The 114372-nt window shown below is 68.2% G+C and carries 103 protein-coding genes, 1 tRNA gene and 1 pseudogene (2 of these 105 only partly in view); 62 read left to right on the plus strand and 43 right to left on the minus strand.

Features of this window, described 5'->3' with window-relative positions; all coding sequences use genetic code 11:
• Window positions 1-344: the beginning of a hypothetical protein gene (locus ACZ6YV_RS04175; RefSeq protein WP_465508225.1), read on the minus strand. Its footprint begins 373 nt before the window's first position; the window shows 344 of its 717 coding nt (coding positions 1-344); its start codon is at window positions 342-344; its stop codon lies off the left edge, out of view.
• A gap of 89 nt (window positions 345-433) precedes the next feature.
• Here ACZ6YV_RS04175 and ACZ6YV_RS04180 point away from each other — a divergent pair, with 89 nt between their 5' ends.
• From ACZ6YV_RS04180 to ACZ6YV_RS04190, 3 genes are all read left to right on the plus strand, one after another.
• Entirely contained in the window at window positions 434-988 is a 555-nt protein-coding gene (locus ACZ6YV_RS04180) for a peptidylprolyl isomerase (protein ID WP_465508226.1), read from the plus strand.
• A gap of 43 nt (window positions 989-1031) precedes the next feature.
• Entirely contained in the window at window positions 1032-1994 is a 963-nt protein-coding gene (locus tag ACZ6YV_RS04185) for a rhomboid family intramembrane serine protease (RefSeq protein WP_465508227.1), read from the plus strand.
• Window positions 1995-2095: 101 nt separating this feature from the next.
• Window positions 2096-2584, plus strand: coding sequence for a hypothetical protein (locus ACZ6YV_RS04190; RefSeq protein ID WP_465508228.1), 489 nt, complete (start codon window positions 2096-2098; stop codon window positions 2582-2584).
• On the opposite strand, the gene ACZ6YV_RS04195 is transcribed toward ACZ6YV_RS04190, so the two are convergent.
• Together ACZ6YV_RS04195 and crgA are read right to left on the minus strand one after the other, a co-directional pair.
• Window positions 2569-2946: a PH domain-containing protein gene (locus ACZ6YV_RS04195; protein WP_465508534.1), complete on the minus strand. Its 378-nt coding sequence runs from the start codon at window positions 2944-2946 to the stop codon at window positions 2569-2571. The two genes, ACZ6YV_RS04190 and ACZ6YV_RS04195, sit on opposite strands and share 16 nt — an antisense overlap.
• A 118-nt stretch (window positions 2947-3064) precedes the next feature.
• A complete protein-coding gene (gene crgA, locus ACZ6YV_RS04200; RefSeq protein WP_005161856.1) occupies window positions 3065-3331 on the minus strand; it encodes a cell division protein CrgA in 267 nt (88 codons plus the stop codon).
• 213 nt (window positions 3332-3544) lie between these two features.
• Between crgA and ACZ6YV_RS04205 the strand changes: the two genes are divergently transcribed.
• From ACZ6YV_RS04205 to ACZ6YV_RS04215, 3 genes are read left to right on the plus strand one after another with little or no spacing between them, the layout of a single operon-like run.
• Window positions 3545-4663 carry a class E sortase gene (locus ACZ6YV_RS04205; RefSeq protein ID WP_465508229.1) on the plus strand — a complete coding sequence of 373 codons (1119 nt, stop codon included), beginning with the start codon at window positions 3545-3547 and terminating at the stop codon, window positions 4661-4663.
• Window positions 4663-4818 carry a hypothetical protein gene (locus tag ACZ6YV_RS04210; protein WP_465508230.1) on the plus strand — a complete coding sequence of 52 codons (156 nt, stop codon included), beginning with the start codon at window positions 4663-4665 and terminating at the stop codon, window positions 4816-4818. Before ACZ6YV_RS04205 ends, ACZ6YV_RS04210 begins: the two co-directional genes overlap by 1 nt.
• A gap of 2 nt (window positions 4819-4820) precedes the next feature.
• Window positions 4821-5792 (plus strand): LLM class flavin-dependent oxidoreductase, encoded by a 972-nt coding sequence (locus ACZ6YV_RS04215; protein WP_465508231.1) that lies wholly within the window; start codon window positions 4821-4823, stop codon window positions 5790-5792.
• Window positions 5793-5833: 41 nt separating this feature from the next.
• Here the strand turns inward: ACZ6YV_RS04215 and ACZ6YV_RS04220 are convergent, their stop codons facing one another.
• From ACZ6YV_RS04220 to ACZ6YV_RS04230, 3 genes are all read right to left on the minus strand, one after another.
• The gene (locus tag ACZ6YV_RS04220; protein WP_020632687.1) at window positions 5834-6226 is read right to left on the minus strand and encodes an SCO5389 family protein; all 393 of its coding nucleotides are present in this window, start codon (window positions 6224-6226) and stop codon (window positions 5834-5836) included.
• Window positions 6227-6336: 110 nt separating this feature from the next.
• Entirely contained in the window at window positions 6337-7071 is a 735-nt protein-coding gene (locus ACZ6YV_RS04225) for an ABC transporter permease (RefSeq protein WP_465508232.1), read from the minus strand.
• A gap of 14 nt (window positions 7072-7085) precedes the next feature.
• A complete protein-coding gene (locus ACZ6YV_RS04230; protein ID WP_465508233.1) occupies window positions 7086-7796 on the minus strand; it encodes an ABC transporter ATP-binding protein in 711 nt (236 codons plus the stop codon).
• A 131-nt stretch (window positions 7797-7927) separates the two neighbouring features.
• On the opposite strand from ACZ6YV_RS04230, the gene ACZ6YV_RS04235 reads away from it, so the two are divergent.
• Both ACZ6YV_RS04235 and ACZ6YV_RS04240 read left to right on the plus strand, forming a co-directional pair.
• On the plus strand, window positions 7928-9781 hold the full coding sequence (locus ACZ6YV_RS04235; RefSeq protein WP_465508234.1) for a sensor histidine kinase: 1854 nt from the start codon (window positions 7928-7930) through the stop codon (window positions 9779-9781).
• Window positions 9721-10383, plus strand: coding sequence for a response regulator (locus ACZ6YV_RS04240; RefSeq protein ID WP_465508235.1), 663 nt, complete (start codon window positions 9721-9723; stop codon window positions 10381-10383). The genes ACZ6YV_RS04235 and ACZ6YV_RS04240 overlap by 61 nt, the downstream gene beginning before the upstream one ends.
• 417 nt (window positions 10384-10800) lie before the next feature.
• Here the strand turns inward: ACZ6YV_RS04240 and ACZ6YV_RS04245 are convergent, their stop codons facing one another.
• Window positions 10801-12120, minus strand: coding sequence for an FAD-dependent oxidoreductase (locus ACZ6YV_RS04245; protein WP_465508535.1), 1320 nt, complete (start codon window positions 12118-12120; stop codon window positions 10801-10803).
• A 111-nt stretch (window positions 12121-12231) separates the two neighbouring features.
• Between ACZ6YV_RS04245 and ACZ6YV_RS04250 the strand changes: the two genes are divergently transcribed.
• Genes ACZ6YV_RS04250 through ACZ6YV_RS04265 form a run of 4 tightly spaced genes read left to right on the plus strand, consistent with a single transcriptional unit; the run spans window position 12232 to window position 14748 of the window.
• The gene (locus tag ACZ6YV_RS04250) at window positions 12232-12876 is read left to right on the plus strand and encodes an aminodeoxychorismate/anthranilate synthase component II (protein WP_465508236.1); all 645 of its coding nucleotides are present in this window, start codon (window positions 12232-12234) and stop codon (window positions 12874-12876) included.
• Entirely contained in the window at window positions 12873-13685 is an 813-nt protein-coding gene (locus ACZ6YV_RS04255) for an ATP-binding cassette domain-containing protein (RefSeq protein ID WP_465508237.1), read from the plus strand. The genes ACZ6YV_RS04250 and ACZ6YV_RS04255 overlap by 4 nt, the downstream gene beginning before the upstream one ends.
• On the plus strand, window positions 13673-14317 hold the full coding sequence (locus tag ACZ6YV_RS04260) for a hypothetical protein (protein WP_465508238.1): 645 nt from the start codon (window positions 13673-13675) through the stop codon (window positions 14315-14317). Before ACZ6YV_RS04255 ends, ACZ6YV_RS04260 begins: the two co-directional genes overlap by 13 nt.
• Window positions 14317-14748 (plus strand): hypothetical protein, encoded by a 432-nt coding sequence (locus ACZ6YV_RS04265; RefSeq protein WP_465508239.1) that lies wholly within the window; start codon window positions 14317-14319, stop codon window positions 14746-14748. Before ACZ6YV_RS04260 ends, ACZ6YV_RS04265 begins: the two co-directional genes overlap by 1 nt.
• 45 nt (window positions 14749-14793) lie before the next feature.
• On the opposite strand, the gene pknB is transcribed toward ACZ6YV_RS04265, so the two are convergent.
• From pknB to ACZ6YV_RS04300, 7 genes are all read right to left on the minus strand, one after another.
• Entirely contained in the window at window positions 14794-16767 is a 1974-nt protein-coding gene (gene pknB / locus ACZ6YV_RS04270; protein ID WP_465508536.1) for a Stk1 family PASTA domain-containing Ser/Thr kinase, read from the minus strand.
• The gene (locus tag ACZ6YV_RS04275) at window positions 16764-18071 is read right to left on the minus strand and encodes a protein kinase domain-containing protein (RefSeq protein ID WP_465508240.1); all 1308 of its coding nucleotides are present in this window, start codon (window positions 18069-18071) and stop codon (window positions 16764-16766) included. The genes pknB and ACZ6YV_RS04275 overlap by 4 nt, the downstream gene beginning before the upstream one ends.
• Before the next feature lie 3 nt (window positions 18072-18074).
• Window positions 18075-19538: a peptidoglycan D,D-transpeptidase FtsI family protein gene (locus ACZ6YV_RS04280; RefSeq protein ID WP_465508241.1), complete on the minus strand. Its 1464-nt coding sequence runs from the start codon at window positions 19536-19538 to the stop codon at window positions 18075-18077.
• A complete protein-coding gene (locus tag ACZ6YV_RS04285) occupies window positions 19535-21013 on the minus strand; it encodes an FtsW/RodA/SpoVE family cell cycle protein (RefSeq protein WP_465508242.1) in 1479 nt (492 codons plus the stop codon). Before ACZ6YV_RS04285 ends, ACZ6YV_RS04280 begins: the two co-directional genes overlap by 4 nt.
• Window positions 21013-22407: a PP2C family protein-serine/threonine phosphatase gene (locus ACZ6YV_RS04290; protein WP_465508243.1), complete on the minus strand. Its 1395-nt coding sequence runs from the start codon at window positions 22405-22407 to the stop codon at window positions 21013-21015. The genes ACZ6YV_RS04285 and ACZ6YV_RS04290 overlap by 1 nt, the downstream gene beginning before the upstream one ends.
• Window positions 22404-22874 carry an FHA domain-containing protein FhaB/FipA gene (locus ACZ6YV_RS04295; protein ID WP_378239112.1) on the minus strand — a complete coding sequence of 157 codons (471 nt, stop codon included), beginning with the start codon at window positions 22872-22874 and terminating at the stop codon, window positions 22404-22406. Before ACZ6YV_RS04295 ends, ACZ6YV_RS04290 begins: the two co-directional genes overlap by 4 nt.
• Before the next feature lie 160 nt (window positions 22875-23034).
• On the minus strand, window positions 23035-24306 hold the full coding sequence (locus ACZ6YV_RS04300) for a DUF3662 and FHA domain-containing protein (protein ID WP_465508244.1): 1272 nt from the start codon (window positions 24304-24306) through the stop codon (window positions 23035-23037).
• A gap of 129 nt (window positions 24307-24435) precedes the next feature.
• Here ACZ6YV_RS04300 and ACZ6YV_RS04305 point away from each other — a divergent pair.
• Window positions 24436-24518: transfer RNA gene (locus ACZ6YV_RS04305), tRNA-Leu, on the plus strand.
• A gap of 631 nt (window positions 24519-25149) precedes the next feature.
• Window positions 25150-25266, plus strand: a pseudogene (locus ACZ6YV_RS04310) (hypothetical protein); the annotation flags it as partial.
• A gap of 655 nt (window positions 25267-25921) precedes the next feature.
• Here ACZ6YV_RS04310 and ACZ6YV_RS04315 read toward each other — a convergent pair.
• Window positions 25922-26296, minus strand: a complete 375-nt coding sequence (locus tag ACZ6YV_RS04315) for an FKBP-type peptidyl-prolyl cis-trans isomerase (protein ID WP_378377118.1) — start codon at window positions 26294-26296, stop codon at window positions 25922-25924.
• 141 nt (window positions 26297-26437) lie between these two features.
• Between ACZ6YV_RS04315 and ACZ6YV_RS04320 the strand changes: the two genes are divergently transcribed.
• A complete protein-coding gene (locus ACZ6YV_RS04320) occupies window positions 26438-29674 on the plus strand; it encodes a penicillin acylase family protein (RefSeq protein ID WP_465508245.1) in 3237 nt (1078 codons plus the stop codon).
• A 12-nt stretch (window positions 29675-29686) separates the two neighbouring features.
• Here ACZ6YV_RS04320 and ACZ6YV_RS04325 read toward each other — a convergent pair whose 3' ends face one another.
• Complete coding sequence (locus ACZ6YV_RS04325) at window positions 29687-30598, minus strand: oxidoreductase (protein ID WP_465508246.1); 912 nt, start codon at window positions 30596-30598, stop codon at window positions 29687-29689.
• A gap of 74 nt (window positions 30599-30672) precedes the next feature.
• Between ACZ6YV_RS04325 and ACZ6YV_RS04330 the strand changes: the two genes are divergently transcribed.
• The 3 genes from ACZ6YV_RS04330 (at window position 30673) to ACZ6YV_RS04340 (ending at window position 33462) form a co-directional block, all read left to right on the plus strand.
• Window positions 30673-31713 (plus strand): trans-sulfuration enzyme family protein, encoded by a 1041-nt coding sequence (locus ACZ6YV_RS04330; RefSeq protein WP_465508537.1) that lies wholly within the window; start codon window positions 30673-30675, stop codon window positions 31711-31713.
• A gap of 480 nt (window positions 31714-32193) precedes the next feature.
• Window positions 32194-32856 (plus strand): hypothetical protein, encoded by a 663-nt coding sequence (locus ACZ6YV_RS04335; RefSeq protein ID WP_465508247.1) that lies wholly within the window; start codon window positions 32194-32196, stop codon window positions 32854-32856.
• A 6-nt stretch (window positions 32857-32862) separates the two neighbouring features.
• Window positions 32863-33462, plus strand: coding sequence for a class F sortase (locus ACZ6YV_RS04340; RefSeq protein ID WP_465508248.1), 600 nt, complete (start codon window positions 32863-32865; stop codon window positions 33460-33462).
• Window positions 33463-33545: 83 nt separating this feature from the next.
• Here the strand turns inward: ACZ6YV_RS04340 and ACZ6YV_RS04345 are convergent, their stop codons facing one another.
• Together ACZ6YV_RS04345 and ACZ6YV_RS04350 are read right to left on the minus strand one after the other, a co-directional pair.
• The gene (locus ACZ6YV_RS04345) at window positions 33546-34589 is read right to left on the minus strand and encodes a patatin-like phospholipase family protein (protein WP_465508538.1); all 1044 of its coding nucleotides are present in this window, start codon (window positions 34587-34589) and stop codon (window positions 33546-33548) included.
• 54 nt (window positions 34590-34643) lie between these two features.
• Complete coding sequence (locus ACZ6YV_RS04350; protein WP_465508249.1) at window positions 34644-35387, minus strand: FadR/GntR family transcriptional regulator; 744 nt, start codon at window positions 35385-35387, stop codon at window positions 34644-34646.
• A gap of 60 nt (window positions 35388-35447) precedes the next feature.
• On the opposite strand from ACZ6YV_RS04350, the gene ACZ6YV_RS04355 reads away from it, so the two are divergent.
• Genes ACZ6YV_RS04355 through ACZ6YV_RS04390 form a run of 8 tightly spaced genes read left to right on the plus strand, consistent with a single transcriptional unit; the run spans window position 35448 to window position 43764 of the window.
• Entirely contained in the window at window positions 35448-36938 is a 1491-nt protein-coding gene (locus ACZ6YV_RS04355) for an ABC transporter substrate-binding protein (RefSeq protein ID WP_465508250.1), read from the plus strand.
• On the plus strand, window positions 36935-37879 hold the full coding sequence (locus ACZ6YV_RS04360; RefSeq protein ID WP_465508251.1) for an ABC transporter permease: 945 nt from the start codon (window positions 36935-36937) through the stop codon (window positions 37877-37879). Before ACZ6YV_RS04355 ends, ACZ6YV_RS04360 begins: the two co-directional genes overlap by 4 nt.
• Entirely contained in the window at window positions 37879-38691 is an 813-nt protein-coding gene (locus ACZ6YV_RS04365) for an ABC transporter permease (RefSeq protein WP_465508252.1), read from the plus strand. Before ACZ6YV_RS04360 ends, ACZ6YV_RS04365 begins: the two co-directional genes overlap by 1 nt.
• Window positions 38688-39434, plus strand: a complete 747-nt coding sequence (locus tag ACZ6YV_RS04370; protein WP_465508253.1) for an ABC transporter ATP-binding protein — start codon at window positions 38688-38690, stop codon at window positions 39432-39434. The genes ACZ6YV_RS04365 and ACZ6YV_RS04370 overlap by 4 nt, the downstream gene beginning before the upstream one ends.
• Window positions 39431-40201, plus strand: a complete 771-nt coding sequence (locus ACZ6YV_RS04375; RefSeq protein WP_465508254.1) for an ABC transporter ATP-binding protein — start codon at window positions 39431-39433, stop codon at window positions 40199-40201. Before ACZ6YV_RS04370 ends, ACZ6YV_RS04375 begins: the two co-directional genes overlap by 4 nt.
• Window positions 40194-41615: an aldehyde dehydrogenase family protein gene (locus ACZ6YV_RS04380; protein WP_465508255.1), complete on the plus strand. Its 1422-nt coding sequence runs from the start codon at window positions 40194-40196 to the stop codon at window positions 41613-41615. The genes ACZ6YV_RS04375 and ACZ6YV_RS04380 overlap by 8 nt, the downstream gene beginning before the upstream one ends.
• A complete protein-coding gene (locus ACZ6YV_RS04385) occupies window positions 41612-42370 on the plus strand; it encodes an SDR family NAD(P)-dependent oxidoreductase (RefSeq protein ID WP_465508256.1) in 759 nt (252 codons plus the stop codon). The genes ACZ6YV_RS04380 and ACZ6YV_RS04385 overlap by 4 nt, the downstream gene beginning before the upstream one ends.
• An 11-nt stretch (window positions 42371-42381) precedes the next feature.
• Complete coding sequence (locus ACZ6YV_RS04390) at window positions 42382-43764, plus strand: amidase (RefSeq protein WP_465508257.1); 1383 nt, start codon at window positions 42382-42384, stop codon at window positions 43762-43764.
• A gap of 204 nt (window positions 43765-43968) precedes the next feature.
• Here the strand turns inward: ACZ6YV_RS04390 and ACZ6YV_RS04395 are convergent, their stop codons facing one another.
• The 4 genes from ACZ6YV_RS04395 to ACZ6YV_RS04410 form a co-directional block, all read right to left on the minus strand.
• Window positions 43969-44700, minus strand: coding sequence for a DUF4276 family protein (locus ACZ6YV_RS04395; protein ID WP_465508258.1), 732 nt, complete (start codon window positions 44698-44700; stop codon window positions 43969-43971).
• On the minus strand, window positions 44697-45818 hold the full coding sequence (locus ACZ6YV_RS04400) for an AAA family ATPase (protein ID WP_465508259.1): 1122 nt from the start codon (window positions 45816-45818) through the stop codon (window positions 44697-44699). The genes ACZ6YV_RS04395 and ACZ6YV_RS04400 overlap by 4 nt, the downstream gene beginning before the upstream one ends.
• A gap of 86 nt (window positions 45819-45904) precedes the next feature.
• Window positions 45905-46759 (minus strand): HpcH/HpaI aldolase/citrate lyase family protein, encoded by an 855-nt coding sequence (locus ACZ6YV_RS04405; RefSeq protein WP_465508260.1) that lies wholly within the window; start codon window positions 46757-46759, stop codon window positions 45905-45907.
• Window positions 46756-47826 (minus strand): HpcH/HpaI aldolase/citrate lyase family protein, encoded by a 1071-nt coding sequence (locus tag ACZ6YV_RS04410; RefSeq protein ID WP_465508261.1) that lies wholly within the window; start codon window positions 47824-47826, stop codon window positions 46756-46758. The genes ACZ6YV_RS04405 and ACZ6YV_RS04410 overlap by 4 nt, the downstream gene beginning before the upstream one ends.
• Before the next feature lie 119 nt (window positions 47827-47945).
• Between ACZ6YV_RS04410 and ACZ6YV_RS04415 the strand changes: the two genes are divergently transcribed.
• From ACZ6YV_RS04415 to ACZ6YV_RS04435, 5 genes are all read left to right on the plus strand, one after another.
• Window positions 47946-50174, plus strand: coding sequence for a protein kinase domain-containing protein (locus ACZ6YV_RS04415; RefSeq protein WP_465508262.1), 2229 nt, complete (start codon window positions 47946-47948; stop codon window positions 50172-50174).
• Window positions 50165-52435, plus strand: coding sequence for a serine/threonine-protein kinase (locus tag ACZ6YV_RS04420; protein WP_465508263.1), 2271 nt, complete (start codon window positions 50165-50167; stop codon window positions 52433-52435). The genes ACZ6YV_RS04415 and ACZ6YV_RS04420 overlap by 10 nt, the downstream gene beginning before the upstream one ends.
• 351 nt (window positions 52436-52786) lie before the next feature.
• Window positions 52787-53437: a hypothetical protein gene (locus ACZ6YV_RS04425; RefSeq protein ID WP_378239138.1), complete on the plus strand. Its 651-nt coding sequence runs from the start codon at window positions 52787-52789 to the stop codon at window positions 53435-53437.
• A gap of 19 nt (window positions 53438-53456) precedes the next feature.
• Complete coding sequence (locus tag ACZ6YV_RS04430; protein ID WP_465508264.1) at window positions 53457-54107, plus strand: NAD(P)H-binding protein; 651 nt, start codon at window positions 53457-53459, stop codon at window positions 54105-54107.
• A 61-nt stretch (window positions 54108-54168) separates the two neighbouring features.
• On the plus strand, window positions 54169-55116 hold the full coding sequence (locus tag ACZ6YV_RS04435) for a ribose-phosphate diphosphokinase (protein WP_465508265.1): 948 nt from the start codon (window positions 54169-54171) through the stop codon (window positions 55114-55116).
• A gap of 12 nt (window positions 55117-55128) precedes the next feature.
• On the opposite strand, the gene ACZ6YV_RS04440 is transcribed toward ACZ6YV_RS04435, so the two are convergent.
• On the minus strand, window positions 55129-56433 hold the full coding sequence (locus ACZ6YV_RS04440) for a D-arabinono-1,4-lactone oxidase (protein WP_465508266.1): 1305 nt from the start codon (window positions 56431-56433) through the stop codon (window positions 55129-55131).
• Window positions 56434-56536: 103 nt separating this feature from the next.
• Here ACZ6YV_RS04440 and ACZ6YV_RS04445 point away from each other — a divergent pair, with 103 nt between their 5' ends.
• A complete protein-coding gene (locus ACZ6YV_RS04445; RefSeq protein ID WP_465508267.1) occupies window positions 56537-57721 on the plus strand; it encodes an amino acid deaminase/aldolase in 1185 nt (394 codons plus the stop codon).
• A 534-nt stretch (window positions 57722-58255) separates the two neighbouring features.
• Here the strand turns inward: ACZ6YV_RS04445 and ACZ6YV_RS04450 are convergent.
• Window positions 58256-58900, minus strand: a complete 645-nt coding sequence (locus ACZ6YV_RS04450; protein ID WP_378239143.1) for a TetR/AcrR family transcriptional regulator — start codon at window positions 58898-58900, stop codon at window positions 58256-58258.
• Window positions 58901-59026: 126 nt separating this feature from the next.
• Here ACZ6YV_RS04450 and ACZ6YV_RS04455 point away from each other — a divergent pair, with 126 nt between their 5' ends.
• Window positions 59027-60349 carry a GH1 family beta-glucosidase gene (locus ACZ6YV_RS04455; protein ID WP_465508268.1) on the plus strand — a complete coding sequence of 441 codons (1323 nt, stop codon included), beginning with the start codon at window positions 59027-59029 and terminating at the stop codon, window positions 60347-60349.
• Window positions 60342-61598: an MFS transporter gene (locus ACZ6YV_RS04460; RefSeq protein WP_465508269.1), complete on the plus strand. Its 1257-nt coding sequence runs from the start codon at window positions 60342-60344 to the stop codon at window positions 61596-61598. The genes ACZ6YV_RS04455 and ACZ6YV_RS04460 overlap by 8 nt, the downstream gene beginning before the upstream one ends.
• Before the next feature lie 317 nt (window positions 61599-61915).
• Here ACZ6YV_RS04460 and ACZ6YV_RS04465 read toward each other — a convergent pair whose 3' ends face one another.
• Complete coding sequence (locus ACZ6YV_RS04465) at window positions 61916-62326, minus strand: hypothetical protein (RefSeq protein WP_465508270.1); 411 nt, start codon at window positions 62324-62326, stop codon at window positions 61916-61918.
• Window positions 62327-62339: 13 nt separating this feature from the next.
• The gene (locus ACZ6YV_RS04470; protein ID WP_465508271.1) at window positions 62340-62714 is read right to left on the minus strand and encodes a hypothetical protein; all 375 of its coding nucleotides are present in this window, start codon (window positions 62712-62714) and stop codon (window positions 62340-62342) included.
• A gap of 316 nt (window positions 62715-63030) precedes the next feature.
• Here ACZ6YV_RS04470 and ACZ6YV_RS04475 point away from each other — a divergent pair, with 316 nt between their 5' ends.
• Window positions 63031-64449, plus strand: a complete 1419-nt coding sequence (locus tag ACZ6YV_RS04475; RefSeq protein ID WP_378239149.1) for a tetratricopeptide repeat protein — start codon at window positions 63031-63033, stop codon at window positions 64447-64449.
• A 67-nt stretch (window positions 64450-64516) separates the two neighbouring features.
• Window positions 64517-65347 carry a phosphotransferase gene (locus ACZ6YV_RS04480; protein ID WP_465508272.1) on the plus strand — a complete coding sequence of 277 codons (831 nt, stop codon included), beginning with the start codon at window positions 64517-64519 and terminating at the stop codon, window positions 65345-65347.
• 214 nt (window positions 65348-65561) lie between these two features.
• Here the strand turns inward: ACZ6YV_RS04480 and ACZ6YV_RS04485 are convergent, their stop codons facing one another.
• Window positions 65562-67637, minus strand: coding sequence for an ATP-binding protein (locus tag ACZ6YV_RS04485; RefSeq protein WP_465508273.1), 2076 nt, complete (start codon window positions 67635-67637; stop codon window positions 65562-65564).
• Between the two features lie 210 nt (window positions 67638-67847).
• Between ACZ6YV_RS04485 and ACZ6YV_RS04490 the strand changes: the two genes are divergently transcribed.
• Complete coding sequence (locus ACZ6YV_RS04490; RefSeq protein WP_465508274.1) at window positions 67848-68414, plus strand: dihydrofolate reductase family protein; 567 nt, start codon at window positions 67848-67850, stop codon at window positions 68412-68414.
• An 11-nt stretch (window positions 68415-68425) separates the two neighbouring features.
• On the opposite strand, the gene ACZ6YV_RS04495 is transcribed toward ACZ6YV_RS04490, so the two are convergent.
• From ACZ6YV_RS04495 to ACZ6YV_RS04510, 4 genes are all read right to left on the minus strand, one after another.
• Window positions 68426-69457, minus strand: a complete 1032-nt coding sequence (locus ACZ6YV_RS04495; RefSeq protein ID WP_465508275.1) for a copper resistance D family protein — start codon at window positions 69455-69457, stop codon at window positions 68426-68428.
• Window positions 69454-70017 carry a copper resistance CopC family protein gene (locus ACZ6YV_RS04500; RefSeq protein ID WP_378239154.1) on the minus strand — a complete coding sequence of 188 codons (564 nt, stop codon included), beginning with the start codon at window positions 70015-70017 and terminating at the stop codon, window positions 69454-69456. Before ACZ6YV_RS04500 ends, ACZ6YV_RS04495 begins: the two co-directional genes overlap by 4 nt.
• Complete coding sequence (locus tag ACZ6YV_RS04505; RefSeq protein ID WP_465508276.1) at window positions 70018-70791, minus strand: YcnI family copper-binding membrane protein; 774 nt, start codon at window positions 70789-70791, stop codon at window positions 70018-70020.
• Window positions 70792-70863: 72 nt separating this feature from the next.
• On the minus strand, window positions 70864-71355 hold the full coding sequence (locus tag ACZ6YV_RS04510) for a hypothetical protein (protein ID WP_465508277.1): 492 nt from the start codon (window positions 71353-71355) through the stop codon (window positions 70864-70866).
• Window positions 71356-71657: 302 nt separating this feature from the next.
• On the opposite strand from ACZ6YV_RS04510, the gene ACZ6YV_RS04515 reads away from it, so the two are divergent.
• Genes ACZ6YV_RS04515 through ACZ6YV_RS04530 form a run of 4 tightly spaced genes read left to right on the plus strand, consistent with a single transcriptional unit; the run spans window position 71658 to window position 75210 of the window.
• Window positions 71658-72305, plus strand: coding sequence for an ABC transporter permease (locus tag ACZ6YV_RS04515; protein WP_378239186.1), 648 nt, complete (start codon window positions 71658-71660; stop codon window positions 72303-72305).
• Window positions 72292-73476, plus strand: a complete 1185-nt coding sequence (locus ACZ6YV_RS04520; protein ID WP_465508278.1) for an ABC transporter ATP-binding protein — start codon at window positions 72292-72294, stop codon at window positions 73474-73476. The genes ACZ6YV_RS04515 and ACZ6YV_RS04520 overlap by 14 nt, the downstream gene beginning before the upstream one ends.
• Window positions 73473-74249, plus strand: coding sequence for an ABC transporter permease (locus tag ACZ6YV_RS04525; RefSeq protein WP_465508279.1), 777 nt, complete (start codon window positions 73473-73475; stop codon window positions 74247-74249). Before ACZ6YV_RS04520 ends, ACZ6YV_RS04525 begins: the two co-directional genes overlap by 4 nt.
• A gap of 1 nt (window position 74250) precedes the next feature.
• Window positions 74251-75210, plus strand: a complete 960-nt coding sequence (locus ACZ6YV_RS04530) for a glycine betaine ABC transporter substrate-binding protein (RefSeq protein WP_378239158.1) — start codon at window positions 74251-74253, stop codon at window positions 75208-75210.
• 284 nt (window positions 75211-75494) lie between these two features.
• On the opposite strand, the gene ACZ6YV_RS04535 is transcribed toward ACZ6YV_RS04530, so the two are convergent.
• Window positions 75495-75959, minus strand: a complete 465-nt coding sequence (locus ACZ6YV_RS04535; RefSeq protein ID WP_465508280.1) for a DUF6474 family protein — start codon at window positions 75957-75959, stop codon at window positions 75495-75497.
• A 90-nt stretch (window positions 75960-76049) separates the two neighbouring features.
• On the opposite strand from ACZ6YV_RS04535, the gene ACZ6YV_RS04540 reads away from it, so the two are divergent.
• From ACZ6YV_RS04540 to ACZ6YV_RS04550, 3 genes are all read left to right on the plus strand, one after another.
• A complete protein-coding gene (locus tag ACZ6YV_RS04540) occupies window positions 76050-77693 on the plus strand; it encodes a TM0106 family RecB-like putative nuclease (protein ID WP_465508281.1) in 1644 nt (547 codons plus the stop codon).
• A gap of 81 nt (window positions 77694-77774) precedes the next feature.
• Window positions 77775-78419 (plus strand): PadR family transcriptional regulator, encoded by a 645-nt coding sequence (locus ACZ6YV_RS04545; RefSeq protein WP_465508282.1) that lies wholly within the window; start codon window positions 77775-77777, stop codon window positions 78417-78419.
• Window positions 78420-78538: 119 nt separating this feature from the next.
• Entirely contained in the window at window positions 78539-79213 is a 675-nt protein-coding gene (locus tag ACZ6YV_RS04550) for a class I SAM-dependent methyltransferase (protein ID WP_465508283.1), read from the plus strand.
• Between the two features lie 69 nt (window positions 79214-79282).
• On the opposite strand, the gene ACZ6YV_RS04555 is transcribed toward ACZ6YV_RS04550, so the two are convergent.
• Window positions 79283-80041 carry an SDR family NAD(P)-dependent oxidoreductase gene (locus tag ACZ6YV_RS04555; RefSeq protein WP_378239162.1) on the minus strand — a complete coding sequence of 253 codons (759 nt, stop codon included), beginning with the start codon at window positions 80039-80041 and terminating at the stop codon, window positions 79283-79285.
• A gap of 160 nt (window positions 80042-80201) precedes the next feature.
• Here ACZ6YV_RS04555 and ACZ6YV_RS04560 point away from each other — a divergent pair, with 160 nt between their 5' ends.
• Window positions 80202-81512: a UDP-glucose dehydrogenase family protein gene (locus tag ACZ6YV_RS04560; RefSeq protein ID WP_465508284.1), complete on the plus strand. Its 1311-nt coding sequence runs from the start codon at window positions 80202-80204 to the stop codon at window positions 81510-81512.
• 66 nt (window positions 81513-81578) lie between these two features.
• On the opposite strand, the gene ACZ6YV_RS04565 is transcribed toward ACZ6YV_RS04560, so the two are convergent.
• Window positions 81579-82157, minus strand: coding sequence for a TetR/AcrR family transcriptional regulator (locus tag ACZ6YV_RS04565; protein WP_465508285.1), 579 nt, complete (start codon window positions 82155-82157; stop codon window positions 81579-81581).
• Window positions 82158-82271: 114 nt separating this feature from the next.
• Between ACZ6YV_RS04565 and ACZ6YV_RS04570 the strand changes: the two genes are divergently transcribed.
• The 3 genes from ACZ6YV_RS04570 to ACZ6YV_RS04580 are packed head-to-tail and all read left to right on the plus strand — an operon-like array spanning window position 82272 to window position 85576.
• Complete coding sequence (locus tag ACZ6YV_RS04570; protein ID WP_465508286.1) at window positions 82272-83465, plus strand: FAD-dependent monooxygenase; 1194 nt, start codon at window positions 82272-82274, stop codon at window positions 83463-83465.
• A gap of 9 nt (window positions 83466-83474) precedes the next feature.
• Complete coding sequence (locus tag ACZ6YV_RS04575) at window positions 83475-83780, plus strand: hypothetical protein (RefSeq protein ID WP_465508287.1); 306 nt, start codon at window positions 83475-83477, stop codon at window positions 83778-83780.
• 32 nt (window positions 83781-83812) lie between these two features.
• On the plus strand, window positions 83813-85576 hold the full coding sequence (locus ACZ6YV_RS04580) for a gamma-glutamyltransferase family protein (protein ID WP_465508288.1): 1764 nt from the start codon (window positions 83813-83815) through the stop codon (window positions 85574-85576).
• Between the two features lie 205 nt (window positions 85577-85781).
• On the opposite strand, the gene ACZ6YV_RS04585 is transcribed toward ACZ6YV_RS04580, so the two are convergent.
• From ACZ6YV_RS04585 to ACZ6YV_RS04595, 3 genes are read right to left on the minus strand one after another with little or no spacing between them, the layout of a single operon-like run.
• Window positions 85782-86657: a VOC family protein gene (locus tag ACZ6YV_RS04585; RefSeq protein WP_465508289.1), complete on the minus strand. Its 876-nt coding sequence runs from the start codon at window positions 86655-86657 to the stop codon at window positions 85782-85784.
• Window positions 86650-87168: an RNA polymerase sigma factor gene (locus ACZ6YV_RS04590; RefSeq protein WP_465508290.1), complete on the minus strand. Its 519-nt coding sequence runs from the start codon at window positions 87166-87168 to the stop codon at window positions 86650-86652. The genes ACZ6YV_RS04585 and ACZ6YV_RS04590 overlap by 8 nt, the downstream gene beginning before the upstream one ends.
• Window positions 87169-87222: 54 nt before the next feature.
• The gene (locus ACZ6YV_RS04595) at window positions 87223-88653 is read right to left on the minus strand and encodes an MFS transporter (RefSeq protein ID WP_465508291.1); all 1431 of its coding nucleotides are present in this window, start codon (window positions 88651-88653) and stop codon (window positions 87223-87225) included.
• 108 nt (window positions 88654-88761) lie between these two features.
• On the opposite strand from ACZ6YV_RS04595, the gene ACZ6YV_RS04600 reads away from it, so the two are divergent.
• The 6 genes from ACZ6YV_RS04600 (at window position 88762) to ACZ6YV_RS04625 (ending at window position 93840) form a co-directional block, all read left to right on the plus strand.
• Entirely contained in the window at window positions 88762-89595 is an 834-nt protein-coding gene (locus ACZ6YV_RS04600) for a helix-turn-helix transcriptional regulator (RefSeq protein WP_465508292.1), read from the plus strand.
• 63 nt (window positions 89596-89658) lie between these two features.
• On the plus strand, window positions 89659-90507 hold the full coding sequence (locus ACZ6YV_RS04605) for a hypothetical protein (protein ID WP_465508293.1): 849 nt from the start codon (window positions 89659-89661) through the stop codon (window positions 90505-90507).
• 58 nt (window positions 90508-90565) lie between these two features.
• Window positions 90566-91690 carry a sensor histidine kinase gene (locus ACZ6YV_RS04610; protein ID WP_465508294.1) on the plus strand — a complete coding sequence of 375 codons (1125 nt, stop codon included), beginning with the start codon at window positions 90566-90568 and terminating at the stop codon, window positions 91688-91690.
• Window positions 91687-92355, plus strand: a complete 669-nt coding sequence (locus tag ACZ6YV_RS04615) for a response regulator (protein WP_378241971.1) — start codon at window positions 91687-91689, stop codon at window positions 92353-92355. The genes ACZ6YV_RS04610 and ACZ6YV_RS04615 overlap by 4 nt, the downstream gene beginning before the upstream one ends.
• Before the next feature lie 586 nt (window positions 92356-92941).
• The gene (locus ACZ6YV_RS04620; RefSeq protein WP_465508295.1) at window positions 92942-93112 is read left to right on the plus strand and encodes a hypothetical protein; all 171 of its coding nucleotides are present in this window, start codon (window positions 92942-92944) and stop codon (window positions 93110-93112) included.
• Window positions 93112-93840, plus strand: coding sequence for a Crp/Fnr family transcriptional regulator (locus ACZ6YV_RS04625; protein WP_465508296.1), 729 nt, complete (start codon window positions 93112-93114; stop codon window positions 93838-93840). The genes ACZ6YV_RS04620 and ACZ6YV_RS04625 overlap by 1 nt, the downstream gene beginning before the upstream one ends.
• Before the next feature lie 350 nt (window positions 93841-94190).
• Here ACZ6YV_RS04625 and ACZ6YV_RS04630 read toward each other — a convergent pair whose 3' ends face one another.
• From ACZ6YV_RS04630 to ACZ6YV_RS04655, 6 genes are all read right to left on the minus strand, one after another.
• Window positions 94191-95960: a glycosyltransferase family protein gene (locus tag ACZ6YV_RS04630; RefSeq protein ID WP_465508297.1), complete on the minus strand. Its 1770-nt coding sequence runs from the start codon at window positions 95958-95960 to the stop codon at window positions 94191-94193.
• Window positions 95957-96496, minus strand: coding sequence for a hypothetical protein (locus ACZ6YV_RS04635; RefSeq protein WP_465508298.1), 540 nt, complete (start codon window positions 96494-96496; stop codon window positions 95957-95959). The genes ACZ6YV_RS04630 and ACZ6YV_RS04635 overlap by 4 nt, the downstream gene beginning before the upstream one ends.
• A complete protein-coding gene (locus ACZ6YV_RS04640; protein WP_465508299.1) occupies window positions 96489-98390 on the minus strand; it encodes a glycosyltransferase family 4 protein in 1902 nt (633 codons plus the stop codon). The genes ACZ6YV_RS04635 and ACZ6YV_RS04640 overlap by 8 nt, the downstream gene beginning before the upstream one ends.
• Window positions 98387-99730: a class I SAM-dependent methyltransferase gene (locus ACZ6YV_RS04645; protein WP_465508300.1), complete on the minus strand. Its 1344-nt coding sequence runs from the start codon at window positions 99728-99730 to the stop codon at window positions 98387-98389. Before ACZ6YV_RS04645 ends, ACZ6YV_RS04640 begins: the two co-directional genes overlap by 4 nt.
• Before the next feature lie 3 nt (window positions 99731-99733).
• Window positions 99734-101074: a flagellar basal body-associated FliL family protein gene (locus ACZ6YV_RS04650; protein ID WP_465508301.1), complete on the minus strand. Its 1341-nt coding sequence runs from the start codon at window positions 101072-101074 to the stop codon at window positions 99734-99736.
• A gap of 142 nt (window positions 101075-101216) precedes the next feature.
• Window positions 101217-102410 carry a hypothetical protein gene (locus ACZ6YV_RS04655; protein WP_465508302.1) on the minus strand — a complete coding sequence of 398 codons (1194 nt, stop codon included), beginning with the start codon at window positions 102408-102410 and terminating at the stop codon, window positions 101217-101219.
• 238 nt (window positions 102411-102648) lie between these two features.
• Here ACZ6YV_RS04655 and ACZ6YV_RS04660 point away from each other — a divergent pair, with 238 nt between their 5' ends.
• The 8 genes from ACZ6YV_RS04660 to ACZ6YV_RS04695 all read left to right on the plus strand — a co-directional run.
• Window positions 102649-102876: a type II toxin-antitoxin system RelE/ParE family toxin gene (locus ACZ6YV_RS04660; RefSeq protein ID WP_465508539.1), complete on the plus strand. Its 228-nt coding sequence runs from the start codon at window positions 102649-102651 to the stop codon at window positions 102874-102876.
• Window positions 102854-103111: a helix-turn-helix domain-containing protein gene (locus tag ACZ6YV_RS04665; protein ID WP_465508303.1), complete on the plus strand. Its 258-nt coding sequence runs from the start codon at window positions 102854-102856 to the stop codon at window positions 103109-103111. Before ACZ6YV_RS04660 ends, ACZ6YV_RS04665 begins: the two co-directional genes overlap by 23 nt.
• Window positions 103112-103180: 69 nt before the next feature.
• Window positions 103181-103687 carry a hypothetical protein gene (locus tag ACZ6YV_RS04670; protein ID WP_465508304.1) on the plus strand — a complete coding sequence of 169 codons (507 nt, stop codon included), beginning with the start codon at window positions 103181-103183 and terminating at the stop codon, window positions 103685-103687.
• A 75-nt stretch (window positions 103688-103762) separates the two neighbouring features.
• Window positions 103763-104371, plus strand: coding sequence for a hypothetical protein (locus ACZ6YV_RS04675; RefSeq protein WP_465508305.1), 609 nt, complete (start codon window positions 103763-103765; stop codon window positions 104369-104371).
• 188 nt (window positions 104372-104559) lie between these two features.
• On the plus strand, window positions 104560-105099 hold the full coding sequence (locus ACZ6YV_RS04680; RefSeq protein WP_378241983.1) for a DUF2716 domain-containing protein: 540 nt from the start codon (window positions 104560-104562) through the stop codon (window positions 105097-105099).
• A gap of 75 nt (window positions 105100-105174) precedes the next feature.
• Window positions 105175-105576, plus strand: coding sequence for an immunity 7 family protein (locus ACZ6YV_RS04685; RefSeq protein WP_465508306.1), 402 nt, complete (start codon window positions 105175-105177; stop codon window positions 105574-105576).
• A gap of 251 nt (window positions 105577-105827) precedes the next feature.
• On the plus strand, window positions 105828-109904 hold the full coding sequence (locus tag ACZ6YV_RS04690) for a LamG domain-containing protein (RefSeq protein WP_465508307.1): 4077 nt from the start codon (window positions 105828-105830) through the stop codon (window positions 109902-109904).
• Window positions 109905-109958: 54 nt separating this feature from the next.
• On the plus strand, window positions 109959-114372 hold the 5' portion of the coding sequence (locus tag ACZ6YV_RS04695) for an RHS repeat-associated core domain-containing protein (protein WP_465508308.1). 2486 nt of this gene lie beyond the right edge of the window; the window shows 4414 of its 6900 coding nt (coding positions 1-4414); the start codon lies at window positions 109959-109961; its stop codon lies off the right edge, out of view.

Consider the following 114372-nt stretch of genomic DNA (forward strand, 5'->3'; position numbering starts at 1 on the left):
TTGCCCCGGCGCTTGGACTCGCCGGCCGACTTCGCGGCCAGGATGGCGGCCTTGCGTGCCTTCCTGCCCGGCTTCCGCATCTCGGAAAGCCTGGCCAGCGCCTCCTTGCGAGCCGCCTTCGAGCTGCGCTTGAGCTCCTTGCGGGTCAGTTCGGTCTTCTTCGCGAGCTTCTTGCGCGCGCGACGGCTGGTCTTGACGATCTCACCGGCGCTCTCGGAGAGCTTCTGCTCGGCTACCTCGACGGCGTGGGCGGTGGCTTCCTTACCCGCCTCAACAGCGCGTTTGCGCAGGCCGAGCGCGCCGGCCTTCGCCGACTCGCTCACCGAATCTGCGGCCCGGGTCATGGCCTTCACCTCATCAATCGTTTTGATTCTGCTTCGTTGCTTGTAACCTATCGTGCCCCTTTTCCCCAGATCTTGCCGCAGATGGCACGATGAAGCTCGTGACTGAAAGCAAGGGATCCCTCATTGGTGGCGCGCTGAAGGCCACTCTGCACACCAACCAGGGTGACATCAACCTGAACCTGTTCCCCGACCACGCGCCGAAGACGGTCGCGAACTTCGTCGGGCTCGCCGAGGGCAGCAAGGAGTACACCCAGCCCAACGCGCAGGGTGAGAACTCCGGTCCGTTCTACGACGGGTCGGTCTTCCACCGCGTCATCGACGGGTTCATGCTCCAGGGCGGCGACCCGACCGGCACCGGCCGCGGTGGCCCCGGCTACAAGTTCGGCGACGAGTTCCACCCGGAACTCCAGTTCTCCAAGCCGTACCTGCTGGCCATGGCCAACGCCGGACCCGGCACCAACGGCTCGCAGTTCTTCATCACCGTCGCGCCGACGACGCACCTGAACTTCAAGCACACGATCTTCGGAGAGGTCGCGGACCAGACTTCCCGCGACGTCGTCGACGCGATCGGCCGCACGGCGACCGGTCCGGCCGACCGTCCGCTGCAGGACGTCGTCATCGAGAAGGTCAGCATCACCCGCTGATCACGAAGCCGGTTACGGGGGATTTCGGTAGGTTGGTGGCATCGTGAGCCAACCACCGAATCCCCAGTACCAGCAGGCCGCCATGCCCGGCTGCTGGTGGCACCCGACCCGGCCGACCGGGCTGAGCTGTTCACGCTGCGAGCGTCCGGCCTGCCCCGATTGCCTGCGTGAAGCCTCCGTGGGCTTCCAGTGCACCGACTGCGTCCAGACGGGCCGCCAGCAGGACCGCGCCCAGCAGAAGCAGTACCGCGACGCCGGCTACGGCGCGCGCACCCTCGCCGGCGCCCAGCCGTCCCAGACGGCTGTCGTGACGCCGGTCCTCCTGGCGCTCAACGTCGTCATCTTCTTCGTCACGGTCGCCCAGTCCGGCAGCATCTCGAGCAACAACTTCTCGGAGCTCTTCCAGCTCGGCGAACTGTGGAACCCGGCGACGCTGGCCGGCAACGAGTGGTGGCGGATCTTCACGTCGGGCTTCCTGCAGTTCGGCCTGCTGCACATCGCGAGCAACGCCTTCTCGCTGTGGTTCGTCGGCCGCCCGCTGGAGACCGCGCTCGGCCGCGTCCCGTTCACGGTGCTCTACTTCGTTTCGATGATCGGCGGCTCGGCCGCGAACCTGGTGTTCAGCGGCCTCGACGCCGTGCCGGTGGTCGGCGCGTCCGGCGCCATCTTCGGGCTCATCGGCGCGTACACGGTCATCGTCATCAAGCTGAGGCTCAATCCGACCTGGCTGCTGGTGATCCTGGGCCTGAACGTCTTCATCACGTTCCAGGTGCCCGGCATCTCCATCCTCGGGCACGCGGGCGGTTTCGTCGCCGGGCTCCTGGCGACCTTCGCGCTGCTGTACGCGCCGGAGAAGAACAGGCTCAAATGGCAGCTCGGCGGGATCGCGATCGTCGTCGTGGCGATGATCGGACTCATCGTCTGGAAGGACTCACAGACGATTTCCGCGTCCTGTGAGCTCACCACCAGCCGAGGCGCGCCCAGCTACGTCTGCTACCCGGAGTAGTCCCGCTTCCCCCAAGTGGGTTACATGAAGACCCGGTGGAGAAGCAACGGGGCTGGGTACTTTCACGTTGATCGTCAACATCGACAACGTGGGGGTTCGAGATGAAGATTCGCAAGGCAGTCCTGCTCACGGCCGTCGCCGCGATGGCCGCGGCGCTGGCACCGTCTGTCGCGCAGGCCGGTGAAGCCGCGGAAACCTGCCAGACCTACACCAAACGCTACTTCCTCGGCTCGGGCAGCGCGATCACGCTGCGTGTCGCCTACGTCGATGCGGCGTTGAAAATCTGCTTCGGGGATCCCGGCGTCACTTCCTCGGTGGCGACGCAGACCGTCGGCACGACCGGGCCGGGCGCGGCCACCGGCTGGGAGGTCACCGCCGGCCAGGCGGTGGTCCAGGACCAGCGGCCCCGGCACGTCAAGGCGAAGTTCAGCGGATCGCTGCGGACCTGCGTCGTCAAGATCAACCCGATCTGCTCGCCGGCCTCGCCGTACGAGATCTTCGGGGAGTACGCGCCGCCCGCGGTCGGCCCGGCCGTTCCGGGCTGGTCACACGGCCCGGACGGCGACGTCCACTACTACGACAACGCCTGACCCTTGAGGGCCGTGAGGACGTCCAGGACGTCCCTGGGGTCCTCGCCGAGGTCGATCCGGCCGAACACCAGCAGGAGTTCGCCGGAATCGACCTCGAGGGTCATGCTGTCCCGGCCGAGCCGGCGCGTCGTGCGCAGCCGGAGCCGGGTTTCGTTCCAGGAGCAGCGGTGCGCGCCACCGACGGTCCTGGCCAGGATTCCGTCGGGACCGGCGGCCAGCCGGGGACGGAGCAGGGTTCCGTGCAGCGCGAGCGCGCCGACGGACAGCATCGCGACCCCGGTCAGAACGGTGCCGCCGACATCACCGCCGATGGCCAGCCACGTCACGCCTGCCAGCAACAACAGGGTCAGCGCCCAGGCCACTACCACAACGTTCTGCTGCGGAGCCCACGAGGTGGGGTAGTTATCCACAGGGGTTATCCACACTGGGGATGAGTCACACCGGTGTAATTAGGCGTCAAGCCGCCATCCGGGGTAATGGTCACCGCCACCGCATGGTCATGAGCAACCCGGCGATCATCAGCACGAAGCCGATCGCGAAGTTCGTGTTGCCCAGATCCGCCATGAAGGGGATCTTGTCGCCCGCGATGTAGTTGACGACCAGCCACAACAGGCCGATCAGCATGAGACCGAACATCACGATCTTGTAGAACAGGTTCGACGGGCCCGCGGCCTTGACCTTCACCGGCGTGCGGCGGTCGGTCGGCGGGGTGTACGCCGTCTTCTTACGGACCTTGGACTTCGGCATCGTGTTCCTCGCGTACTGTTCGGCATCCCTGGTGGCGATGACCCGCTTTCGGGTGCGCAACCAGCGCCACGTGCACACGTTAACGTAAACGAGCGCCGCTGGGCACCGTCCGGGACCGGTCGATTTCCCGCACTGTGACAATGGTGTCACACACGGTTCGACACTGTGCTGGTTCGACACTGCGGCTTGGTTCGAGAATGAGGAGCTTGCGTAGTGGCTGAGCGGGAAGAGCCGGGTGGGGACCGACGGCGGTACTCCGGACGCCCACCCGGCGAGGGCCGTCCGGCCCCCCGGCGTAGGCCGGAGGAGGGAACTTCGCCGCGTTGCGCCCCGGGAGAGTCGCCGACGCCTCGGCGGAGGCCGCCGGAGGGCAGGTCGTACGACGGTCCGCCGCCTCGCCGACGATCCGACGCGCCCCCGCCTCGCCGTCGTCCCGCGCCACCGGCCGGGTCGACCGAGGAGACCGTCATCTTCGAACCGGTCGGCGGTGACGTCGCGACCGAGGAACGCCCGCCGCCGCGGGAACTGGGCAAGGGCGGCGCCGCCATCCGGACCGTGGGCGAACTCCTCATCACCGCCGGTCTGGTGGTGCTGCTGTTCATGGTCTACGAGGTCTACGTGACCGACCTCTTCTCTGCGGGCAAGCAGTCCGAGGCCAGTTCGGAGCTGGACGGCGACTGGTCGAAGGACCGGCAGCTGCATCCGGAACTCGTCGACGGGAGGGCGTTCGCCAGGATCCACATCCCGGTGTTCGGCGCCGACTTCAACTTCACCATCCAGGAAGGCACGACCGAGGCCGCGCTCGAAGTCGGACCGGGCCACTACAAGGGCACCGCGCTGCCGGGCGAGCCGGGCAACTTCGCCGTCGCCGGGCACCGCGTCGGCAAGGGCGCGCCGTTCAACGACCTGGACAACCTCGGCTCCTGCGACCAGATCGTCATCGAGACGCAGACCGACTTCTACATCTACAAGGTCCTGCCGTACAAGGACGAGGTCGAGGGCTGGGCCGCCGGCAAGGGCGCCCAGCCGAAGTGCAAGAACGTCGGGACACTGCGCGACCCGAACGCCGTCGACGGCGGCGCCTACGGCGAGACCAACGGCCGCCGCATCGTGTTCCCGACCAAGGGCGACACGGTGAACCCGGTGCCGTACAAGGACCCGGAGATCCTGCCGAAGGCCGAGCAGGTCTCGCTGCTCACGCTGACCACCTGCCACCCGCAGTTCTCGGCGAAGGAACGGCTCATCATCCACTCGGTGCTGACCCAGCAGGTGCCGAAGACCCAGGTCGGCTCCTACGCCGAACTGCTGCCCAAGATCTCGGAGGCGCGCTGATGTACGGCTGGATCTGGCGCAAGCTGCCGGGCCCCTTCGCGGTGAAGCTGGCGACAGCGGTCGTGCTGGCGCTCGGGGTCGTGGCGCTGCTGATGTTCGTCGTCTTCCCCTGGCTGGAGCCGCGCTTGTGGTTCAACGAGGTCGCGGTCCAGTAACCGTGCGATTCGGAGTTTTTCTCGTCTCCGGACGGTTTCCCGGGCAGGAGGACGCCGACGTCCTGCGCCGTTCGGTCGACGCCGCGATCGCCGCCGAGAGGGCCGGCTTCGACGACGTCTGGTTCGCCGAGCACCACTTCATGCCCTATGGTGTCTGCCCGTCCGCGATCACCCTCGCCGCGCACGTGCTCGGCCGCACCGAGCGGATCACGGTCGGCACCGCGGTGAGCGTGCTGTCGATCGCGCATCCGGTGGCGCTCGCCGAACAGTGGTCGCTGCTCGACGCGGTTTCCGGCGGACGGCTGCGGATCGGCGTCGGCCGCGGCGGACCGTGGCAGGACCTCGAGGTGTTCGGCACCGGGGAGTCCCGCTACGAAACAGGGTTCGAGGAGAGCCTCGATCTGCTGCTCGCGGCGATGACGTCGAAGACCGTTTCGGCCGCCGGTGACCACTTCGAGTTCCGGGAGGTGCCGATGGTGCCGCGGCCGGAGCGGGCCCCGCGCCTGGTCGTGGCCTGCGGCGACGCCCGTTCGAACGCGGTCCGGCTCGCCGCCGATCGGGGCCTGCCGATGCTGCTGGGCCTGCACACCGACGACGACGCCAAAATCGAAACCCTCGCCGCGTACGGTGATCCCGCCGCCGGGCACGTTTCGACGGTCATGTGCCAGGTCGGGGACGACGCGCCGGCCGTCGTGCGGTCCGCGTTGCCGGGCTCCCTCAAGGAGGGCTTCGCCGGTCACGTGTACCTCGACGGCAGGCGGGGGCTGGACAAGGATCCCGTGTCCTACACCGACAGGCTGTGCGAGATGCACCCGATCGGCGGCGTCGAACACTGCGTCGACAGGCTGGGCACGAGCATCCGGCGTACCGGGGTCTCCCACGTGATCATGATGGTGGAAGCGTCCGGTACGCCGGAGGGAACGCTCGAGAACATCGCGCGGATCGGGGAAGAGGTGCTACCCGCGCTGCGCTGATGAGCCCTCGGCGGGAAAGCGTGCTTCGGGCTGAAAAACGACTAGCAGTCGCGGAGTTCCGGGCTCTGGTTCAGCAGCTGCCCGCGTACCGAAACGAACGCGCGGTAGCGGTCACTGTCCACTTGGGACCGTTTGAACACGGCGACGCGATGGCAGTTCTGGAAAGCCAGCTTCACGCCGAAGTGCCGTTCCAATCCGCCGCGGATGGCGTCCGAGGCCAGCGCCCGCAGCAGCTGGCCGCGTTCGGCTTCGCTCGGCGGCGGCGTCTCGTTGTCGGCGAATCCGTCAGACGCGCCTTCGGCCTCGGCGATGACACCGGTGATCACGGTCCAGGCGTAGGGCAGGGATTCCCGGACACAGGCGACGAATTCGGCGTCGGAGACCTCTCCGCGCTCGGCCTTCTCCAGCAGCGCGGGCGATACATCCAGTGACATCGGACCTCCGAGAGAGACACAGTGAACGTGGGCCGTCTTCCTGACTACCCACCCGAGGCCCGGGCCACAAGAGAAAACGATCATCATCACCACTTTGGCGGAAGCCGTCGTCACTCCCAGCGAAAGAGCTTCGCCGCCACGACACAACTGCCCACCGCGAAAGCCGCCAACACGGCGAGTTGCGGCGGCTGGGCGCCGGCGCCGGTCCAGGCGTCCTCCATGGCCTTGACGCCCGGCGGGACGTACGCGCCGATGGTCTGGATGACATCCGGCAGCAACGGGCGCGGTAGGTAGACGCCACCGAGGAACATGATCGGGATATAGGCGACCATCGCGATCCCGCCCGCCGCCCGGCCGGTCTTGGCGATCGACGCGGCGATCAGCCCGAAACCGAAGATCGCCGTCGTGCCGAGCACGAACGCGAGCAGGAAGCCGAGCGGGTGCCGCGGCCCGGGGACGTCGAAGACGGCGGAGCCGAACGCGATCAGCAGGCCGACACCGGCGATCGTGACGGTGACGTTGATGATCAGCTGCGCCACCAGCAGCTTCGCCGGATGCACCGGCGTGGTGGCGAAGCGGCGGAGGATGCCTTGTTCGCGGTAGGCCGCGATCACGGCGGGAATCGCCTGGAGGCCCATCAGGGCGATGGTGAGCACCACCAGCGACGGCACCCAGACATCGATGAACCGCATGCCCGGGGTCTTCTCGCTCTCCGTCCGGAGGGCAGGGATGGCGCCGATGCCGAGCAGCAACACTGTCGGCGACAGCAGTCCCCCGAGGACCCAGGCCGGCGACCGCAGCGCGAGTTTCGTTTCGGTGAAAGTGATCTTGGCGAGCGTGTGCACTGTCTTCTCCCGTTTCAGTCGCGGCCGGTCAGGGTCACGAAGGCGTCGTCCAAAGAGGTCTTCCCGGTGCGGTCGCGAAGTTCGAGCGGGCTGCCGGTGGCGACCACGCGCCCGGCGTCGAAGACCGCGAGGCGGTCGCAAAGGCGCTCGGCCTCGTCCATGAAGTGCGTGACGAGCAGGACGGTGACGCCGGTGTCGCGCACGCCCTCGACGAGCTTCCAGGTGTCGCGGCGGGCGTGCGGGTCCAGTCCGGTGGTCAGCTCGTCGAGGACGGCGACCTCCGGGCGGCCGATCAGGGCGAGCGCGATCGAGACGCGCTGCTTCTGGCCGCCGGAAAGCTTGCCGAAGTACTTGTTCCGCTGACCGGTGAGACCCAGCTTTGCGAGCAGGTCACCGGGGTCGGCGGGGTTGGCGTAGAAGGAGGCGTAGAGCTCGAGTGCCTCCTGGACCTTGAGCTTTTCCGGCAGGCGGCTCTCCTGGAGCTGGGAGCCGAGACGCTGCTTGAGTGCCGCGTGGTCCGTTTTCGGGTCGAGGCCGAGGACCGAGACGCTGCCGGAGTCCGGCGTGCGCAGCCCCTGGAGGCATTCGACGGTGGTGGTCTTGCCCGCGCCGTTGGTCCCGAGGATCCCGAAGATCTCGCCTTGTTCCACGTGGAACGAAACGTCGTCGACCGCGACGTGCTCCCCGTACGTCTTGCGGAGGTTGGTGACTTCGATGAGTGGCATGCGAAAACGTTATGGCGCAAGGTTTTGCTTTTGGATGGGTCTAGAAGCCCAACCGGGGTGGGGCTGGACCCACCCCGCTCGTGGGGCTGCGGCCACTGCGTTCCGGCCGGTCGGTGCGCGAGACTTCTCGCATGATTCGGAAGTACCTCACCTCGGTGCGCCGCGGCCTCGTGCTCGCGGCCCTCGCCCTGGTGAGCTGGCTGGACCTGCTGCTCGAACTGGTGGGTTTCTGCATCCTGTGCGTCGGCCTGGTCTTCGCGTACACGCTGGCCCTGGAGGGGACGCGTCCACGTGCCGCGCTGACCCGGCGGCTGGCCGGACGCTGGTGCGGCATCGAGGTCGAGTCGCCGTACCGCCCCGCCCCGCCCGAGCCGGAACGCGAGCGCGACGGCTGGTACCGCGACGGGAACAGCCTGTTCAAGCGGTCGTGGTTCCTGCGGTGGACCAAACGGTTCGAATGGATCTCCGACGACCCGGCGACCGGCCGTGACCTCGGCTGGCAGCTGTGGAACCCCTTCGCCGGTTTGGTGCTCGTGCCCGCCGTGCTGCTGACCGGACCCGTCGCGCTGCGCGTGTACGGGCGCTGGACGCGCTGGTGGCTCGGCCCGCGTGAAGGGTCCTCTCGTGACGAGGGCTGGTTCAAACGCCGTCTCAAGGCGCTGGGGTTCCAGCTGGGCCTGGTCGGACTGTCGGTCGCGCAGCTCGCGATGGCGGTCCCGACACTGCTCATGCTGGTCGGACTGGTGCCGCTGTTCCCGACGCTGGTCATCGCCGGCCGGTCGGTCACCGACACCTTGCGCCGCGAGGCCAAGAACTGGACCGGCGTCCGGATCGACCGGCCGTACCTGCCGGAGCCGTCGTTCCCCGTGCCGCGGGCGGACGGGCTCTACCAGCGCGGACGTCAGCTGTACGACACGCCGTGGTGGCCGGCGCGGCTCGACCGCTACCGCTGGGTGATGCGTGACCGCGCGACCTGGCGCGACATGGCGGCCGCGGTGGTCAACTCGGTGGTGCTGGCTGTGATGGCGGTGCCGACGGCGGCGCTGGTGCTCTTCGGCTTCCACGGGCTCCTTGCGCTGTGGGTCTGGCGGCCGATCGCGCAGTGGACGGACACGGCCTGGTCGACCACGCACTGGTTCTCGATGATCGGCCTGCCCGAAGCGACCACCCACTGGCAGGCTCTCGCGCTGACTCCGGTGGCCGTGGCGGCCTTCGTCGTCGGGCTGGTCGCGACGCCGCAGCTTGCCCGCCTGGGAGCTCAGTTCGCGAAGCTGCTTCTAGGGCCGACGGAGGCTTCGCGCCTGGAACAGCGCGTCGCACGGATCAAGCAGACGCGGACGGACGCCTCGGTCGCGCAAGCCGCCGAGATGCGGCGCATCGAACGGGATCTGCACGACGGCGTCCAGTCGCGGCTGGTCGCGATGGGGATGAAGCTGGGTGCCGTCGAAGCGTTGATCGACAGCGATCCGGCCGAGGCGAAACGGCTGGCCGCCGAGCTCCGGCAGACGTCGTCCGAGACGCTGACCGAGTTGCGGCTGCTGGTGCGCGGGATTCACCCGCCGGTGTTGTCCGAGCGCGGTCTCAGTGACGCGGTGCGGGCGATGGCGCTGGACAGTCCGCTGCGGGCCTCGGTGAACGGTGTGGTGCCCCGGCTCGAACAGCCCGCGGAAGCGTGCGCGTACTTCGCGGTCAGCGAGCTGCTGGGCAACGCGGCGAAGCACGGCGAGGCGCGGCGAGTGTCGATCGAGTTGGGTTACGACGACGGTCTGCTGCGGATCGAGGTGACCGACGACGGGAAAGGCGGCGCGAACGCGGCCCGGGGGAGCGGGATTCGCGGGATCGAAAGCAGGCTGGGTGTCTTCGACGGTACTTTTGCTCTGACCAGCCCGCTCGGCGGGCCGACGAAGGCGATCATGGAGATCCCGTGCCAGCTCGACCCCGATGCGTCGTCGCCGAGGACCAGTACCTCCTCCGGGACGGCCTGACGCATTTGCTGACCGCGCACGGTTTCGACGTCGTCGAGGCGGTCGGGACCGGGCCGGAACTGGAACGGGCGCTGCGTTCGCACCGGCCGGACGTGTCGGTCGTCGACGTCCGGATGCCGCCGACGCTCACCGACGAAGGCCTGCAGGTCTCGCTGGCGGTGCGGCGCGACATCCCCGGATTGCCGATTTTGGTTCTCTCACAACATGTCGAGCAGCTCTACGCGCGCGAGCTGCTGGCCGACGGCGCCGGCGCGATCGGATATCTGTTGAAGGACCGCGTCTTCAACGCGGACCAGTTCATCGACGCGGTACGGCGCGTGGCGGGTGGCGGGACCGCGATGGATCCCGAGGTGATCGCGAAACTGGTGGCGGGCAACGCTTCCGACCCGCTCGCCGCGCTGACCCCGCGGGAACGCGAGGTGCTCGAACTGATGGCCGAGGGCTGTTCCAACGCCGCCATCGCCGGGCGGCTGCACTTCAGCGAGGGGGCGGTGGGGAAGCACACCGCGAACATCTTCGCGAAACTCGGCATCGTCGCTTCGGACGACACGAACCGCCGCGTCCTCGCTGTCTTGGCGTACTTGGGGTCGGGTGGGTCGTGAGCGGCGGTGACGCGTCGGTCCGGGCACCGTGTCATGTCGCTGGGGCTTTCCGGGGTCGGGAACTCGGTGTCGTGAAGGCCCCCTTGAAGACGTTCAACGTCCTGAAGGCCCCCTTCGGGACAGTGGCGTAGCGCGGCCTGGGCACCGGAAACCAGCTAGAGGTGACGCGAAGGGAACCTTCCCCGCGTGCGATGCGGCGAAAGCCCCCTTCGCCAACCCGAATCGCCACTCACGACCACCCTCCCTGAACGCCAAGAAGGACCCCACACCGGTGGGGCCCTCCGTGACATTCCCGAGGTTGTCCACAACCCTTCCCGGCTGTGGACAACCCGCGCTGACCAGCCCTTTTCCCGGCCCCAGCCGGTAGACTGGGTTCGGGGCCGCCCCCTGGGACGGGTGGGGGGCTGGGTAGGTGAGTTAAGAGCGGGAAATGCGGGTCATTTCGTCGCGTTCCACGACCTTGACGCGTTCCCGGCCGTGCGGGACGCCGAGGGACTTTTCGTGGGCGTCGAGTTTGCCCCAGCCGTCCCAGGTGGTGAAGGGGACGCCGCGTTCGGCGAGGAAGTCGAGGATCGCGTCGGGGTCGTCCACCGCGGGGGTCGCCAGGTTGTCGGCGTCGGCGAGCAGGCTCGCGATCGTTTCGGCCGCGTCGCCCTTGGTGTGGCCGATGAGGCCGACGGGGCCGCGTTTGATCCAGCCGGTCACGTAGACGCCCGGCACCTGGTCCTCGTCGATGTCCAGCACCCGGCCCGCCTGGTTCGGCACGGTCCCGGTGGTGTGGTCGAACGGGATTTCCGGCAGGTGCGAAGACAGGTAACCGACAGCGCGGTAGACGGCCTGGACGTCCCAGTCGTGGAACTCGCCGGTGCCGCGCACGTTGCCGTCACCGGTCAGTTCGGTGCGTTCGGTCCGCAGACCGGTCACCTTGCCGTCCTCGCCGACGATCTCGCACGGCGAGTGCAGGAAGTGCAGGTGCAGCCGCTTCGGCCGGTCGCCCTGGTCGCGGATCGCCCATTCCTGCAGCGTCTTCACGACCATGTCGATCTGCTTCGACGCCCGCAGCGCGGCGATGCTGCCCTCGTCGAACTCGATGTCCTCCGGATTGACGATGACCTCGACGTTCGGCGAGTGGTCCAGCTCCCGCAGTTCCAGCGGCGTGAACTTCGCCTGAGCCGGGCCGCGGCGCCCGAACACGTGCACATCGGTGACCGGGCTGGCCTTCAAGCCCTGGTAGACGTTCTCCGGGATGTCGGTGCTGAGCAGCTCGTCCGCGGTCTTCGCGAGGACACGGGCCACGTCGAGCGCCACGTTCCCGACCCCGAGGACCGCGACCGACGTCGCGTTCAGCGGCCAGGTGCGCGGCACGTCCGGGTGCCCGTCGTACCAGGAGACGAAGTCCGCGGCGCCGTAGCTGCCGTCGAGGTCGACCCCGGGGATGTCGAGCGCGCGGTCGGCCATGGCGCCGGTCGAGAAGATCACCGCGTCGTAGAACTGGCGCAGGTCGTCGAGCTTCAGGTCGGTCCCGTAGTCGACGTTGCCCAGCAGCCGGATGTTCGGCTTGTCGAGGACCTTGTGCAGGGCCGTGACGATGCCCTTGATCCGGGGGTGGTCGGGCGCGACGCCGTACCGGATCAGCCCGAACGGCGCCGGCATGCGCTCGAACAGGTCGATCGTCACGTCGGCGTCGGACTTGTCGAGGATGTCGGCGGCGTAGATGCCGGCCGGACCGGCACCCACGATGGCTACACGAAGAGAACGGCTCACCCCTACCACGGTAAGTTAGGTTGCCCTAACAATCATTGTGATCTGGCGTACGGTCCACCTGGTGGGAGCCGCTAAGCTGAGTTCATGCGCGTGCTCGTCGTCGACAACTACGACAGTTTTGTCTACAACCTGGTCCAGTACCTGGCCCAGCTCGGCGCCGAGTGCACCGTCTGGCGCAACGACGTGGTGGAGATCGACAAGCTCGGCGAGTTCGACGCGGTCCTCGTCTCTCCCGGCCCCGGAACCCCGGAACGCGCTGGTCAGAGCATGGACGTCGTCCGGGTCTGCGCCGAGAAACGCATCCCGATGCTCGGCGTCTGCCTCGGCCACCAGGCCCTCGGTGTCGTCTTCGGCGCCACCGTCGACCGCGCCCCGGAACTGCTGCACGGCAAGACCAGTCAAGTCCACCATTCGGGCGAAGGAGTCCTGGCCGGACTTCCCGCCGAATTCACCGCCACGCGGTACCACTCGCTGACCGTTTTGCCGGAAACCATCGACGACGCCGTGTTCGAGATCACAGGCCGCACCGAGTCCGGTGTCGTGATGGGCATGCGTCACCGCGAACTGCCTCTCGAAGGCGTCCAGTTCCACCCCGAGTCCGTGCTCACCCAGGGCGGGCACCGGATGCTGGCGAACTGGATGGCCGCGGCCGGGCACCCGGTCCCCGACGCCACGGTCAACGAACTCGAACAGGCGACCCGCGCGCTGCAGAAGGCCGCTGCTGCGTGACCTCGCTGATCCGGCTCGAAGGAGTCGGTAAGCGCTACGGCCGCGGCGAGCCCGTGCTCGTCGACGTCGACCTCGACGTCCCGGCGGGCCGCGTGATCGGCGTCCTCGGCTCGAACGGCTCCGGAAAGTCGACGCTGCTGAGGATCCTCGCGGCGCTTTCCCGCGAGACCTCGGGAACCGTCGTGGGCAGCCCGCGCGTCGGCTACCTGCCGGACCGCTTCCCCGCGGGGCAGCGGATGAGCGCCAGGGCGTACCTGCGGCACATGGCCCGCATCGACGGACTCGCCGACCTGTCGGCCATCGACCCCTTGCTGGACAGGCTGGCGCTGGTCGGCGGCCCGGACGCACCCCTGCGGACCCTGTCGAAGGGCAACGCCCAGAAGGTCGGCCTCGCCCAGGCCGTCCTGGCCGGGCCGGAACTGCTGATCCTCGACGAACCCTGGTCCGGCCTCGACGTCGAAGCCCACACGGTGCTCGGCGAACTCGTCGCCGAGACCAAGGAACGCGGTGCGAGCGTCGTCTTCACCGACCATCGCGCGGCCGCCGTGCACGCCCACGCCGACGACGTCTACCGGATGGACGCCGGTCTCCTGACCCGCGTCGAAACGAGTGCCGAAACCGAAAGCGCGACAAGGATCGTCCTTCACGGACCTGGCGGCGACTGGTCGTCGGAACCCGGCGTCAGCCAGGCCGTGGCCGACGGCGAAAAGGTCGTCTTGACGGTCGAAGCCGGTCACGCCGATGCAGTCCTGCTGCGCGCCCTCAACCGCGGCTTCTCGGTCCGGGAGGTGGCGCCGTGCTCGCCATGACCCGCTACTACCTCGCGCTGCTCGGTCATTCCCAGCGCTACCTCCCCGCGATCCTCGCCTACATCGCGGTCAACACCGTGCTCTACACGGATCCGAAGTCGCCGCTGCTGCCGCAATACGGGATCAGCGCGGGTTCGCTCCTGGTGGTCTCGTGTTGGCTGACGATCGCGATGCTCGACGTCGAGGATCCGGTCCAGCGGCTGGTGACTTTCAGCCACGCCCGGCGCTGGCGATCGGTCCTCGGCGGCGCCACCCTGGCCGTCTTCGCCTGCGCTATCGCGCTGATCCTCGTGACGGTGCTGTGGTCCGGCCTCCGGACCGGCGGCTTCACGATCGGCACCTTCGCCCTCGGTGCCGCGGCGCACGCGTTGTGCGCGCTGTTCGGGATCGCGATCGGACTGCCCTGCTCGCGGCTGCTGGTCCCGCGCGTCGGCTGGTCCGTCCTGGCCGCGATCTTCGCCCTCGCGGCCGTGCTCCTGGTGAAAGGACTGCCGCTGGCCAACCCGCTGCTGCGGGCCCTGACCTCGCAACAACCCCTGACCGGCCCGTTCACGGTGGCCGTGGTGGCGGCGGTCGCCGCCTTGCTCGTGAGCGCGACGGCCGTCGGATCCCTGCTCCGCCGCAACGCCTGATGCCACGGCTCATCGCGCTCAACGGACCGCCCGCCTGCGGGAAGTCGACGCTCGCCCGGGAACTCGCGATCGGCGCGGCGCGGACGCATCTGCTCGCGGGTCACGACGTGATCGTCCCCCAATTCCTCGGCCGCGCCGCCTTCCTCGAACGGCTCGAAGCGCTCGCCGGGGAGACGGCCGCGGAGTTCCACGAGATCGTCCTCCTCGACACCAAGGAAAACGCGCTCCGGCGGTTCGCCGAACGCACCCGAGCCGCGGCCGAGCCCGAGCACGTCGAGGCCCACGAGATGCTGGGCGGCGCCGGACAGCCGGGGCAGATGTACGACCTGCTCCTCGCGCTCGTCGCCACCCGACCGAAGGCGGCCGTGGTGCGCACGCGCGACGGGCAGATCCGGCAAGCCTACGAAGGAATTCTCGAACGGCTGACATGAAAAGAGCCCCGCACGAAACCGTGCGGGGCCCTTCTTCGAGCTGACTTACTGTCCGCCACCCGGGAGACCCGGGATCCCGGTCCGCGAACTCGACGTCGGCGTTTCATCGCCTTCGACGATGAACAGCGTGATCGCCGCGTTCTTCGCGATCTTCGCACCGGCCTGCGGGTTGGTCTTGCTGACCTTGCCCGCCAGATCCCGGTCACCGTTCTTGTCGGCCTGCGTGTTCAGCTGACCGACCCAGCCCAGCTGCTGCAACTGCCGCGTCGCCTGGTCCTCGGTCATGCCCTTCAGGTTCGGCATGTCGACGGTCTCCTGGCTGCCGTCCGAAACCGTCACGGTGACCACACTGCCGACAGCGAGCTTGCCGCCGTTCGGGGTCTGATCGATGACGGTGTCCTTGGGCTCGCTGGAGCTTGCGGTCTTGAAGGACGGGGTGAATCCGGCCGCCCGCAGCCCGGCGTCGGCCTCGGACTTCGTCTTGCCCTTGTAATTCGTGACCGTCTTCAGTTCCTTGGACTTGCCGACCGTGATGTCGATCTTCGAACCTTGGTCGACTTCGGCCTGCGAGCCGGGGTTCTGCGACAAGATCTTGCCCGCGTTGTTCGGGTCTTCGGTCTCGTCCTCGGTGATCGCGCCGAGCTTCAGACCGGCTTCGGTCAGCGCCGCCAGGGCTTCGGCCTGGGTCTTGCCCTTGAGGTCCGGAGCCTTGACCTTGCCCGGCTTGGAGCCGACGGTCAGCGTGACCTTGTTCGTGGTCAGCGTGACCTGTCCCGCGTTCGGGTTGATCGCGATGACCTTGTCGATGTCGTTCTCGTCGCAGGCGGGCAGGCCGTTGACGGCCTCCCCGGTGCAGGGGATCTTCTTGGTCTCCAACGAGTTGAAGCCGGCGCCGCGCAGGGTGTCCGTGGCCGAGGCCTCGTTCTGGTTGAGGACGTTCGGGATCGGCTTGCTCTCCGCGCTGGTGTCCTGGAACGCGCCCAGCAGCCACATGATCAGGAGCACGATGGCGGCCAGCGAAACCACGAGACCGGCGATCAGCCAGGCCCGGCGCTTCTTCTTCGCGGCCGGGTCTTCCTCGTCTTCTTCGTACTGGTCGTAGCGCTGCGGCACCCGGCGGTCGGAGTCCATGACCTGGGTGCGCTCGTCCTCCGACATCACCATCGGCGCGGACGGCCGCTGGCCGGACAGCGTGCGGACCAGGTCCGAACGCATCTCCGCCGACGACTGGTACCGGTTCGCCGGGCCCTTCGCGAGCGCCTTGAGCACGACGGCGTCGAGCTCCGGCGCCACGGCCGGGTTCACCGACGACGGCGGGTTCGGGTCTTCCCGAACGTGCTGGTACGCCACCGCCACCGGGGAATCGCCGGTGAAAGGCGGCTCTCCGGTGATGAGTTCGTACAGCACACAGCCGGCCGCGTAGACGTCCGAACGCGCGTCGACGGACTCACCGCGGGCCTGCTCCGGCGAGAGGTACTGCGCCGTGCCGATCACCGCGGCGGTCTGCGTCATCGCGGACTGCCCGTCGTGCATGGCGCGCGCGATGCCGAAGTCCATCACCTTGACGGCGCCGTTCTTCGTGATCATCACGTTCGCCGGCTTGACGTCGCGGTGCACGATGCCGTGCCGGTGCGAGAAGTCCAGCGCCGCGCAGACGTCGGCCATGACCTCCATCGCCCGCTTCTGCGACATCGGGCCTTCGGTCTTCACGATGTCCCGCAGAGTCCGTCCTTCGACGTACTCCATGACGATGTACGGCAGCGTGCCGAACTCGGTGTTCGTCTCACCGGTGTCGTAGACGGCGACGATCGCCGGGTGGTTCAGTGCCGCCGCGTTCTGTGCCTCGCGACGGAAACGTTCTTGGAACTGGGGATCCCGCGCCAGGTCGGCGCGCAGGATCTTGATCGCCACCTCCCGGCCCAGGCGCACGTCGTGGCCGTGGTGGACCTCGGACATGCCTCCGTAGCCGAGCGTCTCGCCCAGCTCGTAGCGGTTGCTGAGCAGTCTTGGTGTGCTCATCTCTGCGTGCCGTTCCATTCCGTCCAAGGTTTGCTGCTCATCATTCCTGGATTCGCCTGTCCGGCCGACTCCTCGGTACTGCCCTCCGTCGGCGCCGCGGGGTACGCGGATGTCGGCGAAGGACCCACAGGCTTCTTACCCGGAGCCGGTGCCTCTTCACTCGTTCCCACGCCACCTGACTGCTGTCCGTTGCCCGAACCCACCAGTCTCACGACGAGGAAGGCTCCTGCCACCAGTACTGCGACCAGGATCACCGCGAGCAGCACCCACCAGCCCCATTGTGGCCGCTTGCCGGGCAGGCGGCGGACCGCCATCGGAGGTGGTCCGGTGACCGGGTGCATGGCCGGATGCGACGCCGGTCCGACCGCCGCCATCGGGTTCGGCGGCGAGTGCGGGCCCGGCGGCACCTGCTGCGGCATCACCGGCTGGCCCGCCGAGTACGCCACGTTGACCAGTCCCGACGGCGTCGGCAGTGGCAGCCCGGCGCGCACGGCGGCCACCGCGGCCGCGAACTCGCCTCCACTGTTGTACCGCTGTCTCGGATCCTTGATCAAGGTCGCTTCGATGACCGCGCGGGCGCCCGGCGGGACGTCCGGCGGCAGCGGCGGCGGGAGGTCGCGGATGTGCATCATCGCGACGGTCACCGCGTTCTCCGAAAGGAACGGCCGGTGCCCGGTGAGGCATTCGTAACCGCACACGGCCAGCGAATAGACGTCGCTCGCCGGTTCGGCGTTGTGCCCGAGCGCCTGCTCGGGGGCGATGTAATGGGCGGTGCCCATGACCATGCCGGACCTGGTCACCGGGGCGGCGTCGGCGGCCTTCGCGACCCCGAAGTCGGTGATCTTCACCTGACCGGCCGGGGTCACCATGATGTTGCCGGGTTTGACGTCGCGGTGCACGAGACCGGATTCGTGCGCGGCCTGCAGCGCGTTACCGGCCTGCTCGAGGATGTCCAGGGTGCGGTCGGCGTTCAGCCGTCCTTCGCGGGTGATGATCGCGGCCAGCGGATCGCCCTCGACCAGCTCCATCACCAGATACGCGATCGACAGCTCGTCCGCGACCGTCTCACCGTAGTCGTGCACGGCGGCGATGCCGGGATGGTTCAGCGACGCCGTCATCCGCGCCTCTGTCCGGAACCGGTGCAGGAACTCCGCGTCGCCGGACAGCTCCGCCTTGAGGATCTTGACCGCGACCGTCCGGTCCAGCCGCGTGTCACTTGCCTGCCAGACCTCGCCCATCCCGCCGACGGCGATCCGGTTCGTCAGCTTGTACCGGTCGGCCAGCAGCTGACCCGAGGACAGCATCCGCTATCCACCCCCGAGCATCGCGTTGACGGCGGCGCGGCCGATCTCCGCGGCCACGGTGCCACCGGTCGCTTCGAGCCCGCGGTTGCCACCGGACTCGACGACCACCGCGACGGCGATCTTCGGGTCCATCGCCGGCGCGAACCCGGTGTACCAGGCGTGCGGCGGGGTGTTCTTCGGGTCGTTGCCGTGCTCGGCGGTGCCGGTCTTGGAGGCGATCTGGATGTCGCCGCGCTTGCCGGCGCCCTTCGTGTTCTCCTCCGACGCGAGCATCATGTCGCGCAGGATCGCGGCGTTCGCACTGGACAGCGCGGCGTCGCCGGTCAGCTCGGTCGGGGTGTAGTCCTCGATCGTCGACAGGTTCGGCGCCAGCAGCGACTGCACGAGCTGCGGTTTCATCGCCATCCCGTTGTTCGCGATGGTCGCCGAAAGCAGGGCGTCCTGGATCGGGGTCAGGCGCACGTCGCGCTGCCCGATGGCGCTCTGGAACAGGGCCGGCTTCGAGTCGAGCGGGCCGAGGGTCGACGCGGCGACCCGCATCGGCACGGCCAGGTCCTCGCCGACACCGAAGTTCTTCGCCGTCGCGTTCAGCTTGTCCTTGCCGAGCTCACCCGCGAGTTCGGCGAACGGCACGTTGCAGGAGTACCGCAGCGCTTCCTTCAGCGTGCTGCCCTTGCAGGCCGCGCCGCCGTAGTTCTCCAGCGTCGTCTGGGTGCCGGGCAGTTTGACGTTGGGCGCGGTGTTGACCGGCATGTCCGCTGTCTTGCCGTTCTCGAGCGCGGACGCGGTCACCAGCAGCTTGGCCGTCGAACCCGGCGGGTAGCTCTCCGAGATCGCGCGGTTCAGCATCGGCTTCTTCGGATCGTCGCGCCACTGGCCCCACGCCGCGACCTGCTCCTTGGTGCTGTGCGCGGCGAGCTTGTTCGGGTCGTATGACGGCGTCGACACCATGGCGAGGATGCGCCCGGTCTTCGGCTCGATCGCGACCACCGAACCGGTGTAGCCCTTCTGCGTCATCAGGTCGTACGCGGCCTTCTGGACGGCGGGGTTGATCGTCAGCCGCACGTTCCCGCCCCGCGGGTCACGGCCGGTGACCATGTCCGAAAGGCGCCGCACGAACAGCCGCGGGTCGGACCCGTTGAGGACGTCGTCCTCGGACCGCTCCAGGCCACCCGAGCCGTAGTTGATCGAGTAGTAGCCGGTGACCGGCGCGTACATCGGCCCGTCGGCGTAGGTCCGGATGAACTTGTACTTGTCGTTCGACGGCTCGACCTTCGCGAGCGCGGCGCCGTCGGGCGTCACGATCAGACCTCGCTGGCGGGAGTACTCGTCGTACAGCACGCGCACGTTGCGCGAGTCCGTGCGGTAGTCGTCGGCCTTGACCACCTGGATGTAGGTGGCGTTGGCCATCAGGAGCACCACCATGACGAGCATGGCGACGCCGACCTTGCGGAGCGGGGTGTTCACGACGCGCTCACCTCACCGTTCGCGGACGGCCGCTGGACCATCACCGTGTGCGCTTCGGCGAGCGGTGCCTGGGGCTGCTGCGGCTTCGGCCGCACCGCGGGTTTGCGGGCGGCGTCGGAGATTCGGAGCAGAAGGGCCACCAGGATGTAGTTCGCGAGCAGTGAAGAACCGCCGCGGGAGAGGAACGGGGCGGTGATCCCGGTGTTCGGGATCAGGTTCGTGACGCCGCCGACGACGACGAAGATCTGCATGACCAGGGCGAACGACAGGCCGCCACCCAGGAGTTTGCCGAAGGTGTCGCGGACCGCGAGGGCGCTGCGCATCCCGCGCATCGCCAGGATCAGGTACAGCATCAGCATCGCGGTGAGGCCGATCAGGCCGAGTTCCTCGCCGATCGCGGTGGTGATGAAGTCCGTCTTGGCCTCGGGGACCATGTCCGGCCGTCCGGCGCCGAGGCCGGTGCCGCCGACCCCGCCGGTGCCGAGCCCGAACAGGCCCTGCGCGACCTGGTAGCCGCCGCCCGCGTCGTCGTAGGTGGCGAGCGGGTCGATCCAGTTCCGGACACGCTGCTGGACGTGCGTGAACAGGTTGTAGGCGATGACGGCGCCCGCGGCGAAGAAGCCGATGCCCAGCACCACCCAGATGACCCGTTCGGTGGCGACGTACAACATCACCAGCGTGACGCCGAAGAACAGCAGCGACGTCCCCAGGTCCTTCTCGAACACCAGCACGCCGAGGCAGGCGGCCGCCGCGATCAGGATCGGGCCGAGGTCACGGCCACGCGGCAGCTCGACGCCGGCGATCTTCTTGCCCGCGACCATGAACAGGTCCCGTTTCGTCACCAGGAACGAGGCGAAGAAGATCATCAGCAGGATCTTCGCGAACTCACCCGGCTGGATCGAGAAGAACGGCAGCTTGATCCAGACCTTCGCGCCGTTGACCTCGGAAAGGCTCGACGGCAGCACCGCGGGCAGCGCGAGCGCCACGATGCCGACAAGGCCACAGATGTAGCCGTAGCGGGTCAGCGTGCGGTGGTCGCTGATCACGACCAGCACCACCACGAACAGCACGAGCGAGATCGCCGTGAACAGCACCTGCTTGGTGACGTCCGGCGTGTACTCCTTGCCCTGCTGGACCGCCCTTTCGGCGAGCGCCAGGTCGATCCGGTGGATCATCACCAGGCCGAGCCCGTTCAGCAGCGCGACACACGGCAGGATCACCGGGTCCGCGTACGGCGCCCAGCGGCGGACCGCCAGATGCGCCGCCGTCAGCACCCCGAGGTAGGACAAGCCAAGCCAGATGATCGAGCTGGTGAGTTCCTGCTCCTGGTTCGCCTCCACCAGCACGAGCGCGATGGTGACGATGAACGTCGCGAACGCCAGGAGGACGAGTTCGGTCCCGCGCCGCTTGGGCAGCTCGCGCGGAGGGTTCGTGGCGAACTGGGCCGAGGCCGGATCGGCGGGCGGCGTGCTCATCAGTTACCGCCTCCCGGTGCTGCCGGTTCCGGCGTCGAGCAGTCCCTCCCCGCTGGCTGGTTCGCCGAACTCGGCGAGGCGGGGGTCGAAGGGGGAGCCGCCGAAGACGACGCCGGGGGCGCCGGCGAGGAAGGCGGAATGGAAGTCGAGCCGGTGGCGGGCTTGCAGTCGGCCAGCTGCTTGTGCGGCCGCAGGAAATCGTCGATGTACTTGCGGGCGTCGTCGAGGTTGTCCTTCTTGACGCCGTTCTTCACCGCGATACGCGCGTCCTCCTGCAGGGCGGGCACCAGCAGCTTGTCGGTGCACAGCCCGCCCGGCGGGCACGAGCCCTGCTCGTAGGCGTGCAGGTCGATGCCGAGGATGCTGCCCGGGACGCCGCGGAAGACCACGACCTCCTCGCCGGGCCCCTCGCCGACGTAGTACTGGCTCAGCACGAAGTACCGCGTGGCGATCGCCGCCGCGGCCAGCACGATCAGGACGACCACCGCTCCCGCCAGCCAGCGAAATCGCCTCCGGCGCTTGACCTTGGGGTCCTCCTGTTGGGGCTGGACCTCGGGCCGCGGCTGCGGCGCGGGCTGGGTCAGCGCGCGGGCACGGGCGGCGGGGGAGTCGCCCTGATGGAATTCGTCACTGCCGTCACCGGCGGCGCCGCCCACGATGGGCGCGTCCTCACCGAAGTCGACGTCGACGACGTCGGCGATGATCACCGTGACGTTGTCCGTGCCGCCGCCCTTGAGCGCCAGCTCGATCATGCGGTCCGCGCAGGCCTGCGGATCCGGGATCTGGATCGCCTCGGCGAGCGTCTCGTCGCTGACCATGCCGGACAGGCCGTCCGAGCAGATCAGGTAGCGGTCGTGGGCGCGGGCCTCGCGCACGGTCAGGCTCGGCTCGACCTCGTGCCCGGTGAGGGCCTTCAGCAGCAGCGACCGCTGCGGGTGCACCGCGGCCTCTTCCGGCGTGATCCGGCCCTGTTCGAGAAGTTCGTTGACGAAGCTGTCGTCCCGCGTGATCTGCGAGAACTGCCCGCCGCGCATCAAGTACGCGCGCGAGTCGCCGACGTGCACGACACCCATCCGCGAACCGGCGAACAGCACGGCGGTCAGGGTCGTGCCCATCCCGTCGAGGTCCGGGTCCTGCTGGACGAGCTCGGCGATGGCCGCGTTGCCGTTCTGCACGGCCTCACGCAGCTGAGCGAGGAGATCGTCGCTGGGGTCGTCGTCGTCGAGCGGGGCGAGAGAGGCGATGACGACCTTGCTGGCCACCTCACCTGCGGCGTGACCGCCCATGCCGTCGGCGAGGGCGAGCAGGCGGGGACCGGCGTACACGGAGTCCTGGTTGCTGGAACGCACCAGGCCCCGGTCGCTGCGAGCCGCGTAGCGGAGGACGAGAGTCATGGGCGAAGCTCGATCACCGTTTTGCCGATCCGGATGGGGACTCCGAGCGGGACCCGGAGGGGTGCCGTGACCTTAGCCCGGTCGAGGTACGTCCCGTTCGTCGAGCCCAGATCTTCCACGTACCAATCCTCCCCGCGCAGGGCGATCCGGGCGTGCCGGGTCGACGCGTAGTCGTCGTCCAGCACCAGAGTCGAGTCGTCGGCACGGCCGATCAGGATCGGCCTGCCGTCCAAGGCGATCCTGGTGCCTGCCAGCGCACCATGGGTCACGAGCAGCTGCTGAGGCGACTTCCCGCCACGCGGCTTTTTGGTGCTTTCCTTCTTCTTGCGGCCGAACGTCGGGACGGCGACGCGCAGCCCGGAGGCCGCGTACAGATCCGAACGGACGACACGCAACGCGGCGAACACGAAGAGCCAGAGCAGCACGAGAAAGCCCACCCTGGTGAGTTGAACGACCAGCTCTGGCACTTGTTGTGTCCGCTCCCGTATCTCCTGTGCGCCGCGGAGAGCCCGTGCCGTCCGGGATGGTCGGCTCCGAACAGCCTTGCTCTCCGCATGCGACCTGAAGTGCCGATCCACCACAGGTCCCGCACCGCAATTCTGCGGTACCCCCTCCGGACGCCGCCCGTCAGCCCTGTGTACGGAACACGAGAGACGAGTGGCCCACGCGGATCACGTCGCCGTCGGCCAGCTGCCAGGTCTGCACCGGGGTGCCGTTCACGGTGGTGCCGTTCGTCGAACCGATGTCCGCGAGCGTCGCGCTCTGGCCGTCCCAGGTGATCTCCAGATGACGACGCGAGACGCCGGTGTCCGGGAGCCGGAAGTCGGCGTCCTGGCCGCGGCCCACGACGTTCCCGCCCTGCTTCAGCGAGTACGAGCGGTTCGAACCGTCGTCCAGCTGGAGGCTCGCGGCGAGCTGACGGCCGGCCGCGGGCTGGCCGCCGTAGCCGCCACCCTGCGCGTACGGGTCCGCGGCGGGCTGGCCGTACTGCTGCTGCTGTGCCGCGCCGCCGTACTGGTCGTAGCCGGGCTGCTGCTGCTGGCCGTACTGGTCGTAACCGGGCTGCTGTGCGGCTCCGCCGTAACCCTGGTCGTAGCCGCCTTGCTGCTGCTGGCCGCCGTACTGGTCGTAGCCGGGCTGCTGTGCGGCTCCGCCGCCATAGCCCTGGTCGTAGCCGGGCTGTTGCTGCTGGCCGCCGTACTGGTCGTAGCCGGGCTGCTGTGCGGCTCCGCCGTAACCCTGGTCGTAGCCGCCTTGTTGCTGCTGCTGGCCGTACTGGTCGTAACCGGGCTGCTGAGCGCCGCCGTAGCCCTGGTCGTAGCCGCCCTGCTGCTGACCGCCGTAACCCTGGTCGTACCCGGGCTGCTGCTGGCCAGCCTGCTGTCCGTAGCCGTACTGGCCCTGCTGCTGGCCGTACGGGTCACCCTGGTCGTATTGGCCGTAGCCGGGGGGCTGGCTCATTGCTGGGTCTCCTGCGTTGCTGGGTCGTGCCGACCGTGACGAACCTTCGACGCCGTGGGGCTTGACGTCGGGATCGACGGACGAACGGGTCTTGAACTGTCCAGTATGCAGCGCCTCGTTGCGCTCGAGCGAAACTACGACGTCACCATAGGTGTCCCAACCGTGCTCGGCGAGGTGTTCCTTGACCGCCTCCGCCAACACCGACGTGACCCGACGCTCGTCTCCGGCCATGCGCTCGTGATCAGCCTGCCCCAACGACACGATGTAGTGATTGGGGGCGAGCTGTCGACCACCGGCCAGCTCACGAACGTTCTCCTCGCTCTCGCGCTCAAGCGCCACCGCCACTTCCTGCGTGACGACGTTGCCACCGAACATGCGCGCGAAGGTATTGCCCACGAGGTTCTCGAGCCGTCTGTCAAACCGTTCGACGCGGCCCACCGGGCAACCTCCTCACACGTGTGCTTCCCCGTCGATCCTATCCGGGTACGGCCAGTCGGACACGGCCCCCGGTGAAACCCGTCAAAACCGCCTGCTACGCTTTGCGAGCTGTCAGAGAATGAAGCACTCGGGCGAGTGGCGGAATGGCAGACGCGCACGGTTCAGGTCCGTGTGTCCGAAAGGACGTGAGGGTTCAACTCCCTCCTCGCCCACTCTTGTTCGAGGCCCCCTTTGCTCCGCGACGGGGGCCTCTTTCGTGTGGGTCGTCGCTCGTCAGCTCCCGGGGGGCCGAGCCCCCCGGACCCCCACGGTGCGTGAGGGCGGCGGTTGGTCTTTGGTGCCTCCAGAGCAGCTCCAGTACACGTTTGTGCTGGTAGTTGCGGGTGCGCAGCCGGTATATTTTCATGCCCCATGGCCGAGGACGTGCTGCACGACCTCGGAGACAAGGTCGTCAACGCTCTCGTCGACGCCACAAGCGCGGCCAGGGCGGACCTGGCCGAATATCGCGACTTCTTTCCCGGCTGGGTCGCGGACAGCAGTGACCGTGGGCTTTCGAACTGGATCCACGACCGTCTTTGGGCGCACTTGCGTCGCGGACTCACCGACATCGACTCCGTCGAGCTGGTGGACCAGGGCGTTACTCGCGAAGTCACCGTGGGTATCCGGTACCGCGCTCGTGTGAAGAGGCACACGGTCCGAGATCGCATCGGTTCGCCTGGGCTTCGGTTACCGCTGGGACCCCGAAGAGCGAGTGATCGGCAGCACCATCGTCTCCCTGCGCGACGGTTTGGACAAAGATGCGCGATCTGGGCTGTGGAGGTAGATGCTGAGGCGCCCGGTGGCATGGGTACGGGAATCACCTGGACTCCTGTCGATCCGTCGCTGCCCCAGATCGACCTGTGCGCCAAGGCTGAGATCACTCAGGCCGCGTTGTCCCGCTACGAGAACGATCAACGCATGCCTGACGGCGACGTGGTGAACCGGCTCGCGGAGTCATTGGGTGTATCGACGCGCTTTCTGACTCGGGATCACGCTGTTCGGGGCGCGCTCGCGGTGGACGCGCACATGAGGCGTCAGCGAACGACGAAGGCGTCCGCTTGGCGAAAGCTCGAAGCCCGGCTGAACGCCCACCGGTTGCATGTCTCCGTGTTGTTCGAGGACGTATCGATGCGGGCGGAGCAGGCGGTCCCCACTTTCGATCCCATCGACACGACTCCGGCGCAGGCGGCTCTGATGGTGCGCGCCCAATGGAGGCTGCCGGTCGGGCAGGTACGGAATCTGACCAGGTGGCTGGAGGCTGCCGGCTGCGTGATCCTGGAAGAAGACTTCGGCACCTCACGTATCGACGGACTTTCCCAGTGGATCGGCGATCACCCCGTTCTCCTGATCAACGCGGGTGCCCCCGATCGATCGCAAACGGTTGACCTTGGCTCACGAACTCGGTCACCTCGTGCTCCACAACGGGATCGCGACCGAGGATCCGGAACGGGAAGCCAACGAGTTCGCGGCTGAGTTCTTGATGCCGGAGCATGTGATCAAGCCGGGCTGCAAGCCGTGTGGATTCCCTCGCGTGACATGGGCCCCGGGGACCGGGGCCCATGCCGGACGAAGTGGGTCAGTTCACGCCGATCAGGTCGACCACGAAGATCAGGGTCTCGTTCGGCTTGATGACGCCGCCGGCGCCGCGTTCGCCGTAAGCGAGGTGCGGCGGGATGACCAGCTGACGGCGGCCGCCGACCTTCATCCCGGCGACGCCCTGGTCCCAGCCGGGGATGACCTGGCCGGCGCCGAGGCCGAAGCGAAGCGGCTCGCCGCGGTCCCATGACGCGTCGAACTGGTCGCCGGTCGAGTGCGAGACACCGACGTAGTGCACCGAGACGGTGTCGCCGGCCTTCGCTTCCTGGCCGTCGCCGACGGAGATGTCGGTCTTCACCAGGTCGGCGGGCGCTGCGCCCTCCGGGCGGTCGATCTGGGGCTTCTCCAAAGACATGGTCACAAGCTACATCCGCTGGTCCCGGGTTCGCAGGACGAGTGTTCGGCCGAACGGTGGCAAGAACGCGAATAGTCTTCACAAATTTGGATACCCGTGGGTAGTGTGCGCCTCGTCACTCTCCGACGACGGAGGTCTTTCATGCGACGAGGCATACGGGTCTTGACGACGCTGGCGGGGTTGACGCTGGTGGCGGGGACCGTTCCGGCACTTCAGGCGAACGCGGCGGAAGCCCCACAGAACTCCGTGGTGGCGTCCGCGCTCGACGACTACTGCGGCGGCCAGTGCGGCGACATCCTGCCGCCCGGGACCAAGGGGAACGCCACCCTCGCCGAGATCCTGGCGCACAAGGCGCTCGGCACCCGGCCCGCGCATTCCGCCGACCAGCTCGGCAAGTACGCCTCGCTCGCCGACGGCTACAAGACGCTGACCACGGACAAGATCAACCAGTTCTTCAACGACGCCTCGTTCGGGGTCGCGTCCGGGCAGGTCGAGAGCACGATCAAACCGCGCTCGGACGTGACGATCACCCGTGACAAGGCGACCGGCGTGCCCCGGATCGTCGGTACGACGCGGCCGGGCACGATGTACGGCGCCGGATACGCAGCCGGGCAGGACCGCCTGTGGCTGATGGACATCATGCGCCGCGTCGGCCGCGGCCAGCTCACCTCGTACGCCGGGGGCGCGCAGGGCAACCGCGAACTCGAGCAGAGCTTCTTCGCCTCGGCGCCCTACACCGAGCAGGAACTGCAGAAGCAGATCGACAACGCCGCGGCCAGCGGCCCGCGCGGCGCCCAGGGCAAGGCCGACGCCGAGGCCTACGTCCAGGGTGTCAACAAGTACATCTCCGACTCGCACAGCGGCCGCTACTTCCCCGGCGAGTACGTCCTCACCGGGCACGTCGACGCGATCACGAACGCCGGGACCATCGAGCCGTTCAAGCTGACCGACCTCGTCGTCCTCGCGGCCGTCGTCGGAGCCCAGTTCGGCGCCGGTGGCGGCGGTGAGGTGCAGAACGCCATCGCGAAGATGGCGATGCAGGAGAAGTACGGACTCGAACAGGGCGACAAGGTCTGGAAGAGCCTCCGGTCCGAGGACGACCCCGAGACCGTCAAGACCCTCCACAATGGACAGAACTTCGACTACGGCAAGGCACCCGCGAATCCGCAGGGCGCCGCGATCCCGGACAAGGGTTCGGTCTCCGGGCAGCAGCTGGTCTTCGACCCGACAGGGTCCGCCGGCACGGCGACGCCCGCCAAGGTGGACGTTCCCGCGCCCGACGATCAGAAGGCCGCCCGCGGCATCTTCGACAACGGTGTCCTGCCCGGAAACCTGCTGTCGGAGAAACACGGCATGTCCAACGCGCTGGTCGTCTCCGGCGCCAAGACCGCGAGCGGTCACCCCGTCGCCGTCTTCGGCCCGCAGGCCGGCTACTTCGCGCCGCAACTGCTGATGCTGCAGGAACTCCAGGGCCCGGGCATCAGCGCCCGCGGCGCCTCGTTCGCGGGGATCAGCATGTACGTGCTGCTCGGCCGCGGCAAGGACTACTCGTGGAGCGCGACTTCGGCGTCGCAGGACATCACCGACACCTACGCCGTCGAACTGTGCGAACAGAACGGTTCCGCGCCGACGAAGAACTCCGACTTCTACCGCTTCCGCGGCCAGTGCCTGCCGTTCGAGATCGTCGAGCGCAAGAACGCCTGGAAGCCGACCATCGCCGACGGGACGGCCGAAGGTTCGTACACGCTGCGAAGCTTCCGCACCAAGTACGGGCCGGTGACGAGCCGGGCGCTGGTCGGTGGCAAGCCGGTCGCGTACGCGTCGCTGCGGTCGACCTTCCAGCACGAGATCGACACGATCATCGGCTTCCAGAAGTTCAACGACCCGGACGCGATCAAGTCCGCGCAGGACTTCCAGATCGCGGCGGCCGACGTCAACCAGACCTACAACTGGTTCTACGCCGACTCCCGTGACATCGCGTACTTCAACTCCGGCTCGAACCCGGTCCGCAATCCGAACGTCGACCCGGCGATGCCGGTGAAGGCCGACGCCGGCTTCGACTGGCAGGGCTGGAACCCCGACGGCAACCTCGCGAACTACACGCCGTCGTCGCAGCATCCGCAGTCGATCAACCAGGACTACTACATCAGCTGGAACAACGCGCAGACCAACGGTTACGCGGCCGGCGGCGCGGACAAGAGTTCCGTGCACCGCGCCGATCTGATCGACGCGCGGGTCAAGAAGATGGTCTCCAGCGGCACCAGGGTGACTCGGGTGAACCTCACCCAGGCCATGGAGGAAGCGGCGCTGGCCGACCTCCGCGCGGAGAAGGTGCTGCCGGAACTGCTCAAGGTGCTCGACAAGGCACCGCTGACCGGCCCGGCCGCCGACGCGGTGGCGAAGCTGAAGACCTGGCTCGCCGCGGGCGCCCTGCGCTCGGAGACCTCACCGGGCAGCAAGGCCTACACCAACGCCGACGCGATCCGGATCATGGACGCCTGGTGGCCGCTGCTGGTCAACGCCCAGTTCAAACCCGGCATGGGTGACGCCGCCTACGCCGCCATGGTGGGTGTGCTGAAGATCAACGAGTCGCCTTCCGGCTGGCAGAACGAGGTTCCCGGCAAGCACGTCGGCCAGTCGCACGCGGGTTCGTCGTACCAGGCGGGCTGGTGGGGCTACGTGCACAAGGACATTCGCTCGGTCCTCGGGCAGAACGTCGCGGGTCCGCTGCCCGTGAAGTACTGCGGTGGCGGCGACGTCAACGCCTGCCGTCAGGTGCTGCTCGACTCGCTGACGCAGGCGGCCGCGCAGCCCGCCAACACCGTGTACCCCGGTGACGGCGACTGCGGCGCGGGCGACCAGTGGTGCGCCGACACGATCATCCACCGCGCGCTCGGCGGCATCACGCAGGACAAGATGAGCACCCAGAACCGGCCGACCTTCCAGCAGGTCGTGGAGTTCCCGGCGAAGCGCGGCGACAACATCGCCAACCTCGCCACCGGCCGGTCGGTGAGCGCGAGCAGCCACGAGACCGGCTGGTACGACTCGCCGCCGTCCAACGCGATCGACGTCAACCTGTCGACGCGCTGGGCGAGCGACTGGAGCGACAACCAGTCGATCACCGTCGACCTCGGTTCGGTGCAGTCCGTCTCGCGGGTCGTCCTGCACTGGGAATCCGCGTACGGCAAGGCCTACAAGGTGCAGGTCTCGTCCGACGAGACGAACTGGCGTGACGTGGCGTCCATAGCGGACGGAGACGGCGGGCAGGACAACGTCGCCTTCGACGCGACCGACGGCCGCTATGTCCGGATGGCCGGTGTCCAGCGCGGGACGAAGTACGGCTACTCCCTCTACGAGTTCGAGGTGTACGCCCACTAGCCCGCTTGACGACTAGGCCTTGGCCGACGGCCCGTCTTGATGCAGTGCGTCGAGGCGGGCCAGGTCTTCGGACGTGAGCCGCAGCGTTCCGGCGGCGACGTTGTCGGCGAGGTGGCCGAGGTCGCCGGTACCCGGGATGACCAGCACGTGCGGCCCGCGCGCCAGAGTCCATGCCAGGCGGATCTGCGTGGGCGTGGCCTGGTGCGCGCGGGCGATCTCGAGCACCTCTTCCTGCTCGGCGCCGCTGGCACCTGCCTCGCGTCCGGCTCCGGCGATGGCGAAGAACGGCACGAACGCCACTCCCTGCTCGCCACACGAGCGCAGCAGTTCGTCCTGCTCGGGCCGGTGGCCGAGGCCGTAGGCGTTCTGCACACACACGACCGGCGCGATCGCCTTGGCCTGGGCCAGCTGCTCCGGGCGGACGTTGGACACGCCGAGGTGCCGGATCAGACCGGCTTCGCGCAGCTCGGCCAGCGCGCCGAAGTGGTCGGCGATCGAGCTGTCTCCTGGCAGACGCAGGTTCACCAGGTCGAGGTGATCGCGGCCGAGTTGCCGCAGGTTCTCCTCCACCTCGCCGCGCAGCTGCTCGGGAGTGGCATCGGGCAGCCACCCGCCGGACGGATCCCGGCGCGGCCCGACCTTGGTCGCGATCACCAGATCGTCCGCGTACGGCGACAACGCGGAGTTGATCAGCTCGTTGGCCGACCGCAGCGACGAGAAGTAGAACGCGGCGGTGTCGACGTGGTTGACGCCCAGCTCGACAGCGCGGCGCAGCACCTTGATCGCCTGATCGCGGTCGCCCGGGGTGGCGTCGGGTGCGAACGCCTGGCCGCGCTGGGGCAGCCGCATGGCGCCGAAGCCGACCCGGTTCACCTTCAAATCGCCGAGTGTCCAGGTCCCCGCGTCGATCGTTCCGGAAGTCATGGTCGAAAGCCTGCCACGTCATGATCGCGAAGATGCCGGTTTCCGTGATCATCCGCGACCTTTACGGTGGCGGGGTGGACACGAACGACTGGTCGCCCCGCACCCTCGCCGTCGCCGCCGGACGCCCGGAGGGCCCCGGCGAACCGCTGAACGTGCCGATCGTCGCGGCGAGCACGTTCGACGCCGGCGCCGACCGCGCGTATTCGCGGGAGAACGGCACCCCGACCTGGGAGGCCCTCGAAACCGCGATCGGTGCGCTCGAAGGCGGGCACGCCACCGCGTTCGCCTCGGGGATCGCGACGCTCAGCGCCGTCGTCGACACGCTGCCGGTCGGCGCGAAGGTCTGCGTCCCGACGTTCTCCTACGCCGGGTCCCGCGGCCTGCTCGCGCACGCGCAGCGCACCGGCCGCCTGGTGGTGACCGAGATCGCGCCGGACGACACGGCCGCCTGGGTCGCCGCCGCGGACGCCGACCTGCTCTGGCTCGAATCGCCGACCAACCCGACGCTCGACGTCATCGACATCGAGACGATCGCCGCCGCCGCGAACGGCCTGGTCGCCGTCGACAACACGTTCGCCACCCCGCTCGGGCAGCGGCCGCTGGAGCTCGGCGCGGACATCGTCGTGCACAGCGCGACGAAACTCATCGGCGGCCACAGCGATCTGCTGCTCGGCCTGACGATCGCGGCCGACGAAGCCGTCGCGAAGGATCTGCGCGACGCGCGCACCAGGATGGGGGCGACGCCGGGAGCGCTCGAAGCGTGGCTGGCCCTGCGCGGGCTGCGGACGCTGCCTGTCCGCCTGGCCGAGCAGACCCGCACGGCCGCGCTGCTGGCGGCGCGGCTGGTCGACCACCCCGCGATCACCCGGGTGCGGTATCCCGGCTCCGGCACGATGATCGCGTTCGAACTCCCGGACGCCCAGACCGCGGACAAGGTCATCGGGTCGCTGCGGCTGATCCGTGCCGCCACCAGTCTCGGCGGGGTGGAGAGCCTGGTAGAGCGGCGGGCCTGGCTGGCGGGCGACGCCCACGTGCCCGCCGGGCTCGTCCGGTTCAGCGTCGGGCTCGAAGACCCGGAAGATCTCTGGACGGACCTGGCTTCCGCGCTCGGCTAGCGCCGTAGCTCTGCTCCCGGTGCTCTGATCGTGACCTTCAGGTTGCCGGGCACCGGCTTCCGGGCTCGAATGGTCAGTATTTCACCGATGGGTACTCCGAACGTGTGAACCAGTCGGTAACAAAGGTCTGAGTAACTGCGGAAAGTCGCAGCTTCGGGCCGGAAAAGCGACGTTTTCGCGGTGTTCGGAGGCCGTCGGAAAAAGGCTTTCGCAGCACGACCGTTCCGGCCGTTCGGGTGCTAACATTGCGTTGTCGTCCGGAGATTTTCCCTCTGTTGAGCGACTTTCAGGCCCTTGTATCGGGTCGGATCACTCCGGTGTTACCGGTTTTCCCAGTGGTTTTTGTCACCGTCTGCTCGCTACTGAAGACCGGTGCTTTTCGGGCAAGATCGCGCTGTCACCCGAACGTGGGATTTTCCCCCGGGTGGTCGCATGGTGGGGGTCACCGTGTGTTGCGATGCTTTTCACTGGGAGATCATTTTGAAGAAGACGTTGGGTCGCCTCGCGGGCGCGGTGCTGACCGGCGCCGTCATCTCGCTGGCCGTGACGCCTGCCGCGATGGCACAGGACGATGTGACAACGTCGACGCCCCCCGCGGCGCCGACCGAGTCCTCGCCTTCCGCTCCGCCGGGGCCGTCCTACTCGGGTGGTCCCGTGACCACGGCCCCGACCACCGATTCGAGCGCTCCGGCGTCGTCGTCGCAGCCGACGTCGACCAGCGGCAAGCCGACTTCCGGCAAGCCGTCGCCGACCTCCACCTCGGAGAAGCCGACCACCACCACCCCGCCGAAGCCGGTGCTGAACGTCGGCGCCGGTTACGTCGAGGGCAACGAGGGTGCGCTGGCGATCCTCTGCGGTTCGGAGCCCACCGGCGTCACCGCGCCGGACTTCACCGTCGTCGACTCGTTCCAGGACGGTGGCGACGCCTACCTGTGGATCTACATCATCGAGGCGAAGCCCGGCTTCAAGGGCACCTCGAGCACCTTCACCTGGACCTGCGACGGCAAGCCGGGCAAGGGTGACATCGAGATCGAGGGCACTGTCGGCGGCGGCGCGACCGCGCCGGGCACCAAGCCGGCGAAGCAGGTCAAGCTGAAGCCCAAGGGCGGCATCGAGACCGGTTTCGGCGCCACCGCGGCCTGATATCCGATGAAACTCCTGACGCAGGGCGGCCGCCTGGTCGCGGCCGCCCTTGTCCTTTCCCTCGCGCTGACGGGATGCGGCACCGACGAACCCGCCCCGCCCGCCGCGCAGGCGGCTCCGTCGGAATCGGCTCCGCCGGTCGTCAAGCCGTTCAACGGGGTTCGCCCGACGAACGTGAAGATCCCCAAGATCGGCGCGGAATCGAATCTGGTGACGGTCGCGGTCGGCAAGGACGGCAAGATGTCCGTCCCGTCGGCGAAGAACCCGATGCAGGCCGCCTGGTACCGGCTTTCGCCGGTGCCCGGCGACGTCGGCCCGTCGATCCTGCTCGGCCACGTCGACGGCAACAAGCAGCCGGGCGTCTTCTACAAGCTCAAGGACGTCAACCCGGGCGACGAGGTGCTCGTCGAACGCAGCGACGGCAAGAGCCTGAAGTTCGTGGTCGAGAAGAAGGACCAGGTTCCCAAGGACCAGTTCCCCGAGGAAGCGGTCTACGGCAACACGGACAAGCCGCAGCTGCGGCTGATCACCTGTGGCGGTGTCTTCGACAAGGAAGAGCACAGCTACAAGGACAACATCATCGTGTACGCGAACCTGGTCGCCTGACGACCAGAGCGCGCTATGAAAGGTCCTTTCCTTGCCAAATTTGGCAAGGAAAGGACCTTTCATGGCGTTTGGGGACCGGCGGCTCAGCCCACGCCGGCGGCAGGGAACGGGAACCCGTCCGGAGCCGCGGCTTCGGGATCGACCCACTTCCGCATCCCCGCGTCGCAGGCCGCGTAACCCCAGTTGATCAACCGCTCCTGCAGCACTTCCGGCACCTTCGTCAGCCGAGTCGGGGTTTCCGCCAGCCCGTGCGTGAGCTCGACAGGCGCCTTCAGCGAGTTGTCCAGCTCGAAGTTGTCCAGATCGACGTAGGACCCCCAGTAGGCGCCCGCGAAATCCTTCTCCACGTACGACTTCAGCAGCGCGCCCCGCCGCAGCTCGCGGACCTGGTTGTCGATCACGTCGAGGACGCGCAGCAGCTGCCGTCCCCAGTCGCGTTTGACCTTCGGCGTGACCTTCATCCGCTTGCCCGCGTCGCTGACCAGCACCGTCGCGTGCCCTTCGACCGGATCCAGGCCGAGGTTGTCGTAGACGCCGGCGTCGCTCAGCACGATCTTGCGGCCCACCTCGTCGGACAGCGGATCGCGGAGCACCACCGGCGACAGCATCGGCGGGAACGCCGAAGACGCGGCCACCGCGGTGGCGAGGGGGATGGTCCCGTGCGGCCCGTTCTGCCGGAAGAACCACCACAGGGCGCCGTCCTGGAGGTTCGTCGCGGTGAAGACGAACTGCGGGCCCTCGGGGTCCAGATCCTTGAGGCAGCAGTCGCCGAACAGGTGTTTCGCGTACACCCGCGCGAGTTCCTCACCGGCGCTCCGCCACGGAATCGCCATGGCGCGCAAGGTGACCGGGATGTCGAGCCGCGTGCGCGCCAGGTTCCGGACCGGCGCGACGACCTCGTCGTGGAAGTTGTTCGCGATACCGTTTTCGAACTTCAGATCCGACCAAGCGTGCGCCAGCGCGCCCGCGGCGATCGAGCCGCCCGAGACGCTGGAAAACGTCGAGATCTTCGACAGCCAGCCGATTTCGTTGAGCCGCCACAGGGCCCCGGTGTGGAACAGCATCGCGCGATAACCACCGCCGGACAGCGCCAGCCCGACGCCTTGGCGGGCGTTCGAAGGCTCCATCTCATCCCCCATCTGAGCGAGTGTAGGGGTGAGTCGGCCGAACGCCGCGAACCGTTACGACAAGAGAGGGACCAAGAGGCGGCGTTGTTCTTCCGGCACGTATTCGGCGTAGTTGTCGTAAAGCGCCCGTTTCGCCAGCCGTGACGCGCGTTCGCCGTCGGAATCCCGGATCGCTCCCAGCACTTCTTCATGATGCGTGAGCCAGTTGCGCATCAAGGCCGTCCGGTCGTCGGCGTGCTCCAGTTTGTCCTCGATGAGCTCCAGCACGACACCGCGCACGACCTCGCCGCTGATCACCAGCAGCGGATTCCCCGTCGCGCGGGCGATGGCCTCGTGGAACGCGACGTCCGCGTGGGAGAACTCCGCGAATCCCTTCGCGACGCCCGCGCGCATCGCGGCAAGCGCCTTGTCCAGTTCGGCGAGATGGTCTTCGGTCCTGAGCCGCGCGGCGAGCAGATGTGCGGAACCGTCGAGGACCATGCGGAACTGCAAGAGTTCGGGCAGGCCGAGGTTCTCGGCCCGCGCCAGCCTGTGCATGGACCGGTGCAGCGCGGCGGGCGAGGCGGCCAGGACCTCCGGGCCGCGCGGATCGCCGGGGCGCGAGCGGATCATTTCCGCTGCCTGCAGCACCCGCAGCGCCTCCCGCACCGTCGAGCGGCCGACGTCGAACTGGACCATCAGCTCACGTTCGCTCGGCAGCCGGTCGCCGGGTTTGATCCGGCCGCTGAACACGGCTTCCTCGATCTGTTCGACGACGCGCTGGTACGCGCGGACAGGGGCGACCGGCTCGAATTCCATCTTGACCCTGCCGTCTCGTCTGGTTTACTGGTCAGACCAGTCTACCGGTCAGGGGGCAGGATGAAAGCCCGGATCCACGCGGCGGCGTTGGCGTTGCTGCTGGTGACGTCCGGCTGCTCGGCCGGATCGAGCGCCACGGTCGCCAAGGATCCCGGCACGCTCGCCATCGGCTACACCGCCGAACCCGCGAACTTCGACTTCACCCGCACAGACGGCGCCGCCATCCCGCAGGCCTTGCTCTACAACGTCTACGAGGGCCTGGTGAAGCTCGACGCGGACGCGAAGATCGTGCCGCTGCTGGCCGAATCGTGGACGGTTTCCCCGGACGGCAAGACCTACGACTTCAAGCTCCGGAAGGACGCGAGGTTCAGCAACGGCGCGCCGTTCACCGCCGAAGACGTCAAGTTCTCGCTGATGCGAGTCAAAACCGACTGGACGGTGTCGATCAAGTCCACAATGGACGTTGTCGACCGGGTCGACGTCGTCGCGCCGGACCACGCGCGGGTCGTGCTCACGAAACCCAGCAACGGCTGGCTGTTCAGCCTCACCAGCAGGCTCGGCGCGATGTTCAGTCCCACCGGCGTCGCGGATCTGGCGAACAAACCGGTCGGCACCGGGCCGTACACGGTGGCCTCGCGCAGGCGCGGCGATTCCATCGTGCTCAAGCGGAATCCCGCGTACTGGGGCAGGAAACCGGCGTACTCGACGGTGGTCCTCAAGTACGTCAAGGATCCGACGGCGCTCAACAACGCCTTGCTCAGCAACGGGATCGACGTCATCTCCGCGATCACCGTGCCGGATTCGATCCCGCAGTTCCAGAGCGACGACCGGTTCACCGTCGTCGAAGGCACGACGAACAGCGAGGTCACGCTCGCGTTCAACAACGCGCGCCCACCGCTGAACGACGTCCGCGTCCGGCGCGCGTTGTCGTACGCCATCGACAGGAAGGCCCTGCTGGACACGGCTTGGGCGGGGCGCGGAACGCTCATCGGCAGCATGGTCCCGCCGACGGATCCCTGGTACGAAGACCTCTCGAACGCGTATCCGTTCGACCCCGCGAAGGCGAAAACGCTGCTCGCCGAGGCCGGGCAGCCGAATCCCTCGTTGCGGCTGCGGATCCCGAACCTGCCGTACGCCGTCTCGGCCGCGCAGGTGGTGGCGTCGCAGCTGGCCGATGTCGGAGTGACCGTGACGATCGAGCCGCTGGACTTCCCGGCGGTGTGGCTCAAGCAGGTTTTCACCGACCACGACTACGACCTCTCGATCATCCAGCACGTCGAGGCACGCGACATCGTCACCTTCGGCAAGCCGAAGTACTACTGGGGTTACGACGGCAAGGACGTCCAGCAGCAGCTGGCGAAGGCCGACGCCGGAACTCCCCAGGAGCAGCTCGACGCGATGCGTCAGGTCGCGCGGCGGCTGTCCGAAGACGCGGCCGCGGACTGGCTCTTCCTGTTCCCCAACGTGATCGTGGCGAAGAACAAGGTGACCGGGTTCGTCCGCAACCAGGTCAGCGAGTCCTTCGATCTCACGGGATTGGCGCCGCGATGACGGTCAAGATCGCGCGCCGCGCGGGGATCCTGGTGGCCAGTGTGCTGGCCGCGTCGATCGTGGTGTTCCTGTTCATGGCGGTGCTGCCGGGCGATCCGGCGCAGGTCGCGCTCGGCGTCAACGCGACACCGGAGCTGGTCGCGAAGACCCGCGCCGAATTCGGCATCGACAGGCCGCTGGTCACGCAGTACTTCGACTGGGTCGGCGGTGTCCTGCAAGGCGACTTCGGCCGCTCGTACGTCACCCGCGAGGAGATCGGCCCGGCGCTGACCGACCGGCTCGGCGTGACGTTGTGGCTGGTCGGGGCCGGGATGCTGGTGGCGCTGCTGATCGCCGTCCCGGCGGGGACGTTCGCCGCGGTGCGGCGCCGGAAGGCCGACGGCACCGCGGTTTCCGGTCTCTCGCAGATCGGCGTCGCGATCCCCGCGTTCCTCGCCGGCATCATTCTCGTGCAGATCTTCGCGGTGCAGCTGCGCTGGCTGCCTTCCGGTGGCTGGACGCCACCGGCGCAGGACCCCGGCGAATTCCTCCGCGGTCTCGTGCTGCCCGCCTTGTCGCTGGGGCTCGTGCAGGGCGCTGTGCTCACCCGTTATGTGCGGTCCGCGGTGCTCGACACGCTCGGGCAGGACTACCTGCGCACCGCGCGTTCCAAGGGACTTCGGCCGTTCCCGGCGTTGTTCCGGCACGGTCTGCGCAACGCCGCCGTGCCGGTGGTGACTGTGCTCGGCCTGCAGTTGGCGACGTTGCTGATCGGCGCGGTCGTCGTCGAGCGCGTGTTCGTGCTGCCGGGGCTGGGCAGCATGCTGCTCGACTCGGTGGCGTCGCGGGATCTGTTGTCCGTGCAGGGGATCGTGCTGGTCTTGGTGGTCGGCGTGCTGCTGGTGAACTTCGTGGTCGACCTCTTGTACACGGTGCTCGACCCGAGATTGCGGGGTTCCTGATGCGCAATCGAAGCCTGGTGATCGGCGGCGTCCTGGTCGCGCTGATAGTGCTCGCCGCGCTGCTTTCGTTCGTGTGGACGCCGTTCGATCCGGTGAAGGTCGACGCGCCGAATCGGCTGCGCGAGTTCAGCGGCTCGAACCTGCTCGGCACCGACAGCTTCGGCCGTGACGTGCTCAGTCAGCTCATGGTCGGCGCGCGGACGACGCTGTACGTCGGCGTGGTCGCGGTCGGGATCGCGGCGCTGATCGGGACGCCGCTGGGGATCCTCGCCGGGATGTCGTCGCGGTGGCTCGGCGAGTTCGTCATGCGGGTCAACGATCTCGTGCTCGCGTTCCCCGCACTGCTGCTGGCGATCATGTTCGGCGCGGTGTTCGGGGCCGACACGCTGACCGCGATGGTGGCGATCGGTATCGCGACCATCCCTTCGTTCGCGCGGATCGCGCGTTCGGGGACACTGCAGGTGATGAGCAGCGAGTTCGTGCTGGCCGCGCGGTCGGCAGGCCGCTCGCGGCCGAACATCGCGGCGCGGCATGTGCTGCCGAACATCTCCGGGCTGCTGATCGTCCAGGCGTCCGTTTCGTTCGCGATCGCCGTGCTCGCGGAGGCGGCCTTGTCGTTCCTCGGGTTCGGCACGCGGCCGCCGACGCCGTCGTGGGGCCGGATGCTGCAGGAATCCCAGGTCTTCCTGACCCTGCACCCGCGGCTCGCGCTCGTGCCCGGTGTCGCGATCGCCATCGCGGTCCTCGGGTTCAACCTGCTCGGTGACGGCCTTCGCGATCGTCTCGACCCGCGATTGGCGGCGCGGCTATGACCCTCGAAGTCCAGGATCTCGGGATCGGCGGCCTGGTCCGCGGCGTCTCGTTCGAGGTCGTCCGGGGCGAGCGCGTCGGCCTGATCGGCGAGTCCGGCTCCGGGAAGTCGCTGACGGCGTTGTCGATCATGGGGCTGCTGCCCGAAGAACTCGCCGCGTCCGGCTCGGTGAAACTCGACGGCCGCGAACTGCTCGGCGCGCCGGAACGGGAACTGTCGCGGCTGCGTGGCAACGACCTTTCGATGGTGTTCCAGGAACCGATGACCGCGCTGAACCCGGCGATGCGGGTCGGCGCGCAGGTGGCCGAGCCGATGCGGATCCACCGCGATGGCGGGAAGCATCGTGCGGCGGCCGAGGCGTTGCTGGATTCCGTCGGCCTGCCAGGGACTTTCCGCGCGTATCCGCATCAGCTGTCCGGCGGGCAGCGGCAGCGCGTCGTCCTCGCGATCGCGCTCGCCAACGATCCGAAGCTGCTGATCTGCGACGAACCCACGACGGCACTGGACGTCACCGTGCAGGCGCAGATCCTGGAGCTGATCCTCGACGGCGTCCGCGAGCGAGAGAGCGCGCTGCTGTTCATCACGCACGACCTCGCCGTCGTGGCGTCGGTGTGCGAGCGGGTGCTGGTGATGCTGGGCGGCGAGATCGTCGAATCCGGCACCACACGGGATGTTCTCACCGCTCCACAACACGAATACACCAAGAAGCTTTTGGCCGCTTCGGATCTGGAGGCGAGCCGATGATGATCTCGGTACGGGACCTCGAACGCCGCTACACCCGTCGTGACGTTCATGCTTTGCGCGGCGTCTCGTTCGACGTCGAGGCCGGTCAGCGCTTCGGGATCGTCGGCGAGTCAGGCTCGGGAAAGTCCACTTTGGTCAGGTTGCTGGCCGCGCTGGACAAGCCGACGGCGGGCAGCGTCTCGTTCCAGGGCAAGCGCGTCGACACGCTGCCGGAGCGGAAACTCGGTTTCCTGCGGTCGGAACTCCAGATCGTCTTCCAGGATCCGATGGGCTCGCTCGATCCGCGGATGCGGGTGCGCGACATCATCTCCGAACCTTTGGGACGTCGGGATCCCGCACGGGTCGCGGAGCTGCTGGAGGCGGTCGGCCTGCCCGCCGACGCCGCCGGCCGCTACCCGCACCAGTTCTCCGGCGGGCAGCGGCAACGGATTTCGATCGCGCGGGCGCTCGCGCCGAATCCGAGCGTCCTCATCGCGGACGAGCCGGTGAGCGCGCTCGACGTCTCGGTGCGGAAGCAGATCCTCGATCTGCTCACGTCGCTGGTCGAGCTGTACTCGCTGACGCTGATCTTCGTCTCGCACGACCTCGGCGTGGTGCGGCACGTGTGCGACAGGGTCGCGGTGATGCGGCGCGGCGAGATCGTCGAGCTGGGCGACGTCGACCAGGTCTACGACGCGCCGGAGCACGAGTACACCAGGGAACTGCTGGCGGCCGCGCCGAATCTGCGGGCCGAGCTGGCGCGGTTGAGGGGAGGCGACGATGCTTGAGTACCCGGAAGGGTTGCCGATCGGCGAAGGCTGGATGTCCACTGTGGACATCGAACCGGTGACGTTCCCGTACGACGGGAGCGAGATCGGCCGGGCGCCGGTCGGGACACCGGAGCTGGCCACGCGCGCGATCGACGAGGCCGTCGCGGTGTTCAAGCAGGTCGCGGCCCTGCCGTCGCGTACGCGGCGCTCGCTTTTGAACGACGTCGCCGCGGCTCTGGAAGCCCGCCGCGAGGACTTCGAGCGGCTGCTGGTCCTGGAGACGGGCAAGCCGCTGGTCGACTGCCGGGTCGAGGTCGCGCGCACGATCGTCACCTGGCAGGCCGCCGCCGAGGAGGTCTCGCGGCTGCACGGCGAGACCGTGCCGCTCGACCTGCTGCCGTCCGGCGACGGGCTGGTCGGGTTCTGGAAACGCAAGCCGATCGGCGTCGTCGTCGGCGTGGCCGGGTTCAACTATCCGCTGCTGCTGGCGTCGCACAAGATCGCGCCCGCCATCGCGGCCGGCTGTCCGGTGGTGGTGAAACCCGCGCCTCAAACTCCTTTGGCGACGTTGTGGCTGGTGCACTTGATTCGAGAGCTGACCGACGTGCCCGCGATGGTCCAGCTGGTCACCGGGGACGCGGCCGTCGGCTCCGCGCTGGTCACCGACCGGCGGGTCGGCGCGGTGTCGTTCACCGGATCCGCGCTGGTCGGGCACCGGATCGCCCGCGACGCCGCGCCCACGAAGACGTTGCTGGAGCTGGGTTCCAACGCCGCTTTGGTGGTCGCCGAAGACGCGGATCTCGACGCGGCCGCGGACGCCGTGCTGCGCGGCGGGTTCTACGCGTCCGGGCAGGCCTGCATCTCGGTGCAGCGCGTCCTGGTCGTCGACGCCGTCGCCGAAGAGTTCACCGAACGGGTCCTGGCGCGGCTCGGGGAGGTCGTCACCGGTGATCCTCGAGACGAGAAGACGCGGGTCTCGGCGCTGATCGACCCGGGATCGACCGAGCGCGTTCAGGAGTGGGTCGACAAAGCGACTTCGGCCGGTGCGCGGCTGGTCGGCGGCGGTGTGGACGGCAGCGTGATCCGGCCTGCTGTGCTGCTCGACGTGCCTGACGGCCTCGAATGCTGGGACGAAGAGATCTTCGGCCCTGTCGTCTGCATCCGCCGTGTGTCCTCTGTGGACGAAGCGTTCGACGCGGTCAACGCGTCGCGCTACGGACTGCACGCTTCGGTGTTCAGCACTTCCTTGAAGACTGCGTTCCGCGCGCTCGACGAGCTCGACGTGGGCGGCGTGGTGGTCAACGAGGTGCCCGGTTTCCGGTCCGACACCATGCCGTACGGCGGTGTGAAGGACTCCGGGATCGGGCGGGAAGGGCCGCGGTTCGCGGTCGAAGAACTGACCGTGACGAGGATGGCGGTGCTGCGACCGTGAGTTACGAGAACCTGTTCCGGCTGGATGGCAGGCGGGCCGTCGTCCTCGGCGGCGGCAGTGGAATCGGCCGCGAATCGGCGAAAGCCCTGGCCGCGCACGGTGCCGAAGTGATCATCGCGGACCGCGACATCGCCGCGGCCGAGGAAACCGGCGCGGGGGAGGCGTACGAGATCGATCTGCTGGCGTCCGGTGCCGCCGCGAAGGCCGCCGCCGACCTCGGCGAGATCGACATCGTCGTGCTGACCGCCGCGACCAACGTGCGCAAACGGCTGCTGGAGTACACGCGCGAGGAATTCGACCGGGTGATCGCGCTGAACCTCGGTGCGACGTTCGAGGTCGTCCGCGCGTTCGGCGCCGGGATGGTCGAGCGCGGGCGGGGGAGCATCATCGGGTTCTCGTCGATCCGCGGCACCACCGTCGAGCCGGGGCAGGGGCCGTACGCGGCGACGAAAGCCGGGCTGGTGCAGCTGTTCCGCACGGCCGCGGCGGAGTTCGGCCCGGCCGGGGTGCGGGTCAACGCGATCGCGCCCGGCGTCGTCGAAACCCCGCTGACGGCACAGATCAAAGCGAATCCGGACTGGTACGACGCCTACGCGACCAAGGGCGCGCTCGGCCGCTGGGCGCGTCCGGAGGAACTCGCCGGCGCCGTCGTCTACCTGGCCTCGGACGCGTCGTCGTTCGTGACCGGCTCCGTCATGGCGGTGGACGGCGGCTGGACCGCCGTCGACGGCCGCTTCGAACCACCCGCGACGTAAGGAGTCCCGCCGTGCCGGAGTTGCCCGATCTGACCGCCGTCGAACTGGCCGCGCGGTACCGCGCAGGGACGCTGTCGCCGGTCGAGGTCACCGAAGCGGTCCTCGCCCGTATCGAGGCGCGCGAACCCGAACTGCACGCCCTCTACGCGTACGACCCGAGCGGCGCGCGCGAAGACGCGAAGGCGTCCGAAAGCCGTTGGCACGCCGGGGAACCGCTCGGCCCGATCGACGGCGTTCCCTTGACGCTCAAGGAGAACATCGCGACCCGCGGCACGCCGGTCCCGCTCGGCACGGCCGCTTCTTCGCTGGAACCCGCTTTGGCCGACGCGCCTGCCGCTGCTCGCGTGCGTGAGTCCGGCGGGGTCCTGCTGGGCAAGACGACCATGCCGGACTACGGGATGCTGACGTCCGGGCTGTCGAGTTTCCACACCGCGGCACGGAATCCGTGGGACACCGCGCGCACGCCCGGCGGCTCCAGCGCGGGTGCCGGTTCGGCGGCCGCCGCCGGCTATGGCCCGCTGCACGTCGGCACCGACATCGGCGGCTCGATCCGGCTGCCCGCCGGCTGGTGCGGCCTCGTCGGGCTGAAACCGAGTTTCGGCCGGGTGCCGGTGGATCCGCCGTTCCTCGGCCGTGTCGCCGGTCCGATGACGCGGACCGTCGCCGACACCGCGCTGCTGATGAGCGTTCTGTCCGGTGTGGACGGTCGCGATCACCTTTCGCTGCCGCCGTCGGCGCTCGACTGGACTTCGTTGTCCGGCGAGGTCAAGGGACTGCGGATCGGGCTGCACCTCGACCCGGGCGTCGGGCTGCCGGTCTCGCCCGAGACGATCGGCGCTGTCACCGAAGCCGCGCGGCTGTTCGAGGCCGCAGGTGCGGTGGTGGAGCCGGTTTCGCCTTTCCTGTGCCGCGAGATGCTCGACGGCCTCGACACCTTCTGGCGCGTCCGGGCCTGGTCGGACATGTCGGCACTGCCCGAGGACCGCCGCGCGAAAGTGCTGCCGTACATCGCCGACTGGGCCGCCGGCGGCGCCGACGTCACCGGTGTCGACGCCTACCGCGGCTTCGCGCAGATCGACGCCATCGCCGTCGCGACCCTCCGCGAGACCGAACGCTTCGACGTCGTCCTTTCGCCGACCTGCCCTGTCCCGGCCCCACCCGCCGACTGGCCCTCGCCGACCAACGACCCTCGCCGCCCGTTCGAGCACATCGCGTTCACCGTGCCGTACAACATGTCCGGCCAGCCCGCGGTCTCGATCAACTGCGGCTACACGAGCGACGACCAGCCCATCGGCCTCCAGATCAGCGGCCGCCGCTTCGCAGACCTCGACGTCCTTCGCGCCACTGCCGCCTACGAAACCCTTCGCCCCGCTCCACGCTCCTGGCCCTGCTAGCTCAGGCGAGCATCTATTGAGGGGTAAGGCAAACCTGGCGTGTTTGTGGACGGTGTCGGTGACTCTGCGCGACACCGGGTCGTTGGCGTCGACTGTGTGGATTTTGGTGCGTTGGATGACCAGAAATCCACACAGTCCTGTCGTGACCGGACCGGTCACGACAGTCGGACAGGGGGTGTGTGGAAATAGGGACGTTGAGCGTCCCTATTTCCACACACTCCTCACCCTGAGTGACAACTCGCGCCCTCGTCGACCCGACACCTTTGCCTTACCCCTCAATAGATGCGTGAGCCAGGAGTCCAGGTGGGGGAAACGCGCGCGGAGTGCGTCGATGCCCAGATCAGCTATGACCAAGGGGCCGTCACTCGTTTTCGAGTAGCTGGCGCAGTAACGAGCGAGACGTTTTGAAGGTGCTGTATCCAGGCCATCGTTCACCAGCTCGGGGCCGCCCGCGTCTTCCACGTCCTTCAGAACTCGTCGCGTGAGGTCGTTGCCGGAAAACAGCCAGCCAAGCTGCTCCGCTGCCGCGAAGACCCAAGTCTCCAGTTCGTGCAGGATCAGATTCGGAACGAACCGCTTATCGGAGATCGCCGAGGCCAGAGACTTCTCCACATGTTCGACTCGCTCGTATGCGGAGACTGCGGGTCGATCCCTCATACCGGGGCTGTCGGTGGGGAACCCGTAGTAGTCGAACAAGGTGGTGAGGGTGTGGATATCGGTGTTCCGCAGCAATAACCTGATTTCGCGGTCAAGCTTGGCCCAGCTGCTCACACCGCCGTGACTGGCAGGTCCAGAGGTGGACCTCTTGGTGGTCACGATCGACTTCGTGATCGTCCAGCCCCGGTCCTGCAGATACGGTTCCAGGACATTGTTGACCACTGTTTCTTCGGTCTGCCCTTCGAGCAGCAGGTGCAGATGTCGATATTCGGTCGTCATCCGCGATTGCTTTCCTCCCGGACAGGGCGTCCGCCGAGCAGGTTCTTCTCCCAAAGCTCGCCGAGTGAATATTCGGCAAGCCAGCCTTCCAACGTGGAGAGATCGGGCCGAGTGAATTCGGAGGCGCCTGCCTTGCGCTCGACCACTATCAGGTCGCCGACCTCGAACTGGTTCATGAGGGTCACGGACTGGGTGGCAATGAGTACTTGGCTGCGCCGCGACGCTTGACTCAGTAGGTCGGCGAGCTGAACGATCGCGAAGGGATGGAGTCCGAGTTCGGGTTCATCCAGTACGACAAGGCCCGGTAGTTCTGGTTGCAGCAGCAGTGTCGCCAGGCAAACGAACCGAAGCGTTCCGTCCGACATTTGATTGGCCGAAAAGACCGCGTCCGATTCTTGCTGTTGCCAGCGCAAGATGATTCGGTCGTTTTGATCGGGTTTGAGGATGAAATCCCGAAAAAACGGTGCCACAAGTCGGATTGAGCCAGTTATCCGTCGGTATGCGGAGCGATCGGCCGAATCATCACTTCTCTGTAAGCGGTAGAGGTAAGCGGCGAGGTTTCCGGCGTCGTTCCGCAAACTCAAGTCGTCTACCGTCGGGACCATGCGCTTGACCGGTGCATCGGCACTGGTGTCGTGAAAGTGGTAGACCTTGCAGCCTCGAAGGAGGTCGGTGAAACGCGACGCGCTCCGGACCGACTTCCTGTCGGTCGCATCCGGTAGCCGCGTTTCCCGATGCCCGCGCCCGAGCGACTGGCCGTAGGGCTGGTGGTCGTCCCCTGAACGGGAGTACATGGTCTCTGATTCGAAGACCAGTTCGTCGCGGGTTGCCGGGACCAGGCTGGCTTCGTAGGAGTGGGCCTCCGCCTCCAGTTCAAGGTGTATCCGGGGCGGTGATTCGCCTACGGTGCGAAGTGCTGACGCACCGCCGTTGAGGCCGACGAACAACCCAAGTTCGCCTTCGACGATTCGCCCCAGCAACTCGAGCGCATGGACGAAGTTGCTCTTGCCCGCGCCGTTCGCGCCGATCAGCACGTTCATCGCGCCCAGTTCGACGCGCGCCGAACGGATCGAGGTGAAACCCTCGATCTCGATCGACGTCAGCCGTTGTTGGGTCATGGGTACAGCTTAGGCAAGTGTCCATATGAGTTGACACCTTGCGGTCGTTCGTGTCGCCAACTACCACATCCAGAGGACGAAACGCGTCAGCCGGCGATCGCTTCGGCCAGCGCCAGGATCCGCTGCGCGTTCTCCACGTGCAGGTTCTCGATCATCCGCCCGTCCACGGTCACGACGCCCTGCCCGGCCGCCTGCGCCTCCTCGAACGCCGAGATGATCTTGCGTGACCGCGCGATCTCCTCCTCCGACGGCGCGAAGATCCGGTTGCACGGCTCCAGCTGCGCCGGGTGGATCAGGGTCTTGCCGTCGAACCCGAACTGGCGTCCCTGCAGGCATTCCGCCTCGAAGCCTTCGAGGTCCTTCACGTCGTTGTAGACGCCGTCGAGGATCGCCTTGCCGGTCGCCCGAGCGGCCAGCAGCGCCAGTGAAAGCCCGCCCAGCAGCGGCGCGCGGCCGGGGACGAACTCGGCGTGCAGTTCCTTCGCCAGGTCGTTCGTACCCATGACCAGCACGGTCAGCCGCTCGGACGCCGCGGCGATCTCCTCGGCGTGCAGCATCGCGACCGGGGTTTCGACCATCGCCCAGATCTTCGTGTGGTCGGGCGCGCCGCCGAGTTCCAGCGCGCGTTCGATGTTGTGCACCTCGGCGGCGGAGTTCACCTTCGGGACCACGATCGCGGCCGGACCCGCCTGCGCGGCGGCCCGGAGATCCGCGTCGTGCCATTCGGTGTCGAGGCCGTTGACGCGGATGGTCACCTCGCGCGAGCCGTACTCCTTCGACGAAGCGGCGGCGCAAACGCGTTCACGTGCGGCTTCCTTCGCGTCGGGCGCGACGGCGTCTTCGAGGTCGAGGATGAGCGCGTCCGCGTCGAGCGTCTTCGCCTTTTCCAGTGCTCTTTCGTTCGCGCCGGGCATGTAGAGGACGGAACGTCGGGGGTTCATGCGGAAGCCTCCTTGGTGGCCGCGTCGTACGCGGCGGCGAGTTCGGGGTCGTCGGCGGCCAGGGCGTCGGCGAGTTCGGCGACCACCCGGCACTGCTTCACCGAAGCGTCGTCCTGCATTTTGCCGTCGATCATCACGGCGCCGGTGCCGTCGCCCATCGCGGCGATCACGCGCCGTGCCCAGGCGACGTCCTCGGGAGCGGGCGAGAACACCTTCTTGGCGATGTCGATCTGCACGGGGTGCAGGCTCCAGGCACCCACGCAGCCGAGCAGGAACGCGTTGCGGAACTGGTCTTCGCAGGCCACGACGTCGCGGATGTCGCCGAACGGCCCGTAGAACGGCAGGATCCCGTTCGCCGCGCAGGCGTCGACCATCCGCGCGACGGTGTAGTGCCAGAGATCCTGCTGATACGTCGTGCGTCCCTCGGTCAGGTCTTCACCGGTCGGGTCCGTGCGCACCAGGTAACCGGGGTGCCCGCCACCCACCCGGGTGGTCTTCATCCGGCGGCTGGCGGCGAGGTCGGCCGGACCGAGCGAGATGCCCTGCATCCGGGGGCTCGCGCCGGCGATCTCCTCGACGTTCGCGACGCCGCTGGCGGTTTCCAGGATCGCGTGCACCAGCAGCGGTTTCGTCAGCCCGGCCCGCGCTTCGAGCTGCGCGAGCAGCCTGTCGACGTAGTGGATGTCCTGCGCGCCTTCGACCTTCGGCACCATGATCACGTCGAGCTTGTCGCCGATCTCGGTGACCAGCGTGATCAGGTCGTCGAGCACCCACGGCGAGTCGAGGCTGTTGACGCGGGTCCACAGCTGCGTCTTGCCGAAGTCGGTCGCCTTCGCGATGGAGACGAGCCCGTTCCGCGCGGCCTCCTTGCGGTCGGCGCGCACGGCGTCCTCGAGGTTGCCGAGCAGGACGTCGACCTTCTTGGCGAGATCCGGGACCTTGGCGGCCATCTTCTCGTTGCTGGGGTCGAAAAAGTGGATCATCCGCGAAGGAGGCACGGGGATCTGGCGGAGCGGTTCCGGCGCTCCCACCGCGAGCGGGGCGAAGAAATCCTTCGGCGAACGCATCGTTCCTCCATCGCAAACGGGCTAAGTGACCGACGAGTAACCCTAAACCCGGAAGGTGGGGAACCGCTGCGGCGCAGCTCACCTCCAAGGGGACACGATCGGGAATCGCGGAGGAATCTGTGGACGACTGGGCCTTGCCGGGTTTCACCGAGATGGGATCGCTGGGCGAAGGCGGATTCGGGCGGGTCGTACTGGCCCGGCACGACGAATCCGCGCAGGTCGTGGCCATAAAATACCTGTACACGAGGTTCGCCGCCGACCCGCAACGGCTGGCCGAGTTCCGCCATGAGGCGCAGGTCCTGAGCCGCGTTTCGGGGCCTCACATCGCCCGTCTGCACCAGTTCGTGGAGACCTCACAAGGTGCCGCCATCATCATGGAAGCGGTTCACGGAATCTCGCTGAAGGAGATTCTCGACCGCCAGGACAAGCTCGAACCCGAAGCCGCGCTGGCCATCCTCAAGGGCTCGCTGCTCGGCCTCGCCGGCGCGCACGCCGCGGGCACCGTCCATCGCGACTACAAACCGGCCAACGTCCTGGTCACCCGGGACGGTCAAAGCAAGCTCGTCGACTTCGGCATCGCCGTACTCGCCGGGCAGACCGGCGTCGCGGCAGGCACACCCGCGTACATGGCGCCCGAGCAGTGGTCCGGCGGGATCGCCACCCCCGCGACCGACGTCTACGCCGCGACCTGCGTGTTCTTCCAGTGCGTCGCCGGGCACAAGCCGTACGAGGCCGAACAGACCGAAGTGCTGCGCACGCTGCACGAATACGCCCCGATCCCGTTCGGCGAGGTCCCCGAACCGGTCCGCGACCTCATCGCGCGCGGCATGGCGAAGGACGTCGCCCAGCGGCCGTCGGGAGCGGCCGAGTTCGTCGCCGAACTGGAGTCGTCCGCCAGGAAGGCCTACGGCGAAGACTGGGAGCGCAACGGCTGGCACTGGCTCGCCAAGGGCGCCGGAGTCCTGGTCGCCCTGTCCCCGTTGGCCCTGCTCGGCGCCGGGACCGCCGCCGCGCCGGTCATCGCGGGCGGCGCGGCGGGCGGGGTCGCGGCGACCACCGGCGGCGGGATCGCTGTCGGGCTCAAGGTGACCGCCGCGATCGCCGCCGTCACCGCGGCGGCCGTCGGGACTGTCGTGGTGGTCAACGCCGACAGCGACGACCAGCCGCCACCCCAGACCACGACACTCGCCGCGATGAAGGTCGACCTCCTCACCCGCTCCGAGAAACTCGACGGCTTCGACTTCAACGGCAAGTACGTCCGGATCAGCGGGTTGAAGGACAAGGCTGCCGAGGAGCGGGTCAACAAGGCGCTGATGGAGCCCATCGATGGCTGGCTCACGAGCGTCTGGTCGCCGGGCAACCCGCCGGAGAAGGAACCCGACGGCGACATCCCGCACATGTCCACCACGGCCGAGGTCCTGCGCCAGGACGACAAGCTGCTTTCGGTCGTCTACGAACGCTCGGTCGAGACGGTGCAGCTGGGGAACCACGGTTCCTACGACGTCCGCACCCTCGTGATCGACCTGACCGGCGGCGACGTGATCTCGACCGCGCAGCTGTTCGCCGACGTCGAGGGCAACGCCGAGCGGATGCTGAAACTGGAAGAGCGGTTTTACGCCTCGGCCAAACCGGGTGAGTGCCTCTCCGAGCGGCCGTCACGGCCGGAGCATCTGCCCGCCCGGTCGATGTCGGGTCCGAACGCCGAGGACAGGTCCATCGTGCAGGCGGCGCCCGCGACGAGCGGGATGGTCTTCCACATCAGCGCCTACGTGCTCGGGTACGCGATGGCCTGCAGCCCGACGACGGTCACCGTGCCCTACGACCGGCTGCTCGATCTGCTGAGTCCCGAGGTCGTGAAACTGCTCGGCCTCTCGTCCGCCGGCACGCAGGCGCCACGGACCAAAGAGGCCGACATCGGCGCCTTCGTCATCACCACGTCGGAAAAGTGGTCACTGGTGGCAGGTACGACGCCCGAGCGTCGGCTGGTGACCGCCGAGCAGTGCGTGGGGGAGCAGTGCGCGAACGTCCTTTTCAGTGACAACTCGCGCGTCGACGCGGCCACCCCGGCGTACGAACCGGGCAAGCCGTACAACCGGTCCAACGGCCCGCGTCCGTGTCATTCCCTCGGGGCACCGAGCGAAACGCAGGGTTCACCTGTCTTGCAGAAGAAGGAGCTTCGACCGATCGGCACGAAGAAGGCCGCTTACGAAGAGTGGCGGCTGACGTGTTCCGGAGGCGGCACGGTTACCCAGCGAGTGTGGTTCCTGCCGAAAACACAGCTCGTGATCGTGGACGAATGGAACACTCCAGGCCTCGACGGAATCCTGGAAGAGGCGCGGTGGAACTAACTGACGAGTGGAGACTGCCCGGCTTCACCGAGCTGGAGCAGCTCGGCACGGGCACCTTCGGCCGCGTGGTGCTCGCGCGCCAGGACAACACCGGCCACGTCGTCGCGATCAAGTACCTCTTCTCCCGCTTCGCCGCCGAGCCCGCCTATCTCGACGCGTTCCGCCAGGAAGCGCTGGCGCTGCACCGCGTCGTTAGCCCGCACGTCGTGAAGCTGCACGAATTCTTCGAGACGCCGCAGGGCGCGGCGATCGTGATGGAGGCGATCAACGGCGTCTCACTGCGCTCGGTGCTCCAGGCCGAAGGCGCTCTCGAACCCGAAGCCGCTCTCGCGGTGCTGAAAGGCTCGCTGCTCGGGTTGGCCGCGGCGCACTCCGCCAACGTCGTCCACCGGGACTACAAACCGGCCAACGTCCTTGTCGCCGACACCGGCGAGAGCAAGCTGGTCGACTTCGGCACGGCTGTCCTGGCAGGTGAGCGGGGCCCGGCCGTCGGCACGCCCGCGTACATGGCGCCCGAGCAGTGGTCCGGCGGGCAAGCCACTCCGGCGACCGACGTCTATGCCGCGACCTGTGTGTTCTTCCAGTGCGTCGCCGGGCACAAGCCGTACGAAGCCGAACAGACCGAGGTGCTGCGCACGCTGCACGAACACGCGCCCATCCCGTTCGGTGAAGTCCCGCAGCCGGTGCACGAGATCGTCGCGGCGGGAATGGCGAAGGACCCGTCGAAACGGCCTGTCGACGCGCTCACGTTCGTCGGCGAACTGGAACGCGTCGCCCGCGCGGGGTACGGCGAGGACTGGGAGCGCAAGGGCTGGTCACGGCTGGCGAAGGCGACGGGTGTGCTCGCCGCGGCGACGCCGTTGGTCCTGCTCGGCGCCGGGACGGCGGCCGCTCCAGGGGTCGCCGCCGCCGGAACGGGCGCGGTGGCCGCGTCGACAGGCGGGATCGCGGCCGGACTGAAGATCGCCATCGGCGTCGTCGCGGCGACGGCCGCCGTGGTCGGCTCAGTAGTCGTCTTCTCCGACGCGAGCACTCCGCCGCCGCCGTCGCCGCCGACCACTCAACAGGCCGTCGCGCTCAAGGTCGCCATGAAGACCCGGACCGGGACGGTGCCCGGCACGAACCTCTCCTACAGCGGGGACTACCCCGAGGTGACCGGTTCGCCGGACCAAGCCTGGCTGAAGCGGGTCAACGACGCCTTGACGGCGCCGATCGACGACTGGAACCGCAAAACCGGCCCCGGCGCCGCCAAGCTGGAGCCGGAACGCGGCCCGTACAAGCTCCTCACGAAGGCCGACGTGCGCTCGCAGAACGACCGGTACCTCTCGGTGCGGTACACGCACGATCTCGAGAACAAACCGCATCCGACCTGGAGCTACGGCCGAGCCTCGGTGACCATCGACCTGAAGGAAGGCCGGGCGCTCACGCCCGCCGAACTGTTCGCCCCCGGCGTCCTGTCGGACGACGGAATGGGGAAACTCACCGAGCGGATCTGGCCCGGGAAGGAGCAGTGCGGCGCCCCGACCAGCACTTTCCCGTATCGGCCCCTCAAGTCGGTGGACCTCACCGACGAGCCGAAGGCGTGGCTCGCCTTCGCGCCGACAGCCGTCGAGATCACCGTCAACCTGACCGACCTGGGCTTCACCACCGCCTGCGGTGTCCAGGACTACACGCTGCCTTACGACAAGGTCGCCGATCTCCTGAATCCTGCCCTCGTCGAGGGTGTGACCAGCGGAAAGGCCGTCAAAGGAACGTCGTCCGCCCCGCCGGCGCAAGACCTCACCGACGTCTCGGCCGGCGCGCTGACCCTCCATCTGCCGCCGGGCTGGACCGTCGTCTCGCAGGGGCTGGAGAAGGTGCTCGTCGCTTCGGGCTGTCCGGACCCCAAGAAGTACTTCAACTGCAAGTACGTCCTCCTCACCGACAACACCCGGCAGTCCGCCGAGCAGCCGCCGTATCAGCCAGGCGGCTTCTACCGGCGCAGCGCGGGCGGCCGGGCCTGCAACGCCGCCGGCCGCAAGGACCTCCGCCAGGAGGGTGACGCCGTGCGGACGGTTTCCACCACCGCACCGGTGGGCGGGGCGACGGCGACCTACGAGGAGTGGACGATCCAGTGTGTTCCTCGTGGACAGACGGGCGGAAGCGGCGAGACTCAAGTGACCCAGCGGATCTGGTTCGTCGCGGACAGGCAAGTCGTGGTGATGGACGAATGGCGGACTCCGGGCGTCGAAGATCTCCTCCGCGCCGCGACGATCTCCTGACCTGACCTGCGATGGTCCACAGTGGAATGAGTATTCACTGGGCTGAATGGCCTAACGATTTGCTTCCCTTGCCGCGCCTGTGTTCGGTGGCGGCCAGTCCGTACCCGTGACCGTTCGGAGCCAACCGGTAACACCACTTACCTCGCTCTCACTCGGTTGGCGGCACGGTCGGACTGAAGTCCGACGACCGCCTACCGACCGGTCACCGATGACAAGGCGCCGCCGATCGCAGCCACTCCCGTTGTCCGGCGCCGCCGCCACCATGCCCTGTTAGACAGGTCAAGTGCCGCTTCCACCGAGGTGGCACGGGATGAAGAGCCTTAGGGAAACCAGGTTCGAAGGAGGCGGAACGTGGCGGCTACACCGAATATGGAGAGTTCGACGGTCGCCGGTGGCGCGAAGCGCAGCCGGTCACTGCCGAGCCGGGTGGTGCCGCCGATCGAACTGCCCGCGAGCGTCGAGGAGCTTTCGCGCAAGGCGGCGGCCCTGCTCGGCTGGAACGGCATCGTCTTGCCGGAGACCACCGTGCTCGGCCGCAAGATCTGCGTGGTCGCCCGGCTCCGTACCGACGTGCACGCGGAGCGCATCGCGATGGGCATGGGTCCCGTCGTCGATCGCGCCACCGTCGACACCTGGACATGGCCAGAGCTGGCCGCGACCGCACCCGCGCCGGCCGCCGAGATCATCGGTGTCCTCGCGGTCGCCCGGCACTGGCGCACCGCGATGGCCTCAGCGGTCCCGTTCGCGCGTTACGGCGAGGCCGCGATGGTGCTCCCATCGCCAGCCGTACTGACGGAAGACTATGTCGGCAACTGCCTGCCGCGTGCCCGCGCCTACGGGCTCGGCATCGTCACCGCCGACCCCAACGCGGTGACCGACCTCGACCTCGAGGGCCACAACGAGCGCATGATCCTGGACGAGGACCCGGTTTCGCGCCTGGTCAACGAGATCGTCTACGACCAGCTGCTGCGCGGCACCGAGCTCGCTGCCGAAGTGGACTGAACGCACTACCCTCGGCTTCATGCGAGTCGTCATTGCGGGTGGACACGGACAGATCGCGCTGAAGCTGGAGAAACTCCTCTCTTCGCGCGGTGATCAGGCGGTGGGGATCGTGCGTAATCCCGACCACGTCGCCGATCTCGAGGCCGCCGGTGCCGAAGCCGTCGTCCTCGACCTGGAAAAGTCCGATGTGGACGCCGTCGCCAAGGTGCTCGACGGCGCCGACGCCGCGATCTTCGCGGCGGGCGCCGGGCCCGGCAGCGGCACGGACCGCAAGGACACTGTGGACAGAGCTGCCGCGGAACTCTTCGCGGCGGCGTCGGTGCAGGCGGGCGTGCGGCGGCACATCCAGGTCGGGTCCATGGGAGCCGACAAAGGGGAGACAGCGGACGTTCCGGACGATTTCCGGATTTACCTCAAAGCCAAGAAAGCGGCCGAGGACGCTCTGCGCGCCCATGATCTCGAGTGGACGATCCTGCGGCCGGGACAACTCACGAACGACGAAGGCACCGGCGAGATCCGGATCGCCGAAGCGACGGGGCGTGGGCCGATCCCGCGCCAGGACGTCGCCGCGATCCTCGTCGCGCTGCTCGACAATCCGGCGACGGCGGGCCGCGTCCTCGAAGCGATCTCGGGTGATACTGCTATCTCTCAGGCCGTTTCCGCTCTGTGAAATCCCCGGTCCTGGCTAGTGTGTGGACGTAATCCGTCAGTTAAGTGAACGGAGTAGGTCCTTGCGCGAGGACATCGCGGTTTTCAGCGGTAGCGCACATCCCGAGCTCGCCGAAGAGATCTGTGCCCATCTCGGTGTTCCGCTGCATCCCGTGCGGGTGCAGCGGTTCGCCAACGACTGCCTCGAAGTCCAGCTCGGGGCGAACTGCCGCGAGCGCGACGTCTTCCTGATCCAGCCACTGGTGCGGCCGGTGCAGGAGAATCTCGTCGAACTGCTGTTGATGCTGGACGCCGCACGGGGCGCGTCGGCGAAGCGGATCACCGTCGTCATGCCGCACTACTCGTACGCGCGGTCGGACAAGAAGGACGCGCCGCGGATCTCGATCGGCGGCCGTCTCGTCGCCGACCTCATGGCGACCGCCGGCGCCGATCGCGTCCTCGCGATGACCCTGCACTCGCCGCAGGTGCACGGCTTCTTCAGCGTCCCTGTCGATCACCTGCACGCGTTGCAGGAACTGGCGAAGCACTTCCGCCAGTACGACCTCTCCGCGACCACCGTTGTCTCGCCGGATCTCGGCAACGCCAAGGAAGCCGCGCATTTCGCGCGGCTGCTCGGGGTTCAGGTCGCCGCTGGTGCGAAGCAGCGCTTCGCCGACGACAGGGTCGAGATCAGCTCGGTGATCGGTGAGATCACCGGCCGCGACGTGATCGTCCTCGACGACGAGATCGCCAAGGGCAGCACGGTGCTCGAACTGCTCTCGAAGTTGCGGGAGCTGAAGCCGCGCTCGATCCGCGTCGCCTGCACGCACGGGCTGTTCTCCAGCGGCGCGCTGAAGCGGATCGGCGAGCAGGACGACGTGCTGGAGATCGTCTGCACCAACACGGTGCCGATCCCGCCGGAGGAGCAGAGCCCGAAGCTGCGGGTCCTGTCCATCGCGCCCGCGCTGGCGGAGGCGATGCGGCGGATCCACAACGGAGAGTCCGTCAGCGCACTCTTTGAAACAGCTTAGGTCTGCGACGGCTTAAACGGTTCCCAGGACCCGGTCGAGGTAGGTGTTCGTGAAGACCCCGGCCGGGTCCACCTCCTTGCGGACCCGCAGGAAGTCGTCGAACCGCGGGTACCGCGAGCGCAGCGTCGCGGCGTCGAGGTCGTGCATCTTGCCCCAGTGCGGGCGGCCGCCGACCTCGCCGACGATCGACGCGAATCCGGCGAAGTACTCGCGGTAGGGCATGCCGAGGAACTGGTGGATCGCGATGTAGGCCGAGTCGCGGCCGTTCGCGGTCGAAAGCCAGATGTCGTCCGCGGCCGCGACGCGCACCTCGACCGGGAACATCACCGGGTTCTCCAGCTTCGGCACCAGCGCGCGGAGTTCGGCGAAGACGTCGAGCAGCGATTCGCGGGGGACCGCGAACTCCGACTCGACGAACCGGACACCGCGATGGGTCACGAAGACGCGATGCGAGGTGTCGCTGTAGTCGCGGGCGGAGAGGACGTTCGAGGCGAACTTGCCGAGCGGCCGCACGAGTTTCGGCACCGCGCGGCCGAGACGGCACAGACCGCCGAACGCGAGGTTCTCCGTGACCTCGTAGTCGACGAATTCCTTCACCTTGCTCAGCGGGCGGCGTTCACTGCCCGCCGGCAGCCGGTTGTTGCGCTTGACCAGGGCGTTCTTGCCGTAGGGGAACCAGTAGAACTCGAAGTGGTCGTTCTCGTCGGCGAACTGCTCGAAGCCTTCGAGGACCTGTTCCAGGGGTTCCGGCCGCTCCTGGGCGGAGAGCAGGAACGACGGTTCGACCTGCAGGGTGACCGTGCTGATGACGCCGAGCGCGCCGAGGCCGACCCTCGCGGCGGAGAAGAGATCGGGACGTTCGTCGGCCGAGCAGGTGACCACGGTGCCGTCGGCGAGAACGAGTTCGAGCGCGGCGATCTGGGTGGCGATCCCGCCGAGGCGGGCGCCGGTGCCGTGGGTGCCGGTCGAGATCGCGCCCGAGACGGTCTGCGCGTCGATGTCACCGAGGTTGGTCATCGCCAGCCCGAGCGCGTCGAGTTCGGCGTTGAGCTGCTTGAGCGTGGTGCCCGAGCAGACCGTGACCAGGCCTTTCTCGACGTCGGCCGACGCGATACCGGTCCAGCCGGTCAGCTCCATGGCGTCCGAATCCGCCGCGGCGATGGCCGTGAACGAGTGGCCGCTGCCCAGCGGGCGCAGGTGTCGTCCGTCCGCGGCGGACCGGCCGATCGCCTCGGCGATCTCCTCCGTGCCGCGCGGCCGGTGCACGCGCAGGGGTGCGGCCGCCGCGGTTCCGGCCCAGTTGGTCCACCGAGTCATGCGCCACCCGTTCCGTGAGCTTCTGCCCTTGAGATGTTCGAGTGCCGAAACAGTAAGTGAATAGTATTCGCGTTTCAAGCCCTTCTGTCGTACCTTAGTTCGGGTGACCAGTGCGACGGTGTACGACTTGGCGACGAAGGACCTGGATCCTCCGTTCGCGGTAGTCGACTTGGATGCGTTCGACGCGAACGGCGCCGACCTGCTGCGGCGGGCGAACGGCAAACCGATCCGCGTGGTCAGCAAGTCCGTCCGCTGCCGATACCTGCTCGAACGGGCGCTCGCGCGGCCCGGCTTCGAAGGCCTCATGTGCTACTCGCTCGCCGAAGCCGTCTGGCATGTCGAGCAGGGGACGTCCGAGGACATCGTGGTGGCGTACCCGACCGCCGACCACGGCGCGCTGCGGCGGCTGGCGGCGAACGACCGTGCGCGGGCGGCGATTTCGATCATGGTCGATTCGCCCGAACACCTGGATCTGGTCGATGCCGCGCTCGGGCAAGGGCATCCCGAAATCCGTGTTTGTCTCGAACTCGACGCCTCGTGGCGGCCGCTGCCCGGAGTGCACATCGGTACCCGGCGCTCGCCGGTGTTCAGCCCGCGGCAGGCCGCGGATCTGGCGCGGACCATCTTGTCCCGCAAGGGTTTCCGGCTCGTCGGGATGATGGCCTACGAAGGCCAGATCGCCGGGCTCGGCGACTCGGCGGGCAGCGGCGTCAAGAACTCGGTCATCGGCTGGATGCAGCGGAAGTCCATTGTGGAAATCGCGAAGCGCCGAGCGGCCGCGGTGAAAGCGGTGCGGGCGCTGGCGGACCTGGAGTTCGTCAACGGCGGCGGCAGCGGCAGCGTGGAGTCGACCGGCGCCGAAGCGGCCGTCACCGAAATCGCGGCGGGCTCGGGCCTGATCGGGCCGACGCTTTTCGACGGCTACGCGCACTTCTCGCCGCGCCCGGCCGCGATGTTCGCGCTCCCCGTGGTCCGACGTCCGGCGCCGAAGGTCGCGACGCTCTTCTCCGGCGGCTACATCGCTTCTGGCCCAACGGAGTCTTCGCGACAGCCGACGCCCTACCTGCCCGAAGGTCTCTCGCTGCTCGGCTTCGAAGGAGCCGGCGAAGTCCAGACCCCCGTCTCCGGCGAAGCCGCCCGCCACCTGCGGCTCGGCGACCGAGTCTGGCTGCGCCACGCCAAAGCCGGCGAACTCGCCGAACGCTTCACGCACTACCACGTCGTCATCGGCGACCGGGTCGACCGGACCGTCCCCACCTACCGAGGCGAGTCCCAAAACTTCGGCTGACCCGCGAACCCCACCCCCCACCCATCCCTGGGGGGCGCGCCCTGCACCAGCGTAGCGGGAGGGGGTGTCGGCGAGTGGGGTTCCGAGGGCTGAGGGGCGAGGTTGTCCACAACTGTGGGTGGGTGTGGACAGCTTATGTGGACAACTGGATAAGGCCAGGTCAGCGTAGGCGGAGGCGTGGCTGGTGGGAGTTGTGTGACTGGTGAGACTGAGGAACCGGGCATCGGCGGACACGAATGGAGCAAGGGGGATCCGCCGGTGACGGCAAGGCCACCTTCAGGACGTCGAGCGTCCTGAAGGTGGCCTTCGCGACGTCCGGGCAGCGGGCATCGAGTCCATAGTGGACGGACGTGGGCCGAAGGGGACTTTCGCCGCATCGGACGTAGCGAAAGCGTCCTTCGGACACCAGTGCGCGTAGGTGGCTGATCGCATGGGCCGCGGAGGTCGCGAAAGCCACTTTGGGGACATCCGACGTCGCGAAAGTGGCTTTCGCGACACCCGGACGCCCCGGAGCCCGACCAACCCGACCAGCCTTCAGGCCTCGCCGAACTTGCTCGCCAGGTATCCCTTCACCACCGACTTCGCCTCCGCCACGATCCGCTCGTCCCCTCGCGGGTCACGACGGAAAGCCAGCTTCAGCAGCGCGTCCGCCGTCTCGTTCGCGATCGTCAGCGCGAACCGGATGTCGTCCAGCGGCGACGGGATCCGTGCCGAAAGGATGTCGGTGAGCGCGTCGACGATGACGGCGTTGTTGTCCCGGGTCTCGTCCAGGAGCTGCCTGTCCACGACGTCACCGAAGTGGACCTTCGAGAATCCCGGGACCTCGCGGTGCATCGCGAGATAGATGTCGAGGATCGAATCCACGACATCCCACCAGTGCTCGGGTGCGAGCTCGTTCAAGGTTTCGGACACCGAGGCGACGAACCGTTCGAGATTGCGCTGCGTCAGTGCCTGCACCACGGCCCGTTTGTCGGGAAAGAACTGGTACAGCGAACCGACGGCCACCCCGGCGCGCTTCGCGATCAGTGTGGTCGTCAGTGCGTCGTAACCGAGCTCGTCGATCAGCTGCGCGCTGGCGTCGAGCATCTGCTCCACCCGCTTGGCACTGCGCTGCTGAACGGGCTGCCGCCGGAGCGGAGTCGTCTCCGCTTGCGGTTTCGCGGCCTGGATGTCGGACACTCGGGCTCCTCCTTCGCTGATCTGCGACTTTATCGTGCCGACGGGGTTCCCCACGGTCGAGTGAAGGCATAGTATCTGAGAACTTTTCATGTTCGGCCGAGTCTGAAGAGGAAAGGTGTGCCGCCGGTGGAGAATCCGACCTTCCCGTCCGAATTCCTGTGGGGTGTTTCGACCTCCGCCTTCCAGATCGAGGGGGCGACGAAGGAGGGTGGCCGAGGACAGTCCATTTGGGACACCTTCACCGAAACGGAGGGAAAGATCGCGCGGGCCGAGCACGCCGAGGTGGCCGCCGACCACTTCCACCGCTACCGCGAGGACATCGCGCTGATGGCCGAACTCGGTGTCGGCGCGTACCGCATGTCCTTCGCCTGGCCCAGGATCCAGCCCGACGGCGAAGGCAAGCCGAACGCCGAAGGCCTTGCCTTCTATGACGAAGTGATCGACGAGGTCTGCGCAGCCGGTCTCGCGCCGACGGGAACGCTCTTCCACTGGGACCTCCCGCAGGCACTCGAAGACAACGGCGGCTGGCTCTCCCGTGATACCGCCGAACGGTTCGCGGAGTACGCCGCCATCCTGGGCGAGCGCTTCTCCGATCGGGTGAAAATGTGGATCCCGCTCAACGAGCCCATGGTCATGTCGATCTTCGGGTACGCGATCGGCGAGTACGCCCCCGGCAAGACACTTCTGCTCGACGCCCTGCCCACCGCGCACTACCAGAATCTCGCGCACGGTCTCGCCGTCCAAGCTCTCCGCGCGAACGGCGCCCGCGGTGTCGGCACGGCCAACAACCATTCGCCGATCTGGCCCGCCTCCGATTCTCCGGAAGACAAGGCCGCGGGCGAATGGATCGACGCCCTCATCAATCGCACTTACGCGGATCCGGTGCTGCTCGGCAGTTATCCCGAACAAGTCGTCGAACATCTCCCGGCGGGCTTCGCCGACGATCTGCCCACCATCGCGCAGCCGCTCGACTTCTATGGGGTGAATTACTACGAGCCGCAGGGCGTCGCCGCCCCCGGCGAAGGTAATCCGCTTCCCTTCGAGCTTCGCGCGATCGAGGGCTATCCCATGACCACCAACGATTCGCCGATCGTCCCGCACGGGCTGCGTGAGCTGCTCGTCGGCTTCCACGAGCGCTACCGCGAGCACCTCCCGCCCGTCTACATCACCGAGAACGGCTGCAGTTTCGACGACGTCGTCGCCGAGGACGGGCAAGTCCACGATCCGGAGCGCATCGACTTCCTCGACAGCCACCTGGTCGCGATACGCGAAGCGATGGACGCCGGCGTCGACATCCGCGGGTACTTCGTCTGGTCGCTGATGGACAACTTCGAATGGTCGAAGGGCTACCAGCCGCGCTTCGGCCTGGTGCACATCGACTACGAGACGCAGAAGCGGACCCCGAAGGATTCCTTCGGCTGGTACCGGGAACTGATCCGCCATGAGTGAGGTCAGGGAGCTGCCCGAGGCGCTCGCCGAGCCGGTCGCCAGAGTTCGCGCGGGTTGGATGAGCCTGCTCTTCTTCGCGAACATCGCGCTCTGGCTCGGCGTCTACGCGCCCATCCAGGTCCTGCTGCCGAAGCAGGCCGAAATTCTGGACGCGGCCAACAAGGAAGCCGTCTTCAGTCTCGTCACCGGGGTCGGCGCGGTCGTCGCGCTGATCGCCAACCCGGCCGTCGGCCTGCTCTCGGACCGCACCTGTTCCGCCCGCGGCCGCCGCCATCCGTGGACGGCCGCCGGTGCGGCGGTCGCCGCGGCCGGGCTGCTCGTCCTCGGGTTCGCGCCGAACGTCGCGGTCATGGTGCTCGGCTGGTGCCTGGTCCAGGCGGGGTTGAACGGAATGCTCGCGATGCTGGTCTCCGCGATCGCGGACCGGGTGCCCGTGGCCCAGCGCGCGCAGGTCGGCGGGCTGGTCGGCATCGCCCAGATGCTCGGGACCGTGCTCGGCGCGGTGGTGGTCGTGGTGATGCTCGACCTCGCCGGTCTCCCGTTGGGCTACGCGGTGTGCGCGGCCATCGTGCTGGCCGGCGCGGCGGCGTTCGTCCTGCGCACGCCGGACGCGCGGCTGCCGGTCGCGTTCCGGCCGTCCGCGCGGACCCGGGACGTGCTGACGAACCTGTGGATCTCCCCGCGCAAGCACCCGGACTTCGCCTGGGCGTGGGGCTGTCACTTCATGATCGGGCTCGGCAACGCCTTCGGAACGCTGTACCTGCTGTTCTTCCTCAAGGACGCGGTGCACTACGAAGACCCGGACACCGGACTGCTGATCATGATGGGCCTCTACGGCGCCGCCCTCGTCGTCGGCGCGCTCCTCGCCGGGCACTTCTCCGACAAGTCCGGACGCCGCAAGCCCTACGTCCTCGCCGCGTCAGCGGTGATGGCCGTCGCCGCGCTGCTGCTCGTCGTGTGGCAGAACTGGACGGCCGCGCTCGTGGCGTCGCCGTTGCTGGGAGTCGGTTTCGGCGCGTACATGGCTGTCGCGCTGGCGATGCTCACGCAGGTTTTGCCCGCCGCGCAGGACCGGGCGAAGGACCTCGGGGTCATCAACATCGCGAATTCGCTGCCGCAGGTGGTGGCGCCGATGCTGACCGCGCCGATTTTGGCCTACCTGGGCGGGTATCCGAGCCTCTTCGCGGCTTCGGCACTGTCCACCGTCATCGCCGCGGTGCTGGTCACGCGGGTGAAAACGGTCAATTGACAGAAATTTTGGAGACCGCGGACCGGTGCCGGTCGGGGGAGGGGAGTGCAACGGCACCGGCCCGCGGGGTTCGGGGGATGACAACGCGGACCTCGGGGCAGGTATCGCGCTGCGTTCGTGATCATCAACTTAGCGACCGATTACTGCGTTCGCTAGGTGTTCTGCCGATAATTTTCGATTAATCGCGGTGGGGACCGGAGTGATTACCGAGAGCGTCTCGTCGCGTTCGGGGGTACGCGCGAACCGCTGCCGGCGAAGGCGAGTTCATGGCGTGGTTGCCGAGGGGGCGCTCGGACCGCCGTTCACTCGCCGGCTTATCAGGCGTGCACGCTGCCGATGGCCGCACGACGCGGGTTGACCAGCGCGTGCCTGCCGGTGGTTTCGGCCGGGCTCACGCGGCTCTGCCCGGGAACGCGGCGCCGGTGGTCCTGGGTGGCGGCGGTCTGCTGGGGGGCGAGGCCACCGGCGACCAGGTGCTCGTGCGCGACCTGCCATACCGAGCAGGGGGCTTTGCACTTGTGCCAACGGGTCGAGCAGGTGGGGCAGTCCCCGCGCTCGTCGGGCTCGTGCGCCTGGAGCATCGCGCGCCAGCCTTCGGTCAGCCGGGGGAGCTCCGAGCGGGCGACCGACACGAGCGACTGCGCGTCGGCCCGGGTCGCGAGATCGGAGAGCATGTCGAGGCGTTCCCAAACCGCGTTGCGGAGGACTTGCCCTAGGACCTGATCCACGGAGAACTCACCGTTACCTTTCCGCCATCTTGGCGGCTTCGTTGAGCGCTGCCCTGAGCTGTCCGAGCTGGCCGGACGTCAGGCGCGCGGTCTCTCCTGGCGGCGAGACGAGAACCACCTGGTTGTCTTCGACGAACACGGTGACGGCGCGTTCGCGGCTGATGAGATCGCCGCACTGCACCCGCCAGATCAGCTGTCCGCCTTCGTAACGGCGCACGCTCGCGGTACGGGGGTCGACCGTGGCCGAAGGAGAGACCGGACGGGTGACGCCGGGGGTGACGCCGACCGCCTGCTGACCGGCGGGGCCGGCCGCACGCAGGTGACGCGTGGCCATACCGGGCCGTCCCGCGGTGATGGAGCCTGTTGCGATCGAGTCCACGAACTCCACTGGCTCTTCTCCGCTCTCTCGTTCACGTCGTCTTCGTAACCGCGTTTCCGCACCTGTAGGGGTTCGGAGACTTGGTAGCTCTCTGTGATCGCTGCCGGTGGCTGGTCGGTCACGGAGATCTGACAACTACAGTGATGTGAAACCGAGTGCGATAGAAGGTCGAACCGCCGTCATAGCGGTGACCGGACGAGGTTTCACGGTAAGCGGTCAAACGACTTCTGCCGGGCCGATCACAACGGGCATTCCGGTGTTTCGCACGGTTGAATAGGTGTGCCTACGCTGTTTCTAGACCCCAACGGAACTGTGAGGGGGCGCAATGGACGCCAGTATCGGTGGCGGCGCTGTCGCCGGCTCGAACGCGAAGACCACGAACGCGTCGGGCCGCCAGAGTCACCCCGTACCGCCGGATGCCTGGGAACAGGCGGAGATGCGAGCGGCACTGGCGACACGGGAGATCTCCTCCGTGTACCGGCTGTTGCGCAAGCACGGTGTTTCGCAGCGTCAGATCGCCGCGATGACCGGCCAGTCGCAGTCCGAGGTGTCCGAGATCCTCAAAGGTCGCCAGGTGATGGCGTACGACGTGCTCACCCGCATCGCTGACGGCCTTGGTGTCCCACGGGGATACATGGGTCTCGCCTATGACGAGGCGACAGCGATAAAGGTCGTCGGCGCTGCCGACGGCCAGCAGGCGGAGGAGGACGAGTCCGTGAAGCGACGGAGGTTCCTCGCACACGCCGCCCAGGTCACGATGGGTGCGGCGGTGTTCGGTCCGGAATCGGGGACGTGGTCGGCCGGGCCGGCGAAGACGCCCGCCCCCGGGCGGATCGGCATGACCGACGTCCGCCAGGTGGAAGCCGCGACCAGAGCGCTCCGGTCCCTCGACTACCAGTACGGCGGCGGTTTCTGCCGCGACGCCGTGGTCGCGCAGCTGTCCTGGGGACAGCAGATGCTCGAGTCCAACGGCACCGAAATGGTCAAGAACCGGCTGTACGTGGCGCTGGCCGACCTGCACAGCCTGGCGGGCTGGACGTCCTTCGACACCGGCCTCATGGACTCCGCGCGCGGCCATTTCGCGAACGCGCTGGACCTGGCCAAACAGGGCGACAACCACCCGCTGGTGGCCAACGTCCTCTACCGCATGGGGCGCGTCTACCTGCACCAGGACGCTCCGAACGACGCGCTGAAGCTGTTCCAGCTCGGCCAGATCGCCGCCCAGGAATCGGGCTCCGAGCTGGCGGTCGCCGTGCTCTGCGCCAACGAGGCGTGGGCCTACGCGATGATGGGCAACGAGGAACAGGCCGTGAAGCTGCTCGGCCGGAGCAAGGACGAATTCGCCCGTGCCAACCTGGCCGAGGCCGAATCCTGGGTCAAGTTCTTCACCGAGACAGACGTCTACGCCATGATCGGCACCGTGCACACCGTGCTCGCCGCGAAGAACGCCGAGCACACCAAGTACGCGATCCCGGCGCTGACCAAGGCCGTCGAGTCCTACGACGACGACATGGCCCGCAGCAAGACGTTCATGCTCAGCGCGCTGGCCACGAACCACCTGCTCGAAGGCGATCTCGATCATGGCGCCAAGGTGGGCTCGAAGGCCGTCGACTGTGCCGAGGGCATCAAGTCGGAGCGGGTGAAGGACCGGATGCGGCCGCTGCAGGTCGAGGCGGAACGCCGCCGGAACAACGCCGACGCCCGTGACCTCGCCGACCGCCTCAACTCCTTCTACGCCGCCTGAGCCGACCGGATCGGTCGGCCGGTTCACGCCCGGCAAACTACGCGACGCCCTGGGGCGGACGTGCGAGATGCTGGGCGTGGACCCCGAAGGCGCCCGGCTGCTGAGGTTCACCAACAACGCCGTCTACGAGCTGGCGAGCGCGCCGTTCGTCGTGCGGATCGTCGGCTCCACCCTGCTGCGGCACCGCGTCGGCACGGTCGTGCGGGTCGCGCGCCACTTCGAACGGCACGACGTGCCCGCAATCCGCTTGATTCCCGGCATCGACCAGCCGCTGCCGGTCGGCGAGCATCTCGTGACGGTCTGGTGGAAGGTGCCGGAGACCGGCCGGAAGGCGAGGTCTGCGGACCTCGCCGCGCTGCTGCGCCGGGTCCACGCGCTCGAACCGCCCGAGGGCCTCGCCCAGTGGGCGCCGTTCGCCGCGGTCCGGGCCCGGGTGTCGGACGCGGAGGAGCTGGCCGAGGGCGACAGGCGCTTCCTCCTGGAGCGCTGTGCCGAGGTCGAAGCCGCCCTCGCGACACTCGACTTCCCCCTGCCCAGGGGCCTCGTCCACGGGGACGCGCACACCGGGAACGTGATCGGCGGACCGGACGGGCCGGTGCTGTGCGATTTCGATTCGTCCTGTGTCGGACCGCCGGAATGGGATCTGACGCCGCTCGCCGTCGGCCATGAACGGTTCGGTGATCCACCCGCTCGCTATCGCGTGTTCGCCGAGCGGTACGGATTCGACGTGACCACCTGGTCCGGGTTCCCGGTTTTGCGCGCGATCCGTGAACTGAAGCTCACCACGAGTGTTCTCCCGATTCTCCGGAGTCATCCCGGCGTACGCGATGAGCTGCGGAAACGGTTGGACGATCTTCGGAACGGGCGCACCGGCGCGCGGTGGAACCGGTATCGGTGACTCACCCGGGAACGGCAATCTGCACGTGCATTCGCCGACACCGAATGACCGCTCGTCGCTTGTCCGAATTCGCCGATCAATCAGTGACGAATTCGGCCGGGCCGATCACTTCTATTGGATCAATACTCCCCCAAATGTGCAACTTGCAGCTACGCTGAGTCATTCCGGGGGCGTGGTTCACCTTGTCGTTGGCACACCGATCGGTACCGCCGGGTCAGAGCTGTTCCAAACGCGTACGCAGAGCGTTCGCCTCCGGACGGCCGAGGCCGACGAAAATCGGCAAGGCCCGGTCGTAGAAGCTCCGGGCTTCGTCCTGTGCGCCGTCCGCCTCGGCGATCTCGCCGAACGCGGCCAGCGCCCTGGCCACCTCGAACCTCGACCCGCTCGCCTCCATCGTGGCGCGGGCGGGTTCGAGTTCGGCCCGTGCGGCCGTGAGGTCCCCGGTGGCCGTGAGGGCGCGGCCGAGTTCGATCCGGGCGCGGGCCACGTTGTAGTCGTCGCCTTCGAGGACATCGCGAGCGCGGGTGAGGTCGGCGATCGCGGCTTCGGGCCGCCCGGCGCGGACACGGGTCGCGCCGAGGTTGATCAGCGCCAGCCCGACGTCGTGCCGTCGGTCCTGCCGCTCGCTGAGCAGATGGTCTTCGGTGAACCATTCGATCGCGTCTTCGAGCCTGCCCTGCTGCAGGGCGACCAGGCCGAGCCCTTCCACCGACCGGATCTCGACGACACCGTTCCCCGCCGTCCGCGCGGCTTCGCGGCCTGCCGTGTAGTGCCCGACGGCGTCGTCGTAGCGGCCGGTGCCGCGGCAGGCGGCGCCGCTGCGGTTGTGCATCAGCGCCTCCGCGCCGGAGTCACCCCAAGCCTGTGCGCAGCGCACGCCGGCCTGGCTCACCCGCAGGAAGTCCGGATAGTGCTTGCGCAGCAGGAAAAGCGGCCACATCGCGGCGGCGAGCTGCCAGCCGAGCTCGGGCAGCTGCCACGTCTCGGCGGCCTCGATGGCTGCGATGAGGTTCTCGCGTTCCAGTTCGAGCCAGGCGAGTTCCTCGTCGGACGAGTCGAACGAAAGCGGTGCCGCCGGCCGGTACTCGTAGCGGTACGGGATCGGATCCTGGTCGGGGACGATCAGGCCCGTGGTCGCCGACGCGGTGAAGAGGTACCACTCGAGCATGCGGCGCAGGGCGATGTCGCGGTCGTACTCGTTGCCCGCCGTCTTCTCCTTGGCGTGCAGCCGCGCGAGATCGTGGAAGGTGTACCGGTCGTCGCCGCGGTCGATCAGCAGCCCGACGTCGACGAGCTGGTCCAGCAGGTCGTCGGCGACCTCGGGGCGGACGGCGATCGACGCGGCCGCCACGCCGACGCCGAAGTCGGGTCCGGGGTGGAGCCCGAGCGCCGCGTACAGCGCGGCCGCGTCCGGGGGGAGTTCGTCGTAGGACAGGTTGAAGCTGGCTTCCACCGATTGCGCCTCTTTCGTCGAGAGCGTGGCCAGTCGACGATATTCCTTCCCCAGCTCGGTGGCGATCTTCTCCAGCGACATTTTCGGGCGCCCCGCCAGCTTGGCGCTGACCGTGGTGAGGGCGATCGGCAGGCCGCCGCACAGTTCGGCGATGGCGCGCGCCTGGTCGGCTTCGGCGCCGACCCGCTCGGCGCCGACGGCGCGGCCCAGCAGCTCGGCGCTGTGTGCCGAGCCGAAGGGGGACAGCTCGATCAGCTTCGCGCGATGTTCGGTCTGGAGCCTGCCGAGACGGCGCCTCGAAGTCACGATCACCAGGCTGCCCGGGCCGGCGGGCAGCAGCGGCAGTACCTGATCGGTCGACGCCGCGTTGTCGAGCAGCACGAGCAGGGGCCGCTCGGCGGTCGTCGTCCGGTACAGGGCGGTGAGTTCTTCGACGCCCGCGGGCAGCCCCTCCGGCGGGACGCCGAGCGCCCGGAGGAACCGGCCGAGCGCTTCGGCCGCGGACAGCGGGCCGTTGGTGCTGAACCCGCCGAGATCCGTCCAGAGGTGCCCGTCGGGGAACCGGTCGGCGAGGTGACGGCCCCACGCGGTGGCCAGCGCCGTCTTCCCGATCCCGCCCTGGCCGCTGATCAGGTGCACCGACGGCCCGTCGGCGTCTCCCCGGGTCAGCAGGTCCTCTAGCAAGGTGAGTTCGGCCGTGCGGTTGGTGAAGTGCGCGGGCACGGGCGGAAGCTGACGGGGCCCCGAACTCACCTGCCTGGTGAGCCGGACCGCCGATCGCTGGCGCGGTACCTGCGGCGTGCTCACTTCACTGTCACCCGGCAACGGGCTGCCCATCCACTGTCCCCTCTTCGGGTTAACCCCAGCGACCGCGTAGAGCATCCCGGTGAAGGTCCGGACAGGACAGGGAAACCGGCCAAATGCGGCCGTTTGGAGCAAGCTCGGTAACAGCTGAAAAAAGTGTCGCCGGGATGTCGAGACCGGCGTGACGGCTTCGTCCCTGGGTCAGTCGCGGCCGGAGTGGCCGCGAAACAGGGAGGACAAGCCATGCGCAAGCTCATCGTCCAGCAGTGGGTCACCGCCGACAACATCGTCGCGGAGGAAGACGGCGGACTCAGCTTCGTGCCGGGGGAGCCGTTCTCCGAGAAGACCGAGCCCGCGTTCAAGGAAAGCGTGATGGGGTTCATCGACTCGGTCGACACGATGATCCTCGGCGCGAACACCTACGCCATGTCCAAGGACTACTGGCCCCACGCCGAAGAGCAGGGCGAGTACGGCGAGAAGGTCAACAACCTCACCAAGTTCGTCGCCTCGTCGAAGCTGGACGACGCCCCCTGGGGCGACTTTTCCGCCGCGACCGTGACAAGCGACCCGGCCGCCACCATCCGGGAGCTCAAGGAGCAGGGCGGCAAGGACCTCTGGCTGTGGGGGAGCCTGACGCTCATGCGGTCGATGCTGGACGCCGGCGTCGTCGACGAGGTCCGGATGATGGTCTGCCCGGTGTCGCGCGGCAAGGGAACACGTCTTTTCCAGGAGCGGCTGGACCTCAAGCCGGTCGAGGCGACCGCGTTCCAGAACGGCGTGGTGCTGCTGCGCTACGCGGTCGAGAGCTAGGTCGTCGAGAGCTAGGTCGTCGGGACGACCGGGGCTCGCGTGAGGACGACGGCGAAACCGAACGCCAGCCCCATCACGGTCAGCTCCAGTGTCGCCCACGCGGCCAGCGCCGTGCGGTTGTGCCGGATGATCTGCGGCATCAGCTTCCAGCGCGTGTACGCGCCGAGGCTCGCGATCACTCCGGTGCACAGCAGCTTGAGCAGCACCAGTTGCCCGTACGGCGTGGTGAAGACGCCTTCCCAGAACCCGAGCGACGGGTTGAGCGAGATCTCGATCAGCCCGTTGAACAGGCCGGTCGCCGCGCCGAGGATCAGGCACAGCGTCGCCAGTTTGGAGAACCGCGGCAGCGCGTGTGCCAGCAGTGTCCGGTTCCCGACGAGCAGCACCGCCATCGCGCCGAGCCCGCCGGTCCAGGCGACGGCGCTCATCACGTGCAGTTCCATCGAGATCATCGTGTAGTCGTGGTAGTTCCAGTTCGACGCGTGCCCGGTGACCGGCAGCGGCAGCAGCGCGAACAGCCCCAGCCCGACGCGGACCTCGGCGGGCACCTTCTCGCCGTGCTTCAGCGAGAGGATGCCGAGTCCCGCGTGGAGCAGGGCCAGCACCGCGACGATCAGCAGCGCCTTCCCCGCGCCGACGTCGGCGATGTAGCTCCCGACGTCCGACATCGACAGCGTGCTGGAACCCGGCCGGTATTCGGCGGTCTGCAGGATCAGCGCGACGAGCGCGGTGGTAGCCCAGACCAGCGCGGCCGCGACGCTCGCGGGCCGCGCGAGCCGCATGATCGGCTCGGAAAGCTTCGGCCGGTCGTAGCCGACCAGTACCGAAAGGAGCGCCAGCCCGATCGTGGCGACCGCCGAGATGTCCAGCAGCACCCGCACGATCGGGATGGAGACCGAGACCACCTCGCTGACCTGCGCGACCCCGGGCACCGGGGCGGTGGCCGTCAGCGCGACGCCGATCAAAGCGCCGACGAGGCCCGCGGTCACCACACAGAACAGGACGGCGACGCGGGCGCGTGAGGTGGTCTCGGCCTGGGTCATGAGCCGCTCTTCTCCTTGTCACCGGCGCCGGTGCGCAGTGCGACGGTCAGTCCGACGGCGAGCAGCACGACGGCGCCCGCGATCCACACCCAGATCGGCACCCCGGACGAGCCTTCGCCGCCGGTCGCCGGTGTCGTCTCGGCCTGGCCACCGCTGCCACGCGCGGCGTCGGCGCTCGCCGGTGTCCCGGTGCCCGCGGCGGTGAGGGTGAACGGCACCTCGCCGGTCACGGCGTGCCCGTCCGCGGACAGGATCCGGTAGCCGATCTTGTATTCGCCCGCCGGGCCGAGCGGCCGCAGCGGCACGCTCACGGCGCTGTCGCGGACCTCGACCTGGCCCTCGGCCCACTGGCCGCCGCCCGGTCCGGTGACCGCGATCTGGTTGACGTTCGCGTTCTGGACGTACTGGTCGAACGTGAGCGTGATCTTCGCGGGCCCGGCGGCGACGGAAGCGCCCTTCGCCGGGTCCGAGGAGATCAGGACGTTGTGCGCCAGCGCCGGGGTGGCGGTGGCGAGCCACGCCACCCCGGTGATCGCCAGCGCGACGATCGCTTTACGCATTTACTCGGTTCCCTCGGTGTTGCCGGTCTTGGCGGAAGCGGTGGCGCGGCGGGCGCGCAGGGTGGCACCGGCGCCGACGCCGAGGCCGAGCGCGCCGACGACCAGGCCGGCGCCGCCGAGCCAGCGGGCGGTGTTGTCGGACGACGAGGACGAAGCGTGGGATTCCTCGGTGGCCTTCGCGTCGGTGCCGTGACCGCCGCCGTGCCCGTCACCGCTCTTCTCGGCGAGCTTCACGCTCGGCGCGGGGTGCTCGGGCTCTTCACCGGAGGCCGGGGTCGGCTGGTTCCACTCGACGACCTTGCCGTTCTCGTAGGTCTGCGTGGCAGGGAACTCGATCGCGTCGACGTTGGTCGGGAGCTTGCCCGCGCTGATCTGGAACTCCTGGAACTCGGTCGACCCGGCGGCGATCTTGGTGCCGGGCTCCGCGGTCCAGGAGACCTTGGTGACGGCCTCGGTGATCTGCGTGCCGGAGTCGGTGGTCACCGGTGCCGGCAGCTTGGACTTGACGACCTCGGCCTTCCAGCCGGGAAGCGGCTTGGCACGCACGGAACTGAGCGCGTACTCGGGCTTGACGGTGATCTCGACCTTGATGGTGCCGGCGTCCTTCTCCTCGTTGGGGACGCGGAAGAAGATCGACCCGTAGCCGCCCTTCGCGGGCTGGGGGCCGTAGACGTTGGCGGTGACGTGGGCCGAGGCGACCCCGGCCGAGAGCAGACCGGCGGCGCCGATGGCGGCGGCGAGGAAACCGGCGCGCTTGAAGACGTGCTTGGACACAGGAACTCCTGAACGTGGTTAAGACGGCGGGTTCGGGGACCTCGCCGGGTTACTGGGGGGATGAGCTGGGGTTCAGGAGAACAGCGGCGGGCCGCGCCTGCCGTGGACCCGGCGCAGGTCCACGCGGACGAGGTGGCCGGGGCCCGCCGGACGGGCGAGCACCGGGGACGCCACTGCGGCGGGTACCGGGAGCGCGTTGAGGATGAACGGGACCAGCGCGCGCAGGCAGGCCAGGACGCCGAGCAGCAGTCCGTCGGCCTTGGCCAGCAGCAACGCGGTGACCAGCGTCGCGACGACGTGCGCGACGGTCATCGCGAGTCCGCCCGAGGCGGGCGCTGGTTCGTCATGCATGAGCTCGTGGCTGCTCAGCGAGCTGAGCACGAGGTGCATCACGACCTGACCGGCGCCGAGGTCGACGATCGTGGCCAGCGGCCCGCGGGCCTTCGAGGCGAGCGCGGCGGCATTCCAGCCGATCAACACGGTGAGCAACAACGTCATCGCCGTATCGGGTACTTCGCCGTCCCCGATCACGTGAGCGGTCACAGCCAGCGCTGCAGAGCTCACGCCGAGCAAGCCACCACGTACGGCGCGTAGCGCGCTTCGGTGATGGCTGTCCTTACTCACGGGTGAAGAGTATTCGACGTACCGCCGAGCGGTCGACGTCCTCCCGGCTGTTGAGCAGTGAAAAAGACACCACCGGGGCGGCGCGTGCGTTTGCCTGATTGGGCCGAATGGGGAAGGTTAACGGGATAAAAGGCGGTAAACAGGGGTTTGACCGCGAGCGTTCTGGGTAGTCAGGCTCCCGATACAGCTACTCCGAATGGGTGAGGAGTCTCACCCAGAGGCGGCGGGAGAACCAGCACGCGATGAACCTCTTCGAGTACATCTCGGATCGGTGGGACAGACTCGCCCTCCAAGGGCTCCTCCATGTCAGCGCGGTCGTGCAGTGCACGATCATCGCCGCCGTGCTCGGCGTGGTGATCGGCGTCGCCGTCTACCGCAGCCCGGTCGGGTCGGCCGTGGCCACGGCGCTGGCGAGCACGATCCTCACCGTCCCCTCCTTCGCCCTCCTGGGCCTCCTCATCCCGGTGTTCGGCCTGGGGGCGAACACCACAGTCATCGCCCTCGTGCTCTACGCGCTGCTGCCGATCGTGCGGAACACGATCGTCGGGCTGGGCGGCGTCGATCCCTCGGTCAGTGACGCGGCACGCGGTATCGGCATGAGCCGGTTCGGCGTGCTGACCAGGGTGGAGCTGCGCCTCGCCTGGCCCGCGATCCTCGCCGGCATGCGGGTCGCGACGCAGATGCTCATGGGCATCGCGGTCATCGCGGCCTACGCGAAAGGCCCGGGTCTCGGCTCGGAGGTCTTCTCCGGCCTCACCAACGCGGGGAGCACGAACTCCCTGAACCAGGCACTGACCGGGACGCTCGGCGTGGTCGTCCTCGCGCTGGTCCTCGACGCCGTTTACGTCCTGATCAACCGTTTGACCGTCTCTAGGGGTGTCCGTGGCTGAGTCTCCTGAAACCGTATCCGGCGTCGAAATCGAGCTGGAGAACGTCACGAAGCGCTACCCCGGCACCCGCGAGCCCGCGGTCGACGACTTCTCGATGGTGGTGCCCGCGGGCAAGATCGTGGTCTTCGTCGGCCCGTCCGGCTGCGGCAAGACCACGACCATGCGGATGATCAACCGGCTGATCGAGCCGACGTCGGGCCGCATCACCATCGGCGGCGACGACGCGCTGAAGCTCGACGTCGACACCCTTCGCCGCCGCATCGGCTACGCGATCCAGCAGGCCGGGCTCTTCCCGCACTTCACCGTCTCGCAGAACATCGCGGTGGTGCCCGGGCTGCTCGGCTGGGACAAGAAGAAGGTCAACGACCGGGTCGAGGAGATGATGGACCTGGTCGGGCTGGACCCGGCCGACTTCCGCGACCGCTTCCCGCGTCAGCTGTCCGGTGGACAGCAGCAGCGCGTCGGCGTCGCGCGGGCGCTCGCGGCTGACCCGCCGGTGCTGCTGATGGACGAGCCGTTCGGCGCGGTCGACCCGATCACCCGGGGCAACCTGCAGGACGAACTGCTGCGGCTGCAGACCGAGCTGAAGAAGACGATCGTCTTCGTCACCCACGACTTCGACGAGGCCGTGAAGCTCGGCGACAAGATCGCGGTGCTCGGGAACCAGTCGAGGATCCTCCAGTACGACACCCCGGACGCGATCCTCGCGAACCCGGCCGACGACACGGTCGCCGGTTTCGTCGGCGCCGGTGCCTCGCTGAAGCAGCTGACGCTGCTGCGGGTCCGCGACGTCGAGCTGAAGCAGGACGCCTTGACGGCGACGGTCAGCGAATCGCCCTCGGACGTCCGCGAAAAGCTGACCCAGCAGCGCAAGCACTTCGTGCTGGTGCTCGACCAGCGCCGCCGTCCGATGCGGTGGGTGCACGTCCGCGAGCTGACGACGGCGACGTCGCTGGCCACCGCGGGCAAGCCGCTGCGTGACTCGGTCAGTCTCCAGTCGACCCTGCAGGACGCGCTCGAAGCCATGCTCGCCGAGGGCGGCAGCGTCCCGGTGACCGGCGCCCGCGGCGAGTACGCCGGGACGATCGAGCTCGACACCGTCATCTCGACGATCCAGCAGCTGCGCGAGGAGCACTCGGACGACAACCCTGCGGAAGGTGTGACCGCATGACGGCCGTCGATACCGGGTTCTCCACCGAATCCTCGTCGAGAAGTGCCGAGCGGGTCCGGCTGTTCGCCCAGCCCGCGGTGGTACTGCTGATCGTCGCCGGGGTGCTGATCTGGGTTTTCACCAGTGACCTGACCACGACGGAGAAAGCGACTCTCAACGCCTCCGGCCTGTTCACCGCGCTGCGCGACCACCTGGCGATGACCATCGTGGTCACCGCGATCGTGGTGGTCGTGGCGGTTCCGCTCGGCGTGCTCGTCACCCGGCCCTGGGCGAAATGGGCGGCGCCGGTCTTCCTGGCTGTCGCGAACATCGGCCAGGCCGCGCCCGCGCTCGGTGTGCTGGTGCTGTGGTTCATCGTCACCGGCGCGACCGGCGGACTGTGGGTCGCGGCGCTGCCGCTGGCGTTCTACTCGCTGCTTCCGGTGCTGCGGAACACGATGGTCGGCCTGCAGCAGGTCGACCCCTCGCTGATCGACGCGGGCCGCGGCATCGGCATGTCGGCCTCCGGCGTGCTGTGGCGGGTCGAGCTCCCACTGGCCGTCCCGCTGATCCTGGCCGGCCTGCGGACCTCGCTGGTACTGGCCGTCGGCACGGCGACGTTCGGCATGTTCGTCAACGCCGGTGGTTTCGGCCTGCTCATCGACACCGGCTACAAGCTCAACCTGACGAAGGTGCTGATCACCGGCTCGGTGCTCGCCGTCGCACTGGCGCTGCTGGTGGACTGGCTGGGCGCGGTGGCGGAACAGTTCTTCGGACCGAAGGGACTGCGCTGACATGCGATTGAAAGCGATCCTGGGCGCGGTCCTGTTGTGCGGCACGCTTTCCGCTTGCGGGCTCGAGGTCAACACCGCGCTGCCGTACAAGATCGAACCCGGTTCGATCAAGCCCATCGAATCCCTCAAGGGCCTCAAGGTGACGGTGGGATCGAAGGACTTCACCGAGAACATCATCCTGGGCTACATGGCCGAAATGGCGCTTTCCGCGGCGGGCGCGGACGTCGTCGACCTGACCGACATCAAGGGCTCCAACTCGTCGCGGCAGGCACTGCTCGCCGGCCAGACCGACGTCACCTGGGAATACACCGGCACCGGCTGGATCAACTACCAGGGCAACGAACTCCCCGTCCCCGGCGGGGAACAGGCCCAGTACGAAGCCACGAAGACGGCCGACGAGGCGAAATTCGGCGTCACCTGGCTGAACTACTCGCCGCTCAACGACCAGTACGCCTTCGCGGTCACCGAGGCCTACGGCGCGGCGAACAACCTGAAGACGACGTCCGACCTGGCGGCGTTCCTCAAGCAGAAGCAAGACCAGAACGTGTTCTGCCTGGAGACCGAATTCACCAGCCGCCAGGACGGATTCCCCGCCGCCGTGCGGGCGTACGGGTTCCAGAACCCGGTGATCAAGAACTTCGGCATCGGCACGATCTACTCGGCCGTGGCGAGCGGAACCTGCCCGATCGGCGAGATCTTCACCACCGACGGCCGGATCGCCGGACTCAACCTGCGCGTCCTCGAAGACGACAAGAAGGCGTTCCCGCAGTACAACGCCGTGCCCACCCTGCGGACCGAATTCCTGAACCAGCACCCGGAACTCCGCGGACCGCTGGAAGCCGTCGGCGCGGCCCTGGACAACCAGCAGATGATCGAACTGTGCAAACAGGTCGACGTCGACGGCCGTGACCAGGGCGAAGTCGCCTACGAATGGATGAAGAAGAAGGGCTTCATTTCTTGATCGAGCGCTGACGAAAACGTGCCGAAGGGGCGCCGTTCCGTATCCACCTCGCGGTGGGTGCGGAGGGCGCCCCTTCATCACGTTTCCGTGGGCCTTCGGCCCGAAAGAGGGCGCTCGACGGGTGAAGTCTCCGTCGGGCGCGGGGCGCCCTTGGGGAGACCGTTCTCGGCCGAGTTCGCCACCCTTACGTTCCGGCTGGAGGCTCAGGCCGTGAGATGAGTGCGGCTTTCATCTCAAAATTTGCGATGAAAGCCGCACTCATCTCATCCGTTCACCCTGCGCGCTCAGATGCCCAGGCGGTGCAGCAGTTTGCCCTCCAGCTGGTCCAGCTCCCCGGCCACGGCCCGGTGCGCCGCCTTCCTCCGCGCGGCCGGCATCCGCTCCGAAGCGCGGACGGTCGCCGAAAGCTGCTCCAGCGTCCCCTGAGTGTCCTTCGCGAAGGCCGCGTCGGCGTCTGTCGCCTTCGCGGACCTCTTCAGCTCCGAGAGCCCCTGCGTCAGCCCGGCGATCCGCGCGTGCAACGCCGCACCGCGTCCGCTGAACTCGCCGAGCTGGTCGACGGCGACGCTGAGCTTCTTCGCCTGATAACGGTCGTATAGCTCTCGCGCGGCGCCCGCCGCTCGAACGGCGTACGGCGCGATCACCGGCAGTACGGCCGGACCGAGCACTTTGGCCACCGCGACGGCGTTTTTCGCCTTCTTCGGGGTGATCCTGCCTTCGCCCTCGATGGCTTTGGCCTTGCGCGCCATGGCACCTCCCACGCTGTGTCACAGTCGAACTTACTGGTCCCCGAAGTGGCGGGCATGTCGGCTTGCCGGTCGCCTTCTAGAGTGTTGTCTGTGAGTAACGAGGTGCTACTGGACGCGGGAGCGGTGAGCCGCTGCCGGCGTCGCGTGCACCTCGAACACGATCCGGCGATGCGCGAGGTCCCGCTCGCCCCGCCCGACCCCGCCGCGCAGCAGCGGATCGCCGACGCTTCAACGCATCGCGACGCGATCGTGCAGCGGCTCATGGACGCGACAGGCCCCGACGCGGGCTGGGTCAAGATCGCCCGCGAACTCCCGGCCGCCGAGCGCGTGCAGCTCACCGAAGAGGCCTTCGCCGCCGAAGCGCGCTACATCTGGGGTGCGCTGCTCCCGGTGGATCGCGCCGGTCACCGGCGTGGCGGCTCCGAACTCCTGGTCCACACCGGCGCCGGGTACGTGCCGGTGCTGGTCGTGCGGCACCGCATCACCGATCGCGGCGCGGGTGCCACGACCACGGTGATGACCGATCTCGACCCGGCGAACAGGCTGCCCGATCCGGCGCGGAAGGTCCGCTCGCAGCCGCGGGACCAGATGCGGCTCGCGCACCTCTATCGGATGCTCGAAGCGCTTGGGAAGCACGAAGGGCACCGTGCCCTCGGCGGCGTCATCGGACTCGACGCGGACGTCGTCGTCTGGCACGACCTGTCCGCGGGCACCTGGCCGGGCGGGCGGAGCGCGCTGACGGAGTACCAGAGCCGCTTCGCCGACAGGCTCGCCATCGCGAGCGCGGCCGCCGAAGACGAAGAGCCGCTCGCCGAACCGTCCCGCGTCCTCGAATGCCGTCGCTGCCCCTGGTGGCCGACGTGCGAGGTCGTGCTCACCGAAACCCGCGACGTCAGCCTGGTCGTCCGCGGCGAGGACGCGATGGAACTCCGCCGCGCCGGGGTGTCCACAGTGGACAAGCTGGCCGCGCTCGACCCGGCCGACGAGCCCCCGCCGATGAACTGGACCGGCGGCACCTTCGCCGACGCGATCATCCTCGCGCGCGCCTGGCTCGCCGATCTCACGATGGTGCGCAAGGTCGACCGCGTCGAGGTCTCGCGCGGCGACGTCGAGGTCGACGTCGACATGGAGAGCTTCGGGGATTCCGGCGCGTACCTGTGGGGTTCGCTGCTGACCGGCGCCGACATCGGGATGGAGCAGGGCTACCGGGCCTTCGCGACGTGGGAGCCGTTGCCGACCGCGGACGAGGCCCGGTCGTTCGCGGAGTTCTGGGCCTGGTTCTCCGAAGTCCGCGAGCGCACGCTCGCCGCGGGCCTGACCTTCCGCGCCTACTGCTACAACGCGCTCGCCGAGAACCGCTGGCTCTTCGGTTCCGCCGGCCGGTTCGGCGAGTATCCCGGCGTGCCCGCCAAGGCCGAGATCGCGTCCTTTGTGGACTCCGAGGAGTGGATCGACCTCTTCCGCAGCGTCACCGACCAGTTCCTGTGCTCGCAGGGCAAGGGGCTCAAGGTCATCGCCCCGGTCGCCGGTTTCGCCTGGCGCGATCCGGAAGCCAGCGGCGAGGCGTCGATGAGCTGGTACCGCGACGCTGTCGGCATGGACGGCGGCGTCCCGGACGACGCCCAGCGGGAGCGCCTGCTGCGCTACAACGAAGACGACGTCCTGGCGACGCACGCGCTGCGGAACTGGATGACCGACCACGCGCAGACCGTGCCGTACATGAACGACCTCTGATCTCTCACTGACTAAGAGACTTGCGATCAAGTCTTCTTCTGGCGATACTCGTAGACGAGTACTCGTCCACGAGGAGGCGCGGTGAAGCGGCGGAAAGTCGGGAACCTGCTGGCGCTGGCGATCCTGTCGACGCTGAGCGAACGCCCGATGCACCCGTACGAAATGGCCTCGATCCTGAAGAGCCGCGGCAAGGACCGTGACATGGGGATCAAATGGGGTTCGCTGTACACGGTCGTCGGCAACCTGCGGAAACACGGTCTGATCGAGGCCGTCGAGAGCAACCGCGACGGCGCCCGCCCGGAGCGCACGGTGTACCGGATCAGCGACGCCGGCCGTGACGAAATGCTCGACTGGCTGCGCGAACTCCTCGCCGGACTAGCGCCCGAAGAGCCGAAGTTCGTGGCGGGCCTGTCGGTGATGATGTGGCTCGGCCCGGACGAGGTGATCGCCCTGCTTCGGACCCGGCTGGCGGCGCTGGACGACGAAATCGCCTCGACCAGGGCGGAACTCGCGCGGCTTCTCGAAGAGGTGCCGCGGCTGGTGCTGCTCGAGGTCGAATACCACCTGGCGATCCGGGCGGCGGAGGCCGAATGGGTCCGCTCGATCCTCGGGGAACTGACTTCCGGCTCGATGCCCGGTCTCGCCGAATGGCGGACCTTCCACGAGACCGGAGAGCTGCCGGCCGAAGTGGCCGAGCTCGTCGAAAGGGGGAGCACCACCGACTGAAAGAGCCCCGGCGAGGTGTTGCAGCACCTCACCGGGGCGACGATCCCGCAACCGGAACCCGGCCACGAGACAGCATCTTGAGGATAGCCGGGCTCCGGGCGGACAACCCTGGAGTGACCATGTCGAACATCAAGGACAGAAAACGGTTCAAGCTCATGCCGGAGATGGGCGGTGCGCTGGCGCGGAACTACGCCCGGCAGCGCGGCACCGAACCGCAGATCGAGAATTGGCGGAAGCAGGCCCGCGAACTCACCGCGGACCTGCCGGAAGGCGCGAAGATCCTCGAAGTCGCCTTCGGTCCCGGCTACTTCGCCGTCGAACTGGCGAGGCTCGGGTTCTCCGTGACCGGCCTCGACGTCGCGCCGACGTTCGTCGAGATCGCGAGCGAGTACGCGCGAACACAAGGCGTCGAGGTATCGTTTCGCGAGGGCGATGTCGCGGGGATGCCGTTCGACGACGAGTCGTTCGACTTCGTCGTCTGCCAGGCCGCGTTCAAGAACTTCGTGTGGCCGGTGAAGTCGCTCGACGAGATGTACCGCGTGCTGCGTCCGGGCGGCACGGCCGTGGTGCAGGACATGAACCGCGACGCGACCGACGGCGACATCGTGCGCGAGGTGGAGAGCATGAAGCTCGGGAAACTGGCGGCGCTCGGCGTGCGGCAGGCGCTCGGCCAGCTCCGGCGGCGCGCGTACACGCCTGTCGGCTTCGGCGGCCTGGTCGCCGAAACGGCGTTCCGGACCTGTGAGGTCACCACCGTGGGCATCGGCCTGGACGTCCACCTCACCCGTCCGTAAACGCTATGAAAGGTCCTTTCCTTGCGAAATTTCGCAAGGAAAGGACCTTTCATAGCGCGCGGGAACGGCTCAGCGAGGGGCCATACGCAGCGAGCCGTCCATCCGGACGACCTCGCCGTTCAGGTAGTCGTGGTCGATCAGCGACAGCGCGAGCTGCGCGTACTCGTCCGGCCGCGCGAGCCGCTTCGGGAACGGGACGCCTTCGGCCAGCGAAGCGCGGAACTCGTCGCTCACGGTCGCCAGCATCGGGGTGTCGACGATGCCCGGCGCGATGGTCAGCACCCGGATCCCGTGCGACGCCAGGTCGCGCGCGGCGGGCAGGGTCATCCCGACGATGCCGCCCTTGGACGACGAGTACGCCACCTGCCCGATCTGGCCGTCGAAGGCCGCGATCGACGCGGTGTTGATGATGACGCCGCGCGCGTTGTCGGCCAGCGGTTCCGTCTTCGCGATGGCCTCGGAGGCCAGCGTCAGCACGTTGAACGAGCCGATCAGGTTGATCTGGACGACCTTCGCGTACAGCGCGAGGTCGTGCGTGCCCTTCTTCGAAAGGATCCGCGCGGACGGCCCGATCCCGGCGCAGTTCACCACGGTCCGCAGCGGCACCCCGGATTCGGCGGCGGTCGCGACGGCGGCCCGCACCTGCTCCGGATCGGTCACGTCGGCCTCGACGTAGGTGATGCCGTCGATCTGCTCGGCGTTGGCGATGGCACCGGCGAGGTCCAGCGCGAAGACTCGCGCGCCCTTCGCCGCGAGCGCCTTCGCGGTCGCGCCGCCGAGCCCGGACGCGCCGCCCGTGACGAGCGCCGCGGTATCGGTGATCTGCATGTTCTCCCTTTCGTCGACAACCGCGTCCAGGTTAACGCTCGTTCGCATCGAGGTAGCGCGTGTGTTGGCTCACGTCGGTGCGCAGCATGTCGTGAGGAGTATTCGGGCCTGAAGCATTCCGTTAGCTCGGAGGTCAACTCCGGCTGTCACCTTCAGCAGCATGAGCGCTGCTCGGATCGTGGTGGTGGGGACCGGTTACGTCGGATTGACCACGGGGGCCTGCCTGGCCGGCCTGGGGCATCGAGTCACTTGCGTCGATGTCGACAGGGCGAAGGTCGCAAGGCTCTCCGCCGGACGGGTGGACATCCTGGAGCCGGGATTGTCCGAGCTGGTGGCGAGGGGGCTGACCAGCGGGAGACTCAATTTCGTGGTGGGCGCGCGCGACGCCGTCCGTGACGCGGAGGCCGTTTTCCTCTGTGTGCCGACGCCGATGGGCGCGGGCGGCTCGGCGGACCTGCGGGCCGTCGAGGCCGTGACGAACGAGATCGGCGACGTCATCCCCGCGGGTTGTGCGCTGATCACCAAGTCGACCGTGCCGGTGGGCACGTCGAAGCGCATCCAGGCGATGCTCGGCCGCACGGACGTGCCTGTCGTGTCGAACCCGGAGTTCCTGCGTGAGGGCACCGCGGTCGAGGACTTCCTCGGCCCCGACAGGATCGTCGTCGGTTCGGACGACGTCGCCGCCGCCCGCTGGGTCGGCGACCTCTACGCCGATCTCGCCGCCCCGGTCGTCGTCGCCGACGCGGCCAGCGCGGAACTGGTGAAGTACGCGGCGAACTGCTTCCTCGCGATGAAGCTGTCCTACGTGAACTCGATCGCCGAACTGTGCGAACGCCTCGGCGCGGACATCGACCTGGTCACCGAAGGCATGGGCTACGACCGGCGCATCGGCCGCTCGTTCCTCAAACCCGGCCCCGGCTGGGGCGGCTCGTGCCTGCCGAAGGACACCAGCGCGCTGGTCCGGGTCGCGGAGTCGGTGCAGTACGACTTCACGCTGCTCACCTCGGCGATCGAGGAGAACATCGCGCAGCGGGACCGCATCGTCGCGAAGATCGCCGGCGCTGTCGGCGGCACGCTGGCCGGTTCGCGGATCGGCGTCCTCGGGCTGGCGTTCAAGGCCGGGACGAACGACCTGCGCGACTCGCCCGCCCTCGCGGTCGCCTCCGTGCTGGGCGCGCTCGGCGCGGAACTGACCGCCTACGACCCGGCCGTCGGCGGCCAACTCGCCGGGATGACCGTGGTCGACGACCCGTACCAGGTCGCGAAGGCGGCCGACGCCGTCGTCGTGCTGACGGAATGGGACGAGTTCAAGCGGCTCGACTGGACCTACATGGCCGAGCAGATGGACGGCGACTCGGTCGTCGACACCCGCAATCTCCTGGAGCCGCAACGGATCCTGGACGCCGGCCTGTCGTGGCAGGGCGTCGGGCGGCCGCGGGCGGCGCTGCGGCGGAAGGTCGCCGTCTCCTGACCCACCTGCCTCCCGCGGGTGTCATGAAAGGGTCGTTCAGGACGAAATTTGTCCTGAACGACCCTTTCATGACACCAGGGACACGAGCGCCAGCAGCCCGTCCACGACCTCCTCGGCCGTCGGAGCGTTCTCCGGGTCCAGCATGTGCTGCAGCATGATGCCCGAGTTCAGCGCCGTGGCCACCGCGCCGATCCGGCGCTCGTCGGACTCGGTGAGGTTGTCCTCGTCGATCCCGAGGACGCCCGCCGCCATGCCCCGGCGGCCCTCGCGCTGCGCCGCGGCAAGCTGTTTCCGCAGCTCAGGGTGATGTTCGGACTGCACGAACGCCTCGATCGAGGCAAGCCACAGCTGCCGGTTGCGCCCGTAGGAGTCGATCATCGCTCGCCACGAGGCCCGGTACTGCTCGGCCGCCGGAGCGTCGGGGTCGACGGCGCCGCGCATCTCCACCTGGATCTCTTTGCCCCAGTTGTCCATCGCCTGCGAGAACGCCGTCAGCAGCAGGGTTTCGCGCGAACCGAAGTGGTAGCCGATCGCCGCGTGGCTGACCCCGGCCGCCGTCGCGATGTCCCGCACCGTCGTACGTGACCAGCCTTTTTCCTTCAAGCACTGGATGGCACCCGCCATCAGGTCCTCGCGATTACCCATACCCGGGATCCTAGACCACGCGGTTTATCCATTTGGTTTGACCAAGCGGCTTGACCAAGCGTGCAAATCTGCCGTACGGTCCTTCTTGTCACCACGAAACCCCAGGGAGCAGCCATGACGACCACCGTTCTGATCTCCGGCGCCGGCATCGCGGGTCCGGCCCTCGCCTTCTGGCTGCGTGAGCGCGGCTTCGCGCCGACAGTCGTCGAGCGCGCCCCGGCCCTGCGCGAAGGCGGCAGCGCGGTCGACTTCCGCGGCGAGCAGATGACCCTGCTGAAGCGCATGGGGATCCTCGAAGACATCCGTGCGAAGGAAACCGCGATGGGTGCGCAGGTCATCGTCGATCCGCGGGGCAAGAAGGTCGCCGAGATGCCGTCGGTGTTCTTCAGCGGCGAGGTCGAGATCGAGCGCGGAGACCTGACTCGCATCCTCTACGAGCACACGAAGGACGACGTCGAGTACGTGTTCGGCGACTGGATCACCGGCCTGGACGAGCTCTCGGACGGCGTGGAGGTCAGCTTCGCCCAGGGCGAGTCGCGCGAGTTCGACCTGGTCGTCGGCGCGGACGGGCTGCACTCGGGCGTCCGGAGGCTGGCCTTCGGCGACGAAGAGCGGTTCCGCACCGACCTCGGCTTCCACACCGCGGGCTTCACCGTGCCCAATCACCTCGGCCTCGATCACCTGGGCCTGATCTGCAGCGTTCCCGGCCGGACCGTGATGGCCGCCAGCGGTCGCGATGGCTCGGCCCTCAACGTCAGCCTGGTCTTCACGTCGGAGTCCATCGAAGTGAATCGCCGCGACGTCGAGGCGCAGAAGAAGGCCCTCGTCGAGCGCTACGCCGACTTCGGCTGGGAAGTCCCGGCGCTACTGGAAGGCCTCGGCGACGCCGAGGCGCTGTACTTCGACTCGCTCAGCCAGATCCACCTCGACAAGTGGTCGCAGGGCCGGGTCGTGCTGCTCGGTGACGCGGCCTGGTGCGCCGGTCCGGGCGGTTCGGGCACCGGGCTCGCGATGATGGGCGCGTACATCCTGGCCGGGGAACTCGCCGCCGCGCGTGGCGATCACGAAGTCGCTTTCGCGCGCTACGAAGAGAAACTGCGCGGCCCGGTGAAGGTTTCACAGAAGCAGGCGGCCGGGATCGGCACGTTCCTCGCGCCGAAGACGCGGTTCATGGTCGGCTACCGGAACTTCCTCTACCGGGTGCTGGGCTCGAAGCCGATGACCAAGGTGTTCACCTGGATCACCTCGCGCGCGGCGAACGCGGCGACGCTCGAAAACTATGACGCTCCGGTCGCCGCTCAGCGCTAATTTCGGTGGGTGACCGAGATCGCTTATCGCCACCGGACCGCCGCGGTGTTGTGGACGCAGGCGTGGGACGAGGCCGGAAGACACGAGATCCTCGGCATCGCTGAAGCACCCGTCAGCTACGGATCGATCACCTTCGTCGACGAGCCAGGGCTGCTGGCCGTTCTGGGAGAGCTTCTTCCCGGGCACCGGTTGTACACGCGGGCTGAACTCGACGCACCGATCGACCTCTCGGCACCCCCTTGGGTGAACGATCGTGAAGCCAGATACTGGCGGCCCGGCAATCTCGGCGAAGCGCTCTTCAACTTCTGGGACTGAAAAAGTAGTTAGCAACGCGTAGTATCGGCCGAGTGTTCACGACCAGGCCGGAACTGGCCGGCACCCACGGCATGGTGGCATCGACGCACTGGCTGGCCTCGGCCACCGGCATGGCGGTGCTGGAAGACGGCGGCAACGCCTTCGACGCGGCGGTAGCGGCCGGGTTCGTCCTGCAGGTCGCCGAGCCGCATCTGTGCGGCCCGGCGGGGCAGGTGCCCGGCATCTTCGTCACCGCCACGGATCGGGTTCCGCGAGCCCTCGCGGGGCAGGGAGTCTCGCCCGCGGCGGCGACGCCCGAGTACTTCGCGGATCTCGGGCTCGATCTGATCCCCGGCAGCGGATTGCTCCCGGCGACCGTTCCTGGCGCGTGGGACGGCTGGCTGCTGCTTCTGCGGGATCACGGCACGAAGTCGTTGCGCGACGTGCTCGGCTACGCGATCTCCTACGCGCGCAACGGGATTCCGCTGGTCAGCCGGGTCGGTGACACGATCCGTGCGGTCCAGGATCTCTTCACCGAGCACTGGCCGACGTCGGCTGCGCTCTGGCTGCCGGACGGGAAACCCGCCGAGGGGCTGCACCGGAACCCGGCGCTCGCGGACACCTGGGCGCGGCTGGTCGCCGAGGCCGAGGCGGTCAGCGGTCGTGAGGCGCAGATCGACGCCGGACGCCGCGCCTGGTCGCAGGGTTTCGTCGCCGAAGCGATCGAAGCGTTCAGCCGCAAGGCTTTCCGCGACGACTCCGGTCGCGACCACGCCGGTCTCCTCACCGGCGAGGACATCGCGGGCTGGGAAGCGACCTACGAGGACGCGCTGCAGGTCGACTTCGGCGACTGGGGCCTGGTGAAGATGGGCGCCTGGACGCAAGGTCCGACGCTGCTTCAGCAGGCGCGGTTGCTGGACGGCCTGCGCGATGAACTGTCCTATGTGGACGGAATTCCGACGGAACGCACGGTGCACCTGGCCGTCGAGGCGGCGAAGCTGGCGTTCGCGGACCGCGAGGCCTGGTACGGGGACTCTCCCGACGTACCGATCGAGCTGCTGATCTCCCGCGAATACGCGGACACTCGACGGGCCTTGATCACCGACGAAGCGTCCGCCGAGCTGCGGCCGGGTGGTCCCTCTCCGCGGCTGCCCGCGATTCTCGAAAAGCTGCGCGGACTCGAATCCGGGTCCGGCGCGACGGGGGAGCCGACGGTCGGGCCGCTGGGCGAGACCCGGGGCGACACCGTGCACATCGACGTCGTCGACGCGGCCGGGAACATGATCTCGGTGACGCCGTCGGGTGGCTGGCTGCAGTCGAGCCCGACGATCCCGGAACTCGGTTTCTGTCTCGATTCTCGCGGGCAGATGTTCTGGCTGGAACAGGGCTTGCCGAATTCGCTGGCGCCGCGGAAGCGGCCGCGGATCACGCTTTCGCCGTCGATGGGTCTGCGCGACGGCGAGCCGGTGCTGGCCTTCGGGACTCCCGGCGGGGATCAGCAGGATCAGTGGCAGCTGTGTTTCTGGCTGGCGCACACGCTCGGCGGGCTGAACCTGCAGGAGTCGATCGACTCGCCCGCGTGGCACACGACCGCGTTCCCGAGCTCGTTCTATCCGCGTTCGTGGACGCCGCGGGAACTGGTCGTCGAGTCGCGGCTCGGTCAGTCCACAATGGACGCTCTCGTCGCGCGCGGGCACGACGTCGTCGATGCCGGACCTTGGTCGCTCGGGCGGCTTTCGGCCGTTTCGCGGTCCGGTGGCGTACTCCGCGCCGCCGCCAACGCGCGGGGAATGCAGGGCTACGCCGTCGGACGCTGACGCACTGCTGCCTGGCCTGTGCCGTGAAGGCCTCCTTCCCTACCTTCAAGGTAGTGAAGGAGGCCTTCACGGCCCTTCCCCTGGTTTGTCCACAATGACCCCCGTCTGTGGACAACTCACGTCAGCTCCCCTGCCGAACCCCCATCGGCGATAGACTGGCTTCGGGGTCGCCCCCCTGGGACGGGTGGGGGGTGGGGATAGTGACTCAAGAGCGCGGCTGTTCCCAAAGCCAGAATTCGATGCCCTGGTCGTCCACGCAGTCGGCGCTCAGGCCATAGGGCTGTTGCTCGGTTTCGCCGGTCTGTCCACCCTGGGCGCGCACGCGGTCGAGGGCGGCGGAGAGATCGTCGACGGCGTACATCACCTTCCAGCCCACCTGCCGCCCCGGGCCACCCCAGAGCCCGCCCTGCAGACCGGAACCTTCGACACCCCAACCGCCTTCGACCCGCCCCGGCGAGAACTGCCAGCCCAGAACGGCACCGTAGAACGCCTTCGCGCGCGCGTCGTCCGGGACCTGGAAGGTGAAGTAGCCCGCTTCGCCGTGCCGGACAGGCGTTGCTTCCGGAACAGCAGAAGGCGCCGCCTGCGCGACGAGCCACCGCTGGCCGTACGGGTCCTTGATCGCCCCACTCAGCCCATATCCCGTGTCCGAGACGGGACGTTCCAGTTCCCCGCCCAGTTCCACGGCCCGCCGCGCCGACGCGTGCGCGTCCGCGACCTCGATCCGGATCAGTGGCCCACCGGCCGGCGCCACGACGTTCCCGAGTTCCGGGAATTCCTCCGCGAGCATCAACACGCTGTCCCCGACGGCCAGTTCCGCGTGCCCGACCCGGCCGTCCTCCATCACGATCGGATCGGACCGCCGACGGGCCCCGAACACCTCGACATAGAAATCGAGCGCGGCGCGGGCGTCCGTCACCACGAGATACGGCGTCAAGGAACGTACTTCGGCGGCGAGTGGCATAGCGGAAACTCCGTTCAGGACGGCGCGACGCAGGTTGTCGCGCAGTTCGGCGGCGAAGAGCGGGTCAGGCTCGACAGGCTGCGAGGGCCCGCGAAGCGCGTCGAAGGGATCAGACATCGCGACCCTCCTTCTCCTGGTAAGCACGCCGGAACGCGGCACGGGCCCGCACGAGCAAAGCCTCCGTGGCGTGCACCGTGCGCTCGAGATGGGCGGCGACCTCCGGTACCGGGAGGCCATCGACGTAGCGAAGCGTCAACGCGGCCTGATGATGCGCCCCGAGCGAGGCGAGCACCTCGCGAGCCAGCAGGGCGTCCAGCCGCTCGTCCCACGGATCGGTGTACTCCTCCTCGTGGACGAGCCGCAGCCCGCGTTCCTCCCGCTCCCTGCGCCGCCAGTGATCGGCGAGCTTGTGCCGGGCGACGCCGATCAGCCACCCGGTACTCACCGGAGGGGCGAACTCCTTACGGCAGGCCCTCACCGCGCCGAGGAACGTCTCCGAAGTCAGTTCCTCAGCGAGAGTGCGATTCCCGCACCGGGACAGCAGGTACCCGTAGACCTCCGGCAACGCCGTCTCGTACAGCGACAACAGCGCGAAGGCCGGGTCCCGATGCACCCGTGGTTCCGTCACATCCCCATCGTCGCTCGGGGAGCCACAACTCCGACGGGGTGAAAACGAACTTTCTCAGACCCGCGGATCCGGCAGCCGCCGCGCCACCGTGATCACGCCGATCGTCAGCACCGCCTGGATCCCGATGACCAGCACGAACGCGCCCTTCATCCCGAGCGAACCCGCCCCGACGGACGCGAACAACGTCCCGAGCGTCGCCACTCCCAGCGCCATCGCGGCCTGCTGTGACGTCGTCAGCATCCCGCTGCCGACCCCGGCGATCTCCGGCGGCACCTTCGACAGCACGATCCGGAACACCGTCGTCATCGCGAGTCCCTGACCGAGACCGCACAGCAGCATCCCCGGCGCGAAGTCGAGCACCCCGATCTCCGGCCACTCCAGCAGCACGGTGCCGATCAGCACCAGCAGCCCCAGCAGCTGGATCGAGAGGCCGGCGGCCACCACCCGCTGCCCGAACCGCGTCACCAGACGGCTGCTGACCAGGCACATCGCGAAGAACGCGAGCGAAAGCGGCGCCGTCACCAGACCGGAGTCCAGCGGGCCCAGGTGCAGGCCGTCCTGCAACGTCACCGCGAACACGAACATGAACGCGCTGAACCCGACGAAGAACGGCACCCCGACCAGCAGTCCCTGCCGCACACTCGGCATCCGCATCACCGACGGCGGCAGCAGCGGAACCCCGCCCAGGCGTTCCATCCGCCGTTCGACGTGGACGAACCCGGCCGCGGCGAACGGGAACACCACGAGCAACGCGACCGTCCACAGTGGCCAGCCCAGCACGGGTCCTTCCGCCAGCGGGAGCAGTAACGACACCAGGGCGATCGCCAGGAACATCGTGCCGGGACGGTCGATGCCGATCGGGTTCCGCGAGCGGCTCTCCGGGATCAGCTTCCGGGCGACCACCAGGCCCACGATCCCGACGGGAACGTTGATCAGGAAGATCGGCCGCCAGCCCGTACCCCAGAGATCGGCGGCTACCAGTGCGCCGCCGAGAAACTGGCCGAGCACCATCGAAAGCCCGGCTGTCGCGCCGTAGAACCCCAGCGCCTTGGCCCTGCGTTCACCGGTCGTGGTCGCCTGGATGATCGACAGCACCTGCGGCAGCATCAGCGCGGCCGCCGCTCCCTGCGCGGCCCTCGCCAGCACCAGCGTCAACGCCGTCGGCGCGATCCCGCAGAGCAGGGAAGTGACGGTGAACGAGGCCAGCCCGATCAGGAACAGCTTGCGGCGGCCGAAGGCGTCGCCGAGCCGCCCGCCGACGACGAGCAGTACGGCGTAGGCGATCCCGTAGGCCGCGACCACCAGTTCCAAGGTGGCCGACGAGGTCCGAAGGTCGGAACTGATCGCGGGCAAGGCGATGTTGACGATGAAGAAATCGATAAGGGGGAGTGCCGTCCCCAGCAGCACGGTGAACAGGCCCGCCGAGGTCAGGGCCGGTCCGGCGGCGACGCGGGCAGGCGTCGCCGGAACTTGCGTCGAAGTCATGGATACCACGATCAACCGATTTCCACCCTGGTACCAGGAGTGTGTTTATCCTGGTACCGCCAGTACCTGGTAACCGGCTTCGAGCTTTGCGAACCTGATGAGGTGACCATGACCGTCGATTCGCGAGTGGCCGACGTGCGACGGCACGAACTGGCCGCCTTCCTGCGCAGCCGCCGTGAACGCATCACCCCGGACCAGGTCGGCCTGCCGATCAGCGGCCGGCGCCGCACCCCCGGCCTGCGCCGCGAGGAGGTCGCGCAGCTGGCCGGGGTCGGGGTCACCTGGTACACGTGGCTCGAACAGGGCCGCGACATCAACGCGTCCGAGCAGGTGCTGGAGGCCATCTCCCGGACCCTGCGGCTCGACCCGCACGAGCACACGCACCTGTTCACCCTCGCCGGTGCGCCCGAGCCGCCGCTGGAGAAGGACTGCAAGCTCCTCAGCGACAACGTCCACCGGATGATGGCGAAACTGGAGCCGTTCCCGGTCTGCGTGCGCAACGCGCGCTGCGACATTCTCGCCTACAACCGGGCTTACGACTGGCTGATGGGCGGCCTCGACGCGATCCCGTTCGAGGACCGCAACACCATGATCCAGTGCCTGACCAACCCCGAGTGGCGGCGGAGGCTCCCGGACTGGGAGCTCAACCTGCCCCGCGTGGTCGCCGGCTTCCGCGCGGCCATGGCCGAACACCTCGCCGAACCGGCGTGGAAGAACCTGGTCAAGCGGCTGCGGCAGGAATCCGACGTCTTCGAGCGGATGTGGAAGGAACACGACGTCTCCACCGAACGGATCGTGCTCAAGCGGTACCTGCACCCGGACGTCGGCCTGCTGCGATTCGAGTTCTCGTACCTGTACCTCGGGCGGCGTTCCGAGATCTCCCTGGCGACGCTGACCCCGGCGGACGAGGAAACCGCGGCGAAACTGCCCAGCTCCTTCTGACGGGGGAGTCGGACCAGGCTCGCGAGGGAGTCTTTCCGCCGCGTGAACGCCGACGCTGGGAGCATGACCGCAGCACTGGCCACTCCCAAGATCTCCAGCTCCCGGCTGATCGTCTGTTACGCCGCGATACTGGGCACGCTCCCGTACCTGACCCTCAAGGCCTCCTGGGTCACGGGTGGCGACCTCGGCCTCCGTGATCCGTCCTTTGTGGACTCCAAGCTGATGCTCTTCGCGAACCTGCTCACCGGCGGGATGGACGTCGTCGCGGTGGTGCTCGCGCTGGCGTTCACCTACTCCTGGGGCCGCCGGATCCCCGCGCCGCTCGTGCTCTTCCCGATCTGGATCGGCACCGGACTGCTCGCGCCGATCGTGCTGAACCTCCCGGTGATCGTCGCCGACCTGGCGAAACCGCAGCTGGCCGAGATGCCGCTGGAGAACTGGGTCTGGGCCGTCGTCTACGGCGGCTTCGCCTGGCAGGGTGTTCTGCTGCTGACCGCTTTCGTGCTCTACGCCCGCGACCGCTGGTGGTTCGTCGTCACCGGCACCGTGCGGCCGGGGACGCTCGGCGTCGCGGGCAAGCTCGGCATCGCCGCCGCGCTCGTTTCCGCGATCGGCCACTCGATCTGGGCCTTCGGCTCCGGCGGCATGTCCGCCCGCGGCCAAGACGTCGTGATCGCCCTGCTCAGCGTCCTCGCCGCGCTCGCGCTGGCCACTGTGTCACGGGGGAGGTTCTGGCCGCGGCTGGTGCTGGTGTGGACCGGCGCCGGGGCGATGGCGGGCTCGGGAGCTTGGGCCCTGTTCAGCGCGTTCACCATGGGATACGCCGATCGTGCCCCGGTGCTGGCCGTGCAGGTGATCGGCGGGGTCCTGATGATGACGTCGATCCTGCGGCGGCTACCGCACGCGGCGTAGCCGGGAAGCCGCTTTTCAACGGACGCGGGACGCCTCCACCCCGGGTAGCTTTCGTCCTGTGCTGCTGAAAGAACGGTATCCGTGGAGCCCCTGGGCGGGCCGCGTGCTGCGCGTGGTGCTGCCGCTGGGGTTCGTCCTCGGGACCACGAGCAGCGCTTCCCGCTGGCAGCCGGACGTGCCGCCGCTGACCGCGTTCGGCGCCCTCTGGCTGGTCGCCACCGCGCTGCCGCTGCTGGTGGTCCACCGGTTCCCGATGCCGATCTTCCTGCTCACCTCCGCGCTGACGGTGGGCTACTACGCGTCCGGCAACCCGGGCGGGCCGGCGATCGTGCTGCCGACCATCGCGTTGTTCATGCTCACCAAGATCCGCGGGCCGATCGTCGCGAGCATCACCGGCGGAGCGCTGCTCCTGGCCGCCGGCATCGTGCTGTTCGTCCGGCACGGGTTCGGCACCTTCGACGTCCGCGCGGGGCTGGGTGTCGTCTGGGTGATCGCGGTCGTCGGGATCGGGACGGCGGTGCGCAACGGGATGGCCGCCGCGCGGGCCCGCCGCGAACAGGCCGACGAGCACCGCCACCGGATGGCCGAACAGGAGCGGCTCACCATCGCCCGCGAGGTCCACGACGTCGTCGCGCACAGTCTCGCGATGATCAACGTCCAGGCCGGCGTCGCCGCGCACGTCGCGGACAGGCGTCCGGAGCAGGCGAAAGAGGCGTTGCTGAACATCAAGGAGGCGAGCGCTTCGGCGCTGAAGGACCTTCGCGCGACGTTGGCCGTGTTGCGTTCCGGGGAGGACAAGGCGCCCGCGCCGAGCCTCGCCCAGGCCGAAGAGCTGTTCGAGCACGCGCGGGCCGCGGGGCTGGAGGTCCGCGTGGATGGCGAACCGGGGGAGCTGCCCGCCCCGGTTGACGGCGCCGCGTACCGGATCCTCCAGGAATCGCTGACGAACGTGGTCCGCCACGCGAACCAGGCACGCGGCGTCGACGTCAGGTTCGAGCGGAAAACCGGTGCGCTGACCCTGCTCGTCCGCGACGATGGCCGTGGCGCCGTCGAGCCCGCGCCCGGCCACGGGCTGCGCGGGATGTCCGAACGGGCCGCCGCACTGGGTGGCGCACTCACGACATCCGTGGTGGACGGCGGATTCCAGGTCCGCGTGGACTTGCCGATCAAGGGGGAACTGTGACGATCCGGGTGGTTCTCGCCGACGACCAGGCGCTCGTGCGCGCCGGGTTCCGGGTGTTGCTGGAGACCGAGGACGGCTTCGAGGTCTGCGCCGAGGCGGGCGACGGTGACCAGGCCGTCGCGGCCGCCGCCGAGCACAAGCCGGACATCGTCGTGATGGACATCCGGATGCCCGGGGTCGACGGGCTCGAAGCGACGCGGCGGATCACCGCGAACCCGGAGCTGGCCGGGGTGAAGGTCCTCGTCCTGACCACCTTCGACGTCGACGAGTACGTCTACGAGGCGTTGCGGGCAGGCGCGAGCGGATTCCTGCTGAAGGACACCGAGCCGGTGGAACTGCTGCGGGCGCTGAAGGTGGTCGCCGCGGGCGAGGCGCTGCTGGCCCCGACCGTGACCCGGCGGCTGATCGCGGAATTCGTCGACAGGCCGGAGAACCGTCGCATCGACGTCAGTGCCGTCCGCGAGATCACTGACCGCGAACGCGAGGTCCTCGGCCTGGTCGCCGGCGGGATGTCGAACGACGAGATCGCCGCGCATCTGGTGATCTCGACGGCCACCGCGCGGACCCACGTCAGCCGCATCATGACCAAGATCGGGGCGCGTGACCGGGCGCAGCTGGTGGTGCTGGCCTACGAATCCGGCCTGGTCAGCCCTCGCCGGGGTTGACCGGCCCCTTTACCGCGCGAATCGGCCGTGAGGTTCCCCCAAAAAGCTGAGATTTCCGAAAAAACCTTGCTGGTCACGGGGAGTCGTCAAGCCTGACACAACGTTGACGCTCCGTTAAACCGGAGAAGTGCACGTGCAGATGCACGTCCCGGGTGGGGGTGAACGGAAGCTCGGCAGGGCTGCCGCCGCCGTCTCATCTTCGTCTCCACCAGGAGTCCGGCCGAGTGACCGCCGGATTCCTGGAGACGATTCGAAATCATACGTGCGTACTGCTAACTCTGATTTCCTGACGAGTCCAGGAGCGTCGCGTCGAATCTCGTCTCGCCTTCGTGCACGGTGCGTGATTATCCGCGCGGCGACCGCGCGGAATAGTCGTCACTTTCCGTCGCGAAATGGATGCCCGGACAGGGGTGGTGAAGGCCGAGTTGCTTTCTCGCAATGTCACTGAGCACTAGTCTTCGGCTGAACGGCGAGTGGTGGCGTCACCTACCTGACGTGATTCTCACCCGGCCGGGCAAGAATCGGCGCGCTTTTCTTCTCTCACTGGGAGTCACTATTGACGGCAAAGACATCTGATCCTCTTCTGGTGATCACCGCGGGCGTCGTCGTTCTCGCCTACATCTTTTTCGCCGCGATCCTCACCCGGCTCATGCTCGCCGGAAAGGTCGCCCAGCCGGCGAAGGTCATCGGGTCGGTCGCGGCGCTCGTGGCCGGGCTCCCGGCTATCCTCTACGCGTTCGCGGAGGTGGTCGGCTGATGGGCGGGGACTTCCTGGCCGCGGTCACCGAACGGCAGCGCCAGCGGCTGCTCGACCTGGGCAAACACGTGGACCACGCGGCGGGCACGACGCTGCTCAACCAGGGCGACCCGTCGCCACCGGTGCTGATCCTGCGGTCCGGCTTCGTGAAGGCGCAGCGCGCGGCCCAGGGCGGCACACCGCCGACGATCGTGGACCTGTTCGGCGCCGGTGACCTCCTCGGCGTCGAAGACTGCCTGGCCAGACGGTCGAGTCACCTCTCGTACCTCGCCACGAAACCGGTTCGCGCGCTGGAGATCCCGCAGAACGCCTTCCGCGGTTTCCTCGACGACGACAAGCAGGCGATGGCCCTGATCGCCGTGGACCTGGCCATCCGGGTACGGCTGCGGAACGTCGCGCTGGGTTTCGCGACGGCCAAGGTCCGGAGCAGGCTGACCGCGTACCTGACCAGGTTGCAGGCGCTCTACGGGATTCCCGGGGACGGCGGCGTAGTCATCGACGTAGGGCTGAACCACACGGACATCGCCTCGGCGATCGGCGCCTCGGCCGCGTCGGTCAACGCGGAGATGGCGAAACTGAAGAACGAGGGCTATTTGACCACCGGCTACAAGACGATTCACGTGAAGAAGCGTTTGCGCGAGGATGGCCCTCCGCTTTCCCCGGCGCCGGCGGCCCGGCCGCGGCGGATTCCGCAGATGCGGATCGGACGGCGCATAGCGATGGGATGAACGGGACTTTCATCGCAAAATTTGCCATGAAAGTCCCGTTCATCTCATTCACTGCGTCGCGGGGTGCGCGAAACGGGGTCAGCCGCGCTTCAACTGAAGCGCGAGCCGTATGACGAACACGACGGCCAGCGCGGCGACCAGGACGATTTCCCAGGCCATGCTGTTCCTCCTCGTCCGGCATCGGGACGTTCCGATGCTCTGCTCCTAAGGCGCATCACCGGGGGAGGTCGTTCACCGACACGGCCCAACTCACACTTTCGGACTAACGCCACGCCCACTCCCCGTGCGATGAAAGGCCCGTTGCTTGCAAAATTTGCAAGCAACGGGCCTTTCATCGCACGCGTGGTGAGCTACAGAGCGCTGCCGACCGCCGCCCACACCCGATGCGGGTCGAGGTCCATCGGCCGCGAGTCCGGATCCGGCCGCAGCCGCCGCAGCAACACCTGCTGCACCAGCGTCGTCGGCCGATCCGCCGAGGCCACCCGCAGCCAGAACAGGTGATCCTCCAGGCCCTCGAACAGCACCTCGGAGTTCCACCCGCCGAACTCGTCGACCAGCGACCGCCGCACCAGATAGCCGCTGCCCAGGTACGGCAGCGTCCGCAGGCGCCGCTCCTCCGGCGGCAGCGCGCCGACCAGGCCGTCCACCGGATCCGCGACAGGGCAATGCACGACGTCGGCGCCTTCCGAAGCGGCCAGCAGGCGCTCCAGCAGGAACTCCGAAGCGCGCATCCCGCCGTCGAGCACCAGCAGCCAAGGCGCCGTCGAGCGCTCCAGCAGCGAGTTCCGGGTGAGCCCGCGGCCGAGCGGGGTGTCGTGCAGCAGGACGTCGTACGGCCGCGGACGCGGCCACGGGTGCACGCCGTCCTCGCCGACGAGCACCTTCCGCGGTGTCACACTGCCGGTGAGCAGGTCGTTCGCGAGATCGTCCGGGTCGACCTCGCCGGTCCGGCGCACGATCAGCACGTCGACGTCGGCAGAGCCCACCGGCGAAGCCGCCGCCGGCTCCCAGTGCCGCGTGGCGACCCGCCGCGCACCGGCCGCGCGTTGCGCGATCCGCGCCGACAACGCCGTCCCGCGTGCCGAAGCCGGGCCGCCCGCGGACCTGTCGCCCGCGAACCGCGCGTCGAACGACGGGGTGTCGACGGCCAGCGCGTTCTCGGGGTTGCGCAGGCTCGTCGCCAGCGCCCGCGCCGGGGCTATGTCCGCCGCCGGTGCCGAACCCAGCGAAGCCGCGAGGTCGATCAGCCGCCGCGCGGACGCCGTCATGTCCAGCGACTTCACGAAACCGTAGGCGGCCGAACGCAGGTGCCGTTCGCGTTCGGGCTCGTCGGCCAGCGCGGCGACGACCGAACCCAGCGCCTCCGGCCGCGCGAGGACCAGATGCTCGCCGGGGACCAGCGGTTCGACGTCGATGGACGTCTCGCTGACCACCACACAGCCGTTGGTCATCGCTTCGAGCGTGCGCACCCACTCCAGGGTCTGCTTCCGCTCGCGGTGCAGGTTCAGCAGGAACCGCGACCGCGCGAGGTGCTCGAACTTCGCCTTGCCCGGCAGGAAGTCGGCGCGGGCGGCGGTCATCGGCTCGTGCGGCGGGGTCAGCAGCCGCGTCCGCAGCCCGGCGAGGTCCCGCGCGTACGAACCGAGCAGCACCGAACGCCGCCGCTCGGCCGTGCCGAGATAGGTGACGTCGAGGTCGCGCGGACTGTCGAGGTCGCCGCCCCACAGGTCCCACAGCGGGCTGTAGCCGAGCTGGAACTGCTCGACGGCGATCCCGCGGCGCCGCAGTTCGGCGGTCGAATCGGCGTTGAGGTCGACGGCGCCGCCCAGGATGGAGAGCAGTTCGGCGTTGCGTTCGAAGGTCGCCGTCCCGGGATGCTCCACACAGAACCCGATGGTGCGGCGGCACTGTTCGGCGGTCGGGAAGTCACCGTCCGGGGCGGTCACGAAGTATTCGTGGGGGACGACGACGTACACCGTGTCGCGTCCGGCGTCCGGGTACTTGCCGATCGCGGTCCTCGCCTTGCCGCCCGCCGTGCGCACGGCGTCGGCGACCACCTCCAGGAGCTCCTCCATGAAGGCGGAACCGCCCTCGGCGGAGACGAAGCAGAGTTCGGTCACGGCCGGTCCATCTTCTTCCGCACGACCCGCAGCGGCGCGGTGACCCGCCAGCTGACGGTGCGGCGCGTGGCGTCGAGTTCCCTGGCCATCTCGGCGGCGAGACGTTCGGCGTTGAGCAGGCGCTGCCGGTCGGCCGACGGTTCGCCGCCGGGCAGGACGTCCGCGTCGACGACACCCGCCGACACCACGAGTTCGGCGTCGAGCAGCGCGAGCCGCAGCTTGTCCCGCTCCTCGCGGCAGGTCTTCAGCTCCGCGCGCAGCGAGTCACGCTGCTGGTGGGCGAGCAGGACCTCGGCCTCCAGCGCCTGCAGACGCGCCTTCGCGACATCGAGTTCTTCCTGCTGCGAAGCGAGCTTCTGGTTCACGGCGGCGGACTCGCCTTCGTTCGGCGCGGCCGCGGTGGCCTCGCGCAGTTCGTGCTCGGTGTCGGCCAGCTTGGCCTTCAGCCGGTCCTGTTCGGCGGTGAAAACCTGCTGCTCGGCCCGGAGCCGGGTCAGCTCGGCCTGGACACGGCCGGGAATGTCGGTGTCAGACATGAACGCCCCCACTCAGTTCGGTCAGGATTTCGGAGTACTCACGCGCGTAGCCCGCCGGGTCGAGCCACGGCAGCAGCTTCTCGTGCGCGGCCTTCGCCATCTCACGGCGGCGCGTGGCCGACGTGCCCAGCGCGCGCAGCAACGCCGCCGTCAGCGCGTCGACGTCGTTGGTCTCGAACAGCCAGCCCGTCTCGCCGTCGACGATCATCTCCCGCGCGCCGAACACGTCTGTCGCCGCGACGGGGACACCGCAGCAGACGGCTTCGAGGATCGACCGCGGCAGCGACTCGATGTCGGAGCTGTTCACGAAGATGTCCGCGGCCTGCAGCCAGCGCAGCGGATCCGGCTGGATCGGCACCAGGCTGACCGACTCCTCCAGCCCGGCGCGCTCGACGGACTCCTCCATCGCCAGCCCATACGGCGACGGGTGCAGGCCGACGACGGACAGTTTCGCCTCGGGGTGGATCTTGTGGATCCGCTCCATCGCCGAGATCAGCGGCGCCTGCCCCTTGCGGGCTTCCGCGATGCCGATGTTGACCAGCACGATGTCGTCCGGCGAGTAGCCGAGCATGTTCCGCGCCTGCCGCCGGGTCTCCGACCGCGTCCGGCCGCCGAACTTGTGCATCGGCGTGCCGTAGCGGACCGTCCGGCAGCGCTCCGGCTTGCTGTACGGGAGGAACATCTCGCGCGTCGCGTCCGCGACGAACAGCAGCCTGTCGACCTCGCCGAGCGTGCTCTCCCAGCGCTTCCACACCGCGGCGGGCGGTTTCACCGGGCCCCAGTTCTGATAGGCGAACGCGGGCAGCGAGAAGCTCTCGTGGATGACCCACGCCGTCGGCATCCCGGCCCGCTTCGCCGCGTCTGCGCCGACGAAGCCGCCGAGAGTGTTGACGAGCGCGACGCCCGCTCCGGAGCACTTCGCGAAGCGCGCCAGCTCGGCGACGTGTCCCTCATAAGCGGGCACCGTCTGGTTCCGGTAGTGCGTCGTGACGTGCACGGGGATGCCGAGTTCGTGGCAGTCCGCGCGCAGCGGGCCGTCGGTTTCGCTGACCAGGCTGACCTGCCAGCCGTGGTCGGTCACCATCCGGCTCAGCAGTTCCTGCAGCCACAGCTGCCCGCCGCCGACACCGAGGCTGTGCGTGAACACCAGCACGTGCTTCGGATCGGTCGGGATGTCGACGCGTGCCATCGCGCGGGCGGTGTCACCGGCCAGCTCGTCGGCGAGTTCGGCGTCGTCCAGGTCCGCGACAGGGTTGCGAAGCGTGAAGGTGCGCTTCGCCGACACGACCTCGCCGACGCCTTCGGTGCGGTACCGGACGCGAAGCGACAGCGTCCGCTCTTCGCCGTACGGGAGGTCGACAGGCACCCAGGCCTCGAAGCCGCTCACCGCGGCGTCGTCGAATCCGGGGAACTCCTTGGGCACGTCCTTACGAGGCAGGCGGGTGCGTGCGCTGACCGTGCCGCCGCCCTCGACCATGACCTCGATCAGGCTCGGCGCGCGGCCCTGAAGCATCGCCCAACCCGTCACATAGACGACGTGCCCTTCGGAGACCTTGCCCTGCTTCGGCGCTTCGAGTTCGCCCAGCCACAGCGGTTCTTCACCCGGAAGTGTTCCGACGTGGACGGTCGCCTGGTTCAGCACGCGCTCGTCCGGGCCCGTGACGACGATGTCCTGAATGCCCGCGGGAACCCAGGTGGCCGGGACCGCACGCCAGCCGAAGGTGCCTTCGGGAGCGCCCGGGCACGGCTCGGGGAACAGGTTCGCCTCGACGTCCGCGACGGTCACGGACATCTCGCCGATCCGGCTGATCCCGGTCGTCCAGCCCCGGAGCTCGAACAGGTGCCCGACCGGCCGGTCCGGGGTCAGGATGCCGGCGGTATGCAGGCTCGTCATCGCTTCGCTACCTCGTCTTCGTTCGCCGCCACACCGGCGCCGGCCTTCGTTGAACGGTACTCGTGGACGGTTCTCGCCAGGCGTTTTCGCCAGATTTCGGCGATCGACCCGTGTACCTCGTCCGTGCCGTGCTCGGTGCCGCACGAACCGATCGTCGAGAAGGCGACTTCACGCTCCAGCGCACTGTCCACAAAGGAGGGATGGAGGCCGATCAGCACGCCGAGCCAGCCCGCCAGGTCGCGCATCGAGCCGCCGTCCGCCGCCGCGGGCCAGCCCGCGTCGGCGAGTTTGTCGGCCAGTACGAGCACCCCGCGCTCGACCACTTCGGACACTCCGGCGCCCGCGTTCCGCCACTCCAGGTCGATCGGGCGCAGCGTCGCGCCGTCGACGAGGACGTTGTGCGGCACCAGATCCCACAGCGCCTCGACCCCGCGCGCGGCCTCCTCGTGGACGAGATCCCGCCATCCGGTGAGCAGTTCCGCGACCCGCTCCGGCTCGTCGAGCAGCACTTCGACCATCGTCGGGGCGTCGTACACCTTGTCCGCGCACGGTCCGACCGAGATCCCGGCGACCGGCGGCGACGGGACCAGCGGCACGCGGCGGACCTCGGCGCCCTCCCCAGTGCGGACGACGTCGGCGCGCGTACAGGCGAAAGCGGCGCGCTCGGCGGTGTTGAAGTAGGTCGCGAGCCGGTACGGGGGCCAGAGCGCGGCGGCGCCGGGACCGCAGAGCAGGGCGAGGCCGTTCGCGGGGCCGCCGGCGATCGCGGCGGACAGCCGGGGCAGTTCCGTGTCGATCTGCGCGCCGCGCACCGCGCGGGCGACCTCGTGACCGGGGGAACAGAGCAGCTCACGCTGGACTTCCAGACCCGCCGCCTCGAGCGTCCCGGCGACACCGCGCGAAGCCGTCAGCACCACGACGGCACCCGTCGGCGACAGCCGCTCGCGAACCCAGTCCAGCAGGTTCCGCGTCGCGTACGGCTGCTGGACGACGACGAGGTCGTAGGTCTCGACGACCAGCTTGTCGTGCACCGTCACGGTGCCGAGGTCGCGGGTGCGGAACCGCACCGCGGCGGCGCGGACCGGATCGGCCTCGACGGCGTGCACCGTCGCCGCGACCTCGCCCAGGTACCGCGTCAGCCCGCCGAAACCGGCACCGACCTCCAGGACCCGAGGCTCCTTCGGCAGCACAAGCGCCCGGAGGACGTTCGCGGCGCCGTGGTCGAGCGGATCACGCTCGGTGGCGTCCCGGCCGGCGAAGTGCAGTTCGTCGGACAACGAACCGGTGTCCTCGGCCAGGGAGAGCAGGGTCGTGAGCAGCCGGGCGTTCGCGGCGGTCATCGATCAGCTGGTGACGGCGTAGTTTTCCAGCGTCTTCTTCACCGCACGCTGGTACGTGCCGCTCAACGCCTTCTCGCCGTCTTCCCCGCCGAGCGGGTTCTGCAGGATGTCGACCCGGACGATGTTGTTGCCGTTGATCCAGGTGCCGCGGTAGCTGCCCTTGTCGCCGTCGATCTTCTTCTGGAAGTTCAGCTTCGGCGGCATACCCGGCAGCGGCTCGGTGATCTGCACGAAGCCGTTGCTCGTCTGGTACTGGCGCAGCTGCTTGATCAGGTCACCGGCGGCGCCGGGGCTGGTCAGCGGGATGACCGTGACCGAGATCTTCGCCGGCTGCGGCCCGGTCTCGTCCGGCTGCTTCTGCGAGCCCCGGTACGCGACCTGCTTGACACCGGCGGCGATGACCAGGTCCGCCTCGGCCTTCTCCATGCCGGTGATCGCGGCGAGCTGGGCCGCGGGGATCGCGCCGCTCTTCGAGTCCTCGTCGCCGGACTGCTCCGGGATCTTCTCGAACAGCAGTTCTTCGGGCGTCTTCGGCTTGGCTGACGACGTCGGGGGAGCCTGCGACTGGGTCGGCTGCGGCGAGGCCGTCGGGTCCGGCGGGGTGTCACCGCCACCGGAGAAGGCGAAGTAACCGCCGACGCCGAGACCGGCGAGGACCAGGACGGCCACGATCGCGATGACGGCGATCTTGCCGCCCTTGCCCTTGGGCTTGTCTTCGAACAGCTCAGGGCCCTGCTTGACCCACTCCGTGCTGCCGACCGGCGAGATCGGCGGGAACTCCGAACCACCCCACGGCGGGCTGGCGTCGGTGTCGGTCCAGCCCTGCTGCTGCGGCTGTTGCTGCTGGTAACCCTGCTGCTGTTGCTGCTGCGGGAAGCCGCCCGCGGGCGAGGCATGGCCCTGCTGGGGGAAACCACCGGCCGGGGACGCCTGGCCCTGCTGCGGGAAACCGCCCGGCGGCGACGCCACCGGCGGCACGACCTGGGTCCGGTTCGGATCGGCCTGCTGTTGCTGCCAGTTCGGGACGACCTGGGTGCGCTCACCCTCACCGTTCTGCGGCGGCTGGTTCACCGGCGCGATGATCTGGGTCGAGTCGGCGCTGCCGGACTGGCCGGGCTGCTGCGGCGCCTGCTGTTGCGGCGCCTGCGGCGGCGGAGGGGGCTGCTGCTGGAAGGGCTGCTGCGGCTGCTGGCCGGGCTGCTGGAACTGCTGCTGGGCCGGGTCCCCGTAGGCGACCGCCGATGACAACACCTGGTCACGGCGGAGCCGGTAATCGTCCGCGGAGAGCCGCCCAGATGCGAGCTCTTCGTCCAGATTGCGCAGCTCTTCCTGCCAGGACACCACCGGCCCCCTTATCCGATTTCCGGCGGGAGAACGCTCCCGGCCGTCGCGATACCACCACTGCGGTGACCTCGCACATTCTGCACTGCCCGGACTCGAAGCGCCCTCGCGGGTCGAATCGTGATCTCCCCGCGACCTGGGTCTCTCAGCTCGCCGGGAGAACAGTGTCCAAGGAGGTCAGCGTCTGCCCCAGCCGGGTGTCGAGCGCCTGCGCGTCGCCGCCGAGCGGCTGCGAGACCCAGGTCGTCACCGCCATCGTCCCGGAGACGTAACCGAAGCCACTGAGCTGGCCGTTCTGGTTCGCGCCGACGAGGGCGAGCCGGTCGCCGACGCGCTGCTCGCGCAGTCCGGCGTTGATCGAGTTCTCCCGGAAGTACTTGACGATCGCTGTCGCGTCCTTCGCGTCGTTCGCCGGGATCACCAGGACGAGGTACCCGTTCGTGCCCTCGTTCGAACCCTTGTAGGTGATCGACGCGACGTTCTTCGACGCGAGGTAGTCGGCCGCGGCCTTCGAGTAGAAGTTGAGCTCGACACCCTTCGTGACCGACATCGTCGAATTGTCCTTCGACGGTGTCCCGGGCAGCGCGGGCAGCCGGTCTTCCAACGGCGTCTGGCCACTGTTGGGCTGGCCGGATGGCGCGAGACCGTCCGGCGGCAGGGCCACACTCGCCGAGGGCGGCCGGTCCGCGACGTTCGAGGACGGCGACGAGCCCAGCCAGAGCGTCCCGCCGATGATCAGCGCCAGCACGACCAGCACACCGGCGGCGATGAACAGCCAGGTCGGCTTGCGTTTGCCGACGACCGCGTAGTCCTCGGCGGGAGCCTGGTGGCGCGGGCCGGGTTCGGGGGTCAGTGGCGGAAGCGGCCGGTTCAGCTCGCGGGTCGACGGCCTGTCCCGGACCGGCGGCGGCTCGGCACGCAGGTAGACCGTCGGATTGATGTCGGCGGGCGAAGGCGCGGTGGTCTTGTGGTCCGCGATGTGGGGGATGGCGCTTTTCTTCGCTTCGCGCGGCTTGGGCTGCTCGACGGTCGCCGGCGGGGGCGGGTAGACCGGCTGAGTTTGTCGGTACGACTGGGTTTGCCGGTACGGCTGGGTCGGCTGTTGGTAGGGCTGGGGCTGCTGGACCGTGACTGTCGGCTGCTCGACCGGCCGCGCGGCGGGATTGGCGCTGTGCCACTCCCCGCCCGGGCGCCGCAGCGGTGAGGGGACCGGCGACGGCATCGTCCCGCCGGAGGCCTCCGCCAGGAGCTCGTCGCGCTTCCGGCGGTGTTCGGCGTGCCCGATGCGACCCGCGGCCAGCTCGACGTCCAGCTGTCGAAGCTCGTCCTGCCAGCTCATTTAGCCCCCTGCCGCCGGGTGTGGGCAGCCAGTGTTGCATGCACCCTTATGGGTGGTTGATGTGGTCTTTCCACATTCTTGCGTCCACTCACGGCCTGGTCCAGCACTGATCTCGCCGCTTTTCGGCAACGGCGATGACGTCGAACTCGACCAGCTGTCCCCGGCGCCGGGATTGTCGTAGGTTCGCGACTGGCTGGAGGATTCGTCCACGGCGCACTTCGCGACAGTGGCCTTCTACGTGGATCTGCTCGCTGAGCAGGGGCCGTTGTCGGGTGAGCCGTACACGCGACAACTCGAGGGCGAGTTGCGGGAATTGCGGTTCCATCTGGACGGTGAAGCCGTGCGGATCACCCATTGGATCGCGTCCGACGGGCGCGGAAGGCGATGTGGCGATGTGTCGCTCGAAGACATACGACAGATGAGCACGGCGGGGAGTGAGAACGATGGCCGAGCCCGGCGCCTCTGACGCCTATGAGGCGGCAAAGCTGGCCTACGACCTGGGCAAGACGGTGCGGGAAATGCGAGAGGCGCGCGGCTGGTCCCAGACGAAGCTCGCCACCGAGGCGGGGATGACGCAGTCCGCCGTCGCGCGGTTCGAGGCGGGAGGGACAGTCCCGACCATTCCGGTGCTGGAGCGGCTGGCTCACGCCCTCGAAGCCGTCCTCGACGTTCGCATCACCCCGCGCCTGTCCACGGTGTGATGCTCTTTCGGCTGGTCAGGCGTGGCGGGCCGGTTCCGCCGGTACGGTGACGGACGTGGGAATCACCGGGTGACGGAAATCGACTCGTGTCGCGGCGCGCTGCGCGAGCTGGCCATCGGCAGGCTCGCCGGACGTGACGTCCGCACGTCCCACCTGGTCGAAGCCGCTCTGGACGCGATCGTCGCCGGACTCGACACCCCTTCCCTCGCCCTGCTCGCCGGGCTCGAGTCCGCCGCCGAAGACGCCGTCGACAAGGCGTTCGGCCAGGTCGTCGACGAGCTCGGGCTCGAATTGCCCGCCGATCCGACGGCCGCCCGCTGGCTGCTGATCCACGGCTGGCTCACCGCGATGGTCGAAGGCCGCCTCTCGCCCGCGGCCGGCGGCGCGCTGGTCAGCGAGGTCGGCGAGCTGCTCGGGTCGCCCCAGGCGTTGCGGGGGATCACGCGCTGGTCGGCGATGCTCGACAGCTGGATCCCGACCGACCTCACCCCGAGGGACGTCTGCGAAGTACCGATCCTCGAGGAATCGGCCGAGCTGCTCGAAAGACCTTGGCCTCCTCGTCCGCGTCACCCGTAAGGCGCCGGTTTCTGTCGTACATGTGTTCTAAAATGGACGTTGTCCAGCAGGAACAGCGGCGAAAGGCAGACACGGATGGCCTACATCACCCTGCCCACGTTCGTGGGGTACAGCACGAGCTCGGGTCCCTCGCGTTCCTCGTTCGTCCGGCGTTGGCGGCGCCAGTACGAGGATCCGGCCAGGGGCGGGTTCAACTTCTACCTCCGCGCCGCGAACGCGATCCGGGCAGGCCGGATCTCCGGGCAGGATCGCGAGGTACTGCGGGCGCTGGTCGAGAACGCGGACGAGCGCACGCGGCCGCACTACACCGAGATCGCCAACGGCTGGCTGCGCTACGTGGGGCGGCGTGACCTGCGGCTGGCCGAGGTCGGCCGGTCGCGATGGCGGCTCGGCTCGCTCGAAGTGGGGATCAGCCCGCACCTCGGCCTGCGCAAGGGCGACGGCCCCGTCCACGCGACCTGGCTCTATTTCAAGGAGGAACCGCTGAGCCGGGACGCGGCGCAGATGGTGCTGTGGCTGCTCGAACAGACCATGGACGACCTGCGGCCGGGTGGGCGCCCGCTGGTGATCGACGTCCGGCGGTCGAAGGAGTTCGCACTGTCACCGCGCGACCGCGACAAGGTGAAGCCGTGGGTCCGGAGTGAGGCGTCGGCCTTCATGAGCCTTTGGGAGGCTGCCGCATGATCGAACGACGGCGAGCCCGCGTTCCGCGGGCTCGCCGTTCACGCACCGTCATTCTCACGGTTCCGGCGGCGGCGCAAGACACCTGATCAGGTGACAGTTTCACGGAGTATGCCCACGAGCTGGACAAAGTCAGGCCCTGAACACGAAGCTTTCCCAGTCTTAATCGGCCGAACCACCGAGGGTCGCTCGTGAACAACGCTTGGGAAGCCATCTCCAGGGTCGCAGATGAGCCCGCTTGGTACTGGGTCTACGACAAGCTCGCGTTCTGGCCGAGCACGTATGCGCACGCCTGGCCCGGTTTTCGTGAACCCGCGCCGTCCATCGCGTGGGATCTCGCGCCCGGAGGACTCGACCGCGCGTCGGCCGAATTCCGGCTCGGCCCGTACGCCGTCGAGCAGAACGACGTCGCCCGTGTCGCGCTCTCGGCGCTGAAGGAGTGCGTCGCCGAGGACGAGTGGGTCTGGGTGCTGCACTGGCAGCATCAGTCGTATCGCTTCTACCCGCATCGGCACGCCGCGCTCGACCCGTGGCCGGTCCCGGTGTTCCCGCGCACGGACTACCACATGTTCCTGGCCAACGACTTCCGCTTCGGCACGCTCGGCCACCCCTGGGAGCGGACGCTGTGCGTCTACGGCGAGAAGCTGGCGCCGGCCTTCGAGAAGCACGGCGAACGGGTTTTCAAGAACGCGCTGCGCCGCGACGGGGCACCGGCCGCGATGGCGGGCTGACCGCCGTCCGGCGGGCCCACCTGGATCACGAAGCCCATCGAACAGACTTCCAGGACACGACCTAAACTGAGGCGGGTGTTCGAATACCACGGGTGGGTGACCATCCAAGCGAGCCCTTCCGGCGACGATGACGCGGCGCTGCTCGAGCGCATCGTCGAGCGGGTGCACCGCGCCGTCCGCGACTTCGACGACGGCGATCTGGTGGACCTGCGCTGGGCCGCCGGGGTGCCGGTGCTGCACCTGGGCGGCATGGACAAACACGGCACGGCGATCGCGACCGAGCTGGTGGACCTGTTCACCCGCGTCGGCGACCTCGCGCCCGGCTCCTACGGTCTCCTGCACGTCTGGGACGACCAGGACCCCGAGCACGACAACGAGTTCAAGGTGTACCGGATGGCCCGCGGCCTCGTCACCGAACGTGCTGACGAGCACCTGTCCCCGGTCGCGCCGACCGTGCTGGACGGCTACGAGATCTAGGCCGTTTGCCTGCTGTTTCGTGATGATCGAATTACGCTGTTCGGCTGCTTTCCCCGCCCGTCCGAATAGGACAGAGTTCAACTGGCCGCGGGTGGCACATCCCCGCGGAACGAGGGGGAATCGCCGTGAGATCGTCGCGTCTGAGATCGCGTCTCGGTGTCGTCAGCGTCGTGTTGGCCGTGGCTTTCGGGGTACTCCCGGCCACGGCTTTTGCGTCACCAAGGGAAAGCGCTTCCCCACCGCCGTCGGCGGTGCCGAATTCCGCGTCCGACACCGCGGCCGCGACGAAATTCGCCAAACAGGGCCAGAAGAAGGTTCGGGTCGACGACCTGACCTCCGAGCGTTCGGAAACCTTCGCGAACCCGGACGGCTCCCTGACGCTGACGCAGAACACCCGCCCGGTCCGGGTTCCCCGTGACGGTGGCTGGGTTCCGGCGGACTCGACCCTGAGCTCTGGGCCGGACGGCGGACTGTCGCCGAAGGCCGCGATGGCCGATATCTCGCTTTCCGCAGGTCGCCGCGGGGATGTCCAGACCGCGGGCGCCGCACCTCTGCTGCAGTTGAGCGCCAAGGGCACCTCGGTGGGGCTCGACTGGCCTGGGGTGCTTCCCCAGCCGATCGTGTCGGGTGCCACCGCCACTTATCCCGACGTGCTTCCCGGTGTCGACCTCAAGGTCGAGGTGGACGTGGACAAGGTTCACGAGGTCGTCGTGATCAAGACGCCGGAGGCGGCGAAGAACCCGGCCATCGCGAAGATCAAGCTGGGCCTGCCGGTGAAGAACGGCAAGCTCAGCAAGGACGAAGACGGCGCTCTCCGGGTCAAGGACGCCAAGGGAGCCGACGTCTTCCTGGCCAAGGCGCCCTTGATGTGGGACTCGTCGGGGGTCGAACCCGGCGCGACGGATTTCGTCCGCGGTCCGGCGGCAGGCGGTCGCCAGGCCAAGGTGTCGACCGAGATCGCGGGCAAGTCGCTGCTCCTCACGCCCGACCCGGACCTGATGGCGAACGCCGCTTACCCGGTCTACGTCGATCCCACCTGGCAGACGAACTACTGCTCCAACTGCGGCCGCAACCACTATCTGGTCCAGCACGCCTGTGGCGCTTCGAAGGCGCCAGGCGACGCGGCGTGGGACTCGGGTGACCAGCTCAAGGCCGGATACATCTATGACACTGCCTCGAGTTGCGCCGGAAAGCTGGTCACCGCGAGGTCCTTCGTGGAGATGAACCTCGGGGGCCTGGCTGGGAAAGAGATCTACACCGCGCAGCTGAACCTGGCGGTGACCAATTCGAAGGACTGCGGTGGCTCGAACACCGTGGTGCTGACCAATCCGATCGTCCCGGGACTGAAGTTCGGGAGCGGTCCGGTACTGGGCAACTGGCTCGGAAGTGTGGACGGTTGCCCGACCAACGTCGGCTTCGACGTCACCTGGGTCATCGATAGCCTGGCGAAAGCCAACGCGCCGAACTTCACCTTCGGCATAGTCTCGCCCGACGAGAACGACCAGAAAACCTGGAAGCGCTACTCCCCCCAGGTCGGGTTCTCGGTCACCTACAACTCGCGTCCGAACTCGCCGGCCAATCTCGCCATCGTCAACGGGACTTCGACGTATCCCTGTGGCCCTCCCGCCCCTGGCCAGCCGTGGGTCCGTCCGGTGCTCGGTCGCACCAGCACCGGTTACGTGGTCAAGGCGAACGTCCAGGACCCGGACGGCGGCATGCTCTACACCGGTTTCCGCGTCTACAAGGGCTGGGTCAGCTCCGGAAACTACGTCTGGGACCAGCGTGAAGCAGGTGTCGACAACGTCTTGAGCGACTCGAACGTCGCCAATCGCAATGCTCAGGCGACTCTGTTCAAGGACTCGATGCCCGCGGACGGGATCTACTCCTTCGACGCACACGTCACCGACGGCCGGGAAACCAGTTGGGTCGGCGCTTGCGAAGTCGAAGTCCAGCTCTCCGAGCCGTCCGCTCCGTCCGTGTCGTCCCAGACGTATCCCAGCGGCACCTTCGGCGGTGGTCCCGGACGGGCGGGTGACTTCACCTTCACGGTGGCCAACACTCCGACCTCGGTCGGAAGCTACGTGTGGAAGCTCGACAACACCGCGCCGCCCACCTGCAACGGGACCGAGCCGGGAACCGTGAAACCCGCCGCGTACAGCGGGCCCGCGACTGTAGCCATCGCGCCTCAGACGAAGGGCACGCACGTCCTGAGTGCCTGGTCGTGCAACCGGGCGAAGACCCCGTCGACGAGGGTCGACTACAACTTCAGCGTCCGCGACGTCACGGCTCCTCTCGCGTCTTGGCAGTTCGAAGGTGACGGCAAGTCGCAGGCGACGGGCCTGCGTTACGTCGGTGAAGGCCGGGGAGCGTTCACCGACGGCAAGATCGGTGAAGGCGTGTCCCTGTCAGGCCAGGCAGGCGACTACTTCGCGACCGGTGCGCGGGTGGTGGACACGACGAAGTCCTTCTCGGCTTCCGCTTGGGTGAACCCCACCGGATTGAACAGCAGGCGGGTCGTGCTGTCGCAGGACGGCAGCCAGAGCAGCGGTTTCGCCTTGCAGTATCACGAATCCGGGAAGTGGGCCTTCAGCATCGCCGACTCGGCCCAGGCCAACCCGGCGCAGAGTTCCGCCTTCTCCACTGCCGCTCCGACCGAGGGAGCGTGGACACATCTCACGGGCGTTTACGACGCCACCGCGAAAACGGCGACGCTCTACGTCAACGGGCAAGCGCAGGCCACGGTCAGCGCCACCGGCTCCGGTGGCGCGGGACCGTTGGTCGTCGGCGGTGGGAAGTCCGGCGGTGTCCGGACCAACCTGTACTCCGGCAAACTCGACGAGGCCGTGCTCTTCGACCGCGCGCTGACCGCGGCGGAAGTCGTTTCACTGCACGGGAACAACGGTGTGCCGACCGGTCTGTCGGCCATCCGCGAATACGCGTTCGAGAGCAGCACGGTGGACGCGACCGGAAACGACGGCGCGCTCACTTTCGCTCCCGGTTCGGGGTTCGCGACCGGGTACAGCGACTCCGCCGGACAATCCGCCACGGAGAGCAAAGTCGGGCAGTCGTCCGGCCAGGGTTTCGTCAGCGACGGACCCGGATACGGGCAGACGAAGACACCGGTGATCGACACCGCACAGAGCTTCACCGTTTCGGCGTGGGTGAAGCTGGCCGACGCCAACGGCTACTACGTCGTGGTCGGACAAGACGGCATCCGCTCAAGTGCCTTCCAGTTGCGCTACTCCCCGGATGTGAACCGGTGGATCATGGGGCTTTCGGCCGCCGACGACGATGAGGACAAGTACCGGTGGGCGTCGTCCACCAGCGTCCCGCAGGTGGGTGTCTGGACACACTTGACCGGTGTTTACGACTCTTCCACGACCAAAGTGCTGATTTACGTGAACGGTGTTCTTGAAGGGCAGACAGCCATTCCCGCAGGGACCACCTGGACCGCGACCGGCGGCTTCGCTGTCGGGCAAGTGCGGTGGCAGGGTCATCCGTCACCGTACTTCAAGGGCAGCATCGACCAGGTTCAGGTCTGGGACCGTGCTCTCCCTGCTGCTGAGACCGCAGGTCTCGCCAACACCGCTGTGCTCCGAGCGAACTACCAGCTCGATGGCAGCACCGCCGACGGGGTCACCGGCGCCACCGGTGTCGTCTCGGGCGGCGCGGCGATGGTCAGCGACAACGGCGTCAACGTCGCGAAGTTCGACAAGTCCTGGAGCGGGGAGATCGAGGGGCCTCGCCCGCCCGCGCTTCGGGCCGACCGGAGCTTCACTGTGGAAGCCTGGGTGAAGCACAGGTGGACTCCTGCGGACGTCCAGGACGCCAAGCTTCGCAGTCCTGCGAACAGCGTGGGTGGAGACGATGCCACCCGAGCCGCTGTCGCGCTGAACGATCCGAAGTTCTCGCCTTTCCTTCTGGGGTACCGGCCGTCCAAGGACGCGGCCGGCAACTGGTACGGCAAGTGGAGCTGGCTGGCCAGCTCACCGTCCGCCACTGCAGGGCAGCCGACTCCAGCGATCGGGGTCACGTCGGAAAGCGTCGACGAGAACACGTGGACGCATTTGACCGGAACCTACGACGCGGTCACCGATACGGCCTGCCTCTACGCGGAAACCGACGAGCGGCAGTTCCAACCCGTGTGCCAGAACGGCGTCGTGGGCTGGGCCGGCAACAGTGATATCGCGAGTTTCTTGATCGGACGGGGTATCTGGGATGGATACAAATCCGATTTCTGGTACGGCGATATCCGTGGAGTTCGCGTCTACACCGGTGTGCTGGACGCGCAACGCATCGCCGCGGACATGATCCTCGACCATCCCTGATCCTTCTTCTCCGGCTCGGCAGACGCTCCATCTGAACCTTGGGCAGGCTTCGTCATGCGTAAAGACACTCGCTGGACCCGCATCGGCCGGTTTTCCCGCGTCACCGCGGTGGCTGTGACCGCGATCATGCTCGCGTCCGGTGGCGCGGCGATCGCGCTCGAAAGCAGGGGGAGTGCGCCGGGCTGGTCGCTCGGGCCGGGCCAGAAGGACCAGAGCGTGCCGGTCACGCCGCTCGTCGCCCCGGCGTCGCCACCGCCGGTTTTGCCGGACGCGAAGGTGACTTCGCCGGTTTGGCCGGGAGCGGCGGAAACCGAGGTCGAAGTGCTCGCCGGAGCGCGCGACGGTCGTCAGCCGCAAGGGCTCGGCGTCCAGAACGCCGCGAACGGCACCCCGGTGAAGGTCGGCTGGGCACGGGCGAAGGACGTCGCCGCCAAAAAGGCGGGGCCCGCGCCGAAGGTTCGCGTCCGTGTCGCCGACCAGAAGGCCAGCGACGCGCTCGGACTCCGCGGTGTCGTGCTCTCCGTGACCGATACGGGTGCGGGTGCGGAACCGGTCAACGTCGCGGTCGACTACCGGGCCTTCGGGAGCGCCTACGGCGGCGGCTGGGCCGATCGGCTGCAGCTGGTGGAACTGCCGGGCTGCGCGCTGCTGACACCGGCGAAGGCCGAGTGCCGGACGAAAACCCCGGTTCCCGGGACGGTGAACGACGGCAAGACACGGCAAGTCTCAGCGGACGTAGTGCTCGGGAGCGCCGCGCCCCGGGTCTTCGCGGTGACAGCCGCGTCGAGCGGTTCCGCTGGAAATGTGTCCGCCCAGCCGTTGTCCGCGGCCGGATCGTGGTCCAGCGGTGGTTCTTCCGGAAGCTTCTCCTACAACTACCCGTTCGCGGTCCCGTCCGCGCCGAGCGGGGCGGCGCCGAGCCTCGCGCTTTCGTACTCGTCCAGTGGCGTCGACGGGCTGACCTCCGCGACCAACAACCAGGCGTCCTGGGTCGGCGACGGATGGGACTTCACGCCGGGCGGTTACGTGGTCCGTAACTACCTGCCGTGCAGCGAAGACCTCGGTGGCAACAACGGGCAGACCAAGACCGGCGATCAGTGCTGGGGGATCGACAACGCGACCCTCGTCCTCGGCGGCAAGTCGACAGAGCTGATCAAACTCGCCGGGACGAATCAGTGGCGGCCGAAGAACGACGACGGCTCCAAGATCGAACTGCTCACCGGAGCCGCCAACAACGCCCAGGACGGGCAGCACTGGAAGGTCACCACCGGCGACGGGACCCAGTACTTCCTGGGACTCAACCGCCCGCCCGGATGGTCGTCCGGCAAGGCCGAGACCCAGTCCGCCTGGACGGTCCCGGTGTTCGGCAACAACGACGGCGAAGCCTGCTACAAGCCGAACAACTTCGCCGGTTCGTCGTGCCGTCAACCGTGGCGCTGGAACCTGGATTACGTGGTGGACCCGCACGGGAACGCCAGCACGTACTACTACCAGCCGGAGATCAACTACTACGGGCTCAACCAGAACGTCACGACCGCCGGAACCGAGTACACCGCCGGCGGGTATCCCCTGCGGGTCGAGTACGGCCTGCGGCTGAAGGACGGCAGTGTCTACGGTTCCGCTCCCACGAACCAGGTCGTCTTCGAAACTGCGGAGCGCTGCCTCCCGTCCGGGGCGATCACCTGCGACCCCTCGCAACTGAACTCCACGACCGCCTCGTCCTGGCCGGACGTCCCGTCCGAACAGATCTGCGCGAAGGACAAACCCTGCGACTACGGTTCGCCGGCGTTCTTCACCCGCAAACGGCTCACCACGGTCCGGACGCAGTACAACAACGCGGGCACGCAGACCGACGTCGACGCCTGGAACCTGGCCCACACCTTCCCCGGTACCGGTGACGCCTCCCCGTCCGCGCTGTGGCTCTCCTCGGTGACCCACACCGGGAAGGGCGGTGGCGGGAGCATTACCCTCCCCGCCACGACGTTCGGTGGATTCATGTTCGCGAACCGGGTCGACACGGTCGGCGACAAGTACAACCCGATCACCCGCTACCGGGTCAACGAGATCAGGACCGAGACCGGCGGACGGATCGGCGTCGCCTACTCCGGCCCTGATTGCGTGGCGGGGTCACGCATGCCCGCGTCACCCGAGACCGACACGATGCGCTGCTACGCGTCGTTCTGGAGCCCGCCGGCGGCGAAGGACCCGGTCCTCGACTGGTTCCACAAGTACGTCGTCACGGACATTTCCGAAGAAGACCTGACCGCGGGCGGGGTCGCGGTCAAGACGCACTACGACTACCTCGGCGATGCCGCGTGGCATTACGACGAGGGCCAGTTCACGCCGAAGGAGCGGAAGACCTGGAGTCAGTGGCGTGGCTACGGTGTCGTCCGGACGTCCATCGGTCATCCGTCCGCCACCCAGACGGTGACGGAATCCGTGTACCTGCGCGGGATGGACGGCGACCACTTGCCGAACGGCGGCAAACGCCCGGCCTCCGTCGAGGACTCCGAAAAGGGAACGATCGTCGACCAGGATCCCTTGCAGGGCTTCCTCCGAGAGTCCAGGACGTACCTCCCCGGAACAACGACGGTCGACAACGCGACCATCAACGACCCCTGGCTCCGTGGTCCGACGGCGACGAGCGCGGACGGCCTGCTCAAGGCGCATTCGGTGGACATCGCCACCGTGCGGGGCCGCACCCTGCTGTCCGACGGCAAGACCTATCGCCGCAACCAGGTGAACAAGAAGTTCAATGACAACGGGCTCGTCATCGAGCAGGAAGACCTCGGCGACACCGGTGTCGCCACGGATGACACCTGTACCAAGACGACCTACGTCCCGAACACCACGGGAATGTTCGACAAGTCGAGCGAAGTCGTGATGTTCGCCGGGACTTGTGCGGGTACGGCGACGGCGTCCACGGTCATCACCAACGCTCAGGTCTCCTATGACAAGCAGGCTTTCGGTGTTCCGCCGACGGCGGGCAACATCACGCGTACCGACACGCTCAGCGGTTGGGATGCCACAGGCAAGAAGTTCCTGACGACCGCGACGAACGAGTACGACGCCTACGGCCGTGAAGTGTTGTCGACCGACGTGGCCGGAGCGGTGACGAAGACCGGGTATGTGCACAGTGCCGGCGGACAGGTCACCGAAGTCACCGTGACGAACCCGCTGGGCTGGGTCTCGACGACCACCAAGGAACCCGCTCGGGGAAACCCGGTGTTCTCGGTCGACGTGAACAAGGTCCGTACGGACATCACCTACGACGCGCTGGGACGCAAGACCGCGGTCTGGAATCCGGGCCGCAGCAAGCTCGACGGTGACAAGGCGACAGCGACCTTCGCCTACACCGACGCGGCGACTTCACCGACCGCCGTCCCCACGACGGTGGCGACGAAAGCCTTGCAGGACAACGGTGAGTACACGACGTCGTACGCGATCTACGACGGCCTCGGACGGACGAGGCAAGCACAGTCCGTCGCGTCAGGTGGCGGACGGATCATCAGCGACACCGTCTACGACTCACGTGGGCTTCCGTTCAAGAGCAACAACGGCTACTTCAACGACGCTTCCGGGCCCGTCGCGAAGCTGGTGACCGTCGCGGACAACACGGTGTTCAACCAGACCGTGACGGAGTACGACAGCCGCGCCCGCGCGACGGCGTCGATCCTGATGTCCAAGGGCGTCAAGCAGTGGCAGACGTCGACCATCTACGGCGGCGACCGGGTCACGACCATTCCGCCGAGGGGCGCGTCACCGCAGACCGTGGTGACCGACGTGCACGGGCAGACCGTCCAGCGGCTGCTTTACACGGACGGGTACACGCCGGGAGCGGCCAATCCGGCCGACGTCACGAACTACACGTACAACGCGGCGGGCGCCATGACGTCGATGTCCGACGCGGCCGGAAACGTCTGGTCGACCGGCTACGACCTGCGCGGCCGCAAGATCCGGCAGACCGACCCGGACGCGGGAGAGTCGACCTTCGCCTACGACGACGGCGGGCAGGTGACGTCGTCCACCGATTCCCGCGGCAAGGCCACCTTCTACACCTACGACAAACTCGGACGGAAGACGCAGACCAACGCGGACTCGGCCACTGGCACCAAGCTGGCGGGCTGGACCTACGACACCCTCCCCAACGGGATCGGCCTTCCCGCCTCGTCGACACGCTGGGTGGGCACGGACGCGTATGTCACCCGTGTCGTGGCCTACGACAAGTACGGCAGGCCGACCAAGAACGCCGTCGATGTGCCGGCCGTCGAAAAGGGCTTGGCCGGGACCTATGAGTTCGGCACCACCTACACGGCGACGGGCGCTGTCGCGTCCACGATCAGCCCGAAGGCCGGGAACCTGCCGCTCGAACACGTACGACACACGTACAACGAGCTCGGACTGCCATCCACGACGTACGCGATCGACTCTCTGGGCACGACCACGAACCTGGTGTCGAAGACCGACT

It is taken from the genome of Amycolatopsis sp. NPDC102522 (assembly GCF_055584485.1).

Excerpts from the sequence above, each read along its gene's own strand:
- ACZ6YV_RS04490 (WP_465508274.1), top strand. The coding sequence starts at position 67,848 with ATGCGCAAGCTCATCGTCCAGCAGTGGGTCACCGCCGACAACATCGTC.
- ACZ6YV_RS04210 (WP_465508230.1), top strand. The coding sequence starts at position 4,663 with ATGTACGGCTGGATCTGGCGCAAGCTGCCGGGCCCCTTCGCGGTGAAG.
- ACZ6YV_RS04320 (WP_465508245.1), top strand. The coding sequence starts at position 26,438 with ATGCGACGAGGCATACGGGTCTTGACGACGCTGGCGGGGTTGACGCTG.
- ACZ6YV_RS04565 (WP_465508285.1), bottom strand. The coding sequence starts at position 82,157 with ATGGGTAATCGCGAGGACCTGATGGCGGGTGCCATCCAGTGCTTGAAG.
- ACZ6YV_RS04665 (WP_465508303.1), top strand. The coding sequence starts at position 102,854 with ATGGCCGAGCCCGGCGCCTCTGACGCCTATGAGGCGGCAAAGCTGGCC.
- ACZ6YV_RS04460 (WP_465508269.1), top strand. The coding sequence starts at position 60,342 with ATGAGTGAGGTCAGGGAGCTGCCCGAGGCGCTCGCCGAGCCGGTCGCC.
- ACZ6YV_RS04370 (WP_465508253.1), top strand. The coding sequence starts at position 38,688 with ATGACCCTCGAAGTCCAGGATCTCGGGATCGGCGGCCTGGTCCGCGGC.
- ACZ6YV_RS04220 (WP_020632687.1), bottom strand. The coding sequence starts at position 6,226 with ATGTCACTGGATGTATCGCCCGCGCTGCTGGAGAAGGCCGAGCGCGGA.
- ACZ6YV_RS04475 (WP_378239149.1), top strand. The coding sequence starts at position 63,031 with ATGGACGCCAGTATCGGTGGCGGCGCTGTCGCCGGCTCGAACGCGAAG.
- ACZ6YV_RS04190 (WP_465508228.1), top strand. The coding sequence starts at position 2,096 with ATGAAGATTCGCAAGGCAGTCCTGCTCACGGCCGTCGCCGCGATGGCC.
- ACZ6YV_RS04290 (WP_465508243.1), bottom strand. The coding sequence starts at position 22,407 with ATGACTCTCGTCCTCCGCTACGCGGCTCGCAGCGACCGGGGCCTGGTG.
- ACZ6YV_RS04380 (WP_465508255.1), top strand. The coding sequence starts at position 40,194 with ATGCTTGAGTACCCGGAAGGGTTGCCGATCGGCGAAGGCTGGATGTCC.
- ACZ6YV_RS04230 (WP_465508233.1), bottom strand. The coding sequence starts at position 7,796 with ATGCCACTCATCGAAGTCACCAACCTCCGCAAGACGTACGGGGAGCAC.
- ACZ6YV_RS04535 (WP_465508280.1), bottom strand. The coding sequence starts at position 75,959 with ATGGCGCGCAAGGCCAAAGCCATCGAGGGCGAAGGCAGGATCACCCCG.
- ACZ6YV_RS04625 (WP_465508296.1), top strand. The coding sequence starts at position 93,112 with ATGGGCGGGGACTTCCTGGCCGCGGTCACCGAACGGCAGCGCCAGCGG.
- ACZ6YV_RS04480 (WP_465508272.1), top strand. The coding sequence starts at position 64,517 with ATGCTGGGCGTGGACCCCGAAGGCGCCCGGCTGCTGAGGTTCACCAAC.
- ACZ6YV_RS04585 (WP_465508289.1), bottom strand. The coding sequence starts at position 86,657 with ATGTCTGATCCCTTCGACGCGCTTCGCGGGCCCTCGCAGCCTGTCGAG.
- ACZ6YV_RS04365 (WP_465508252.1), top strand. The coding sequence starts at position 37,879 with ATGCGCAATCGAAGCCTGGTGATCGGCGGCGTCCTGGTCGCGCTGATA.
- ACZ6YV_RS04395 (WP_465508258.1), bottom strand. The coding sequence starts at position 44,700 with ATGACGACCGAATATCGACATCTGCACCTGCTGCTCGAAGGGCAGACC.
- ACZ6YV_RS04400 (WP_465508259.1), bottom strand. The coding sequence starts at position 45,818 with ATGACCCAACAACGGCTGACGTCGATCGAGATCGAGGGTTTCACCTCG.
- ACZ6YV_RS04285 (WP_465508242.1), bottom strand. The coding sequence starts at position 21,013 with ATGAGCACGCCGCCCGCCGATCCGGCCTCGGCCCAGTTCGCCACGAAC.
- ACZ6YV_RS04640 (WP_465508299.1), bottom strand. The coding sequence starts at position 98,390 with ATGACGAGCCTGCATACCGCCGGCATCCTGACCCCGGACCGGCCGGTC.
- ACZ6YV_RS04555 (WP_378239162.1), bottom strand. The coding sequence starts at position 80,041 with ATGCAGATCACCGATACCGCGGCGCTCGTCACGGGCGGCGCGTCCGGG.
- ACZ6YV_RS04635 (WP_465508298.1), bottom strand. The coding sequence starts at position 96,496 with ATGTCTGACACCGACATTCCCGGCCGTGTCCAGGCCGAGCTGACCCGG.
- pknB (WP_465508536.1), bottom strand. The coding sequence starts at position 16,767 with ATGAGCACACCAAGACTGCTCAGCAACCGCTACGAGCTGGGCGAGACG.
- ACZ6YV_RS04495 (WP_465508275.1), bottom strand. The coding sequence starts at position 69,457 with ATGACCCAGGCCGAGACCACCTCACGCGCCCGCGTCGCCGTCCTGTTC.
- ACZ6YV_RS04430 (WP_465508264.1), top strand. The coding sequence starts at position 53,457 with ATGCGAGTCGTCATTGCGGGTGGACACGGACAGATCGCGCTGAAGCTG.
- ACZ6YV_RS04655 (WP_465508302.1), bottom strand. The coding sequence starts at position 102,410 with ATGAGCTGGCAGGACGAGCTTCGACAGCTGGACGTCGAGCTGGCCGCG.
- ACZ6YV_RS04440 (WP_465508266.1), bottom strand. The coding sequence starts at position 56,433 with ATGACTCGGTGGACCAACTGGGCCGGAACCGCGGCGGCCGCACCCCTG.
- ACZ6YV_RS04605 (WP_465508293.1), top strand. The coding sequence starts at position 89,659 with ATGACCGCAGCACTGGCCACTCCCAAGATCTCCAGCTCCCGGCTGATC.
- ACZ6YV_RS04340 (WP_465508248.1), top strand. The coding sequence starts at position 32,863 with ATGAAACTCCTGACGCAGGGCGGCCGCCTGGTCGCGGCCGCCCTTGTC.
- ACZ6YV_RS04360 (WP_465508251.1), top strand. The coding sequence starts at position 36,935 with ATGACGGTCAAGATCGCGCGCCGCGCGGGGATCCTGGTGGCCAGTGTG.
- ACZ6YV_RS04560 (WP_465508284.1), top strand. The coding sequence starts at position 80,202 with ATGAGCGCTGCTCGGATCGTGGTGGTGGGGACCGGTTACGTCGGATTG.
- ACZ6YV_RS04600 (WP_465508292.1), top strand. The coding sequence starts at position 88,762 with ATGACCGTCGATTCGCGAGTGGCCGACGTGCGACGGCACGAACTGGCC.
- ACZ6YV_RS04355 (WP_465508250.1), top strand. The coding sequence starts at position 35,448 with ATGAAAGCCCGGATCCACGCGGCGGCGTTGGCGTTGCTGCTGGTGACG.
- ACZ6YV_RS04350 (WP_465508249.1), bottom strand. The coding sequence starts at position 35,387 with ATGGAATTCGAGCCGGTCGCCCCTGTCCGCGCGTACCAGCGCGTCGTC.
- ACZ6YV_RS04500 (WP_378239154.1), bottom strand. The coding sequence starts at position 70,017 with ATGCGTAAAGCGATCGTCGCGCTGGCGATCACCGGGGTGGCGTGGCTC.
- ACZ6YV_RS04235 (WP_465508234.1), top strand. The coding sequence starts at position 7,928 with ATGATTCGGAAGTACCTCACCTCGGTGCGCCGCGGCCTCGTGCTCGCG.
- ACZ6YV_RS04530 (WP_378239158.1), top strand. The coding sequence starts at position 74,251 with ATGCGATTGAAAGCGATCCTGGGCGCGGTCCTGTTGTGCGGCACGCTT.
- ACZ6YV_RS04675 (WP_465508305.1), top strand. The coding sequence starts at position 103,763 with ATGGCCTACATCACCCTGCCCACGTTCGTGGGGTACAGCACGAGCTCG.
- ACZ6YV_RS04485 (WP_465508273.1), bottom strand. The coding sequence starts at position 67,637 with ATGGGCAGCCCGTTGCCGGGTGACAGTGAAGTGAGCACGCCGCAGGTA.
- ACZ6YV_RS04375 (WP_465508254.1), top strand. The coding sequence starts at position 39,431 with ATGATGATCTCGGTACGGGACCTCGAACGCCGCTACACCCGTCGTGAC.
- ACZ6YV_RS04570 (WP_465508286.1), top strand. The coding sequence starts at position 82,272 with ATGACGACCACCGTTCTGATCTCCGGCGCCGGCATCGCGGGTCCGGCC.
- ACZ6YV_RS04515 (WP_378239186.1), top strand. The coding sequence starts at position 71,658 with ATGAACCTCTTCGAGTACATCTCGGATCGGTGGGACAGACTCGCCCTC.
- ACZ6YV_RS04315 (WP_378377118.1), bottom strand. The coding sequence starts at position 26,296 with ATGTCTTTGGAGAAGCCCCAGATCGACCGCCCGGAGGGCGCAGCGCCC.
- ACZ6YV_RS04525 (WP_465508279.1), top strand. The coding sequence starts at position 73,473 with ATGACGGCCGTCGATACCGGGTTCTCCACCGAATCCTCGTCGAGAAGT.
- crgA (WP_005161856.1), bottom strand. The coding sequence starts at position 3,331 with ATGCCGAAGTCCAAGGTCCGTAAGAAGACGGCGTACACCCCGCCGACC.
- ACZ6YV_RS04645 (WP_465508300.1), bottom strand. The coding sequence starts at position 99,730 with ATGACCGCCGCGAACGCCCGGCTGCTCACGACCCTGCTCTCCCTGGCC.
- ACZ6YV_RS04275 (WP_465508240.1), bottom strand. The coding sequence starts at position 18,071 with ATGCTGTCCTCGGGTCAGCTGCTGGCCGACCGGTACAAGCTGACGAAC.
- ACZ6YV_RS04250 (WP_465508236.1), top strand. The coding sequence starts at position 12,232 with ATGCGCGTGCTCGTCGTCGACAACTACGACAGTTTTGTCTACAACCTG.
- ACZ6YV_RS04345 (WP_465508538.1), bottom strand. The coding sequence starts at position 34,589 with ATGGAGCCTTCGAACGCCCGCCAAGGCGTCGGGCTGGCGCTGTCCGGC.
- ACZ6YV_RS04410 (WP_465508261.1), bottom strand. The coding sequence starts at position 47,826 with ATGCGTTCGCCGAAGGATTTCTTCGCCCCGCTCGCGGTGGGAGCGCCG.
- ACZ6YV_RS04325 (WP_465508246.1), bottom strand. The coding sequence starts at position 30,598 with ATGACTTCCGGAACGATCGACGCGGGGACCTGGACACTCGGCGATTTG.
- ACZ6YV_RS04550 (WP_465508283.1), top strand. The coding sequence starts at position 78,539 with ATGTCGAACATCAAGGACAGAAAACGGTTCAAGCTCATGCCGGAGATG.
- ACZ6YV_RS04405 (WP_465508260.1), bottom strand. The coding sequence starts at position 46,759 with ATGAACCCCCGACGTTCCGTCCTCTACATGCCCGGCGCGAACGAAAGA.
- ACZ6YV_RS04180 (WP_465508226.1), top strand. The coding sequence starts at position 434 with ATGAAGCTCGTGACTGAAAGCAAGGGATCCCTCATTGGTGGCGCGCTG.
- ACZ6YV_RS04265 (WP_465508239.1), top strand. The coding sequence starts at position 14,317 with ATGCCACGGCTCATCGCGCTCAACGGACCGCCCGCCTGCGGGAAGTCG.
- ACZ6YV_RS04595 (WP_465508291.1), bottom strand. The coding sequence starts at position 88,653 with ATGACTTCGACGCAAGTTCCGGCGACGCCTGCCCGCGTCGCCGCCGGA.